At 72.1% G+C, this 103419-nt stretch carries 96 protein-coding genes, 1 tRNA gene and 1 pseudogene (1 of these 98 cut by a window edge); 70 read left to right on the plus strand and 28 right to left on the minus strand.

Going from position 1 to position 103419, the window contains the following annotated elements; all coding sequences use genetic code 11:
* The 4 genes from ASD10_RS08285 to ASD10_RS08300 form a co-directional block, all read left to right on the plus strand.
* Positions 1 to 415, plus strand: partial view of a 3-hydroxyacyl-CoA dehydrogenase family protein gene (locus ASD10_RS08285; RefSeq protein ID WP_056607240.1) — the final stretch only. The gene continues 779 nt to the left of window position 1, outside the view; the window shows 415 of its 1194 coding nt (coding positions 780–1194); its start codon lies beyond the left edge, outside the window; its stop codon occupies positions 413 to 415.
* 95 nt (positions 416 to 510) lie between these two features.
* A complete protein-coding gene (locus tag ASD10_RS08290; protein WP_056607243.1) occupies positions 511 to 858 on the plus strand; it encodes a hypothetical protein in 348 nt (115 codons plus the stop codon).
* 37 nt (positions 859 to 895) lie between these two features.
* Positions 896 to 1162: a hypothetical protein gene (locus ASD10_RS08295; RefSeq protein ID WP_192166191.1), complete on the plus strand. Its 267-nt coding sequence runs from the start codon at positions 896 to 898 to the stop codon at positions 1160 to 1162.
* Positions 1163 to 1168: 6 nt separating this feature from the next.
* A complete protein-coding gene (locus tag ASD10_RS08300; protein ID WP_056607248.1) occupies positions 1169 to 1969 on the plus strand; it encodes an alpha/beta hydrolase in 801 nt (266 codons plus the stop codon).
* Between the two features lie 22 nt (positions 1970 to 1991).
* Here ASD10_RS08300 and ASD10_RS08305 read toward each other — a convergent pair whose 3' ends face one another.
* The 3 genes from ASD10_RS08305 to mce all read right to left on the minus strand — a co-directional run bounded on the left by ASD10_RS08305 (position 1992) and on the right by mce (position 5154).
* Entirely contained in the window at positions 1992 to 3158 is a 1167-nt protein-coding gene (locus tag ASD10_RS08305; RefSeq protein ID WP_056607250.1) for a DivIVA domain-containing protein, read from the minus strand.
* Positions 3159 to 3285: 127 nt separating this feature from the next.
* Positions 3286 to 4623 (minus strand): crotonyl-CoA carboxylase/reductase, encoded by a 1338-nt coding sequence (ccrA, locus tag ASD10_RS08310; protein ID WP_056607252.1) that lies wholly within the window; start codon positions 4621 to 4623, stop codon positions 3286 to 3288.
* An 81-nt stretch (positions 4624 to 4704) separates the two neighbouring features.
* Positions 4705 to 5154 (minus strand): methylmalonyl-CoA epimerase, encoded by a 450-nt coding sequence (mce, locus tag ASD10_RS08315; RefSeq protein WP_056607254.1) that lies wholly within the window; start codon positions 5152 to 5154, stop codon positions 4705 to 4707.
* 162 nt (positions 5155 to 5316) lie between these two features.
* Between mce and ASD10_RS08320 the strand changes: the two genes are divergently transcribed.
* The 7 genes from ASD10_RS08320 (at position 5317) to ASD10_RS08345 (ending at position 11392) form a co-directional block, all read left to right on the plus strand.
* Positions 5317 to 6519 (plus strand): acetyl-CoA C-acetyltransferase, encoded by a 1203-nt coding sequence (locus ASD10_RS08320; protein ID WP_056607255.1) that lies wholly within the window; start codon positions 5317 to 5319, stop codon positions 6517 to 6519.
* Positions 6520 to 6541: 22 nt separating this feature from the next.
* Positions 6542 to 7504: a methylmalonyl Co-A mutase-associated GTPase MeaB gene (meaB, locus tag ASD10_RS08325; RefSeq protein ID WP_056607256.1), complete on the plus strand. Its 963-nt coding sequence runs from the start codon at positions 6542 to 6544 to the stop codon at positions 7502 to 7504.
* 53 nt (positions 7505 to 7557) lie between these two features.
* On the plus strand, positions 7558 to 7716 hold the full coding sequence (locus ASD10_RS19165) for a hypothetical protein (RefSeq protein WP_200938183.1): 159 nt from the start codon (positions 7558 to 7560) through the stop codon (positions 7714 to 7716).
* A gap of 7 nt (positions 7717 to 7723) precedes the next feature.
* On the plus strand, positions 7724 to 8296 hold the full coding sequence (locus ASD10_RS08330) for a PH domain-containing protein (protein ID WP_157432503.1): 573 nt from the start codon (positions 7724 to 7726) through the stop codon (positions 8294 to 8296).
* Positions 8297 to 8336: 40 nt separating this feature from the next.
* A complete protein-coding gene (locus tag ASD10_RS08335; RefSeq protein ID WP_056607258.1) occupies positions 8337 to 9254 on the plus strand; it encodes a tetratricopeptide repeat protein in 918 nt (305 codons plus the stop codon).
* Between the two features lie 135 nt (positions 9255 to 9389).
* The gene (locus ASD10_RS08340) at positions 9390 to 10421 is read left to right on the plus strand and encodes a hypothetical protein (protein WP_157432504.1); all 1032 of its coding nucleotides are present in this window, start codon (positions 9390 to 9392) and stop codon (positions 10419 to 10421) included.
* Positions 10418 to 11392: a hypothetical protein gene (locus ASD10_RS08345; protein ID WP_056607262.1), complete on the plus strand. Its 975-nt coding sequence runs from the start codon at positions 10418 to 10420 to the stop codon at positions 11390 to 11392. The genes ASD10_RS08340 and ASD10_RS08345 overlap by 4 nt, the downstream gene beginning before the upstream one ends.
* Positions 11393 to 11413: 21 nt before the next feature.
* Here ASD10_RS08345 and ASD10_RS19170 read toward each other — a convergent pair whose 3' ends face one another.
* Both ASD10_RS19170 and ASD10_RS08355 read right to left on the minus strand, forming a co-directional pair.
* Positions 11414 to 12274, minus strand: a complete 861-nt coding sequence (locus tag ASD10_RS19170; RefSeq protein WP_056607264.1) for an NUDIX hydrolase — start codon at positions 12272 to 12274, stop codon at positions 11414 to 11416.
* A gap of 60 nt (positions 12275 to 12334) precedes the next feature.
* A complete protein-coding gene (locus tag ASD10_RS08355; protein ID WP_056607265.1) occupies positions 12335 to 13543 on the minus strand; it encodes a S1C family serine protease in 1209 nt (402 codons plus the stop codon).
* Between the two features lie 152 nt (positions 13544 to 13695).
* Between ASD10_RS08355 and ASD10_RS08360 the strand changes: the two genes are divergently transcribed.
* The 8 genes from ASD10_RS08360 (at position 13696) to treZ (ending at position 26105) form a co-directional block, all read left to right on the plus strand.
* Positions 13696 to 14220 (plus strand): winged helix-turn-helix domain-containing protein, encoded by a 525-nt coding sequence (locus ASD10_RS08360; protein WP_056607267.1) that lies wholly within the window; start codon positions 13696 to 13698, stop codon positions 14218 to 14220.
* Entirely contained in the window at positions 14217 to 15527 is a 1311-nt protein-coding gene (locus ASD10_RS08365; protein ID WP_056607268.1) for an MFS transporter, read from the plus strand. The genes ASD10_RS08360 and ASD10_RS08365 overlap by 4 nt, the downstream gene beginning before the upstream one ends.
* Positions 15520 to 16299 carry an enoyl-CoA hydratase/isomerase family protein gene (locus ASD10_RS08370; protein ID WP_056607270.1) on the plus strand — a complete coding sequence of 260 codons (780 nt, stop codon included), beginning with the start codon at positions 15520 to 15522 and terminating at the stop codon, positions 16297 to 16299. The genes ASD10_RS08365 and ASD10_RS08370 overlap by 8 nt, the downstream gene beginning before the upstream one ends.
* Before the next feature lie 88 nt (positions 16300 to 16387).
* Entirely contained in the window at positions 16388 to 18364 is a 1977-nt protein-coding gene (gene malQ, locus ASD10_RS08375; protein WP_056607271.1) for a 4-alpha-glucanotransferase, read from the plus strand.
* A 52-nt stretch (positions 18365 to 18416) separates the two neighbouring features.
* Positions 18417 to 20570: a glycogen debranching protein GlgX gene (gene glgX, locus ASD10_RS08380; RefSeq protein ID WP_082556100.1), complete on the plus strand. Its 2154-nt coding sequence runs from the start codon at positions 18417 to 18419 to the stop codon at positions 20568 to 20570.
* On the plus strand, positions 20567 to 22834 hold the full coding sequence (gene treY, locus ASD10_RS08385; RefSeq protein WP_056607275.1) for a malto-oligosyltrehalose synthase: 2268 nt from the start codon (positions 20567 to 20569) through the stop codon (positions 22832 to 22834). Before glgX ends, treY begins: the two co-directional genes overlap by 4 nt.
* A 21-nt stretch (positions 22835 to 22855) precedes the next feature.
* Positions 22856 to 24454, plus strand: coding sequence for a hypothetical protein (locus tag ASD10_RS08390; protein WP_056607276.1), 1599 nt, complete (start codon positions 22856 to 22858; stop codon positions 24452 to 24454).
* Between the two features lie 10 nt (positions 24455 to 24464).
* Complete coding sequence (gene treZ, locus ASD10_RS08395; protein WP_082556101.1) at positions 24465 to 26105, plus strand: malto-oligosyltrehalose trehalohydrolase; 1641 nt, start codon at positions 24465 to 24467, stop codon at positions 26103 to 26105.
* Positions 26106 to 26121: 16 nt separating this feature from the next.
* Here the strand turns inward: treZ and ASD10_RS08400 are convergent, their stop codons facing one another.
* Complete coding sequence (locus ASD10_RS08400; protein WP_157432505.1) at positions 26122 to 26748, minus strand: hypothetical protein; 627 nt, start codon at positions 26746 to 26748, stop codon at positions 26122 to 26124.
* 70 nt (positions 26749 to 26818) lie between these two features.
* Between ASD10_RS08400 and ASD10_RS08405 the strand changes: the two genes are divergently transcribed.
* Together ASD10_RS08405 and ASD10_RS08410 are read left to right on the plus strand one after the other, a co-directional pair.
* Entirely contained in the window at positions 26819 to 28750 is a 1932-nt protein-coding gene (locus ASD10_RS08405) for a TIGR03960 family B12-binding radical SAM protein (RefSeq protein ID WP_056607279.1), read from the plus strand.
* Positions 28751 to 28938: 188 nt separating this feature from the next.
* The gene (locus ASD10_RS08410; protein WP_056607281.1) at positions 28939 to 29142 is read left to right on the plus strand and encodes a hypothetical protein; all 204 of its coding nucleotides are present in this window, start codon (positions 28939 to 28941) and stop codon (positions 29140 to 29142) included.
* 13 nt (positions 29143 to 29155) lie between these two features.
* On the opposite strand, the gene ASD10_RS08415 is transcribed toward ASD10_RS08410, so the two are convergent.
* Complete coding sequence (locus ASD10_RS08415; RefSeq protein WP_056607283.1) at positions 29156 to 30370, minus strand: MFS transporter; 1215 nt, start codon at positions 30368 to 30370, stop codon at positions 29156 to 29158.
* 40 nt (positions 30371 to 30410) lie between these two features.
* Between ASD10_RS08415 and ASD10_RS08420 the strand changes: the two genes are divergently transcribed.
* The 12 genes from ASD10_RS08420 to ASD10_RS08470 all read left to right on the plus strand — a co-directional run bounded on the left by ASD10_RS08420 (position 30411) and on the right by ASD10_RS08470 (position 40758).
* Positions 30411 to 31175 (plus strand): TIGR03936 family radical SAM-associated protein, encoded by a 765-nt coding sequence (locus tag ASD10_RS08420; RefSeq protein WP_056607285.1) that lies wholly within the window; start codon positions 30411 to 30413, stop codon positions 31173 to 31175.
* A gap of 165 nt (positions 31176 to 31340) precedes the next feature.
* The gene (locus tag ASD10_RS08425; protein WP_082556103.1) at positions 31341 to 34016 is read left to right on the plus strand and encodes an Rne/Rng family ribonuclease; all 2676 of its coding nucleotides are present in this window, start codon (positions 31341 to 31343) and stop codon (positions 34014 to 34016) included.
* 92 nt (positions 34017 to 34108) lie between these two features.
* Positions 34109 to 34417, plus strand: coding sequence for a 50S ribosomal protein L21 (rplU, locus tag ASD10_RS08430; protein WP_056607287.1), 309 nt, complete (start codon positions 34109 to 34111; stop codon positions 34415 to 34417).
* Between the two features lie 12 nt (positions 34418 to 34429).
* The gene (rpmA, locus tag ASD10_RS08435) at positions 34430 to 34693 is read left to right on the plus strand and encodes a 50S ribosomal protein L27 (RefSeq protein WP_056607289.1); all 264 of its coding nucleotides are present in this window, start codon (positions 34430 to 34432) and stop codon (positions 34691 to 34693) included.
* A 131-nt stretch (positions 34694 to 34824) separates the two neighbouring features.
* The gene (obgE, locus tag ASD10_RS08440; protein WP_056607291.1) at positions 34825 to 36375 is read left to right on the plus strand and encodes a GTPase ObgE; all 1551 of its coding nucleotides are present in this window, start codon (positions 34825 to 34827) and stop codon (positions 36373 to 36375) included.
* Positions 36375 to 37463 (plus strand): glutamate 5-kinase, encoded by a 1089-nt coding sequence (gene proB, locus ASD10_RS08445; RefSeq protein WP_056607293.1) that lies wholly within the window; start codon positions 36375 to 36377, stop codon positions 37461 to 37463. Before obgE ends, proB begins: the two co-directional genes overlap by 1 nt.
* Before the next feature lie 23 nt (positions 37464 to 37486).
* Positions 37487 to 38734: a glutamate-5-semialdehyde dehydrogenase gene (locus ASD10_RS08450; RefSeq protein ID WP_200938191.1), complete on the plus strand. Its 1248-nt coding sequence runs from the start codon at positions 37487 to 37489 to the stop codon at positions 38732 to 38734.
* 77 nt (positions 38735 to 38811) lie between these two features.
* Positions 38812 to 38964, plus strand: a complete 153-nt coding sequence (locus tag ASD10_RS19175; protein ID WP_192166217.1) for a hypothetical protein — start codon at positions 38812 to 38814, stop codon at positions 38962 to 38964.
* A complete protein-coding gene (nadD, locus tag ASD10_RS08455) occupies positions 38961 to 39614 on the plus strand; it encodes a nicotinate-nucleotide adenylyltransferase (RefSeq protein WP_369797581.1) in 654 nt (217 codons plus the stop codon). The genes ASD10_RS19175 and nadD overlap by 4 nt, the downstream gene beginning before the upstream one ends.
* Positions 39611 to 39964, plus strand: coding sequence for a ribosome silencing factor (rsfS, locus tag ASD10_RS08460; protein WP_056607295.1), 354 nt, complete (start codon positions 39611 to 39613; stop codon positions 39962 to 39964). The genes nadD and rsfS overlap by 4 nt, the downstream gene beginning before the upstream one ends.
* Positions 39961 to 40620, plus strand: a complete 660-nt coding sequence (locus tag ASD10_RS08465; protein WP_082556283.1) for a histidine phosphatase family protein — start codon at positions 39961 to 39963, stop codon at positions 40618 to 40620. The genes rsfS and ASD10_RS08465 overlap by 4 nt, the downstream gene beginning before the upstream one ends.
* A 65-nt stretch (positions 40621 to 40685) precedes the next feature.
* Positions 40686 to 40758 (plus strand) — tRNA-Ala (locus ASD10_RS08470).
* Positions 40759 to 40823: 65 nt separating this feature from the next.
* Here ASD10_RS08470 and ASD10_RS08475 read toward each other — a convergent pair.
* Positions 40824 to 42194, minus strand: a complete 1371-nt coding sequence (locus ASD10_RS08475) for a GntP family permease (RefSeq protein ID WP_056607297.1) — start codon at positions 42192 to 42194, stop codon at positions 40824 to 40826.
* A 113-nt stretch (positions 42195 to 42307) separates the two neighbouring features.
* Here ASD10_RS08475 and ASD10_RS19030 point away from each other — a divergent pair, with 113 nt between their 5' ends.
* The 5 genes from ASD10_RS19030 (at position 42308) to ASD10_RS08500 (ending at position 47880) form a co-directional block, all read left to right on the plus strand.
* On the plus strand, positions 42308 to 43054 hold the full coding sequence (locus ASD10_RS19030) for a DUF5819 family protein (RefSeq protein WP_162248831.1): 747 nt from the start codon (positions 42308 to 42310) through the stop codon (positions 43052 to 43054).
* A complete protein-coding gene (locus tag ASD10_RS19035) occupies positions 43051 to 44007 on the plus strand; it encodes an HTTM domain-containing protein (protein ID WP_056607301.1) in 957 nt (318 codons plus the stop codon). The genes ASD10_RS19030 and ASD10_RS19035 overlap by 4 nt, the downstream gene beginning before the upstream one ends.
* A gap of 151 nt (positions 44008 to 44158) precedes the next feature.
* Complete coding sequence (locus ASD10_RS08490) at positions 44159 to 45943, plus strand: choice-of-anchor G family protein (RefSeq protein WP_157432506.1); 1785 nt, start codon at positions 44159 to 44161, stop codon at positions 45941 to 45943.
* A gap of 87 nt (positions 45944 to 46030) precedes the next feature.
* Positions 46031 to 46789, plus strand: a complete 759-nt coding sequence (locus tag ASD10_RS08495; RefSeq protein WP_157432507.1) for a DUF5819 family protein — start codon at positions 46031 to 46033, stop codon at positions 46787 to 46789.
* A gap of 2 nt (positions 46790 to 46791) precedes the next feature.
* A complete protein-coding gene (locus ASD10_RS08500; protein WP_162248832.1) occupies positions 46792 to 47880 on the plus strand; it encodes an HTTM domain-containing protein in 1089 nt (362 codons plus the stop codon).
* On the opposite strand, the gene ASD10_RS08505 is transcribed toward ASD10_RS08500, so the two are convergent.
* Positions 47861 to 49102, minus strand: coding sequence for an MFS transporter (locus tag ASD10_RS08505; RefSeq protein ID WP_056607309.1), 1242 nt, complete (start codon positions 49100 to 49102; stop codon positions 47861 to 47863). The two genes, ASD10_RS08500 and ASD10_RS08505, sit on opposite strands and share 20 nt — an antisense overlap.
* Before the next feature lie 150 nt (positions 49103 to 49252).
* Positions 49253 to 51178 carry a M13 family metallopeptidase gene (locus ASD10_RS08510; RefSeq protein WP_056610046.1) on the minus strand — a complete coding sequence of 642 codons (1926 nt, stop codon included), beginning with the start codon at positions 51176 to 51178 and terminating at the stop codon, positions 49253 to 49255.
* A 49-nt stretch (positions 51179 to 51227) separates the two neighbouring features.
* On the opposite strand from ASD10_RS08510, the gene ASD10_RS08515 reads away from it, so the two are divergent.
* Positions 51228 to 52079 carry a siderophore-interacting protein gene (locus tag ASD10_RS08515; protein WP_056607311.1) on the plus strand — a complete coding sequence of 284 codons (852 nt, stop codon included), beginning with the start codon at positions 51228 to 51230 and terminating at the stop codon, positions 52077 to 52079.
* 46 nt (positions 52080 to 52125) lie between these two features.
* Positions 52126 to 53553: a bifunctional cytidylyltransferase/SDR family oxidoreductase gene (locus tag ASD10_RS08520; protein WP_056607312.1), complete on the plus strand. Its 1428-nt coding sequence runs from the start codon at positions 52126 to 52128 to the stop codon at positions 53551 to 53553.
* Positions 53554 to 53602: 49 nt separating this feature from the next.
* On the opposite strand, the gene ASD10_RS18355 is transcribed toward ASD10_RS08520, so the two are convergent.
* Positions 53603 to 54013: a lipopolysaccharide assembly LapA domain-containing protein gene (locus tag ASD10_RS18355; RefSeq protein ID WP_082556104.1), complete on the minus strand. Its 411-nt coding sequence runs from the start codon at positions 54011 to 54013 to the stop codon at positions 53603 to 53605.
* 80 nt (positions 54014 to 54093) lie between these two features.
* Between ASD10_RS18355 and ASD10_RS08530 the strand changes: the two genes are divergently transcribed.
* On the plus strand, positions 54094 to 54480 hold the full coding sequence (locus ASD10_RS08530; protein ID WP_056607315.1) for a hypothetical protein: 387 nt from the start codon (positions 54094 to 54096) through the stop codon (positions 54478 to 54480).
* Positions 54481 to 54504: 24 nt separating this feature from the next.
* Here ASD10_RS08530 and ASD10_RS08535 read toward each other — a convergent pair whose 3' ends face one another.
* Together ASD10_RS08535 and ASD10_RS08540 are read right to left on the minus strand one after the other, a co-directional pair.
* Entirely contained in the window at positions 54505 to 55596 is a 1092-nt protein-coding gene (locus ASD10_RS08535) for a hypothetical protein (protein ID WP_056607317.1), read from the minus strand.
* Between the two features lie 91 nt (positions 55597 to 55687).
* Positions 55688 to 57019, minus strand: a complete 1332-nt coding sequence (locus tag ASD10_RS08540) for a DUF6716 putative glycosyltransferase (RefSeq protein WP_200938193.1) — start codon at positions 57017 to 57019, stop codon at positions 55688 to 55690.
* A 260-nt stretch (positions 57020 to 57279) separates the two neighbouring features.
* Between ASD10_RS08540 and ASD10_RS08545 the strand changes: the two genes are divergently transcribed.
* The 3 genes from ASD10_RS08545 to ASD10_RS08555 are packed head-to-tail and all read left to right on the plus strand — an operon-like array spanning position 57280 to position 60784.
* Positions 57280 to 58542, plus strand: coding sequence for an acylneuraminate cytidylyltransferase (locus ASD10_RS08545; protein ID WP_082556105.1), 1263 nt, complete (start codon positions 57280 to 57282; stop codon positions 58540 to 58542).
* Positions 58539 to 59429 (plus strand): N-acetylneuraminate synthase family protein, encoded by an 891-nt coding sequence (locus ASD10_RS08550; protein ID WP_056607319.1) that lies wholly within the window; start codon positions 58539 to 58541, stop codon positions 59427 to 59429. The genes ASD10_RS08545 and ASD10_RS08550 overlap by 4 nt, the downstream gene beginning before the upstream one ends.
* Complete coding sequence (locus tag ASD10_RS08555) at positions 59426 to 60784, plus strand: DUF6716 putative glycosyltransferase (protein WP_056607321.1); 1359 nt, start codon at positions 59426 to 59428, stop codon at positions 60782 to 60784. Before ASD10_RS08550 ends, ASD10_RS08555 begins: the two co-directional genes overlap by 4 nt.
* Here the strand turns inward: ASD10_RS08555 and ASD10_RS08560 are convergent.
* The 6 genes from ASD10_RS08560 to ASD10_RS08585 are packed head-to-tail and all read right to left on the minus strand — an operon-like array spanning position 60705 to position 68472.
* Positions 60705 to 61661: a phosphatase PAP2 family protein gene (locus ASD10_RS08560; protein ID WP_056607323.1), complete on the minus strand. Its 957-nt coding sequence runs from the start codon at positions 61659 to 61661 to the stop codon at positions 60705 to 60707. The genes ASD10_RS08555 and ASD10_RS08560 overlap by 80 nt on opposite strands.
* The gene (locus ASD10_RS08565; RefSeq protein ID WP_157432510.1) at positions 61658 to 63211 is read right to left on the minus strand and encodes a hypothetical protein; all 1554 of its coding nucleotides are present in this window, start codon (positions 63209 to 63211) and stop codon (positions 61658 to 61660) included. Before ASD10_RS08565 ends, ASD10_RS08560 begins: the two co-directional genes overlap by 4 nt.
* Positions 63211 to 64419 (minus strand): CDP-glycerol glycerophosphotransferase family protein, encoded by a 1209-nt coding sequence (locus tag ASD10_RS08570; protein ID WP_056607327.1) that lies wholly within the window; start codon positions 64417 to 64419, stop codon positions 63211 to 63213. The genes ASD10_RS08565 and ASD10_RS08570 overlap by 1 nt, the downstream gene beginning before the upstream one ends.
* Complete coding sequence (glf, locus tag ASD10_RS08575) at positions 64409 to 65617, minus strand: UDP-galactopyranose mutase (RefSeq protein WP_056607328.1); 1209 nt, start codon at positions 65615 to 65617, stop codon at positions 64409 to 64411. Before glf ends, ASD10_RS08570 begins: the two co-directional genes overlap by 11 nt.
* On the minus strand, positions 65614 to 66597 hold the full coding sequence (locus tag ASD10_RS08580; RefSeq protein ID WP_056607330.1) for a glycosyltransferase: 984 nt from the start codon (positions 66595 to 66597) through the stop codon (positions 65614 to 65616). The genes glf and ASD10_RS08580 overlap by 4 nt, the downstream gene beginning before the upstream one ends.
* A 54-nt stretch (positions 66598 to 66651) precedes the next feature.
* Positions 66652 to 68472 carry a CDP-glycerol glycerophosphotransferase family protein gene (locus ASD10_RS08585; RefSeq protein WP_157432511.1) on the minus strand — a complete coding sequence of 607 codons (1821 nt, stop codon included), beginning with the start codon at positions 68470 to 68472 and terminating at the stop codon, positions 66652 to 66654.
* 53 nt (positions 68473 to 68525) lie between these two features.
* On the opposite strand from ASD10_RS08585, the gene ASD10_RS08590 reads away from it, so the two are divergent.
* The 4 genes from ASD10_RS08590 (at position 68526) to ASD10_RS08605 (ending at position 71616) form a co-directional block, all read left to right on the plus strand.
* Entirely contained in the window at positions 68526 to 69881 is a 1356-nt protein-coding gene (locus ASD10_RS08590; protein WP_056607333.1) for a TrkH family potassium uptake protein, read from the plus strand.
* Entirely contained in the window at positions 69874 to 70548 is a 675-nt protein-coding gene (locus ASD10_RS08595; protein WP_056607334.1) for a TrkA family potassium uptake protein, read from the plus strand. The genes ASD10_RS08590 and ASD10_RS08595 overlap by 8 nt, the downstream gene beginning before the upstream one ends.
* Before the next feature lie 95 nt (positions 70549 to 70643).
* On the plus strand, positions 70644 to 71135 hold the full coding sequence (locus ASD10_RS08600; RefSeq protein WP_056607335.1) for a Dps family protein: 492 nt from the start codon (positions 70644 to 70646) through the stop codon (positions 71133 to 71135).
* A 121-nt stretch (positions 71136 to 71256) separates the two neighbouring features.
* Positions 71257 to 71616 (plus strand): SIP domain-containing protein, encoded by a 360-nt coding sequence (locus tag ASD10_RS08605; protein ID WP_157432512.1) that lies wholly within the window; start codon positions 71257 to 71259, stop codon positions 71614 to 71616.
* Between the two features lie 9 nt (positions 71617 to 71625).
* Here the strand turns inward: ASD10_RS08605 and ASD10_RS08610 are convergent, their stop codons facing one another.
* The 3 genes from ASD10_RS08610 to ASD10_RS08620 are packed head-to-tail and all read right to left on the minus strand — an operon-like array spanning position 71626 to position 73930.
* A complete protein-coding gene (locus tag ASD10_RS08610; RefSeq protein WP_082556107.1) occupies positions 71626 to 71907 on the minus strand; it encodes a protealysin inhibitor emfourin in 282 nt (93 codons plus the stop codon).
* Positions 71908 to 71930: 23 nt separating this feature from the next.
* Positions 71931 to 73016 (minus strand): M4 family metallopeptidase, encoded by a 1086-nt coding sequence (locus ASD10_RS08615; RefSeq protein WP_056607339.1) that lies wholly within the window; start codon positions 73014 to 73016, stop codon positions 71931 to 71933.
* Positions 72983 to 73930, minus strand: coding sequence for an EamA family transporter (locus ASD10_RS08620; RefSeq protein ID WP_056607341.1), 948 nt, complete (start codon positions 73928 to 73930; stop codon positions 72983 to 72985). The genes ASD10_RS08615 and ASD10_RS08620 overlap by 34 nt, the downstream gene beginning before the upstream one ends.
* Before the next feature lie 39 nt (positions 73931 to 73969).
* Between ASD10_RS08620 and ASD10_RS08625 the strand changes: the two genes are divergently transcribed.
* From ASD10_RS08625 to ASD10_RS08665, 9 genes are all read left to right on the plus strand, one after another.
* On the plus strand, positions 73970 to 74494 hold the full coding sequence (locus tag ASD10_RS08625) for a MarR family winged helix-turn-helix transcriptional regulator (protein WP_056607343.1): 525 nt from the start codon (positions 73970 to 73972) through the stop codon (positions 74492 to 74494).
* A gap of 69 nt (positions 74495 to 74563) precedes the next feature.
* A complete protein-coding gene (locus ASD10_RS08630; protein WP_056607345.1) occupies positions 74564 to 76261 on the plus strand; it encodes a sodium:solute symporter family protein in 1698 nt (565 codons plus the stop codon).
* A gap of 9 nt (positions 76262 to 76270) precedes the next feature.
* Complete coding sequence (locus tag ASD10_RS08635; RefSeq protein ID WP_157432513.1) at positions 76271 to 76519, plus strand: hypothetical protein; 249 nt, start codon at positions 76271 to 76273, stop codon at positions 76517 to 76519.
* Between the two features lie 151 nt (positions 76520 to 76670).
* Positions 76671 to 79505: a leucine--tRNA ligase gene (gene leuS / locus ASD10_RS08640; protein WP_056607349.1), complete on the plus strand. Its 2835-nt coding sequence runs from the start codon at positions 76671 to 76673 to the stop codon at positions 79503 to 79505.
* A gap of 66 nt (positions 79506 to 79571) precedes the next feature.
* Positions 79572 to 80336 (plus strand): DegV family protein (locus ASD10_RS08645; protein WP_235501790.1); only part of this gene is annotated, 765 nt, incomplete at its 3' end.
* Between the two features lie 174 nt (positions 80337 to 80510).
* On the plus strand, positions 80511 to 81272 hold the full coding sequence (locus ASD10_RS08650) for a ComEA family DNA-binding protein (protein ID WP_157432514.1): 762 nt from the start codon (positions 80511 to 80513) through the stop codon (positions 81270 to 81272).
* A gap of 14 nt (positions 81273 to 81286) precedes the next feature.
* The gene (locus tag ASD10_RS08655; protein ID WP_157432515.1) at positions 81287 to 83482 is read left to right on the plus strand and encodes a ComEC/Rec2 family competence protein; all 2196 of its coding nucleotides are present in this window, start codon (positions 81287 to 81289) and stop codon (positions 83480 to 83482) included.
* Positions 83483 to 83491: 9 nt separating this feature from the next.
* Positions 83492 to 84463, plus strand: a complete 972-nt coding sequence (gene holA / locus ASD10_RS08660; protein ID WP_056607353.1) for a DNA polymerase III subunit delta — start codon at positions 83492 to 83494, stop codon at positions 84461 to 84463.
* A 2-nt stretch (positions 84464 to 84465) separates the two neighbouring features.
* Positions 84466 to 85638, plus strand: coding sequence for a DUF418 domain-containing protein (locus ASD10_RS08665; protein WP_056607355.1), 1173 nt, complete (start codon positions 84466 to 84468; stop codon positions 85636 to 85638).
* Positions 85639 to 85694: 56 nt separating this feature from the next.
* Here ASD10_RS08665 and rpsT read toward each other — a convergent pair whose 3' ends face one another.
* Positions 85695 to 85955: a 30S ribosomal protein S20 gene (gene rpsT, locus ASD10_RS08670; protein ID WP_056607357.1), complete on the minus strand. Its 261-nt coding sequence runs from the start codon at positions 85953 to 85955 to the stop codon at positions 85695 to 85697.
* Positions 85956 to 86145: 190 nt separating this feature from the next.
* Here rpsT and lepA point away from each other — a divergent pair, with 190 nt between their 5' ends.
* A complete protein-coding gene (gene lepA / locus ASD10_RS08675) occupies positions 86146 to 88002 on the plus strand; it encodes a translation elongation factor 4 (RefSeq protein ID WP_056607358.1) in 1857 nt (618 codons plus the stop codon).
* 28 nt (positions 88003 to 88030) lie between these two features.
* Here lepA and ASD10_RS08680 read toward each other — a convergent pair whose 3' ends face one another.
* Entirely contained in the window at positions 88031 to 89266 is a 1236-nt protein-coding gene (locus ASD10_RS08680) for an FAD-dependent oxidoreductase (protein WP_056607359.1), read from the minus strand.
* A gap of 57 nt (positions 89267 to 89323) precedes the next feature.
* On the opposite strand from ASD10_RS08680, the gene ASD10_RS08685 reads away from it, so the two are divergent.
* From ASD10_RS08685 to ASD10_RS08700, 4 genes are all read left to right on the plus strand, one after another.
* Entirely contained in the window at positions 89324 to 89962 is a 639-nt protein-coding gene (locus ASD10_RS08685) for an MOSC domain-containing protein (protein WP_056607362.1), read from the plus strand.
* Positions 89963 to 90026: 64 nt separating this feature from the next.
* Positions 90027 to 91862 (plus strand): long-chain fatty acid--CoA ligase, encoded by a 1836-nt coding sequence (locus ASD10_RS08690; RefSeq protein ID WP_056607364.1) that lies wholly within the window; start codon positions 90027 to 90029, stop codon positions 91860 to 91862.
* A gap of 3 nt (positions 91863 to 91865) precedes the next feature.
* Positions 91866 to 93029 carry a radical SAM family heme chaperone HemW gene (gene hemW / locus ASD10_RS08695; RefSeq protein WP_056607366.1) on the plus strand — a complete coding sequence of 388 codons (1164 nt, stop codon included), beginning with the start codon at positions 91866 to 91868 and terminating at the stop codon, positions 93027 to 93029.
* 141 nt (positions 93030 to 93170) lie between these two features.
* Positions 93171 to 93980 (plus strand): CHAP domain-containing protein, encoded by an 810-nt coding sequence (locus ASD10_RS08700; RefSeq protein ID WP_056607368.1) that lies wholly within the window; start codon positions 93171 to 93173, stop codon positions 93978 to 93980.
* A gap of 25 nt (positions 93981 to 94005) precedes the next feature.
* Here ASD10_RS08700 and ASD10_RS08705 read toward each other — a convergent pair whose 3' ends face one another.
* Positions 94006 to 94845, minus strand: coding sequence for a DUF3097 domain-containing protein (locus tag ASD10_RS08705; protein ID WP_056607369.1), 840 nt, complete (start codon positions 94843 to 94845; stop codon positions 94006 to 94008).
* Entirely contained in the window at positions 94838 to 95305 is a 468-nt protein-coding gene (locus ASD10_RS08710; protein ID WP_056607371.1) for a hypothetical protein, read from the minus strand. The genes ASD10_RS08705 and ASD10_RS08710 overlap by 8 nt, the downstream gene beginning before the upstream one ends.
* Before the next feature lie 103 nt (positions 95306 to 95408).
* On the opposite strand from ASD10_RS08710, the gene hrcA reads away from it, so the two are divergent.
* From hrcA to era, 8 genes are all read left to right on the plus strand, one after another.
* Positions 95409 to 96425 (plus strand): heat-inducible transcriptional repressor HrcA, encoded by a 1017-nt coding sequence (hrcA, locus tag ASD10_RS08715; RefSeq protein ID WP_056607373.1) that lies wholly within the window; start codon positions 95409 to 95411, stop codon positions 96423 to 96425.
* A 30-nt stretch (positions 96426 to 96455) separates the two neighbouring features.
* Positions 96456 to 97613, plus strand: coding sequence for a molecular chaperone DnaJ (gene dnaJ, locus ASD10_RS08720; RefSeq protein WP_056607375.1), 1158 nt, complete (start codon positions 96456 to 96458; stop codon positions 97611 to 97613).
* On the plus strand, positions 97610 to 97963 hold the full coding sequence (locus ASD10_RS08725; RefSeq protein ID WP_056607376.1) for an HIT domain-containing protein: 354 nt from the start codon (positions 97610 to 97612) through the stop codon (positions 97961 to 97963). Before dnaJ ends, ASD10_RS08725 begins: the two co-directional genes overlap by 4 nt.
* A gap of 156 nt (positions 97964 to 98119) precedes the next feature.
* Positions 98120 to 99130, plus strand: coding sequence for a PhoH family protein (locus ASD10_RS08730; protein ID WP_056607378.1), 1011 nt, complete (start codon positions 98120 to 98122; stop codon positions 99128 to 99130).
* Positions 99108 to 99584, plus strand: coding sequence for an rRNA maturation RNase YbeY (gene ybeY, locus ASD10_RS08735; RefSeq protein WP_056607381.1), 477 nt, complete (start codon positions 99108 to 99110; stop codon positions 99582 to 99584). Before ASD10_RS08730 ends, ybeY begins: the two co-directional genes overlap by 23 nt.
* A gap of 10 nt (positions 99585 to 99594) precedes the next feature.
* Positions 99595 to 100914, plus strand: a complete 1320-nt coding sequence (locus tag ASD10_RS08740; RefSeq protein ID WP_056607383.1) for a hemolysin family protein — start codon at positions 99595 to 99597, stop codon at positions 100912 to 100914.
* Entirely contained in the window at positions 100898 to 101236 is a 339-nt protein-coding gene (locus tag ASD10_RS08745; RefSeq protein WP_056607385.1) for a hypothetical protein, read from the plus strand. The genes ASD10_RS08740 and ASD10_RS08745 overlap by 17 nt, the downstream gene beginning before the upstream one ends.
* Positions 101233 to 102168 (plus strand): GTPase Era, encoded by a 936-nt coding sequence (gene era / locus ASD10_RS08750; protein ID WP_056607388.1) that lies wholly within the window; start codon positions 101233 to 101235, stop codon positions 102166 to 102168. Before ASD10_RS08745 ends, era begins: the two co-directional genes overlap by 4 nt.
* A 14-nt stretch (positions 102169 to 102182) precedes the next feature.
* On the opposite strand, the gene ASD10_RS19330 is transcribed toward era, so the two are convergent.
* Both ASD10_RS19330 and ASD10_RS19600 read right to left on the minus strand, forming a co-directional pair.
* Positions 102183 to 102881: a thermonuclease family protein gene (locus tag ASD10_RS19330; protein WP_056607389.1), complete on the minus strand. Its 699-nt coding sequence runs from the start codon at positions 102879 to 102881 to the stop codon at positions 102183 to 102185.
* A gap of 210 nt (positions 102882 to 103091) precedes the next feature.
* Positions 103092 to 103419, minus strand: a pseudogene (locus ASD10_RS19600) (DUF222 domain-containing protein); the annotation flags it as partial.

A 103419-nucleotide genomic window follows, 5' to 3' on the forward strand; every position in this document is an offset into this window, starting at 1 on the left:
CGCCGCGATCATGCGGCTCGTCGAGGTCGTCACCGCCGACGACACGTCGGTCGAGGTCGACGAGACCGTGCGCGCCCTGTGCCTGGCGACCGGCAAGCACCCCGTCTCGTGCGGCGACCGGGCGGGCTTCATCGTCAACGCGCTGCTGTTCCCGTACCTCAACGACGCCGTCCGCCTGCACGAGTCGGGCGACGTGAGCCTCGACGAGATCGACGAGGCGCTCAAGGCCACGGGGCTGCCGATGGGCCCGTTCCAGCTCCTCGACGTCGTCGGGAACGACGTGTCGCTGGCGATCCAGCAGTCGCTGGTCGAGACCTTCGGGCACGCCGGCTGGCAGCCCGCGCCGACGCTGGAGCGCCTGGTCGCCGAGGGCCGGCTCGGTCGCAAGACCGGTGAAGGCTTCCACACGTACTGATCCAGCAGCTGCGAGGATCGACTCGACGAGGCCGGTAACCCCAGGGGTACCGGCCTCGTTGCTGTGTGCGGGGGACGTACTCGCACAGGAGTCCCATGACGATCAGCAGCCGCGCCCTGCAGGGTGCCCGACTGGTACGGGCCGTGACGCTCGGCGCGGTGCTCGCGCTGCTGGTCGGGCTCGTCGCCCTCCGCGCCTTCGAGGAGGCGTACGGCCGTGAGGTCACCCGCGTCGTGACGCAGGCCGACGTCATGGGCCTGCCGCTCGCGCGCGCGATCGACCGGCAGGAGGGGCTGGGCCGCTCGTGCGGCGAGGAGCCGGTGCTCACCGACGTCGTGCTGTACCAGCCGCTCGACTCCGAGGACGTCGTGGTCGTGACGTTCGACGAGGCGCTGTCGCGGGCGACGGCCGGGGCCGGGTGGATCCGTCGCTACTGCCGGTGACGTCCGGGCGCCGACCGGGTCGTCCTAGACTGGCGCCATGCCTCGCCGCCGTGTCGCCCGACCGCCGGCACCCGTGCTGCGGACCAGCTCGGAGGCCCGTGAGCACAAGGCCGACGGCGAGTGGGTCGTCCGCACGCTGCGCGGCTCATCGACCAAGGAGTACCGCTGCCCGGGCTGCTCGCAGCTGATCCGGGCGGGGCTGCCGCACCTCGTGGTGTGGCCCGTCGAGAAGGCCCTGCTGAGCGAGGCCGCGATCGACGAACGACGACACTGGCACACCGCCTGCTGGGCGAGGAAGCACTAGGACCCCATGACCGAACGCATCCGCGGCAACACCGTCCTGCCGGCGCGCCGAGAGGCGCTGACGCTCGAGACCGCCGACGGGCTGAGCCTCGTCGGCGAGCTCGCGCTGCCGCTCGACCGTCCGCCCGTCGCGACGATGATCTGCCTGCACCCGCTCCCGACGCACGGCGGCATGATGGACAGCCACCTGTTCCGCAAGGCGTCGTACCGCCTGCCCGCGCTGGCCGACATCGCGGTGCTGCGGTTCAACACGCGCGGCACGTCGAGCGTGCAGGGCACCAGCGAGGGGACGTTCGACAACGGCGTGGGGGAGCGCTTCGACGTCGCCGCGGCCGTCGAGCACGCCGAGTTCGCCGACCTGCCCGACATCTGGCTGGTCGGCTGGTCGTTCGGCACCGACCTGACGCTGATGTACGGCCTCGAGCCGTCCGTCGCGGGCATCGTGCTGCTGTCGCCGCCGCTGCGGTACTCGCGTCCCGAGCACCTGGCCGCCTGGGCGGAGTCGGGCAAGCCGGTCACGGCGCTCGTCCCCGAGCACGACGACTACCTGCAGCCCGCCGAGGCCCGCGAGCGGTTCGCCGCGATCCCGCAGGCCGAGGTCGTCGGCGTCGACGGCGCCAAGCACCTGTGGGTCGGTGACTCCGAGCGGGCGCTCGACGAGATCGTCCACCGGATCGCACCCGACGTCGCGGTGCCCCTGCCGAGCACGTGGGACGGGCCGGTCGAGCGGGCCGACTCGTCGGCGTACGCCGACCGCACCGTCGCGGCCTTCGCGGACGTGCCGGTGCAGCCGGCGGACCAGCCGTAGCCGGTCCGCCGCCCGCGGGACGTCAGCGCGAGGCGGTCTCGGGCTCGTCGGTGCCGTCGTCGTCCGTGTCGGCGTCGGTGACGTCGGCGCTGGTGTCCGTCTCGTCGTCGTCGTCCGTCTCGTCGTCGGCGGCGTCACGGCTCGGCGCGGTGCTGGCGGCGTCGGGGGCGAACGTCGCGACGATGTCGCGCAGCTGGCCCATCTGGGCCATGATGCCGTCGCGCTTGCGCTGCAGCTCCTCGACCTCGGTGCGCAGCGAGCGCGTCTGACGCTCGACGTCGGTCGTGGCACCCAGACGGATCTTCTGTGCCTCGGCGTTGGCGCTCGACAGCTGCTGGTCGGCCTGGACCTTGGCGTTCTCGAGCAGGCGGGCGGCCTCGGCGGCAGCCGCCTCGCGCGTCGCCGCGGCCTGGGCCATGACGGTGCGGGCCCGCTCGTCGGCCGCCGCGGCGCGGGTCTCGGAGTCCTGGACGAGCTTGCCGGTCTGCTCCATCGCCGAGGCGTGGTTCTCGGACGCCTCGCGGGCCAGGCGCTCCTTCTCGACGGCGAGCACGCGGCGCGCCTCGGTGACCTCGCGGTCGGCGGCGGCGCGCGCCTGCTCGACCTCGCGCGTCGCGCCGAGGCGCATGTTCTGCGCGTCCTGCTCGGCGGCGAGCCGCAGCTGGGCGGCCTCGCGCTCGGCCTGGGCGCGCAGGTCCTCGGTGTGGGCGATCGCGTCGGCGTGCATCGCCTCGGCGTCCTCGAGCAGCTGCTTGCGCTTCTCCTCGAGCTCGGCGACCGCGCGACCGCGCATCTCCTCGGCGTCGTGGTCGGCGGTGGCGCGCACCATCGCGGCCTCCTCCTCGGCCTTCTTGAGCAGCTCGTCGGCCTCGCGGGTGGCGCGGTTGCGCACGTCGTCGGCCTCCTGCTCGGCCAGGCCCAGCAGCTGGGCGGCGTGGTTGCCGAGGCCCGTGTAGCTGGGCGTCTCGACCGCCTCGACGCGCTCGGTCAGCTTCTCGATCGTCTCGCGCAGGTTCTCGTTCTCGCTCTGGGTCGACCGGATGCTCTCGTGCGCCCGCTGCAGCTCGGCGCTCTGGGTGCGGACCCACGCGTCGACGGCGTCGCTGTCGTAGCCACCGCGGCGCGCCAGCGGGAACGAGGTGTCGGAGCTGGAGGAGTCGAAGATGGACAGGCCGGGCTGGTCGGACATGCGGATCCCATTCGTCGCGAGCGGAGGAGAGGTCTGGTGCGACCCAGACTACCCGCCGAAAAAGGGCGCACGAACGGCTCGTGTCGGCCGTCCGCGCGCCCCTCCACGGTGCGGGTGCGGTGCTGGGTCAGATGCCGCGGAAGCGGTTGATCTCGGTCAGGTACTTGGCCCGCTTGGCCTCGTCGCGGACGCCCAGGCCCTCCTCGGGGGCCAGGCACAGCACGCCGACCTTGCCCTGGTGGAGGTTGTGGTGGACGTCGAGCGCGGCCTGCCCGGTCTCCTCGAGCGAGTACACGCGCGACAGCGTCGGGTGCACCAGTCCCTTGTCGATCAGGCGGTTGGCCTCGAAGGCCTCGCGGTAGTTCGCGAAGTGCGAGCTCTTGATGTTCTTGAGGTTCATCCAGAGGTAGCGGTTGTCGTACTGGTGCATGTAGCCCGAGGTCGACGCGCAGGTGATGATCGTGCCGCCCTTGCGGGTGACGTAGACCGAGGCGCCGAACGTCTCGCGTCCCGGGTGCTCGAAGACGATGTCGGGGTCCTCGCCGCCCGTGAGCTCGCGGATCTTCTTGCCGAAGCGCTGCCACTCCTTGGGGTCCTGGGTGTTCTCGTCCTTCCAGAACCTGTACCCCTCGGCGGAGCGGTCGATGACGTGCTCGGCGCCCAGCGAGCGGACGATCTCGGCCTTCTCGGGCGAGGAGACGACGCACACGGGGATCGCACCGCCGTTCAGCGCCATCTGCGTCGCGTAGGAGCCGAGGCCGCCGGAGGCACCCCAGATCAGCACGACGTCGCCCTGCTTCATGTGGGCGCCGTTCTTGCTGACGAGCTGGCGGTAGGCGGTCGCGTTGACCAGGCCCGGGCTGGCGGCCTCCTCCCACGTCAGGTGGTCGGGCTTGGGCAGCAGCTGGTTGGACTTGACGATCGCGAGCTGGGCCAGGCCGCCGAAGTTGGTCTCGAAGCCCCAGATGCGCTGCTGCGGGTCCATCATCGTGTCGTCGTGGCCGTCGGGGCTCTCGAGCTCGACCGACAGGCAGTGGGCGACGACCTCGGCGCCGGGCTTCCAGGCGTTGACGCCGGGGCCGGTGCGCAGCACGACGCCGGCCAGGTCGGAGCCGACGACGTGGTACGGCAGGTCGTGGCGCTTGGTGTACTCCGACAGGCGGCCGTAGCGCTCGAGGAAGCTGAAGGTCGACACCGGCTCGAAGATCGACGTCCACACGGTGTTGTAGTTGATCGCGCTGGCCATGACCGCCACGAGCGCCTCGCCGGGTGCGAGCTCGGGCACCGGCACGTCGTCGAGGTGCAGGCTCTTGCGGGGGTCCTTGTCGCGACTCGCGAGCCCCGCGAACATGTCGACCTCGTCCTTGTGGACGGTGATGCCCTTGTACGTCTCGGGAAGGGGGATGGCCGCGAAGTCCTCAGGGGCGGTGTCGCCGGCGAGGATGGCATCGAGGATCTGCTGCACGGTGTACCTCCAGGTAGATATTCCGGGAAGGTTACCGAGTCGTAACCTCGGGCGTCACCCGTCGTGACTGTGATCCAGCACTCAGTGCGAGGACGCCGCCGCCGGCTCGACGAGCTCGACCAGGACCCCGCCGGCGTCCTTGGGGTGGACGAAGTTGACCCGCGAGTCGGACGTGCCGCGCTTCGGCGCGTCGTAGAGCAGGCGGACGCCGCGGTCGCGCAGGGTCGCCGAGACCGCGTCGATGTCGGCGACGCGGTAGGCGAGCTGCTGGATGCCCTGGCCGTTGCGGGCGATGAACTTCGCGATCGTCGACTCGTCGCTGAGCGGGGCCAGCAGCTGGATGCGGGTGTCGGAGTCGCCGACGGCGAGCATCGCCTCGCGGACGCCCTGCTCCTCGTTGACCTCCTCGTGCACCGAGTGCAGGCCGAACGTCGACGCGTAGAACTCGAGCGCGTCGTCGAGGTCGGGCACGGCGATGCCGACGTGGTCGATGGTCAACAGCAGGTGCGCGGGCACGAGGGGCTCAGTCATGCAGTGCAGCGTAGAGCAGCCTCGCGCGGGATTCAGCCCGAGCGCGGGCACGCCCGGGACGGGACGCGGGTGATCCAGCGCACACCGCGGTCGCCGGCACGTTACCGATGGGTAAAGTGCGGGACACCGTCTTTCCGAGACTGCCCCCAAGGAGCCCCTCCCATGAACCAGTCCGCGAACCCGTCCGTCATCGTCGCCGGCGCCCGCACCCCGATCGGTCGCCTGCTGGGCGGCCTGAAGAGCCTGTCGGGCTCCGACCTGGGTGGCCTGGCCATCAAGGGCGCCCTCGAGAAGGCCGGCGTCTCCGGCGACCAGGTCGACTACGTGATCATGGGCCAGGTGCTGCAGGCCGGTGCGGGGCAGGTCCCCGCCCGCCAGGCCGCGCACAAGGGCGGCATCCCGCTCGACGTCCCGTCGCTGACGATCAACAAGGTGTGCCTGTCGGGCATCAACGCGATCGCGCTGGCCGACCAGCTGATCCGCGCCGGCGAGCACGAGATCATCGTCGCGGGTGGCCAGGAGTCGATGACGCAGGCCCCGCACATGCTGCTGGGATCGCGCGAGGGCACCAAGTACGGCGACACCAAGCTCGTCGACCACATGGCCGCCGACGGTCTGTGGGACGCCCTGACCGATCAGGCCATGGGCGGGCTCACCGAGCAGATCAACGCCGACCAGCAGAAGTTCACCCGCGAGGAGCAGGACGCGTTCAGCGCGGCGTCGCACCAGAAGGCTGCGACGGCGCAGAAGAACGGTGTGTTCGACGAGGAGATCGTCCCGGTCGAGATCCCGACCCGCAAGGGCGACCCGGTCGTCGTCGCGGCCGACGAGGGCGTCCGCGCCGACACGACCACCGAGTCGCTCGGCAGGCTGCGTCCGGCCTTCGACAAGAACGGCACCATCACGGCGGGATCGGCCAGCCAGATCTCCGACGGCGCCGCCGCGGTCGTCGTCATGAGCCGGGCCAAGGCCGAGGAGCTCGGCCTGTCGTGGATCGCCGAGATCGGCGCCGCGGGCGTCGTGGCGGGCCCCGACTCGAGCCTGCAGGACCAGCCCGCCAACGCGATCGCGCAGGCGTGCCGCAAGGAGGGCATCGCGCCCACCGACCTCGACCTCGTCGAGATCAACGAGGCGTTCGCGGCCGTCGGCCTGGCCAGCACCGCCGAGCTCGGCATCTCCGGCGACATCGTGAACGTCAACGGCGGTGCGATCGCGCTCGGCCACCCCATCGGTGCCAGCGGTGCCCGCATCGCGCTGCACCTCGCGCTCGAGCTCGGCCGTCGCGGCGGCGGCGTCGGCGCGGCCGCCCTGTGCGGTGGTGGCGGCCAGGGCGACGCGCTGATCCTGCGCGTCCCCGCCAAGTAGTCGATCGGCGACCGGACCCTCGATGAGCCCCATCAGCCGCGCCACGTCCGTGGCCGACCTCGTGCAGCAGGCACGTGACGGTCAGCCACGGGCCGTGGCGCGGCTGATCTCGCTGGTCGAGGACCGGTCGCCGTCGCTGGGCGAGGTCAGCGCCGCGCTGACCCCGCTCGTGGGTCACGCCCACGTCGTCGGCATCACGGGCTCGCCGGGCGTCGGCAAGTCGACGTCGACCTCTGCGCTCGTCACCGCGCTGCGGGCCGCGGGCAGGCGGGTGGGCGTGCTGGCGGTCGACCCGACGTCCCCGTTCTCGGGTGGCGCGCTGCTGGGCGACCGGGTGCGGATGCAGGACCACGCGCTCGACGACGGCGTCTACATCCGGTCGATGGCCAGCCGGGGCCACCTCGGCGGCCTGTCGGCCACGGCCCCGCAGGCGCTGCGGGTGCTCGACGCCGCGGGGTGCGACGTCGTCCTGGTCGAGACGGTCGGCGTGGGCCAGTCCGAGGTCGAGATCGCGGGCCTGGCCGACACGACGCTCGTGCTGCTGGCGCCCGGCATGGGCGACGGCATCCAGGCCGCGAAGGCCGGCATCCTCGAGATCGGCGACGTCTTCGTCGTCAACAAGGCCGATCGCGAGGGCGCCCAGTCGACCCGGCGCGAGCTGCGATCGGTGATCGGCATGGCCGACCGGGGCGACGACGCGTGGCGGCCGCCCGTGCTCCTGACGACCGCGACGACCGGCGACGGCGTCGACGAGGTCGTGCAGGCCGTCGCCGACCACCACCGTCACCTCGACGCGTCGGGCGAGCTCGTGCGCCGCCGCCTGGCCCGCACGCGGCGCGAGATCGAGGCGCTGGCGCTGCTCGAGGTCAGCTCGCGGTTCGCGCACCTGTCGGGCGACGCCCGTCTCGACACGCTGGCGCAGCAGGTGCTGGACGGCGAGTCGGACCCGTTCGCGGCCGCCGCCACGCTGGTCGAGCACCTCTGACGGCCTCGGCGCGCCTGTCGGGGATCGGACGCGCCGTCGGTCACGATGGGACGGTGCTGAAAAAGGTCATCGCGCTGCTCGTCGTCGGGTTCATCATCTACTACCTGTTGAACACCCCGGCCAGTGCCGCCGACGCCGTGAGCGACGCCTTCGGCGCGATCATGGACGCCTTCCGGCAGTTCGGCATCTTCTTCAACGAGCTCGTCGAGTAGTCCTGCCATGATCCGGGCGCTGCTCGACTGGGTCCTGGAGCTGCTGCCCGATCACGACATCGACGGCAACCTGCTCCAGAACCCCACCGAGCACAAGGTCGGCGAGTACGCGCACCACCCGATCGTCTACGCGCGGGCGCTGGCCGAGCTCGCGGGCGCGCTGCTGCTGGTCGTCCTGGCGGTCATCGGCCCGGTCAGCATCGGCTGGCTGCCTCTGCTGCTCGCGGCCGGGCTCGCCGGGCACGCGGTCTACCTGTGGCTGCGCGACCGCCGCGACATCTTCGTGCTGACCGACATGCGCGTGTTCCGCGTGACGGGCATCTTCTCGACCAAGCGGGCGACGGTGCCGATCAACCGCATCCTCGACGTGACGGTCGAGCGTCCGCTCCTCGGGCGGTGGCCGTTCACGTACGGGCACATGACCTTCGAGTCGGCGGCGCAGGAGCAGGGCGTGCGGCACATCCGCTACATCGCCGACGTCGACGTCATCGACCACGCGATCCAGAAGGTCGTGCAGGACGCCGGCCTGCGTGGCCGTCGTCCGCACGACCAGCAGCGCATCATCGACCAGCAGTACTGACCGGGCGCGCGCCCGTGCGGCGGGTTCCTAGTATGGGGTCATGAACTTCTCGCGCCCCGGTGCCATCGATCTGTCCGCACTGAAGCAGCCCGCCGCGCGTCCGGCCGCCGCCCAGGGGTCCGGTGACGCCTCCGGCAGCTCCTACGCCGTCGACATCGACGAGACGACGTTCCAGTCGGTCGCCCTCGAGGCCTCGATGTCGTACGTCGTGGTGCTGGGCCTGTGGTCGTCGCGCTCGCCGCAGAGCGGGGCGTTCAACGACCTGATCGGCTCGGTCGTCGACTCCTACGGCGGGCAGATCATGCTGGCGCGGGTCGACGTCGACGCGAGCCCGCAGATCGCCCAGGCGCTGCAGGCGCAGGGCGTGCCGTACGTCGCCGGGCTCGTCAAGGGCCAGCCCGTGCCGCTGTTCCAGGGCACCGTCGACGAGGCCGAGATGCGCCGCTACTTCGACGAGCTGGTGCGCATCGCCGCCGAGAACGGGCTGACGGGCCGCGCGCAGCCGACCGGCGCGGCACCCGACGCCGGCGAGCAGGAGGAGCCCGAGGACCCCCGCTTCGCGGGGGCCGAGGAGGCCTTCATGGCCAGCGACTTCGACACCGCCGTCGCCGAGTACGAGAAGCTGCGGGTGCAGTACCCGGCCGACGTCGAGGTCGCCGAGCGCCTCGCGCGGGTCAAGTGGCTGTCGCGCACCCACGGCGCCGACCTGCAGGCGGCGAGGGCTGCGGCCGCCGACCGTCCCGACGACATCGACGCCCAGATGCTGGTCGCCGACCTCGACATCAGCGGTGGCCACGTCGACGACGCCTTCGACCGGCTCATCGGCCTGGTGCGCGCGACGTCGGGCGACGATCGCGAGCGCGTCCGCGAGCGGCTGCTCGAGCTGTTCACGGTCGTCGGCATCGCCGATCCGTCCGTCATGACCGCGCGGCGGGCCCTCGCCACCGCCCTGTTCTGAGCCCGCGTCCCGGGCGGACGCGCCCGGATTCTTTTCGTCCGCCGTCGTGGTGTCGTCGCACGGGATCGCAGGGCTTCTGAGGGTATGGTCGGGGCGGCGTCACCACCGGCGGTGGCCCGCACAGGAAGAGTGTCGATGCGGACGTGGTGGGGCTGGGCGCTGTCGGTGCTCGGCGTGCTGCTCGCGGCGGCCGGCGCGGCGGTCATGGTCGTCCTGGGGCCCGACAGCCGGCTCTCGACCGGCCCGCACGCGATCGAGACCGACGACATCGCGGTCGTGACGGCGCCCGAGGTCATCCGCTGGGCCGACGTCAAGATCGACGTCCGGGCCGAGCTGCCGGCACGCAAGCCCGTGTTCATCGGCCTCGGCAACACCGTCGACGTGCGGAGCTACCTGGCCGAGACCCGGCGGCTCGAGGTGACGTCGTTCGACCGGCCGTGGACGATCACGACCCGCGCCGTCGACGGTGCGCCCGCCCTGCCGGGTGCGCCGACGGCGCTCGACTGGTGGATCGCGACGTCGGAGCCCCGGCTGGGCGGTGCGACGCTGAGCGCCCGGCTGCCGGACGAGTCGGTCTCGCTGGCGATCCTGTCGGTCGGCTCGTCGAACCTGGCGGGCCTCGAGGTGACGCTGGCGTACGGCGTCAACAACGGCTTCCTCAAGGGCGCGTCGACGTCGCTGCTGGGGCTGGCGGTGCTCTGGGTCGGCGTCCTCGCGATCCGCTCGCGACGGCGCGACGAGCCGGACGGGGACGACCTCGGCGACGACCTCGAGGAGGAGGTCGTCTACGTGTACGTCGACGACGACGGGGTCGAGCACGAGATCTCCGCCGAGGAGGCCGCCGACCTCGAGGTCGTCGACGAGATCGGTGCGGACGACGACCCGCCGCGGCCGGCGCCCGGCGCCGACACCGAGCCGGAGCCGGAGCCGGAGCCGGAGCCCGTGCCGACCGTGCCGCAGGTCGTCGTTCCGGGCGTGCTGACGGCCGCCGACATCGCCGCCGGCCGCGACCGCCCGCGGCCCGCACCGGACCCCCATCCCGAGCCCGAGCGCGTCGTCTACGTCTTCGTCGACGAGGACGGCGTCGAGCACGAGGTCGGCGAGGACGAGCTCGCCGAGTTCGAGGTCGTCGACGACGAGACGGACGACGGAGGGGGCAGGCCGTGAGGCGGACGATCGTGGCACTCGCGTGCTCGCTGGCGCTGACGGCCTGCGCCGTCCCGCACGAGCGCGACGACCTGACCCCGCGCAAGACCGCGGCCAGCACGGACACCGTGACCACGGTGATCGACCGCTACCGCGAGGTGCGCAGCTCGGCTGTCGCGCTGCTCGACCCGAAGCCGCTGTCGACCGTCGAGACGGGCGCCGTGCTGGCGATCGACTCCGGCTCGTTCGCGGTGTCGCAGGGCTCGTCCACGACGCAGGAGGGCGACACGGCGGACGTCGAGGTCACCGACGTCGAGGTGCCGCGCTTCACGAAGTACCCGCTGTGGTTCAGCGCCGTGGTGCGCGACCGGCAGCTGGGGGTCAACCGCGTGCAGGTGTTCGAGCGGGCGTCGTCGGTCGACCCGTGGCTGCTGACCGCGAGCCCCGAGACGCTCTCCGGCACCGAGCTGCCCGCGATCCGCCGCGCCGACGGGGCCGCCCGCACCGTCGGGGCCGATGACGGCGTCGGCATGGCGATGTCGCCCCAGGAGGCGGCCGACGCCTACGCGGCCGTGCTGGCCGACCCGGGAGCCGAGCAGTCGGCCACGATCGCGGACGACTCGTTCATCAAGCAGATGCGCACGACCGCCGCGACGAATGCCGATCTCGAGAACGTGACCTTCAGCCAGACGTGGGAGGCGCAGGACGTCCAGTACGCCCTGCGCACCGGCGACGGGGGAGCCCTGGCGTTCGTGACGCTGCTGCGCAAGGACACCTACACCGTCGCCGACGGGCTGACGGTCACGTGGCCCGAGGGCTCGCCGCAGCGCGCGTTCCTGTCGGAGGGCATCTCGGGCTCGGGCACCCTCAGCTACCTGCACCAGGTGCTGCTGTACCTGCCGGGCGGAGCCGGCGAGCCGCGGGCCCTGGGCCAGTACGGCGGCGTCGTCGGCGGCGAGGGCGGTCAGGGCGGCGGCGGCGCCACCGGCTGACGGTCGCCCCGACGGGTCACGTCACTCGGGCTGCTTGGGCGCCTCGCGGTAGACCGGCAGCGAGCCGGCGTCGACGGCCTCGAGCAGCTCGATCGCGGCATCGGTGGCGCGATCGCGGACGTCGGCGGGGTCGCACCAGTGGACCGCCTTGATCTCGGTGGGCTGCAGCGTCATGCCGTCAGTGATCGTGCTGTCGACGATGCCGAGGTCGAACAGGAAGATGCACGCGTCGTCCCAGCCGCGCCACGCCGGCAGCCAGTTGACGGTCAGCAGGTCGCGCACCTCGACCGTGGTGCCCAGCTCCTCCTCGAGCTCGCGCACCAGCCCGACGGACGGCGCCTCGCCGACCTCGATGACGCCGCCGGGCAGGTCCCACTCCTGCTTGTAGGTCAGCTCGCACAGCAGCACGCGGCCGCGTTCGTCGCGCACCAGGCCCTGGCTGATGATCCGCTTCGTCGGCAGCCCGGCGTTGAGGATCGCGATGAACCCCTCGCGGGTGTCGGCGGGCGGGTCGTCGACCAGGCGGGCCATCAGCACGTCGTCGGCGCCGTCGCCGGGGCGTCGCACGATGCCCTCGCGCCGCAGCCCGGCGATCGAGGCGGCCCGCACGTCACGCGTGTCGTCGGTCGACAGGCGCACCTCGACCCGGCCGACGTCGAGCGCGTCGAAGGCGTGGGCCACGGCCAGCCGGAGCGCCCGGGCGACCACGAACGGCTTCTCGATGCGGGAGTTCCAGCGGATCGACGCGGTGCCCGGGCCCTCGCGGCGCAGGGCCACGGTGCCGAGCCGCTCGCCGCCGAGCACGATCGCGAATCCCGTGAACTCGTCGGATCCCGAGGTGGGCTCGAGGGCCAGGTCGTCGTCACGCAGGCTCACGGGCATGCCGTCAGGCTATCGGCCCCGGCCCGGCACGGCTCGCCCGTGCGTCCGACCCGTGGTCGCTCAGCCGATCGGGCCCTCGCCGAGCGTCACGGTCTCGGTGTGGGCCCGACCGGACGGATCGGTCCACGCGACCGTCACGCGGTCGCCGACGGCGAGCTCGCCCACCGCGGACGCGAGGGCGTCGGACGACGTCACGGCCCGGCCGCCGAGCGACGTGATCGTGCTGCCCGCGACGATGCCGGCGTCCGCGGCGGGGGATTCGTCCTGCACCCCGGCGACGAGCGCGCCCGTCACCTCCGCCGACAGCGAGATCCCGAGGTACCCGTGGTTGCCGATCTGCACGGTGTCGCTCGACGTCCCCGCCTCGATCTGGTCGGCGATCTCCAGCGCCTGGGCGATCGGCACGGCGTATCCCGTGATGTCGGCCGAGCCGCTGGACGCCGCGGTGCTCATGCCGACGACCTCGCCGTCGTCGTCGTAGAGCGCGCCGCCGGAGTCGCCCGCGATGATGTCGGCGTCGATCTCGATGAGCCCCGTCAGCCGGCTCGCGTCGCCGCCGGTCTCGCTCGAGACCGTGATCGACTGGTCCACGCCGAGGACCGTGCCGGCCGCGGCACTGGCGGCACCGCCGTCGCCGTTGGCGTTGCCCACCGCCGTGACGGAGTCGCCGACCGCCACGGTCTCGGCGGTGTCGGTCGTGACCGTGGCGAGGCCCTGCGCGTCGGCGAGCTGCAGCACCGCGACGTCGTGCGTCGCGTCGTAGCCGACGACCTCGGCGTCGTACGTCGTGCCGGTCGAGACGACCTCCACGGAGATCGACGTCGCGCCCTCCACGACGTGGTGGTTGGTCAGGATCTCGCCGTCGGACGTCAGGACCATGCCGGTGCCGGCGGCCTGGCCGGACCCGTAGTCGAGCGTCGTGTCGATGTAGACCAGCCCCTTCTCCTGCGTCTCGGAGGCGTCCGTCGTGGTGGTCTGCTGCGTCGAGCCCGACGTGCTCCCGTCACCGCCGGGACCGCCGAGACCGCTGCGGCCGTCCGGGAGGGTCGCCGGGCCGCCGAATCCGCCGTAGCCGTACCCCGACGGGGGTGCGGTGAGGGTGCGCTGCTGGGTCGCGACCGACGTGCCGGTCGAGTCGGCCTGGCCGGCGGTGATGCCGAACGCCGTCATGCCGGCGGCCGCGACGGCCGTGGTGGCCAGGACGGCGATCCGGTGGCGCGGACGGGGACGGGCGGCGGGCCGTGCGAGGGCGGTGGGCTGGTCGTTCATGGGATCTCCCTGGTGGTCGGTGCTGCCAGTCAAGATCGCGAGGCTGGGTGCCGCCTGTGAGGAGGGTGGGCGTGCGATGAGCGCCGGGCAGACCACGCGGGGGCTGCAAAGAACTGTTTGCAAAGAACTCTTTGCGGTTCTATCGTGGGCGCATGGCACTCACCCGGAAGGTCGTCGACGACCTCGAGACCCTCAAGGCCGTCTCGCACCCCCTGCGGCTCTCGCTGCTCGGCCGTCTCCGCGCCGACGGGCCCGCGACGGCGTCCGAGCTCGGCCGCGCGCTGGGGGAGTCCAGCGGCTCGACGTCGTACCACCTCCGCCAGCTCGAGCGCTTCGGCTTCGTCGGCGACGACGACGAGCAGCCGTCGGGTCGCGAGCGCCGGTGGAGGGCGCTGCACGACGCGACGTCGTTCCCGACCGGCCTCGCCGAGCTCGACGGGGGACGCGAGTTCGTCGACGTCGTCCGCCGCCGCCAGGAGGAGCACCTGCGCAACGGCCTCGAGGCGTGGACCGATCACCGTCCGGGCCTCGGGCACAGCGACTACGACCTGCGCCTCGACCCCGCCGACCTCGAGGCGCTCGGCGACGAGCTGCACGCGCTGGTCGAGCGCTACTCGCACCGGCAGGGCTCCGAGCACGTCGCCCTGCACGTCATCACGCTGCCGCAGACGTCGTGAGCGTCCGGTCGCGGTTCTGGCTGCTCGCGGCGGTCCGCTGGCTGCCGACCGGGTTGATCGTGCCCGTGATGGCGCTGCTGCCGCTCGAGAGGGGTCTGTCGGTTGCCGAGCTCGGCGGCGTCCTGGCGGTGCAGGGCGTCGTCGTGCTGCTCCTCGAGCTGCCCACCGGCGGCTTCGCCGACACGCTCGGACGACGTCCGGTCTGGATCGCGTCGGCGGTCGTGGCCTCCGTGGCGTACGGCCTGTACTCCGTCGCGCAGACGCCGGTGGTGTTCGCGGCGGCGGTGGCCCTCACCGGCGTGTTCCGCGCGCTCGACAGCGGCCCGCTGAACGCGTGGTTCGTCGACGCGGTCGGCGAGCAGGTGCCCGAGCCGGCTCGCAGCGCCGAGGTGGCGCGGGGCCTGGCGGGCTACGCGGCGGTCGTGGGCCTGTCGATCGCGGTGGGTGCGCTGCTGTCGGCGGGCCTCGTCGCCTGGGCGCCGTTCGGCCGGGCCGAGGCGCTGGCGGTGCCCCACCGGGTCGCCTGCGCGCTCGCGGTCGTGCAGGTCGTGGCGGCCTGGGTGCTCATGGACGAGGACCGCTCGGCCCGCGTGGGAGGCGTCGTCCGCTCGGTGCGGGCCACCCCGCGGGCGATCGCCGACGGCGCGCGTCTGCTGCTGCGCTCACGCGTCCTGCGCGCCCTCGTGGCGGTCGAGGTGCTGTGGGGCTTCGGCCTGGTCGCGTTCGAGTCGATGACACCGGTCCGGCTGGAGGAGATGCTGGGGGACGGCGACCTCGCGGCGACCGTCATGGGGCCCGCCTCCGCGGGGGCCTGGGCGGTCTCGGCCGTCGGAGCCGCCGCCGTGCCCTGGCTGCTGCGCCGGTGGAGCCTCGTGGCGGTGTCGGTCGCGCTCAAGGTCGTGCAGGCCCTCACGGTCGTCGCGATGGGGGTGGCCGCCGGACCCGTCGGGCTCGTGGCGGGTCTGCTCGCGACGTACGCCGTGCACTCGGCCGCCGGGGCCGTCTACGAGACGTTGCTGCACCAGCAGGCGCGACCCGAGAACCGCGCCACGGTGCTGTCGCTGGCGTCGATGGCGATGCACCCCGGTGCGGCGGTCGGCGCGGTCGTCCTCGGTGCCGTGGCCACCAGCGCCTCGCCGGGTGCCGCGATCGTGGTCGGCGGGCTGGTGCTGGGCGCGGCCGCCCCGCTGTTCCTCGTCACGCCGACGCGCGGGGGCGGACGCCCGGCAGGTGCCGCACCTCCTATGCTCGGTCGCGACGGCGGCACGTCGGTCGCCAGAGACGGTGTGGAGGCACGACATGACTGAATTCGTCCGGCTCGAGGTCAGCGACGGGGTGGGCACGATCCGCCTCGACCGCCCGAAGATGAACGCCCTGAACGCGCAGCTGCAGCGCGAGCTCAGCGAGGTGGCCCGCGAGGCCGACGAGCGCGACGACGTCGCCGCGGTCGTCCTGTTCGGCGGCGAGCGCGTGTTCGCGGCCGGGGCGGACGTCAAGGAGATGGGCACGATGTCGCACGCCGAGATGGTCAGGCACGCCCACCTGCTGCAGGCCTTCACGCGCGACGTCGCGGCGATCAGCAAGCCGACCGTCACCGCGATCACGGGCTTCGCCCTCGGCGGCGGGTGCGAGCTGGCGCTGTCGACCGACGTCCGCTTCGCGGCCGACGACGCCACGCTCGGACAGCCCGAGATCCTGCTGGGCATCATCCCCGGGGCCGGCGGCACGCAGCGCCTCGCGCGGCTCGTCGGCCCGGCCAAGGCCAAGGACCTGATCTTCACGGGACGCTTCGTCGACGCCGCCGAGGCGCTCGCGATCGGCCTGGTCGACCAGGTGCACCCCGCCGACGCCGTCTACGGCAAGGCCGTCGAGTGGGCGTCGCAGTTCGTCGGCGGGCCGCGGCTCGCGCTGCGCGCCGCCAAGAACGCCGTCGACCGCGGTCTCGAGGTCGACCTGCAGACCGGGCTCGAGATCGAGCGCGTCGAGTTCTCGGGGCTGTTCGCGACCGACGACCGCGTCGCTGGCATGACGTCGTTCGTCGAGAACGGACCCGGCAAGGCGACCTTCACCGGGCGCTGACCGTCGGCGGCGCCGCGCGGGCGGTGCGGGCGCGAAGGTCACACCGCGTGGATTGGCACCGTCGGGGTCCGTCCGCGATGCTGGTCGCGTGCCGCAGACGACGTGTCCTCCGAACCTCGCCGAGCTGGCCCGCGCCCACGGCGTCGCGACCGAGTACGAGGGGTCCGACCGCACGCCGGTGCAGGTCGACCCGTCCCTCGTCGTCGCGGTGCTCGGCATGCTCGACGTCGACGCCACCTCCGACGAGGCCGTCGAGGCGTCGCTCGCCGCGGCGAGAGAGCGTGACCGCACGACGTCGCTGCCGCCGACCGTCGTGGTCGTCGAGGGACGCCCGACGTCGCTGGACGTCGCGGTGCGCCTCGACCTCGAGGACGGCACGAGCCGCGAGGTCGGGGCGGGGGAGCCCCTGCCGTCCGACCTGCCGCTCGGCTGGCACACCGCCGTCGCGGACGATCGGACGTCGACCGTGATCGTGGCGCCGGCCCGCATGGACGACATCCGCCCCACGTGGGGCTGGATGCTGCAGCTGTACGCGCTGCGGTCGGCCGACTCGTGGGGCATGGGCGACTTCGGCGACCTCGCGGAGTTCGCCCGTCGCGCCGGCACCGAGCAGGGGGCCGGGGTCGTGCTCGTCAACCCCGTCCAGGCCGTCTCGCCGACGCACCCGATCCAGCGCTCGCCGTACTCACCGGCCAGCCGCCGCTTCGCCAACCCGCTCTACCTGCGGGTCACCGACACCGCCGCGTACCGGTCCGCCGACGCCGCCCTGCAGGCGGCCGTCCTTTCTCTCGCGCCGCGCCGCGACACCGACGAGATCGAGCACGACGCCGTGTGGGACGCCAAGCTCGCGGCGCTCGAGCTGCTGTGGCCCCATCGGCCCGAGGCCGAACGGTCCGTCGAGCCCGATGACGCCCTGCGCGACTTCGCGACCTTCTGCGCGCTGGCCGAGCAGCACGGCGGCGACTGGCGCGACTGGCCCACGACGCTGCACGATCCCGCGGGTCCGGCCGTGACGCAGCTGCGGGTCGAGCTGGCCGACCGGATCGCCTTCCACGTGTGGCTGCAGCACCGGTGCCGCGAACAGCTCGACGCGGCGCGGGCGGCGGCGCGCGAGGGCGGCATGGGCGTCGGCATCGTCCACGACCTGCCCGTCGGGGTCAGCGCGGGCGGTCCCGACACGTGGTCGCAGCGCGAGGTCTTCGCACCGTCGGTGCGGGTGGGCTGCCCCGCCGACGCCTTCAACGAGCTGGGCCAGGACTGGGGCCTGCCGCCGTTCCGTCCCGCCGAGCTCGCCGCAGCCGGCTACCAGCCGTTCCGCGAGGTCGTGCGCAGCGTCCTGCGCCACGCCGACGGCATCCGGATCGACCACATCGCGGGCCTGTGGCGCCTGTGGTGGATCCCGCCGGGAGAGCCCGCGCACCGTGGCACCTACGTGCACTACGACGCCGACGCGATGCTCGCGGTCGTCGCGCTCGAGGCGCACCGCGCCGGGGCCATCATCGTCGGCGAGGACCTCGGGACGGTCGAGGACGTCGTGACCGAGACGATGCACGAGCGCGGCATGCTGAGCTCGGCCGTGCTGTGGTTCGAGCGCGACTGGGACGCCGACGGCCAGCCGTTCCGGCGTCCCGTCGACTGGGAGCCCGCGACGATGGCGAGCGTCACGACGCACGACCTGCCGACCGCGACGGGATGGCTCGACGCCGAGCACGTGCGCCTGCGCGCGTCCCTCGACCTGCTCGACGGTCCGGTCGACGACGCGCTCGCCGAGGCGGCCACCGACCGCGAGGCGCTGATGGCCCTCGTGCGCGACGAGGGCATCGACGTCACCGACCCGGTCGTCGCGCTGCACGCCGTCATCGCCCGCGCCGCGTCGCGTCTCGTGCTGAGCGCTCCCACCGACGTCGTCGGCGAGCGCCGCCAGCCCAACCTCCCCGGAACGGTCGACGCGTACCCCAACTGGCGGATCCCGCTGCCCGTGACGCTCGAGCAGTTCTTCGACGACGAGCACGTCGCAACGGTCGTCGCGCCGCTGCGCGCCGAGCGTCCGCCGGCGGGCGACTGACCTCACAGCTCCCCACGGGTTGCCCCTGCCGAATGGGGGTAATCGGTGACAGATGTCCATCACAACCACTGGAGACCCCTTGCACCCCTGGCCCGGCAGCGCCTACCCGTTGGGTGCCACGTACGACGGCGTCGGCACCAACTTCGCCCTGTTCTCCGAGATCGCCGACAAGGTCGAGCTGTGCCTCTTCGACGAGGACGGCACCGAGACCCGCGTGCACCTCGAGGAGGTCGACGGCTTCGTCCACCACGGCTACCTGCCGAGCATCGGCCCCGGCCAGCGCTACGGCTACCGCGTCCACGGCCCGTACGAGCCCGCGCAGGGCCTGCGCTGCAACCCGAACAAGCTGCTGATCGATCCCTACGCCAAGGCGTTCTCGCACGGCGTCGACTGGGACGACTCGCTGTTCGGCTACTCGTTCGACGACCCCGACGAGCGCAACGACCTCGACTCCGCCGGCCACGTGCCGTACTCGCTGGTCACCAACCCGTTCTTCGACTGGGCCAACGACCGCCTGCCCCGCACGCCGTACAACGAGTCGGTCGTCTACGAGGCGCACGTCAAGGGCCTGACCATGACGCACCCCGACGTGCCCGAGGAGCTGCGCGGCACGTACGCCGGCCTGGCCCACCCGTCGGTCGTCGAGCACCTGCAGGGTCTCGGCGTGACGGCCCTCGAGCTGCTGCCCGTCCACCAGTTCGTGACCGACCACTACCTGGTCGAGAAGGGCCTCACGAACTACTGGGGCTACAACACGATCGGCTTCTTCGCCCCGCACGACGCGTACACGTCGCGCCCGGGCGCGCAGGTCGAGGAGTTCAAGGGCATGGTGCGCGCGATGCACGAGGCGGGCATCGAGGTCATCCTCGACGTCGTCTACAACCACACCGCCGAGGGCAACCACCTCGGGCCCACGCTGTCGATGAAGGGCATCGACAACCAGTCGTACTACCGCCTGGTCGAGGACGACCAGCAGTTCTACATGGACTACACGGGCACCGGCAACTCGCTCAACGTCGGCAACCCGCACGCGCTGCAGCTCATCATGGACTCGCTGCGCTACTGGGTCACCGAGATGCACGTCGACGGCTTCCGCTTCGACCTCGCGGCGACGCTGGCGCGCGAGTTCTACGACGTCGACAAGCTCGCGACGTTCTTCGAGCTCGTCCAGCAGGACCCGGTGGTCAGCCAGGTCAAGCTCATCGCCGAGCCGTGGGACGTCGGCCCCGGCGGCTACCAGGTCGGCGGGTTCCCCCCGCAGTGGACGGAGTGGAACGGCGAGTACCGCGACGTCGTCCGCGACTTCTGGCGCGGCGAGCCCTCGACGTTGGGCGAGTTCGCCTCGCGCATCACCGGCTCGTCCGACCTGTACCAGGACAACGGCCGCCGCCCGTACGCGTCGGTCAACTTCATCACGGCGCACGACGGCTTCACGCTGGCCGACCTGGTCGCGTACAACGAGAAGCACAACGACGAGAACGGCGAGGACGGCAACGACGGCGCCGACGACAACCGCTCGTGGAACTGCGGCGTCGAGGGGCCGACCGACGACGCCGAGGTCGTCGCGCTCCGCGACTGCCAGCGTCGCAACCTGATGGCGACGTTGTTGCTGTCGCAGGGCGTCCCGATGATCCTGCACGGCGACGAGCTCGGGCGCAGCCAGGGCGGCAACAACAACGCCTACTGCCAGGACAACGAGGTCGCGTGGATCGACTGGTCGCGCGCGGCCGACGACCACGAGATGACGCAGTTCACGAGCGCGCTGGCGGCGTTCCGCCAGCAGCACCCCGTGTTCCGTCGCCGTCGCTTCTTCGAGGGCCGGCCGATCCGCAAGGGCGAGCGCAGCGCGGAGAACCTCGGCGACATCGGCTGGTTCACGCCCGCGGGCGAGGAGATGCAGGAGCAGAACTGGGACGACGGCTTCGGCAAGTCGATCGTGATGTTCCTCAACGGCGAGGCGATCGCCGACCGCGACCGTCGCGGTGAGCGGGTCGTCGACGACTCGTTCCTGATGGCGTTCAACGCCCACTTCGAGGACATCGAGTGGACCGTGCCCGGCGAGGAGTACGGCCCGGGCTGGGGCCTGGTCGTCGACAGCTGCGCCGGCACCGTGCACACCACGCCGATGGGCGACGTCGTCCCGGCCGGCGGCACGCTGACCCTGCCGGCCCGGTCGCTGGTGGTGCTGCAGAGGGTCGCGTCGTGACCACGCCGTCGTCGACGTACCGGCTGCAGCTGCGGCCGGAGTTCGGCTTCGGCGACGCCCGTGACGTCGTCGACTACCTCGACGCGCTGGGGGTGGGGGCCGTGTACGTGTCGCCCGTGCTCGACGCCACGCCGGGATCGACGCACGGCTACGACGTGACCGACCCGCGGGTGGCGCGTCCCGCCCTCGGTGGCGAGGAGGGGCGGCTCGCGCTGGCCGACGCGGTGCGGGCCGCGGGCCTGGGGCTCGTCGTCGACATCGTGCCGAACCACATGTCGGTCGAGGTGCCCGCCGCCAACCCGTTCTGGTGGGACCTGCTGACCAAGGGGCGGGCGTCGCAGTTTGCGCACTGGTTCGACGTCGACTGGAGCCGCGACCGCATCCTCGTGCCGGTGCTCGGCTCGGCCGACGACGTCGACGAGCTGACGGTCGAGGACGACGAGCTCGTGTACTTCGACCACCGCTTCCCGATCACGGGCGACACCGACGGCACGCCGCAGGAGATCCACGACCGCCAGCCCTACGAGCTGGTCGACTGGCGGCGTGGCAACACCGAGCTGAACTACCGACGCTTCTTCGACATCACGACGCTGGCCGCCGTGCGCGTCGAGCAGCGCGACGTCTTCGAGATGGTGCACTCGGCCGTCCTGCGCTGGGTCGCGGACGGTGACGTGACGGGTCTGCGCGTCGACCACCCTGACGGCCTGGCCGACCCCACCGGCTACATGCGCTGGCTGCGCGACGCCGCGCCCGGGGCGTGGATCGTCGTCGAGAAGATCCTGCACCCGGGGGAGGACCTGCCCGAGAGCTGGCCCGTCGACGGCACGACGGGCTACGACGCGCTGGGCGAGATCTTCGGCGTGCTGGTCGACCCGGCCGGCGAGGCGCCGCTGACGTCGCTGGCCGCCGAGCTGGGCCAGGACACCGACTACGCCGCGGTCGAGCAGGACGCGCGCCGGCTCGTGACCGACGAGATCCTGGTGGCCGAGGTGCGCCGCATCGCGGCGCTGGTCGATGCAGAAGAGGCCGACGCCCGCGCCGCGGTCGCCGAGACCATGATCGCGTTCGACGTCTACCGGTCGTACCTGCCCGACGAGGCCGACCACTGGCGCAGCTCGGTCGCGACGGCGCGCGAGCGTCGTCCCGACCTCGCCGACGCGCTCGACGCGCTCGACCGCCAGGTCACGGGCGAGCCCGACGGCGAGCTGGCGACCCGCATCCAGCAGACGTCCGGCATGGTCGTGGCCAAGGGCACCGAGGACACGACGTTCTACCGCTACACGCGCTTCGCGGCGCTCAACGAGGTCGGTGGCTCACCCGACCGCTTCGGCATCGACGTCGACGAGCTGCACCGCCTCGCCGCTGCACGCGACGGGGGATCGCCCGCGGCGATGACGACGTTGACGACGCACGACACCAAGCGGTCCGAGGACGTGCGCGCCCGCATGGCGGTGCTGTCGGAGGTCGCCGACGAGTTCGCCGGCCTCGTCCGCACGTGGTCGGCGCGGTGCGGGCTGGGCGAGCCCTCGCTCGAGCTGCTGGCGTGGCAGACGCTCGTCGGCGCCGCCCCGATCAGCGACGAGCGCCTGGTCGACTACCTGCTCAAGGCCGCGCGCGAGTCCAAGATCCGCACGACGTGGACCGAGCCCGACGAGGAGTTCGAGCAGCGCATCCGCGACTGGCCCGCCGCCGTGCGTGCCGCGGTCGGCGACGACGTGGACGCCTTCGTCGAGCGCATCACCGGGCCCGGCTGGACCAACGCGCTGAGCCAGAAGATGCTGCAGCTGACCGCCCCCGGCGTGCCCGACGTCTACCAGGGCACCGAGCTGTGGGACTTCTCGCTCGTCGACCCCGACAACCGTCGACCCGTCGACTACGCGCTGCGTCGCACGGTCCTCGCGCGCCTCGACGACGGCGAGGTGCCGGCGGTCGACGAGACGGGCGCCGCCAAGCTGCTGCTGGTGCACCGCGTGCTGACGCTGCGTCGCGACCGCCCCGAGCTGTTCCGGGGCTACCGGCCGATGCGGGCCGAGGGACCGGCAGCCGATCACGCGGTCGCGTACGGGCGAGGCGACGACCTGGTGGTCGTCGCGACCCGCCTGCCCGTCGGGCTCGGGGAGGCCGGGGGGTGGCGCGACACGACGCTCGACCTGCCGGCCGGCGAGTGGACCGACGCCCTGACCGGTGAGACGGTCGACGGCTCGTCCGCCCGCCTGGCGTCGCTGCTCGACCGCTACCCGGTCGCGCTGCTCGTGCGGGGCTGATCCGTCGCCTACCGTGGCCGGATGGGTGACGGGCGGGACAGGGCGCTGGTCGGCCCGGTCGCGTCCGTCCTCGTCCTCGCCGTCGTGCTGGCGGCGTGCGGGGCGCCGTCGGCCGACACCGGTCCGTTGCAGGCCGGCGGTGTCCAGCCGGCGGCCGTGACGAAGCTGCCCGGCGGCGGGCGCGTCGCGGTGGGCTCGCCCGACGGCCACGACGTCGTGGTGCAGTGGCAGGCGAAGGGCTCCGACGGCTGGTCCGACCCGCGGACGGTCTACACCGAGCCGCAGCAGTTCACGCACGACATCGAGGTCGAGGCAGCCGGTGACACCGTCGTCATCGGCCCCGACTTCTGGACCCAGCGGACGCTCGACGACGACTACGCCCCGAACCACTCCGCGCAGGTCGTGTGCCGCGACCGCGTCTGCGCGACGGGGCACCGCACGCCCGACGGCGTCCTCAGCAGCACCGAGCTGAACCGCGACGGGACGTACGCCACGTTCTCCCTCGGCGGTCGCGACCTGCTGGTGTGGGACGACGGCGAGTTCAGCACCGAGAAGGCGGTCGGCCTGCCGAAGGACGCGACCACCGCGACGCTGCCCGACGGGACGCTCGTCGCCGTCGCGCCGCAGCAGCACCGCACGCTGTGCCGCTTCCGTCTGCTGACGGCCGCGAAGGGCACCTCGACGTACGTCGAGCGGGCCGTCAGCGGCGACCACCCCGCCCTGCTGCCGTGCTCGGTGTCGGGTGTGGACGTCACCGACGAGAAGGTGTCGGTGCTGCTCGAGGAGCTGCCCGATCCGATCGACTTTCGGCGCGAGGACGGACGCTGGGTCGCGGACGAGCCCGAGGCACCGTTGAAGGCCTACCCCGACACCGGCGGCAGGAGCTCGCTCGCCAACGAGGTCGTGAGCCGGTCGGACGGCAGCGACGTGTCGATCGGCTCGCCCGACACGCAGCGGATCATGGCGCAGTTCCGCGCGAAGGGGGCGACGGAGTGGTCCACGCCGGTGCAGGTCGCCACGGCGCCCCCGGGCACGAGCTGCCGGTTCCAGGACGTCGAGCGCGACGACGCCGTCACGACCGACCTGATCGACTGCTTCGACGACGCGAGACCGTTCGTCCTCGGTACGACCGAGCCGGTCGCCGGCATCGCCCTCGCGTCGGCCGACGGGCGCACGTGGTCGACCGCGACGCTGCGACGTCCGCACGACGGGGTCACGACCGGCCCCGACCACGCCACGGTCTTCACGGGCGCCGACGCCTCGTACCGGTGGACGCCCGACGACGGCATGCGTCGCATCGACCTGCCCGCGGCTCCGCGGGACGTCGTCGTCGCGGTGTCCGCCACGACGGTGGTCCGCGTCGTCGCCGACGTCACGGGCGGCACGGACTGCCGCCCCGGCCACCAGGTCGCCGACCTCGACGCCACGAGCTGGCCGGCGGCCCGCCCCCTGCCCGGAGCGTCGGGGCTCGACCTCGACGGCCTCGCGTGCACGCCGTACGTCGACATCCTCGACGGGGAGGTCCGGGTGACGATCGGCGACGAGGACTGGACGGGCACGCTGAGCCCTCGCGGCGGCGACTGGGTCGCCCGGAAGGTGACGTACCGAGGTCTCCCCTAGGCTCGGGGCCATGACGTTCACGGTGTGGTGTCCTGACCTCGATCGAGTGCGTCTGAAGGTCGGCGACACGGTCCACGACATGGAGCCCTGGAGGCGGGGCGGCGCCGGCTGGTGGTGGTCGGACGTCGACGGCCCGCACGGCACCGACTACGCATTCCTGCTCGGCGACGACGAGACGCCGCTGCCCGACCCGCGCTCCACCTGGCAGCCGGACGGGGTCCACGCCGCGTCCCGGACGTACGACCACGCGCGGTTCGAGTGGTCCGACGGCGACTGGGCCGGACGCGCGCTCGCCCGGTCGGTGATCTACGAGCTGCACATCGGGACGTTCACTCCCGGCGGCACGTTCGACGCCGCGATCGAGCGGCTCGACCACCTCGTCGACCTGGGCATCGACCTCGTCGAGGTGCTGCCGGTCAACTCGTTCGACGGTCCCCACGGGTGGGGCTACGACGGCGTGCTGTGGGGCGCCGTGCACGAGCCGTACGGCGGACCCGACGGCTTCAAGCGCTTCGTCGACGCCTGCCACGCCCGCGGCCTGGGCGTCGTGCTCGACGTCGTCTACAACCACCTCGGCCCGTCGGGCGCCTACCTCGACCGGTTCGGGCCGTACTTCGCCGGCGAGAACGACTGGGGGCCGGGCCTCAACCTCGACGCCGCGGGATCGGACGAGGTCCGCCGCTACGTGCTCGACAACGCCAGGGCGTGGTTCGAGCACTTCCACGTCGACGGGCTGCGCCTCGACGCCGTCCACGCGCTCGCCGACTCCCGGGCCCTGCCGATCCTCGAGGAGCTCTCGGCCGAGACCGAGAGGCTCGCCGAGACGCTCGGACGTCCGCTGACCCTGATCGCCGAGTCCGACCTGAACGACCCGCGCACCGTCACCCCGCGCGACCGCAACGGCCTCGGCATGGACGCGCAGTGGTCCGACGACCTGCACCACGCGCTCCACGTCCGGCTCACGGGCGAGACCGACGGCTACTACGCCGACTTCGCGGCCGGGGGCGCGCTCGCCAAGACCCTGCGGGGCGCGTTCTTCCACGACGGCACGTGGTCGTCGTTCCGCGGACGCTCGCACGGCCGGCCCGTCGACACCGCGGCCCTGCCCGGCACGGCGTTCCTGGCCTACGTCCAGAACCACGACCAGATCGGCAATCGCGCGACGGGCGACCGCATCTCGGCGACCGTCTCGCCGGGGCTCCTCGCGTGCGGCGCGGCGATCGTCCTGCTCGGCCCCTACACGCCGATGCTCTTCATGGGCGAGGAGTGGGCCGCGTCGACGCCGTGGCAGTTCTTCGCCTCGTTCCCCGACCCCGACCTCGCCGACGCCGTCCGCACCGGGCGCCGCAAGGAGTTCGGCCGCCACGGGTGGGGCGAGTCCGAGGTGCCCGACCCCATGGACGTCGCGACGTTCGAGCGGTCGCGGCTCGACTGGTCCGAGCTCGCCGACGAGGACCACGCCGACATCCTCGAGCTGCACCGCTCGCTGATCGCGCTGCGGCGCGAGATCCCCGAGCTGTCCGATCCGTCGCTGACCGACTTCCGGGTCGAGGTCGCCGACGACGACTCGTGGATCGTGATGCACCGCGGGCGCTTCCAGGTGCGGGTCGACTTCGCCGAGGGCGCGATCGACGTGACGTCGACCGACTGACGTCCGGCCCGTCCGGCTACGCGAACGTCGGCGGCACGAGGCAGTGCACGACCTCGTGGAACTGGCCGCGCACGTCCTCGGGCAGCCACACGACGTGGTTGGACTGCGACGCCATGTCGACGTCCTGCTGCAGCGTCACGACGTCGACGACCTGCCGCGGGTTGTCGCGGTCGCGCTCCTCGAGCTGCAGCAGCGACACGCGCATCGTGACCCCGAAGTCGTTGGGGTTGACCAGGCCGATGCCCCAGAAGTCCGTCGGGTCGTCGGTCGCCTTCTGGTCGAGGTCGATCATGACGGTGCGGGTGTCGTTCTCGAGCGCGGGGTGGTCGGTCTCCTCGACGCTCACGAGCTCGACGTCGACGCCCCTGACCTGGCGCGAGCCCTGGCCGTCGAAGCGCAGCACCTCGCGCAGCGTGCCGCCGGCGGGCAGGAGCGCGCGGCCGAGGTGCGAGCCGTTGACGCCGAGCGTCGTGACGTGCGGCAGCTCCATGCCGTACATGCTGCGGGGCGTGAACCGCAGGGTCGGCTGCACCGACACCTCGGTGTTGTTCGTGATGGTCAGCGTCTGGTCGAGCGACCCGTCGGTCGCGACCGGCACGTAGCGGACCGTGAACGGCTGGGGCGTGCGCTGGCGTCGTCTCACGGCGCCCACCCTAGCGAGGCGTCGACGGGACGGTTTCGGTCGCGGTGCGTCGAGCGCCTACCCTTGAGTCATGTCCGTCGAGTCGCTGTTCCCCCGCCTGGAGCCCCTCCTGCCGTCGGTCGGCAAGCCGATCCAGTACGTCGGGGGCGAGCTGAACGCCACGAGCAAGCCATGGGACGACGCCGAGGTGCGCTGGGCGCTGATGTATCCCGACGCCTACGAGGTGGGCCTGCCCAACCAGGGCGTCCAGATCCTGTACGAGGTGCTCAACGAGCGCGACTGGATCCTCGCCGAGCGCACCTACGCGGTCTTCTCCGACATGGAGAAGGTCATGCGCGAGAACGACATCCCGCAGTTCACGGTCGACGCCCACCGTCCGGTCAGGGCCTTCGACCTGATGGGCATCTCGTTCTCGACCGAGCTCGGCTACACCAACTTCCTGACCGCGATCGACCTCGCCGGCATGCCGTTGCACGCGGTCGACCGCGGTGACGACGACCCGATCGTGATCGCGGGCGGGCACTCGGCGTTCAACCCCGAGCCGATCGCCGACTTCATCGACGCCGCGGTGCTGGGCGACGGCGAGGAGATCGTCCTGGCGATCAGCGCCGTCGTGCGCGAGTGGAAGGACGAGGGACGCCCGGGCGGCCGCGACGAGGTGCTGATGCGCCTGGCGAAGTCGGGCGGCGTCTACGTCCCCAAGTTCTACGACGTCGCCTACCTGCCCGACGGGCGCATCCAGCGCGTCGTGCCCAATCGTCCCGGCGTCCCGTGGCGCATCGCGAAGCACACGCTGATGGACCTCGACTCCTGGCCGTACCCCAAGAACCCCCTGGTGCCGCTGGCCGAGACGGTCCACGAGCGCTTCAGCGTCGAGATCTTCCGCGGGTGCACGCGCGGCTGCCGCTTCTGCCAGGCCGGCATGATCACGCGGCCCGTGCGCGAGCGCTCGATCGAGGGCATCGGCCAGATGGTGCAGAACGGGCTCGACAAGACGGGCTTCGAGGAGGTCGGCCTGCTGTCGCTGAGCAGCGCCGACCACACCGAGATCGGCGAGGTCGCCAAGCAGCTCGGCGACCGGTACGAGGGCACCAACACGTCGCTGTCGCTGCCGTCGACCCGCGTCGACGCCTTCAACATCACGCTGGCCAACGAGTTCAGCCGCAACGGCCGCCGCTCGGGCCTGACGTTCGCGCCCGAGGGCGGCAGCGACCGCCTGCGCAAGGTCATCAACAAGATGGTCTCCGAGGACGACCTGATCCAGACCGTCGCGGCGGCGTACTCGCACGGCTGGCGGCAGGTCAAGCTCTACTTCATGTGCGGTCTGCCCACCGAGACCGACGAGGACGTCATGCAGATCGGCGAGCTCGCCAAGCGCGTCATCCAGACCGGCCGCGAGGTGTCCGGTCGCCACGACATCCGCTGCACCGTCTCGATCGGCGGCTTCGTGCCCAAGCCGCACACGCCGTTCCAGTGGGCGTCGCAGCTCGACCACGAGACGACCGACGCCCGCCTGCAGAAGCTGCGCGACTTCGTCCGGGCCGACAAGCGGTACGGCAAGGCGATCGGCTTCCGGTACCACGACGGCAAGCCCGGCATCGTCGAGGGACTGCTGTCGCGCGGCGACCGCCGGGTCGGCCGGATCATCGAGGCCGTGTGGCGCGACGGCGGGCGCTTCGACGGCTGGAGCGAGCACTTCTCGTACGACCGCTGGGCGGCCAAGGCCGAGGAGGCGCTGGCCGACGAGCCCGTCGACCTCGACTGGTACACGGTCCGTGAGCGCGAGTACGCCGAGGTGCTGCCGTGGGACCACCTCGACGCGGGCCTCGACCGCGACTGGCTGTGGGAGGACTGGCAGGACGCGATCGACCCGTCGGGTGCCCTCGAGGTCGAGGACTGCCGCTGGACGCCGTGCTTCGACTGCGGCGTGTGCCCGCAGATGGACCTCGAGATCCAGATCGGTCCCACGGGCAAGAACCTCCTGCCACTCACGGTGGTCTGACTGCGCGACCGGGTCGACCGCGGCCGCGGTTTCCCGGGTTCACCTGGGAAACTGCGCGATCGGGGCGGCTGTGTCTGAGGTAGCGGCACGACGTCTGAGGTAGCCCGACGGCGCCCGGATCAGGGCATTCGCCCGATGTGGTGGGCGTGCCTCAGCGACGAGTGTGGGTGATGTCGAGAGGAGACATCATGTTCACCGAATTCACCGCCCAGGCCCAGGTCCAGCAGCAGGAGCGCGAGCTCACGAGGGCGCTCGAGCGCCGACGGGTCGCCGCCGAGCGCGCGATCGAGCAGCACGGGGGAGAGCGCCTCGCCCTGATCGCGCACCTGGCCCGCGAGAGCCGCCGCGCGCGGCCGACGACCGGCGGCGCCCCGCGCCCCGTCGCCGGCTGAGCCTCCGGCGGGGTCAGTCGCCCCGCCGGGGCCCGAGGGTGTCCTCGAGCATCACGGGCCGCGCCACGACCGTGCCGCACACCGCGATGACGGCGGCGAGCCCGATCAGGCAGACGAGCGGTGCGGTCCACGAGCCCGTCGCGTCGTGCAGGGCACCGACGCCGAACGGCCCGAGGCCTGCGATCAGGTAGCCGAAGCCCTGCGTCGCGACCGACAGGGCGGCGGTGCCGGCGGTCGTGCGGGTGCGGCGCGCGATCATCGTCAACGACCACGTGAACGCGCCGCCGCCGAGCCCCAGCAGCACGGCCCACGCCCACGGCGTCGTCGCGGGCGCGACCAGCACGCCGAGCCAGCCGATCGCCGTCACGGCGGCGAACGCCCACGGCAGGTAGGGGGTGTCGCCCGTCAGGCGCATGAGCCACGGCAGCGACAGCGTCAGGGGGATGCCGACGGCACTGACGACCGCGAGCAGCGCCCCCGCCGAGCCGTCCGAGATGCCCGCATCGGTCAGGATCTCGGCGAACCAGCCGAACTGCGCGTAGGCGGCGGCCGACTGGGCCGCGAACAGCAGCACCATGGCCCACACCAGACGCGAGCGCAGCACGACCGACATCGGCAGCCGGTCGTGCGCCTCGGGGGAGCCGTGGACGTCGCGCCGCAGCATCAGCAGCCACGGCACGAGCGCGACGACCGACAGCACGGCCCACGCCCCGACGCCCTGGCGCCAGCCGCCGAGCGCGTCCGACAGCGGCACCGTCGCGGCCGAGGCCAGCGACGCGCCCGCCATCAGTGCCGCGCCGTACATCGAGCTGACGAGCGGGATCCGGTCGGGGAAGTGCGCCTTGACCAGCGGCGGCAGGATCACGTTGCCGACCGCGGCGCCGGCCAGCGCCACGACGCTGCACAGCAGGAACACGACGGTGCTGTCGACCAGCGAGCGCGTGACGATGCCCGTCGCGACGAGCACCAGCACGGCGGCCGCGGCGCGGTGCAGGCCGGCGCGCCGCACGAGACCGGCGGTGCCGACGCCGAAGACCGCGAAGCACACGACGGGCAGGGTCGTCAGCACGCCGGCGACCGTCGCGCTCATCGCCAGGTCGTCGCGGATGCTGCCCAGCACGACGCCGATGCTGCCGACCGCGACGCGCAGGTTGGCGGCGAGCAGCACGATGGCGGCCGCGACGAGCCACCGTCCGCCGGTGGTGGGGGCGGGGGAGGGAGTCGTCACCCGTCCATTGTCCCGGGCGGCCCGCGGGTAGCCTCGACGGGTGACGACCCTCGAGGGAACCCCCAATCCCGAAGCGCCGAACCCGCAGCTGCCGATCGTGCAGAAGCTGCGCATCCGCTACGCCAAGCGCGGACGTCTGCGGTTCACGAGCCACCGCGACTTCGCCCGTGCCTTCGAGCGGGCGGTGCGCCGCGCGGGCATCCCGATCGGCTTCTCGTCGGGCTTCACCCCGCACCCCAAGATCAGCTACGCGAACGCGTCGCCGACCGGTGCCGCGAGCGAGGCCGAGTACCTCGAGATCGGCATGACGCGCCCCTGCGACGCCGACGAGGTCCGCGGCCTGCTCGACGCCGCGCTGCCCGAAGGGCTCGACATCGTCGACGTCGTCGTGGCCCGCCCCGGTGCGCTCGCCGACCGTCTGCAGGGCAGTGCCTGGCAGATCGCGCTGCCCGGCGTGACGGTCGAGCACGCCGCGTCGGCGGTCGAGGGATTCCTCGCCGCCGACGAGGTCCTGATCGAGCGGATGATGAAGCGCGGGCTCCGCACGCTCGACTGCCGGTCCGCCGTGCTGCGCCTCGCGGCGCGTTCTGACGAGACCCCGTCAGGACCGTGTGCGATACTGGTGGTGGTTGTGCGACACGACACACCGTCGATACGACCAGACGACGTTCTTGCCGGACTCCGTTCCAGCGGGGGCCTCGAGCTCGAGCAGACGCCCATCGCGACTCGCTTGGCCCAAGGTCCTCTGGATGCGGGGGACGGCTCGGTGGGCGATCCACTTGCCTTCGACCGCGACGTGCCCTGATCGGGTGCTGACCGCGGCGGCAGGTGTGGGAGTCGATGTGACAGACCGGATGACGCCGTCACACCCCCGCGCGTGGCGCAGGGGTTGACCGAACTTCAGGTCCGCAGGCCGGACCGCAGACGAGCCAGGGGCCGATCCCGATCGGCGCAGGGCGAAGGAGAGCGCATGCTCGACGAGAACGAGACACCGACCGACAGCACCACCGCCAGCAGCCCCGCACCGCAGACGCGCCGCCGCGCGGCCGGGCGTCCCGCGGGCCCGCCCGCGGCCGTCAGCTTCGCGGCTCCCGTCGCGGCCCCCGCGAAGGCCAGGGCGGCGAAGGCTCCCGCGGCCGCGGAGCCCGTCGACGACGAGCCGGCCGCCCCGGCGGCCCAGGCGCCGGCCAAGAAGGCCGCGAAGAAGGCGCCCGCGCGCCGGGCCACCAAGAAGGCGTCGGCCCCCGCGCCCGTCGCCGACGTGGTCGACGAGACCGCGGACGACGACGCCGAGTCGGCCGAGGTGCTCGAGGACACCGCCGAGGCCGCCGCGCCCGTGGCTGCGGTCGCCGCGATGTTCCAGGCTCCCGAGCCCGGCCTCGCCCCGGCCCGACGGTCCCGACCCGAGGTCGAGACGGCCGACGCCGACACCGACACCGACGAGCAGGACGACGCCGAGTCCGACGACGACGACCCCGACGCACCCCGTCGCCGTCGCCGCAGCCGCGGCGGACGTCGCCGCCGCAAGGGCGAGAGCGACACCGACGAGTCGTCCGACGCCGACGCCGATCAGACCGACGAGTCCGACGACGACGGCAACGGCCCCACGCGCCGCCGTCGCCGTCGTGCCCGCGCCGGCGAGGGTGCCGACGTGCAGCCCGACGACCCCGAGAACACCGTCGTGCGGGTCCGCAACGGTCGCAGCGCCGAGGACGAGATCACCGGCGTGCAGGGCTCGACACGCCTCGAGGCCAAGAAGCAGCGTCGCCGCGAGGGCCGTGAGGCCGGACGTCGTCGCGCGCCGATCGTGTCGGAGGCCGAGTTCCTGGCCCGCCGCGAGTCGGTCAAGCGCGAGATGGTCGTGCGCCAGCGCGACGACTACACGCAGATCGCGGTCATCGAGGACAACGTCCTGGTCGAGCACTACGTGGCGCGCGAGTCGCAGGTCTCGATCATCGGCAACGTCTACCTCGGCAAGGTGCAGAACGTGCTGCCGAGCATGGAGGCCGCGTTCGTCGACATCGGTGCCGGGCGCAACGCCGTGCTCTACGCCGGCGAGGTCGACTGGACCACGCTCGGCAACGGCAAGGCCCGCAAGATCGAGGACGCGCTGTCGCCCGGCCAGACGATCCTGGTGCAGGTCAGCAAGGACCCGATCGGCCAGAAGGGCGCCCGCCTGACCAGCCAGGTCAGCCTGCCCGGCCGCTTCCTGGTGCTCGTCCCCGGCGGACAGACCAGCGGCATCTCGCGCAAGCTGCCCGAGAACGAGCGCGCCCGCCTCAAGACCCTCCTCAAGGAGGTGCTGCCCGAGAACACCGGCGTCATCGTGCGCACGGCGGCCGAGGGCGCCACGGAGGACCAGCTGACGCGCGACGTCACGGCGCTGTCGGCCCGCTGGGAGGTCATCGAGGGCAAGGTCGCCGCGGGCAAGGCCCCCGAGCTGCTCTACTCCGAGCCCGACCTGATGATCAAGGTCGTCCGCGACCTGTTCAACGAGGACTTCCACGGTCTCGTCGTCGAGGGTGACGACGCCTGGGACATGATCAAGGGCTACATCGACCACGTCGCGCCCGACCTGACCGACCGCGTCAAGCGCTGGGACGACACCGAGGTCGACGCGTTCACGTCGTACCGCCTCGACGAGCAGATCCACAAGGCGCTCGACCGCAAGGTGTTCCTGCCGTCCGGCGGCTCGCTGGTCATCGACCGCACCGAGGCCATGACGGTCGTCGACGTCAACACCGGCAAGTACACCGGCTCGGGCGGCAACCTCGAGGAGACCGTCACCAAGAACAACCTCGAGGCCGCCGAGGAGGTCGTGCGCCAGCTGCGCCTGCGCGACATCGGCGGCATCATCGTCGTCGACTTCATCGACATGGTGCTCGAGAGCAACCGCGACCTCGTGCTGCGACGTCTCGTCGAGTGCCTGGGGCGCGACCGCACGCGTCACCAGGTCGCCGAGGTCACGTCGCTCGGCCTGGTGCAGATGACGCGCAAGCGCATCGGCACGGGCCTGCTCGAGTCGTTCAGCCACGAGTGCGACCACTGCCACGGCCGTGGCGTCCTGATCCAGGACGCCCCCGTCGAGCCCAAGCGCGACGAGCCCCGCCGGGGCCAGCGCGGCGGTGGTGGCCGCGGAGGCAACAGCGGCAACAGCGGCAACGGGAACAACGGCGGCGGCAACAACGGCGGCGGCAACAACGGCAACGGCAACGGTGGCCGCTCCCACGGCGGCAACCAGCAGGGCAACGGCGGAGGACGGGGCGGTGCGCCGCGGCCCACCGAGCCCAAGGCCGAGGCCCCCCAGGCCGAGACGCCCAGGCCGCAGCCGTCGACCCCCGCTGCGCCCGCTGCCGCGGCCGCTGCGGCTCCGCAGACGTCCGAGCAGGCCCCCGCCGAGGTCGTCGCACCTGTGACACCTGACACAGCGCCGGTCGCGCCGGTCGAGTCCCCGACGTCCGAGGCCCCGGCGGCCGCGAGCGCCGAGCCGGCCGAGAAGCCCGTCACGATCCGGCGTACGGCGCGCAAGCGCGGTGCGGCGAGCAAGCCGGCCGGTCCTCCGGCACCTGCCGAGCCGCTCCCTTTCGCTGGTGGCGGCGACGGGGGAGATGACCCCGTTTTGACCCGCGAGGGTCCGGCTACGTAAACTGTCCCTTCGGTGCGTCCAGCGCCCCGTTCTTCGCGCGTCCTGCTTGTCGTGGGCCGTGCCCCAGAGTTGAAATGAGTGAGGATTCCGTGGTGTACGCAATCGTGCGCAGTGGCGGCAACCAGCAGAAGGTTGCTGTCGGCGACGTCATCGAGATCGACAAGGTCGTCCAGGCCGAGGGCGAGACGGTCGCGCTTCCCGCCGTCCTCTTCGTCGACGGCGACACAGTGACGGCCGACGCCGACTCGCTGGCCAAGATCACCGTCACGGCCGAGGTCCTCGGCCTGACGAAGGGTCCCAAGATCGTGATCCAGAAGTACAAGAACAAGACGGGCTACAAGAAGCGTCAGGGTCACCGTCAGAAGTACACCCAGGTCAAGATCACCGAGATCAAGAAGTAGAGGACTGAGCACATGGCACACAAGAAGGGCGCAGCCTCCACCAAGAACGGCCGCGACTCCAACTCACAGCGCCTCGGCGTGAAGCGCTTCGGCGGTCAGCTCGTCAACGCCGGCGAGATCATCGTCCGCCAGCGTGGCACCCACTTCCACCCCGGCACCAACGTGGGCCGTGGCGGCGACGACACGCTCTTCGCGCTGTCGGCGGGTGCGGTCGAGTTCGGCCGTCGTCGTGGACGCAAGGTCGTCAACATCGTCCCGGGCGTTCCTGTCGCGTAACGCCTGGAGCAACACCCGTAGAACGCAGTAGAACCAGTGAGGTGGGGCGGTCCGCAGCTGCGGACCGCCCCACTCTGCTTTCCCCTCATCGATCCACGCCCGCACCCGGGCCCGTACGGAAGGAGCGGCCGATGGCTGTCCCCAGCTTCGTCGACAAGGTGACGCTCCACGTCGCAGGCGGGTCCGGTGGCGACGGTGTGGCCTCGGTCCACCGCGAGAAGTTCAAGCCCCTCGGAGGCCCCGACGGCGGCAACGGCGGCAACGGCGGCAGCGTCATCCTGCAGGTCGGCGCCGACGTCACGACGCTCATCGACTACCACCACGAGCCGCACCGCCGCGGCACCAACGGTGCGCCGGGCGCGGGCAACAACCGCAGCGGCAGCAACGGCGAGGACCTGGTGCTGCGCGTCCCCGACGGCACGGTGCTCAAGGACTCGTCGGGCGAGGTGCTGGCCGACCTCGTCGGTCCCGGCACCGAGCTCGTCATCGCGGCGGGCGGGCGTGGCGGCCTGGGCAACTCGGCCCTGGCCTCGTCCAAGCGCAAGGCCCCCGGCTTCGCCCTGAAGGGCGAGCCCGGCGACGAGCTGACCATCACGATGGAGCTCAAGGTCGTGGCCGACATCGGCCTCATCGGCTTCCCGAGCGCCGGCAAGTCCAGCCTGATCGCCTCGCTGTCGCGGGCCCGGCCCAAGATCGCCGACTACCCGTTCACGACCCTGGCGCCCAACCTCGGCGTCGTCACGGCCGGCTCGACGACGTTCACGGTCGCCGACGTCCCCGGCCTGATCGAGGGTGCCAGCGAGGGGCGCGGCCTCGGCCACGACTTCCTGCGCCACGTCGAGCGCTGTGCCGCCCTGGTGCACGTCATCGACTGCGCGACGGTCGATCCCGGCCGCGACCCGCTGACCGACCTCGACGTCATCGAGGCCGAGCTCAAGGCCTACTCCGAGGCGACCGGCAGCGACCTGCTCGACCGTCCCCGACTGGTCGCGCTCAACAAGACCGACGTGCCGGACGCCAAGGAGATCGCGGGCTTCGTGCGCGACGAGCTCGAGGCGCGCGGCCTCGACGTCTTCGACGTGTCGGCGGCCAGCCACGCCGGCCTGCGCGAGCTGTCGTTCGCGATGGCCGAGATCGTCGCCTCGCGGCGCGCCGCGGCGCCCGTCGCCGAGATCACCCGCATCGTCCTGCGCCCCAAGGCCGAGGCCGGGGTCGGTCGCGAGTTCACGATCACGCAGGTCAACGGCCAGTGGGTCGTGCGCGGCGAGAAGCCCAAGCGCTGGGTGCGCCAGACCGACTTCTCCAACGACGAGGCGGTCGGCTTCCTGGCCGACCGGCTCAACCGGCTGGGCGTCGAGGACGAGCTGCTCAAGCTCGGCGCGACGGCCGGCGACGACGTCGTCATCGGCGACGAGGACAACGCCGTGGTCTTCGACTTCGACCCGCAGGTCACGGCCGGTGCCGAGGTGCTGGGCCGCCGCGGCGAGGACCTGCGCATCGACCAGTCCGACCGTCGCACGAACGTGCAGCGACGCGCGGAGCTCGCGGCCAAGCGGGCCTTCGAGGCCGAGCGGCGCGAGGAGCGCGGCGAGAGCCGCGAGCCCGACTGGACCTTCCCCGAGGACGCCGACGACCTGGAGGATGGCGCTCTCGAGGGCGGCGAGGGCGAGGACGTCCGCTAGTGGCGCGCGTCGTCGTCAAGGTCGGGTCGTCGTCGCTGAGCTCGGCCGGCGGCGGCCTCGACGCCGGGCGCGTCGATGCCCTGGTCGACGCCCTCGCGGCCGCGCGCGGCCGCGGTGACGAGATCGTCCTGGTCAGCTCGGGAGCCATCGCCGCAGGTCTGGCGCCGCTCGGCCTGTCGCGGCGTCCCCGCGACCTCGCGACCCAGCAGGCCGCCGCCAGCGTCGGCCAGGGCGCCCTGATCGCCCGCTACGCCGAGCGCTTCTCGCAGCACGGCCTCGTGGTCGGACAGGTGCTGCTGACCGCTGACGACGTCACGCGCCGCAGCCACTACCGCAACGCGTTCCAGACGTTCGCGCGCCTGCTCGACCTCGGGGTCGTTCCGGTCGTCAACGAGAACGACACCGTCGCGACCAGCGAGATCCGCTTCGGCGACAACGACCGGCTGGCCGCCCTGGTGTCGCACCTGGTGCACGCCGACCGCCTCGTGCTGCTGTCGGACGTCGACGGCCTGTACGACGGCGACCCGTCGCTCGAGGGCACGAGCCTGGTGCCCGACGTGCGCGGCGAGGCCGATCTCGCGGCGCTCGACATCGTGCGGCCCAGCGCGTCCGCGATCGGCACCGGCGGCATGGTCACCAAGGTCGAGGCCGCCCGCATCGCGACCGGCGCGGGCATCCCGGTGCTGCTGACGTCGGCCGCCAACGCGGCCGCGGCGCTCGCCGGCGAGGGGGTCGGCACGACGTTCCACGCGACGGGCCGTCGCCGTCCCACCCGTCTGCTGTGGCTCGCGCACGCCAGCACCACCAAGGGGCGCGTGCACCTCGACGCCGGCGCGGTCCGGGCCCTGACGCTGCGCAAGGCGTCGCTGCTGCCGGCCGGCATCACGGGTGTCGGCGGCACCTTCAGCGCCGGCGACCCGATCGACATGGTCGGGCCCGACGACGTCGTGATCGCCCGCGGCATCGTCAACTACGACAGCGCCGAGCTGCCCGCCCTGCTCGGACGGTCGACGCACGAGCTCGCCGCCGAGCTGGGCGCCGAGTACGAGCGCGAGGTCGTGCACCGCGACGACCTGATGCTCGTCTGACCTGCGCCAGTACGATCTGGGGCGTGAAGGAACTCGTCCACGACGCCGCCCGCCGCGCTCGCACCGCCGCCGCCACCCTCGCGCTCACCACACGTGCCGACAAGGACGCCGCGCTGCACGCGATGGCCGACGCGCTGGTCGCCGCGACCGACGCGATCGTCGCGGCCAACGACGTCGACGTCGAGACGGCTCGCGCCGCGGGCACGGGCGAGAACGTCGTCGACCGGCTGCGGCTCGACGCGTCCCGGGTCGCCGCGTTCGCGCAGGGGCTGCGCGACGTCGCGGGCCTGCCCGACCCGGTCGGCGAGGTCGTGCGCGGCTCGACGCTGGCCAACGGCCTGCGCATGCAGCAGGTCCGCGTGCCGATGGGCGTCATCGGCATGATCTACGAGGGACGGCCCAACGTCACCGCCGACGCTGCCGGCATCTGCCTCAAGGCCGGCAGCGCGGCGCTGCTGCGCGGGTCGGCGTCGGCAGCGCGGTCGAACGCGGCGATCGTCGACGTCATGCGCGGCGCCCTCGAGCACGCCGGTCTGCCGGCCGACTGCGTCCAGCAGATCCCGGCGGACGACCGGTCGTCGGCGACGCACCTCATGCAGGCGCGCGGGCTCGTCGACCTCGTGATCCCCCGGGGAGGGGCCGGCCTGATCCAGGCGGTCGTCGAGGAGTCCACGGTCCCCGTCATCGAGACGGGTGTCGGCAACTGCCACGTGTACGTCGACGCCGACGCCGATCTCGACATGGCGCTCGCGATCGTGATGAACGCCAAGACCCACCGCACGAGCGTCTGCAACGCCGCCGAGTCGCTGCTGGTGCACCGCGACGTCGCCGCCGACTTCGTGCCGCGGGTCGTCCGGGCGCTGCACGAGGCCGGGGTGACGGTGCACGGCGACGAGACGTTCCGTGCCGCGGGCCCCGCCGTCGTGGCCGCGACCGACGACGACCACGCCGCCGAGTACCTGTCGCTCGACATCTCCGCGCGGGTGGTCGAGTCGCTCGACGACGCCGTCGCGCACATCCGCCGGTTCTCGTCGGGGCACACCGAGGCCATCGTGACGTCGTCGCTGGCCGCGTCCACCAGGTTCACGCGCGGCGTCGACTCCGCCGCGGTCATGGTCAACGCGTCGACGCGCTTCACCGACGGGGGAGAGCTGGGCTTCGGGGCCGAGATCGGCATCTCGACGCAGAAGCTGCACGCGCGTGGCCCCATGGGCCTGACCGAGATGACCACCACGACGTACGTCGTGACGGGCGACGGCCACGTCCGCTGAGCCACCTCGGTGAGCCGTGGGCGCGGGGCGGGGTCGCTGACGCGTCGCCGTCGGCGGCTCACTGATATCCTCGGCCCATGCATTCGTTCCTCGTCGCCGCCGAAGAGTCCGAGCACCAGCTGCGTGACATCGGCATCAACCCGTACGCGGTCGGCGCGATCGCCCTCGCGATCCTCGTGGTCCTCGTCCTGGCCCTGCTGGCGTTCGGCAAGGGACGCGAGCACTCCTGACCGGCGTGGTCCCCGCCCGCCGGCGCGTCGGCGTCATGGGCGGCACGTTCGACCCCATCCACCACGGTCACCTCGTGGCGGCCAGCGAGGTCCAGTCGTGGTTCGACCTCGACGAGGTCGTGTTCGTCCCGACGGGCCAGCCGTGGCAGAAGGCCGATCGCACGGTCTCCCCGGCCGAGGACCGCTACCTCATGACCGTCATCGCGACGGCCGCCAACCCGCGCTTCAACGTCAGCCGGGTCGACATCGACCGTCACGGCCCGACGTACACGATCGACACGCTGCGCGAGCTCTCGGCGCTGCACCCCGACGCCGACCTGTACTTCATCACGGGCGCCGACGCGATGGCCGCGCTGCTGACGTGGCGCGACCACGACGAGCTGTTCGAGCTGGCCCAGTTCGTCGGCGTGACCCGTCCCGGTCACGAGATGGACGACGCGACGCTCGACGGCCTGCCCGCCGACCGCATCACGCTCGTCGAGATCCCCGCCCTGGCGATCTCGTCGACCGACTGCCGTCACCGCGTCGAGCGCGACGAGCCGGTCTGGTACCTCGTCCCCGACGGCGTCGTCCAGTACATCGGCAAGCACGAGCTCTACCGGGCCCCCACGACCACCGACACCACCGCAGAAGAAGGCATCCCCACATGACAGCCACCGACCGCGCGGTCGAGCTGACCCGCGCCGCCGCCGACGCGGCCGGCGACAAGCTCGCGACCGACATCATCGCCTTCGACGTCTCCGAGCAGCTCGCCCTGACCGACGTCTTCCTGCTGTGCTCGGCGTCGAGCCAGCGCCAGGTCAAGGCCGTCCAGGACGCCATCGAGGAGCGCATGATCGCGCTCGGCGTCAAGGCCGTCCGCCGCGAGGGCGAGCGAGAGGGCCGCTGGGTGCTGCTCGACTTCCAGGACATCGTCGTGCACGTGCAGCACCAGGAGGAGCGGGTCTTCTACGCCCTCGAGCGACTGTGGAGCGACTGCCCGACCGTCGCCGTCGCGTGACGCTGTCACGGTCGCAGCGCCGCATCGTCCTGTGGCGGCACGGCCGCACCGAGTGGAACCTCGCCGGACGCGTGCAGGGCCAGTCCGACACGCAGCTCGACGACGTGGGCCGCGAGCAGGCCCGCGCGGCAGCGGCGCGTCTGGCCGCCCTCGAGCCCGATCGCATCGTGAGCTCCGACCTGGTGCGCGCGCACGACACGGCGCGTCAGCTGGCTCGGGTGACGGGGCGTGAGGTCGAGCTCGACCCGAGGCTGCGCGAGATGAACTTCGGCGAGCGCGAGGGCATGACGTGGCGCGAGGCGTGGGCCGCGTTCCCCGACGGGATGCGCGCCTGGGTCGAGGGCGACGAGACCCAGATCCCCGGCAGCGAGACGCACCGGCAGGCCGGCGAGCGGTTCGCCGACGCCCTGCGCGACCACCTGGCGCAGCTGCCGGCCGGGGGGACGCTCGTGGTCGTCGCCCACGGCGCCGTCCTGCGCACCGGCGTCTGCTCCTTCCTGCAGATCCCCGAGACGCACTGGTCGAGCTTGGGCGGCCTGAGCAACTGCTCGTGGTCGGTCCTGGAGGAGAACCGCAGCGGCGACTGGTCGAAGTGGCGGCTGACCGAGTGGAACGCCGGCACGCTCCCGGAGCCCGTCCTGTCGGACGAGGAGTGACCCGGTTTGGGGAAGACGGAGGGGACACGCTAGGCTTGGCGAGGCCCTGCTGAGGGGCTCACCGCGGGGCATTGGCGCAGTTGGTAGCGCGCTTCCATGGCATGGAAGAGGTCAGGAGTTCGAATCTCCTATGCTCCACCCGGTACGACGAAGGCCCCGCCTGACGGCGGGGCCTTCGTCGTTGTCGCGGGTGTCCCGGGCGGTCAGACCACCAGCGCGATCGCGATGACCATCGGCAGCGAGATGAGCGACGCGATGCTCGTCACGACCGTCATGGTCTTGAGCGCCCCCTGCGTCGTCAGGTTGAGCAGCGACTTGAACATCCAGAAGAAGTTGCTGTTGACCTGTAGCGCGAACATCGCGCCCGAGGCGATCGCCAGACCGATCGCGATCGGTGCGACCCCCGTCGAGGCGACGACGGGCGCGATGATGCCCGCGGCGGTGATCGCGGCGACCGACACCGAGCCGATCGCCAGGTGCAGCAGCGCGGCGATGAACCAGGCGAGCAGCACGCTGACGATGATGGGTGCGCCGGCATCGGCGGAGAACAGGTCCGACAGCGTCTTGTCGAGGCCCGTGGCCGTGATGACCTCGCCGAGCGAGCCGCCGATGCCGGTGATCAGCAGGATCTCGCCGGTCGTGCTGAAGCCCGACGACAGCGCGCCGTCGGTCGACTCGCGTCCGGCCGTCGTCCGCGACAGCACGTAGGCCCCCACCAGGCCGATGAACAGCGCGATGTTGGCGTCGCCGAGGAACGCGATCGCCGGGCTCGAGAAGTCGCCCAGGTCGGCGAAGGCCCCGAACGCGATGAGCAGCAGCGGCACGAGGATCGGCAGCAGCAGGACGCCCAGGGGCAGCCCGCGGTCCGCGCCCTTCTCGGCGGCGCGGGCGCGCTCGTCGGCGGCCTCGGTGGAGGCGAGCTCGCGCTCGTCGGCCGCACCGCGCTCCTCGTCGTGCTCGGGCTTCCAGTAGCGCGTGCGCAGCAGCAGCGAGAACAGGAACGTCGTCAGGATCGCCGTCAGGGGGCCGAGCACGATGCCGTAGACGAGCCACGTGCCGAGCGGGATGTCGAGCAGTCCCGCGATCGAGACCGCGGCGAGCCCGGGGATCACGAACACGTAGCCCGCGAAGATGCCGGTGCCGATCGCGCCGGCCAGCAGCGGGAGCCCGCGACGACCGATGTGCGGGGCGGACGAGCGGGCCAGGGGAGCGGCGAGGACGACCTGCACGTCGACGTAGATCGACGGGAAGATCGTCGACAGCGCACCCGTCAGGGCGTAGGGGAGACGCCCGGGCCCCACCAGCGCCAGCAGGGCGTGCACCAGCTTGGTGAACGTGCCCATCGAGTGCAGGAGGGCCCCGATCAGCACTCCGAACCCGATCAGCAGGCCCACCTCGGCCATGATGTTGCCGAAGCCCGTCGTGATGGCCGTGACGGTGTCGGCGAAGCCGACGCCGGCAGCCAGCCCCAGGTAGAGCGACGCGATGATCAGCGAGATCACCGGATCGACCTTGACGACGATGATCAGACCGACCGCCAGGACGATCGCGATCGCGGTGTGCAGGACCTCCACAGGACTTCCCCCTCCAGCCGAGCCGGCGGGCGCCGCCTCGGCTGTGCACTCTACTGCGACGCACGTCACGTCGACCCCCCTCCCGAGGGGCCGCGCGTTGGTAGCGTGTGCCCGTGCCCCGACCGACCCTGCGATCCGCCTTCATCGCGGTCGTCGTCGCGATCGTGGGCCTGCACCTCGTCGCGGTGACGCTCGCCGCGCTGCCGCCGAACCGCTACTCCGACGCGACGCGCGGGCAGACGTCGTACCTCGACCCGTACTTCACGCAGAACTGGCGGCTGTTCGCGCCCAACCCGATCTCGGAGGACCGCAGCCTGCTGTTCCAGGCCGCCTACACCGACGCCGACGGCGACCAGGTGCGCACCGAGTGGGTCGACTGGACGGCCGTCGAGCTCGACCTCGTCCGGCACCGGCTGATCGGCGGCCGGGCGGGCTACGTCACCAACAAGCTCGTGTCGCCGCTGCAGAGCCGCGCGGCCGCCCTCGACGACTCGCAGGAGGTCGTCGTGACGAGCTCGCCGCAGACCGACCCGCCGAGCTGGGCCGAGTTGTCGGACGAGCTCGAGTCGGCGGGCGCCTCACCCACGGCACGGCTGGGCTTCCTGCGCTACGAGCAGGCCGCCACGCAGCTGGCCACCGACGTCCTGCAGGCGCGGTACCCCGACGTCGAGCTGACCGCGGTGCGCTACGCGATCAGGCGTCAGGGGGTCACGCCGTTCGCCGCCCGTGGCGGCACCGCGGCCGAGCGCCGGGCCGCCCGGCCCGAGGTCGTGCGCGACGTCGGTGGGTGGCGGCGACCGACCCCGGGCTCGGCGTCCGAGCGGGCGTCCGTCCGCGACTTCGACCGGAGCCACCGGTGATCGCGCGCGCCGCGGCCTGGCTGACCGACGCCAAGCACTCGACGTACGGGCTGTCGGTCACCCGCATGATCCTGGGCTTCATCGTCGCGAGCCAGCTGATCGTGAACTGGCCCGACCGGCAGTACACGTGGGGCGACGGGTCGCGGTGGACCGAGCAGGTGCTGGCCGGCCGCGGCTGGCCGTCGTTCCTCGGCCTGTTCGCGCAGACCGGCGGCGCGTGGTTCGACCTGGCGTACCTGGCCACGATCGTGTTCGGCGTGCTGATGATGCTGGGGCTCTACACGCGGGCGTCGTCGTTCATGACGCTGCTGCTGTGGGTGTCGCTGTACGTCAGCAACCCGTTCGTCGGCTCCGGGGGCGACGCGATCCTGCGCATGGTGCTGCTCTACATGTGCTTCACCGACGCGGGCCGCCACTGGTCGCTCGACGCGCGCAGCCGCCGCCGGCGGGGCGAGGTGCCGGGCATCGTCCCCGCGTGGATGAGCAACACGCTGCACAACCTCGCGACGATCCTGATCGTCCACCAGGTCGTGATGGTCTACCTCGGGTCGTCGTTCTGGAAGGTGCAGAGCGCGGTGTGGAAGGACGGCACCGCGGTGTACTACCCGTTGCAGACCGACGCGTACTCGCCGTGGAACGACGTGCTGCACCCGCTGTACGCGAGCTCGGCGTTCATCGCGGGCGCGACGTACACCGCGATCTTCGTGCAGATGTTCTTCCCGGTGTTCCTGATCTACCGCCCGACACGGTTCGTGGCGCTCCTCGTCGTGACCGCGATGCACCTCGGGATCGGTCTGCTCATGGGGATCATGTACTTCTCGCTGGTCATGATCGCGGTCGACATGATCCTCGTCAGCGACACCTCGTGGGTCCGAGCGCGCTCGTGGGTGCACCAGAGGGTCGCGCGGTCATCAGATGAAAGTCCCGGTCGAGATGGGACCAAGGTCACATAACCTGAGCGACACTTTGTTCGTTGCAGTCTTGGAGATGTGCCCAAGATTGTGAGTACAGTACTTCTCAGTAACGTGGCTCATGTCACATGTGCGGTCCCGAACTCCTGCGTTCGGCATCGGAACCTCATACCTCTAAGGGAGTCCTTTCTCGATGAACAAGCTTGCCAGGAACACCTTGGCCCTCGGCACGGCGACGATGATCGTCACCGCCGCGGTGTCGTTCTCCGCCAACGGCGCCGACGCCACCAAGTCGTACTCGACGGGACGGTTCCTGACCGGATCGATCGGCGGCACCAACCTCGACTCCCTCGCGCAGCTGCGCGGGGTCACGGCCGCCAACCCCGGCAACGCCGGTGCCAACAAGAACCCGCTCGACCTGACCGTCCTGTCGGCGCTCCCGATCAACATCCCCGGCGGTCTGAACCTCGACCTCGCCAAGTTCCTGAGCGCCAGCGGTGCCGCCGGCGCGATCAACCAGTACGCGTCGGCCGAGTCGACCAGCAAGGCGATCGGCGCCTCGGGCGCCGTGAACGACTCCGGTGCCGCCCTGACCACGAACGGCGGCGTCCCCGCCGACGCCAAGGTCTCGCTGAAGAACGGGCCGCTGTCCGGCATCAACGACAACCTCGCCAGCGTCGACCTGGGCCTCGGCGCCGTCTCGTCCAACACGACCGTCGACAAGGGCAACCCGTCGCGCAGCTACAAGATCGCGGGCGCCAACCTGCAGGTCGGTGTCCCGCTCATCGGCACGCTCGTCAACCAGCTGTCCACCGCCGTCGCGCCCGTCAAGGCAGCCGACGACATCACGCTCTCGGCTGCCCAGATCTGCCCGCTGGTCGGCAACACGCTCAACGTCACCACGACGACGCTGCTCGCCCAGCTGGACTCGCTCGACCTGGGCGCGCTGGCCGACCTGCTCGACCCCATCCTGAACAACCCCGCCGCCCCGATCACGGGCGTCGACCTCTGCGCGGTCAACCCCCTCCTGTCGGGCGTGCAGGGGCTCACCGCCGGGCTGGACCAGCTCATCAAGGTCCAGGTCACGGGTCTCGACCAGCTCACGACCGGCCTGGCGAACTTCTCCAGCGGTGGCGTGTCGGTCGACCTCAACACCGGCAAGATCACGCTCGACCTCGAGCAGATCCTGACGGCCGCCGGCGTCAACCTGAACCAGCTGCCGCCCAACACGAACCTGCTGCAGTTCATCACGACCGGGCTGATCAGCGAGAAGATCACCTCCGTGCTCGACAAGGCGATCAGCGATCTGGTCACCAACCTGGGCAAGGTCGACGTCAGTGTCACGCTGGCGGACACCGCGCTGCCGATCAAGCTGACGGACCTGACCGGTCAGCTCGTCCCGCCGCTGGTGCAGGCCCTGACGCAGGCGACGAGCGCCGTCACGCAGCTGGGAACCCCGATCGACGCCGCGCTGTCGCAGCTCGTCCCGTCGCTCAACAGCCTCGTCGAGCTGACGGCGAACAACCAGTCGCAGTCCAAGACCCCGACGCTCAGCACCGGCACGGTCAACGCCGGCTCCATCAGCGCGGCCGCGGTGGGCGACTACTACCGCACGTCGGCTTTGAAGATCAACGTCCTGCGCAGCTCGCTGAACGTCGAGCTGGCCGCGTCGGAGGCTGCGACGCTCGCTGCTGACGTCGTCAGCGACCAGGTCGCCGCCGCCGACGACTCCGACGCTCCCGCCGACAACGGTGACGGCAGCGACTCGGTCTCCGACGGTGCCGACGCCAACGCCGACAACGGTGACGACTCCGACACCGTGGCCGACGCCGACGCGCAGGCCGACGCCGACGTGACGACGGCACTGCCGTCGACGGGTGCGCCGAACCTGCTCCCGTTCTGGCTGCTGGGCATCGCCCTGCTGCTGTTCGGTGGTGCGGTGCTCCTCAACGAGAAGCGTCGCCTGAACCAGGTCTGACCGATCCGACACGACTGCCGGTGACCCGCGTGGGTTGCCGGCAGTCGTGCGTCCGGCCCGACCCCGCCCCGACCTAGGATGACTCGCATGCCGCCAACGCCCGTGGAGGACGCCGTCGAGCGTCCCCGGCACCGGTGGATCGTCGAGCTGCTGCTCGTCGTGGTCCTGGTGCACTCGGTGGCGCTCGCGCTGTGGCTCGCGCCGTCGAGCCCGATCCGTGACGCCGTCGGCGAGGGACGTCTGGCCAGCTACGTCGACCCGTACTTCCAGCAGGGGCGCGACGTCGTCGGCATCGGCACGCAGCAGGTCGACGAGTCGTTCAGCGTCCGTGCCTACGTGGCGCCCGACGCCGGTGGCAAGGGCGCGGCGACCGAGTGGGTCGACGTGACACGCGACGACAACCGCGCCAACCGCCACGAGCTGGCACCCGAGCGCGCCCACCTGATCGCGCGGAGGCTCGCCACCAACCTGAACCTCGCGATGTTCAACCTCAGCGAGGCGCAGCGGCGCGTCGTGCGGGGCCTGACCGCCGACGACCTGCCGAGCACCGTCAGGCCGACCCTCGAGGGCGCCGGCGGACGACCGGAGGCCGTCCGGTTCTTTCAGGCCTACGACCAGATGGCGACGCAGTTCGCGTCGCTGTACGCCGAGGCCAGGTGGGGCGAGGGCGGACGCATCGTCCAGGTGCAGTTCCGGGTCGGCCGCCGCACCGTGCCGTCGTACGCCGACCGCGCCACCACGTCGCTGGACGACGTCGCGTTCCGCGACTTCTCGTTCGGGTGGCGCCGGGCCTTCCGGGGCTCGCTCGACGCCCGCGACACCTTCGACTCCTACGTGAAGAAGTGATGATGACGACGTTGTGGCGTGGCCTCGTGGGCTCCGTGCAGGGGCTCAGGGCCGGGATCGACGACTGGCTCGTGGGCACGCGGCACGCCGTCCGCGCGGCGGCGGTCTGCCGCATCGCGACGGGCCTGGCGGTGCTGGGGCTGCTGGCCTCCAACTTCTCGACCCGCGACATGTGGGTCGGGCAGGGCTCGGTGTGGGCCGAGCCGGCGCGAGCCATCAGCAGCTTCCCGGAGCTGACGCTGCTCGACGGCGTCAGCTCGGACGTGCTGGCGCTGCTGTACGTCGTGACGATGCTCGCGGCCCTCGCGTTCGTGCTGGGCTGGCACGCCAAGGCCGCCAACGTCGTGACGTTCATCGGGTTCATCGCGGTCGTCGGCCAGAACCCGGTCGTCGGGTCGCCCGGCGACAACCTGGTGCGCCTGACGCTGCTGTGGCTGCTGCTGATGCGCGCGTCCGACCACTGGTCGCTCGACGCCGCACGACGCAGCCGCCGTCTCGCCGCGGGCAAGGAGGCGTCCCGCGAGGAGGACGCGCTGCCGACGTGGCTGTCGGCGGGACTGCACAACGTGGGTCTCGTGGCGCTGGGTGCTCAGACCGTGCTGGCGGCCATGGCCGCGGGGCTCGACAAGGTCGCCGACCGGTCGTGGCAGCAGGGCACGGCCCTGTACTCGACGTTGCAGCTGCCCGAGTCGCGGCCGTTCCCGGCGCTGTCGGACCTGCTCGCCGACCACCGCGTGCTGCTGGCGCTGCTGACGTACGGCGTGCTGCTCTCGCAGCTGTTCTTCGGACCGCTGCTGCTGAACCGGTACACGCGTCGACTCGTGATCGTGCTGGCCGTCGTGGTCAACGTGCTGCTCGCGGTCGTCTTCGCGCAGCCGTGGAGCGCGCTCAGCACGCTCGGCGTGACGCTGCTGTTCGTGTCGGACCGGACGTGGGAGCGCGTCGAGGACGTCGTGCTCGGTGCCGCCCAGCCGGTGACCGACTGGACGGTCGAGCGTGGTTACGACGTGCTCGACGGCGTCGACGTGGTGCGCTACAACGTCGTGCTGCCGGTCGTCGACTGGGTGCGGTTCACGATCCTGCGGCGCTAGCGGCGTCGGCGGTCCGGGCGGCGACCCGCCGGCCCGACAGCACCAGCACGACGACCGGGACGACCAGCACCGCCGCGGCGGCGTTGAGCGTGCCGAAGCCGCTGAGGGCCACGACGAGGCCGGCGAGCAGCCCGCCCGACGCCCCGGCGAGGTTCATCGCGAGGTCGGAGAAGCCCTGCACGAGGGGACGCGCGGACGGATCGACCGAGGTCGTGAGGGCGGCGGCGCCGGCGATGACCGAGGCCGACCAGCCGATGCCCAGCAGCACGAGCCCGATCGTGATCTGCACCTGCGACTCGCCCGACGTGCCGGCGACCCCGGCGGCCAGCAGCAGCACCGACTGCCCGAGCAGGATCGTCCGGTCCTGCCCCCAGGCGTCGGCGAGCCAGCCCATGACCGGTGACAGCGCGTACATGCCGGCGATGTGCAGGCTGATCGTCAGGCCGATGATCTCGAGCGAGGCGCCGTGGTCCTCCATGTGCACGGGCGTCAGCGCCATGACCGCGACCATGACGGCGTGCGACGACGCGATCGCCCAGATCGCGGTCAGGGTGCGACCGCGGACGTGGGGGAGGGCCGCCCTGACGCCGCGGGCGGCGGGAGCCTGGCCGGCGGCCCGCGCGACGAGGGGGTCGGGCCGCAGCAGGACGACGGTCAGCAGGCCGGCCACCGCGAAGCCCGTGGCGGAGAACAGCATGGGCCCCGACAGGTCGGGGAGTCCGAGGGCGTCGGCGACGGCGGCACCGGGACCCGTCAGGTTGGGCCCGATGACCGCGCCGACGGTCGTCGACCAGACGACGACCGAGAGGGAGCGGCCCACCTGGGCGGGCGCGGCCCGGTCGACCGCCGCGAACCGTGACTGCAGGTTCGCCGCGGTGCTGCCCCCGAACAGCAGCAGGCCCAGCAGGGCGACGGGCAGGGACCGGGTCTCGGACCCGACGACCGTCACGAGGGCACCGGCCGCGCCGCTGAGCCAGCCGAGCGTGAGGGCGGGACGTCGTCCGCGCCTGGCCGCCAGCGACGACAGCGGGATCGTGAAGGCCGCCGCGCCGAGCGTCAGCATCACGACGGCCATGCCGGACCAGCCGGACGACCCGGTGATGTCCTTGATCAGCAGCCCGCCGACGGCGAGCCCGGCGCCGTTCCCGACACCCCCGACGACCTGCACCACCACGAGCACCGACACGATCCGCCGCTGCACAGGATCAGGACCGGGGTTCACCCCAGCAACCTAGTCCAGACCACACGCACCACACGACGCCACCACAGGTCCGAACGAGCGCAGCGAGAGAAGGACAAGCGGCGGCAGCGAGCCCCGGCGAGCTGCCGACAGCGGCGACGGAGGAGCCGCGAGGCGGCGAAGCCGCCCGGCTTACCAGATCGTGACGCGCTCGGCCTCGTCGAGCCACAGCTCGTCGTCGGGGGTGACGTCGAAGGCCGCGTAGAAGGCGTCGATGTTGCGGACGACCTGGTTGCAGCGGAACTCGGGCGGCGAGTGCGGGTCGAGCGTCAGGCGGCGGACGGTCTCGGCGGGACGCACCTTGGACTGCCAGGCCTGGGCCCACGAGATGAAGAAGCGCTGATCGGGGGTCAGGCCGTCGATCGGGTCGTCGCCCGGCTCGGTGAGACGGAAGGCGCGGTAGGCGATGCCGAGTCCGCCGAGGTCGCCGATGTTCTCGCCGATCGTCAACGACCCGTTGACCGTCCTGTCGTCGGCGCCGACGGGGCTCAGCGCGTCGTACTGGGCGACGAGCGCCGTCGTGAGCTTCTCGAAGGCCTCGCGGTCGTCGTCGGTCCACCAGTTGCTCAGCGCGCCGGTGCCGTCGTACTGCGAGCCCTGGTCGTCGAAGCCGTGACCGATCTCGTGGCCGATCACGGCGCCGATCGCCCCGTAGTTGACGGCGTCGTCGGCGTCGGCGTGGAAGAACGGCGGCTGGAGGATCGCGGCGGGGAAGACGATCTCGTTCATCGTCGGGTTGTAGTAGGCGTTGACGGTCTGCGGCGTCATGTACCACTCGTCGCGGTCGATCGGCGAGCCGATCTTGGCGAGCTCGCGGTCGGTCGCGACGGCGATCGCGCGGCGGACGTTGCCGAGCAGGTCGTCGGGCGCGGTCTCGAGCGCGGAGTAGTCGCGGAACTCGTCGGGGTGGCCGATCTTGGGGTTGAACGAGTCGAGCTTGGCGTGGGCACGCTGCTTGGTCTCCTCGCTCATCCACGGCAGCTCGGCGATGCTCTGGCGGTACGCCTCGAGCAGGTTGTCGATCAGCTCGCTCATCCGCTCCTTGGACGCGGGCGGGAACTCGGTGCGCACGTAGATGCGGCCGACGGCCTCGCCCATCGCGCCCTCGACGAAGCCGACGCCGCGCTTCCAGCGCGGCCGCAGCTCGTCGGTGCCGCTCAGCGTGCGCCCGTAGAACTCGAAGTTCGCCGCGACGAACGCCGACGACAGGTACGGCGAGGCGCTGTGGACGACCTGCCAGCGCAGCCAGTCCTTCCACGCGTCGAGCTCGGCGGGCACGAGGAGCGTCTCGAGGCCCTCCAGGAACGACGGCTGCGACACGACGACCTCGGCGATGACGGCCGCCGGCACCTGGGCACCCTCGGACCACGAGGCCCAGTCGAAGGACGGCGACAGGGCCTGCAGGCCGTCGACGTCGAGCAGGTTGTACGTCTTCTGCGCGTCGCGGCACGACACGCGGTCCCAGTGGTGGGCGGCGAGGCGGGTCTCGAGGTCCATGACGCGCGCGGCACGGCCCTCGGCGTCGTCGAGGCCCGCGAGCCCGAACATCGTCGTCAGGTGCGTGACGTACGCGGCGCGGATGTCGGCCGAGTCGTCCTCGCGGTAGTACGACTCGTCGGGCAGGCCGATCCCGCCCTGCCCGAGGTGGGTGACGTAGCGGTCGGGGTTGCCGCGGTCGGGACCGATGTACATGCCGAACACGCTGCCGATGCCCTGACGGTCGAGGTCTCCGAGCACCCGCACGAACGACGGGACGTCGGTGACGGCGTCGACGCGGGCGAGCTCGTCGGCCAGCGGCTGCGCGCCGAGCCGCTCGACGCGCTCCTCGTCCATGAAGCTGGCGTACAGGTCGGCGATCTTGCGCTGCTCGTCGTCGACGGGCGACTCGCCGGCCGTCTCGATGATCGTGCGGACCTTCGCCTCGGCCTCGTCGACCAGCGTGACGAACGATCCGGCCGTCGCGCGGTCGGGCTTGATCTCCGCGGTGTCGAGCCACCGCCCGTTGACGTGCCGGAACAGATCGTCCTGGACGCGGGTGGAGGGGTCGAGCTGGGCCATGTCGATGCCGGGGTTCACGTCAGTAGGCTACACACGTGAGGCCAGTCGAATGAGCAGGAATCATCCCGTCCGACTCACGGTCGTGCGCACCGAGCAGGTCGCGCCGTCGATGCGGCGCATCGTCCTCGGCGGCGACGACTTCGACGCGTTCGAGTCGGCGTACCGGGGCATGCGCGAGCCCTACACCGACGCCTACGGCAAGCTCGTCTTCCTGGCCGACGGCCACGACTACCCCGACCCGCTCGACCTCGAGGTCGTCCAGCAGACCATGCCGCAGGAGGCGTGGCCCGTGCTGCGCACCTACACGATCCGGTGGGTCGACGCCGAGGCGCGCGAGCTCGCGATCGACTTCGTGATCCACGGCATCGACGGCGGTGAGGGGGTCGCCGGCCCGTGGGCCGCGCGCGCCGAGCCGGGCGACGTCATCCACCTGCGGGGCCCCAACGGCGGGTACGTGCCCGACACCACCGCCGACCTGCTGCTGTTCGTCGGCGACGAGGCGGGGTTCCCGGCGATCGCGGCCTCGCTCGAGGCGCTGCCCGCGGGCGTGCGCGCCCTGGCGCTCGTCGAGGTCGACGGCCCCGACGACGAGATCGCGGTGACGAGCGCGGCGGACGTCCAGGTGCGCTGGCTGCACCGCGGCGACGCCGTCGCCGGCACCACGACGCTGCTGGACGACGCCGTGCGGGCGCTCGACTGGCCTGCCGGCCGGGTGCAGGCGTTCGTGCACGGCGAGTCGGCGCTGCTCAAGAGCGTCCGGCCGCACCTGCTCGACGAGCGCGGGATCGCGCGGGCCGACATCTCGGTCTCGGCCTACTGGCGCCGCGGGACGACGGAGGAGGGCTTCCGGGCCTGGAAGTCGCAGCAGTCCGACGCCGTCATGCGACCCGGCACGCCGTGAGGCGACCGGGCAGGCCCTGAGGCGTCCGGGCCGGTAACCTCGTCGGGTGACCGAACTGCGCAACGTGGCCGTCATCCTCGCGGGTGGCACCGGGACCAGGGTCGGCCTGTCGATCCCCAAACAGCTCATCAAGATCGCCGGCAAGACGATCATCGAGCACACGATCGCCGCCTTCGAGGCGTCGCCGTTGATCGACGAGATCGTGATCCTGATGACGCCGGGTCACCTCGACCCCGTCCGGGCGATCGTGCAGAACGGCGGCTACGGCAAGGTCTCCCAGATCGTCGAGGGCGGCCAGACCCGCAACGAGTCGACGAGCCGCGCGCTCGAGGCCCTGGGCCAGGACGAGTGCAACGTGCTGTTCCACGACGCCGTCCGGCCGCTCGTGTCGCAGACGATCATCGGCGACGTCGTCGCCGCGCTCGGCACGCACCAGGCCGTCGACACCGCGATCCCGTCGGCCGACACCGTCGTGCAGGTGCACGACGCCCCGGTCGACGACTCGGGTGCCGAGACGATCCAGGACGTCCTTCAGCGCTCGCTGCTGCGACGCGGCCAGACGCCGCAGGCGTTCCGCCTGTCGGTCATCCGCCGCGCCTACGAGCTGGCCTGGCAGGACCCCGACTTCACCGCGACCGACGACTGCACCGTCGTGCTGCGCTACCTGCCCGAGGTGCCGATCGCGGTCGTCACGGGCCACGAGCGCAACATGAAGGTCACCGAGCCGATCGACGTCTACATCGCCGACAAGCTCTTCCAGCTGCACTCGGCCGACGTGCCCGACGCGCTGACCGACGACCAGTACCGTGCGGCCCTCGCGGGCAAGACGATGGTGGTGTTCGGCGGCTCGTACGGCATCGGCGGCGACATCGCCGACCTGGCGCGCGGCTTCGGCGCGACGGTGCACACGTTCTCGCGGTCGTCCACCAACACCCACGTCGATCGTCGCGAGGACATCGCGGCGGCCGCCCAGGCCGTGCTGAAGGAGTCCGACTCGATCGACTTCGTCGTCAACACCGCCGGCGTGCTGGTGATCGAGGACCTCGCCGACACGTCGGAGGAGACGATCTTCGCCGCCACCGAGATCAACTACCTCGCGCCGATCTTCATCGCGCAGGAGTTCCACCCGCACCTGGCGCAGGCCGGTGGCTCGCTGCTGCTGTTCACGTCGTCGTCGTACACGCGAGGGCGTGGCGGCTACTCGCTGTACTCGTCGGCCAAGGCGGCCGTCGTGAACCTGACGCAGGCGCTCGCCGACGAGTGGGCCGGCGAGGTGCGGGTCAACTGCGTCAACCCCGAGCGCACCGGCACGCCGATGCGCACCAAGGCGTTCGGCGAGGAGCCCGAGGGGACGCTGCTCAGCTCGATGGTCGTGGCGCGCCAGTCGCTCGACGTCCTGCTGTCGCAGCAGACCGGGCACATCATCGACATCCGGCGCGAGGACGGCCCGGCCGCGATCGGCGGCGGCAGCTGACGCTGCGGCGCTGCACCGGTCGCGACCGGGCCGGTCGCGGTACGTCAGGTCAGTGCTTGGCGTTCTTGCGCAGCGCCGTGCGCAGCTGCGCGATGCGCACGATGCCCGGGACGGCGACGACGAGCGCGCCGATCACGGCCGACAGCAGCAGGGCGATCGCCAGCGACAGCTGACCCTCGAACCCGAGGAACTTGATCGAGACCTTCTCGGAGTTCTGGGCGATGAACACGAGGAACGCGATCGCGAGGACGGCCGCGGTGATCAGCCCGACCCACAGGCCGCTGGCGCGGGTGCGCTTGACGCGGCCGTTGCGGTCGAGGCCACGCGGGGGAGTCGTGTCGGGACGGTCGGTGGTGGGGGCCGGCTCGGTGGCGGGACGGTCGTGCGTCGCGCCGGTCGGCCGGTCCGCGGTGGACGGGTCGCTCGGGGTCCGGTCGTCCGGAGGCAGGGGGCTGGTCATGGGGACATCGTGCCAGCAACGTCGGCGCCGCGCCCGTCGTGAGACGGCGCGCCGGCACGCGCCCGGCTAGGATCCGTGCGGTGAAGACGTTCCTCAACATCATGCTCGGCCTCGTGGGCATCGCGCTGGTGGCCGCGATCTACTTCATGATCAAGACCACGGGCGGTGGCGACGACGAGCCCGAGGCGACCCCGACCACGACGAAGGTCGTCTACATGTCGACCAACGGTGTGACCGACAACATCGAGCGACGGCTCGAGAAGCGCACCGGCGGCGACCTGCGGATCCGCTGTCCCAAGAAGGTCGACTCCGCGATCGGCACGACGTTCCGGTGCAGCGTCCGCACCGCGACCGGCACCGAGAAGATCGCGCTGGCCACCGTCACGATCGACGGCCCCGACGGCGACTTCACGTGGACGTCGAGCTCGGACGCGCTGCGCACGCCGAGCCCGAGCCCCACGCCGTAGCGACGCGAGGCCCGGGCGCGACCGTCAGAGGCAGTTCTGGGCGTAGTAGGTGCCGAGCCGCTGGGCAGCGGCGAAGTACTCGTCCATGCCGTCCGCGCCACCCGCGGCCGGGTTCATCATCGTGTCGAGGTACGACGACATCGTCTCGAGGTCGCCCTTGACCTCGGCGGGTGCGATGTCCTCGAGGTCCTTGTACGACTGGATCAGCTCGCGCGACTTCTCCTGGATGTCCTCCAGGTCGGGCGTCGAGCCGGTGCCGGTGCCGCCGAGGACGTCCATGCTGCGCTGCTGGATGTCGGTCATCTCGGTGCAGAACTCGCCGGACGTCGTGGAGTCGCCGCCGTCGTCGGGGGCCTCGGTGCTGGGCGCGGCGGTGGTCGGCTCGTCGTCGGGCTCGGGCGCATCGGTCGTGGCGTCGCCGCCGGCGGAGATCGTCGGCTGGTCGTCGTCGCCGCCGAAGAGCTCGGTGGCGCCCCAGGCGGCGCCGCCGATGAGTGCCAGCACCACGACGACCATCGCGATGACGACACCCAGCGGCCGGGCGCCGCTGCCGCCGCCGCTGCCGTCGCCGTCGACCGGGGCCGCGTGCGGCGGGGTGCCGGCGGGCGGGACGGCACCGAACGCCGAGGTGGTCGCGGCCGGGGCGTCGTGGCGGGGCTGCTCGGACGGGAAGACCGCGGTCGGCTCGGGATCGGACGCCGTGGCGGCCTGCTGCGACGGGATGACGACGGTGGGCTCGTGCGCCGGCTCGACGGGCGCCTGCTCGGGGGATGCCTGCGCGGCCGGCACGACCGGCTCGGCGACCGGCGAGACGGGCTCGACCGGCTCGGCCGCGACGGGCTCCTCGGGGGCGACGGGCTCCTCGGCCGCGGGCGGTGCCGGGGGCGCGGGCGGCGTCGGCGGGTTCAGCGCCGCGGCCTGTGCCGCGCGCGCCGAGAGCGCCGCGTCGACGGTCGGGTCGCCCCGCTCGCCCAGCCACTGCAGGAGGCCGTCGTACGCGGCCGGGTTGAAGACGATCGCGGGCCACGTCGCACGGTCGGCCTGGGCCAGCTCGGCCAGCCGTCCGGGAGCCGTGGACGGGTCCTGCGCCTCGCGGACGAGATCTTCGGATGACATGTGGGTTCCTTCCCCCGGAGGTGTCCGCGACCCCGCGGACGTGGTCGAAGACTATCTGTCTTGAGGGGGGCTCGCGCGTCACCCCCGAGCGTCACCGGCGGCGCGCCGCGGCCAGTCGCCGCGCGGGGATGACGACGGCCGGCGGTAGCAGCAGGGCGGCGCCGTGAGCGGCCGTGCCGCGCACCCGCCCGTGCACCTCGACCCGTCGGGCCCAGGCCCTCGACACCCGTCGCAAGGGGGTCGTCGCCTCGTCCGTCGCCAGGTCGGCGACGTGCCGCGCCGCGCCCGTGAAGTACGTGCTCGACCACACCCCGCGCGACGGTCGCCGGCCCGAGGCCAGCAGCTCCTCGACCCGGTCGACGATCACGACGGGCGCGGGGCGGTGCCGGTCGCCGAACCAGCTGTGGACGAAGCTCGCGGACGGCGTGCCGAGGTCGTCCGCGTCGACCTGGTCGAACGTCCGGAGCAGGCCGCTGTCGAGGAAGACGTGGTTGCCGTGCCGCTCGTGCACGCCGAGGTCGAGCACGAGGGCCACCCGCACCCCCCGGTCGACGGCCTCGAGGCACGCGGTCGACGACATCGTGACCAGGAGGTCGACGCGGGTGAGCAGCTCCGGCACGGGCGTGTGGTCGATGCGGAAGTTGGCCGGCAGGTCGCCGCGCGGCAGGAGCCCCTCGGGCGCGTGCGCCATGCGGTGGAACGTGTCCTCGCCGGGACGGTGCCGGGGCTTCAGCAGCACCTCGCGCTCGGGGTGCCGTCGGGCGTGCTCCACCAGGCGCCGGTAGACGTAGGCGCGCTCCGGCGCCGTCGCGGGGACGGTCGGCTGGTCGGCGTAGAGCACCGTGGTGACAGCGCCCGTGCGGGGCGGACTCGGCTCGGACGACAGGAACGGCAGGCCCGTCAGCACGAGGTTGTCGGTCGGCACCCCCAGCGTGCTGCCGGTGCGCCGGAAGTGGGCCAGGTCGGCGGTCGAGTTGACCGCGACGACGTCGGTGCCCGACCGGTCGAGGTAGCCGGCCGTGATCTTCTCGATGATGATGCCGACCCAGCCAGACACGAGGACGGGGCCGGCCACGGGGTCGGCGAGCGTCGCGAGGCCGTCCGCGACGTCGAGGCTGAGCCGCCGCGTCGACGGGCCCGCGAGCGCGCTGACGACGACGTCGCTCGACAGGCACGCCCTGATGACGTCGTCCCACGGCAGACGGTCGACCCGATCGGCCCGTCCGGCGCGGTCGAACCCCGCGTCGCGCACCTGCCGGTCCGACAGGGCCGACCGGGTGTCGGGGACGACGACCCGCGTCGACACGCCGCGGGCCTCGAGCTCGTCACGGATGCCGGCGCACCACTTGAGCTGGGAGTCGAAGGCGGCGACGAGCAGAGCCGTGCGCGGCGTGCGTCCGGGCACGGGGTCGGGTGGAGCCACCTCCGCACGGTACCCGCGGCGGCGAGGCCCCGACGGGCCACGACCCGACGGTTCACCGACTGTTGGGCCGCGGTTGTCCGGGTCGTCGGCGCACGGGCGACAGGACGCCGGCCGGTCCGTGCGCGACCCGTGACGTTCGCGACGAGGAGCCGTCACGTTCACCGTCCGGTCGCCCGTGCTTCCTAGCGTCGGCACGACACCCGCCGGCCACCGGTCCGGCGCCGACGCACCACGCACCACGCACCGCCAGGAGGTGACCGATGACCCACGACCTCGTGACCGACCCCTCCGCGGCACCCCGGGCCTCGACCGGCAGCGTGTGCGCCGTGATCCCGGCCCGCGGCGGCTCCAAGGGCGTCCCGCGCAAGAACCTGCGCCTGCTGGGCGGCGAGCCGCTCGTGGCCCGGGCGGTGCGCACCGTGCGCGCCAGCTCGACGATCGGCGCGGTGTTCGTCTCGACCGACGACCCCGAGATCGCTGCGGTCGCGAGCCGGGCCGGTGCACGCGTCGTCGAGCGTCCCGCGGGACTGGCGGGCGACGAGGCGTCGTCGGAGTCGGCGCTCGAGCACGCCCTCGCCCACCTGGCCTCGCACGGCGTCGTGCCGGACGTGACGGTGTTCGTCCAGGCCACGAGCCCCTTCATCCGCGCGTCGGACGTCGACCGCGCCGTCGCGCTCGTGCGCTCGGGGGAGTGCGACGTGGCCTTCAGCGCGGTGCGCTCCGACGTCCACCTGTGGCGCCACGGCACGCACGGCCCGGAGGGCGTCAACCACGACGCGGCGGTCCGTCAGCGTCGTCAGGACCGCGAGCCCGAGCACGCCGAGACCGGCGCCTTCTACGTCATGCGCACCCGCGGCTTCCGCGAGCACGGGCACCGCTTCTTCGGCCGGCTGCAAATCGTCGAGGTCGACCCGGCCGAGGCGCTCGAGATCGACACCGAGCACGACCTGGCCCTCGCCGAGCTGGTCCACTCGCGGCGCGAGACGGTGCTGAACCCGCTGCCGTCGCCGATCCGCGCGCGGGCCGTCGTGACCGACTTCGACGGCGTGCACACCGCCGACCGCGTCACGGTCGACCAGGACGGCGTCGAGTCGGTCGAGGTCAACCGCTCCGACGGCATGGGCGTGGCCCGGCTGCGACGTGCCGGGGTCCCGTTCCTGATCCTGTCGTCCGAGACCAATCCCGTCGTCCGCGCGCGGGCCGCCAAGCTCGGCGTCGACGCCGTGACCGGCTGCGACGACAAGCTGCGTGCCCTCACCGACTGGGCCGACGGGATCGGCGTCGACCTGGCCGACGTCGCTTTCCTCGGCAACGACGTCAACGACCTGGCCTGCCTGCGTGCCGTCGGCTGGCCCGTCGTCGTCGCCGACGCCCACCGCGACGTCCGCGCGGCGTCCCCCATCGTGCTCCGCCGCCACGGTGGCGACGGAGCGGTCCGGGAGCTCGCAGACCGCGTGCTCGCCGGACACGAGGCGAGGCCGTCCGACGACCTCGTCACCCCAACAGAAGGGCAACGACCATGACTGAATGGGTCCAGATCGGCGACGAGATCGTCGGCCACGGCCGTCCGACGTACGTGATCGGCGAGATCGGCATCAACCACAACGGCGACGTGGCGGTGGCCAAGAAGCTCATCGACGTCGCGGCACTCGCCGGGGCGCAGGCGGTCAAGTTCCAGAAGCGCACGCCCGACATCTCGACGCCCGCCGACATGAAGGCGACCCGCCGCGAGACGCCGTGGGGCGAGATGAGCTACCTCGAGTACCGCTACCGGGTCGAGTTCGAGCGTGAGCAGTACGGCGAGATCGCCGCGCACGCCCTCGCCCAGGGCGTCGACTGGTTCGCGTCGCCGTGGGACGTGCCGTCGGTCGAATTCCTCGAGGAGATGGGCGTCTCGACCCACAAGGTCGCCTCCGCGTCGGTCACCGACCTGCCCCTGCTGCGCGCCCTCGCCGAGACCGGCAAGCCCGTGATCCTGTCGACCGGCATGAGCACGATCGAGCAGATCGACACCGCGGTCGAGATCCTCGGCACCGACGGACTCGTCATGCTGCACGCGACGTCGACCTACCCGCTGCCGCCGGAGGAGGCCAACCTGCACATGATCCCCGTGCTGTCGGCCCGCTACCGCGTGCCGGTGGGCTACTCGGGCCACGAGCGCGGCCAGCAGATCTCGGTCGCCGCGGTGGCGCTCGGCGCGACGGCCGTCGAGCGCCACATCACGCTCGACCGCGCGATGTGGGGCTCCGACCAGGCGGCGAGCCTCGAGCCGCACGCGTTCATGGACCTCGTCCGCGACATCCGCGTCGTCGAGAAGGCGCTGGGCGACGGGGTCAAGCGGGTCATGCCGGGCGAGCACGCCCAGCTGAAGCGCCTGCGCCGCGTCGACGTCGCCGCGGCCGCGGTGTGACGCAGGACGTCCCCGCGACGTCGACGGCACGCAGCGCGGCACCGGCACCCCCACCGCCGCGGGCGCTGTTCGTCACCGACTCCGACTCCTACGTCAAGTGGGGGGCGGCGCTGGCCGGGCAGGTGCCGGACGACTGGGCCGTGCGGCTCGTGGTGCTGCGGGGCAACGCCGAGCCCAGTGCGCGGCAGGTCGTCGAGGCGCTGGCCGGCACGCGGTTCGTCGCGCCGGACGTCGAGCGCGCCGACCGCGCCGGGCTGATCGACCTGCTGACGACGTGGCACCCCGACGTCGTCGTCGCGGCGGCGCGGGGCATGGCCGTCGAGTCGCTCGGTGCGCTGCTGGCCGAGACCGGCGGTCGCCCCGTCGTCGTGTCGGGGCTGGCCGGCATCTCGATCCCGGTGCTGGCCCCCGGGCTGCGGTACCGGCGGTGCGCCGACGTCTTCGTGCTGCAGAGCCGGCGCGAGCTGCGCGAGTTCACGGCGGTCGACCAGCACCACCGCTTCGAGCTGACGACGATCCCGTACCTGGTCGGCCGCGACGGTCCGGCGATCGAGCCCGACGGTCCCGCCGTCGTGCGCGACCGCATCGTGTTCGCGGCCCAGGCCATGGTGCCGGCGTCGCGGCGCGACCGGCTGTGGATGCTCGAGCGCCTCGTCGAGACGGCGTGGGCGCACCCGCACCTGACGGTCGTGGTCAAGGTGCGCGCCCGCGACGGCGAGCCGCAGACGCACGTCGAGCAGTTCCCCTACGAGGACCTGCTGGTCGGTCTCGCCGAGGCGGGGACGCGTCTGCCGCCCAACCTGACGGTCGAGGGCGGTGCGATGGGCCGGCACCTGCGGCGGGCTGTGGGCCTCGCGACGATCAGCTCGACGGCGCTGCTCGAGGCCGTGGCGCAGGGGGTGCCGTGCCTCGCGATCGACGACTTCGGCGTCGGGCACCGGCAGATCAACACCGTGTTGGTGGGCAGCGGCCTGCTCGGCCCGACCAGCCGCCTGGTGGCCGCGGACTTCCGGCACCCGGCACCGGAGTGGCTCGACGACAACTACCTGCACGACCCGGCCGAGAACACGTGGGTCGCGGCGGTCGAGGAGCTGCTCGCCCGCCGCAGCCGCGGCGAGCTGCCACCGCTGCCGCGTCGGTCGCGCTCACCCGTGCGGCGCACGCGGGCCGCGGTGCTGGAGCGGCTGTCGTTCGTCCCGCCGCGCGACCGCGCGGCAGGTCTGCACCGCGCCTTCCTGCTGGCGGGGTTCTGGGAGCACCGTCGGCGCTGGGCCGTCAGGCCGGGTGAGCCGAGGGCGCCGGGTCGTCGGCGGGTCGCCGACGACGGCGCTCCCACCAGCCGCACCCCGTCATGACGGCCGCGGCGAGGGCCCAGCCGGCGAAGACGTCGACGACGTAGTGCTCGGCGTAGTAGACCAGCGCCGTCGCCATCAGCAGGGGGTAGACCAGCAGGAGCCAGCGCCAGGCACCGCGCAGCCGCCAGATGCCGTACAGCGCGATCAGCATCGCCAGGCCGGCGTGCAGCGAGGGCATCGCGGCGACGGGGTTGCCGACCTTCGCGAGCGCGACGTGGAACCCGCCGAGGCCCAGGTCGTCCCAGCCGCGGCCCGTCAGGCGGGGGAGCGGACGGTCGACGTAGCCCTCCTTCGACGCCAGCCACGGCGGCGCCATCGGATAGAGCACGTAGATCACCAGCGCCGCGAAGTTGATGACGACGTAGCGCCGCATCCACGGCAGCCACGTCGCGCGGTCGCGCAGCCACAGCACGACGGCGAGCGTCAGGCCCGCCACGAAGTGCGTGAAGTACACCGTCGTCAGCACCTCGTCGTACCAGCGCGGCGGGCTGGTGCCGCTGCACGGCGCCGCGCACAGGGCGTCCTGGAGGCGGGCCGTGGGCAGCTCGCCCCCGCCGATCCACTCGTCGACGCGGATCGGCATCGTCCAGTGCACCGGCATCGCGACGATCTCGTCGGACAGGCCGCGGCTGTAGAGGTACAGCACGAGCAGCGCGAACGCCGGCCACCAGTCGCGCGGGAACGCCAGGTGGGCCCGCCACGGGGCGCGGACGTTGAAGGCGATCGTCGCGAGCCACAGCCAGAAGAACAGCTGGAACGGATCGGTCGGCACGCCGATCAGCACGACGCCGGTCGCGAACAGCACCGCGAACACCGCGAGCGCGGGTGCCCGCCAGCGCCACGGGGTCGTCGCAGCGCGCTCGGTCGTCGTGGTCACGAGCAGCTGCCGGGTGTCGCGAGCGGGCGGGGACGCGAGCGGTCGAGCCAGATCGTGCGGCCGCAGACGTCGGCGACCTTGCGGTAGCGCATCGCCAGCACGCGCTCGAGCGCCGCGGGGTCGACGCCCCACGAGTCGATGCCCGACCAGTCGACGAACCACACGGGACGCTCGGGACCGGCCATGACGGCCGACATCTGCGCCAGGTCGGGGTCGAGCGTGCGCACCGGCAGGCTCCAGAGGTACGGGTACGGGCTGGCCATGTGCGCCGCGGCGAGCACGTTGGGCTGCCCGTAGGCCACGACCGCGGTGTCGTCGGCCGCGCCGGACGCCTTGAGCCAGCGGCCGACGGTGCGCGCGTCGACGCCGTCGGTGGGCGGCCTGACGACTGACCACACCAGGTTGCCGGCGGTCAGCGCCACGACCACGGCGGCCGCGACGGTGCGGGTGCGCGGTCGCACGCGGCCCGCGACCAGGCCGACCGCGAGCGCCGAGGCCGGCACGAGCTGCAGCAGGTAGTGGCTCCAGTAGCTGCCGCCCAGCAGCGCCGACGCCGTCACGACGACGATGACGACCCACGTCGCCTGCAGGACGGGATCGCGACGCCGCAGCGCGTTCACGGTCGTCAGCACCGCCACCAGCGCCAGCCCGCTGACGACCCACGTGACGACCAGCACGGCGAGGCGCTCGGCCGTCGCGTCGGACGCCGAGGTGCGGATGACCTCGCCGGCGTCGGCGCGGAACGTGACCAGCGCGTCGAAGAGCTCGCCGGGCGACGTGCCCCGCGCGTTCGCCGCCGCGAGGCCGGCCGCGACCGCCAGCAGGAAGCCGATCACGACCGACACGATCGCGGTGACCGCGGTCGAGCGCTGCTTGCGGTTCCAGCCGACCAGCAGCGCCAGCACGATCGAGAACACCAGGCCGTCGACGATCGTCTGCTTGATCATCACGGCCCCCGCGCCGAGCACGCCCGCCGAGCCGGCCCACAGCCACGTGCGGCCGCTGGGTCGCACGAGGGCCTGGGCCGACAGGGCGAAGCCCCAGGCGACGCACGCGCCCGCCAGCATCTCGCCGTTGGTGCGCGGGACGCCGAACCAGTGCGCGGCACCGAACAGTGCGGCGGCGCCGGCGGCCCAGCGCGCGGCCTGCTCGCCGCCCGCGACGTGGGCGGCGCGGGCGACGCCCAGCACCGTCAGCACCGAGGCCGCGAGCCCCCACATCCGCAGGGTCGTGACGGTGCCGGCGAGCTCCATGACCCAGATCAGCAGCGGCGGACGGTCGACCCAGTACGAGCCGTAGAGCGACGTGCCGTGGTCCCAGCCGGCACCCACGATGAGGAAGCCCGCCTCGTCGCGTCCCGCGGGCTCGCCCAGGTACAGCAGCCGCACCACGACCATGGCGCCGACGACGCCCAGCAGGTACGCCGGCAGGGTCGACCGGCCGCGTCGGCGCTGTCGGCCCCGGCCGTTCCGCGTGCTCCCGCCGCGCGAGGGCGGTCGGGCCTGCGACCGCGACCGGGTGGCCGGCCGCGGGGTGCGCTGCGTGGCCATCAGGGTCCGGTGGCGCCGGCCGCGCGACGGGCCGCCCACTCGCGGTCGCGCAGCTGCATCGCGTCGCCGCACGCCGCGACGAAGCGGGCGGTGGCGACGCCGGGGCTCGGGTCGCCGAGGTAGTGCTCGACGAGCGCGGCCCGGGCCGCCCGCGCGGGATCGGACGCCAGGTGGGTCGCGACGACGTCCGCGAACGCGTCGCCGGGGGCGAGCTGCGGCACGGCGTCCATCAGGGCGCTGGGGGGATACGGGACGGTCGGCGTCGTGACGAGCAACGGCCGGCCGGTCGGCAGCCAGCTCAGCGTCACGGCCGAGACGTCGGTGACGAGCAGGTCGGCGTCGGCGAACGACTGCTCGATCGGCACGTCGGTGTCGACGCGGTCGGCGAGCTCGCGCACCGCGGCGTCGGCCGCGGCGTACGACGGGCGGATGACGCCGTTGAGCGGGTGGGGCCGGTACACGACGCGGTAGCGGCCCGACAGCGCGCGCACGAGGTCGACGCCGTGCGTCTCGAGCGACCCGTACGAGACCGACGGCTGGGAGGCCTCCCACGTGGGGGCGTAGAGCACGGTGGGGCGCGACGGGTCGGGCGCGGGCACGACGACGGGGGCGGCGTCGAGCTGTGGCTGGCCGATCAGCACGCTGCGGGCCGCCGCGTCGTAGAGCATGACGGCCGAGGCGGTGCGCTCGAGCGCGGCCCGACCGGCCAGGAAGCACAGGTCGTACGCCTTGACCTGGTTCGAGACCGAGACGCCCTTGTCGCTGTCGCCGTGACCCAGGTAGACGTGCACCAGCGACGTGAACCGCAGGCTCTCGAAGTTGACCGGGTCGTGGTTGACGTACAGCGCGAGCTTGACGTCCGACAGCGACAGGATCTCGTCGAGCTGGCCGTAGCGCGCCAGCGTGACGCAGTCGAGACCCGTCTCGTCGCGCACGACACGGGCCGTCCGCGAGTCCTTGAAGACGCACACGACGGGGTGCGTCGCGTCGAGCGCGGCGAGGGCGTGGAACCAGGGGCGCAGCTGGTAGAGGCTGTCGAGGGTCGTCGGGAAGTACAGCATGACCTGCTGGTCGAAGCGTCGCCCGAGGCGCGACTCGTCGGTCAGCTTGTCGGGCATCCCGGCGGGCAGCAGGCGCGACCGCCGCAGCCGCCCGATCGCCCAGGTGCGCAGGCGGTGGACGAGCCCGACTCGGGCCTCAGACGCCATGGACGTCGCGACGCGGCCCGGTGAGGGGTGAGCCGTCGGTGCTCGTGCTGCCGGAGAAGTGGGGCGCCAGCACGTTGTCGACCATGCTGAGGGCCGAGCCGATCGCCATGTGCATGTCGAGGTACTGGTAGGTGCCGAGGCGTCCGCCGAACAGCACGCCCGGCTCGGCCGCGGCGAGCTCGCGGTACGCCAGCAGCCGCTCGCGGTCCTGCGGCGTGTTGACGGGGTAGTACGGCTCGTCGTCGGCCTCGGCGAACCGGCTGAACTCGCGCATGATCACGGTCCGGTCGGCGGGGTAGTCGCGCTCGGGGTGGAAGTGGCGGAACTCGTGCACGCGGGTGTGCCCGACCTCGGGATCGGCGTAGTTCATGACCGTCGTGCCCTGGTGGTCGCCGGTCGGCAGCACCTCGGTCTCGAAGTCGAGGGTGCGCCACGACAGGTCGCCGTGGGCGCTGTCGAAGTACCGGTCGACGGGGCCCGTGTACACGACCGGGGTCACCCCCACGCACGCCGCCTTGTTGAACGGCTGGCTCTCGTCGAAGAAGTCGGTGTCGAGGGTCACCGTGATGTTGGGGTGGTCGGCCATCCGCTCGATCCACGCGGTGTACCCGTCGACCGGGAGCCCCTCGTAGGTGTCGGAGAAGTAGCGGTTGTCGTACGTGTAGCGCACCGGGAGCCGGCTGATGATGTCGGCGCCCAGCTCGCGCGGGTCGGTCTGCCACTGCTTGGCGGTGTAGCCCTTGATGAACGCCTCGTAGAGCGGCTCGCCGATCAGCGAGATCGCCTTCTCCTCGAGGTTCGTGGGCTCGTGCGTCAGCCGGGCGGCCTGCTGGGCGACCCAGGCACGCGCCTCGTCGGGGGAGTAGGCGGCGCGCTGGAACTGGTTGATCGTGCCGAGGTTGATCGGCATCGGGAAGACCTCGCCGCGGTACGTCGTGTAGACGCGGTGCTGGTACGGCGTGAAGTCGGTGAAGCGGTTGACGTACTCCCACACGCGCCGGTTGGACGTGTGGAACAGGTGGGCGCCGTAGCGGTGCACCTCGATGCCGGTCTCGGGATCGGCCTCGGAGTACGCGTTGCCGCCGATGTGCGGACGACGGTCGATGACCTGCACCGTCAGGCCCAGCTCAGTCGCGCAGCGCTCGGCGACCGTCAGCCCGAAGAAGCCCGAGCCGACGACCAGCAGGTCGGCGCTCACGGGCGTCCGCCCGCGGGGGGCAGGGGAGCGGGCACGTCGGCGGGATCCATCGGGCGCCACGTGTCGTCGCGCCACAGGGCCCGGTTGGCGCGGAACCCGCGGGCGAGGTCGCCCAGTCCCTTGAGCGTGTGCTGCACGACCACGAGGCGGAAGACCTCCTTGGCCAGGGTCAGCGCCGTGCCCAGCCCGAAGCCGAGCCGGTTGAGCTTGCCGTACTCGGCGAAGTACCGACCGACGTACGCGCGGTTGCGGATGACGTGGAAGCGGAACAGCGGGCTGCCGTCGTTGAGGTGACGGATGCCGAGGTTGACCTGCTTCTGCTCGCGCTTGCGCTTGAGCACGAACGCGTCGACGTACACGACGTCGGTGTGCTGGGCGGCCAGCCACGCGTACGCGGCGTCGTCCCACGAGATGAAGAAGCGCGGATCGGGCAGGCCGATCGTGCGGACGACGTCGGCGTGGACCAGCATGCCCTCGAACGTCCCGGAGTTGGTGATCGCGTAGCCGTCGCGGCCGAACTGCTTGCCGCTGTAGGGCAGGGGCACGCCGAGGAACTCGTTGAACTTGGCCTGCCAGTAGAACGGCGAGCCGTCGAAGTCGTACCGGCGGCCGTGGATGACCTGGAAGCGCTGCATCCACGGGGCGAACTGCTCGATCGCGTCGGGCAGGATCTCGACGTCGTCGTCCATCAGCCACACCCAGTCGGCGCCGAGCTCGAGCGCGACCCGGGTGCCCTCGCTGAAGCCGCCGGACCCGCCGGTGTTGGTCGCGAGGCGGTGGTTGACCAGGACGCCGTCGGGGAAGTCGGCGGCCGCGGCGGCGACGACGTCCTGCGTGTCGTCGGTGCTGGCGTTGTCGACCACGACGATGCGGAAGGGCTGCGTGCGCATCGCGGCGGCGCTGGCCAGCAGCTCGCGCAGGAAGGTCGACCGGTTGTACGTCACGATCGCGATGACGATGTTCCCGGTAGCCGAAGTCACCGGATCACCTTATCTGGTCGTGATCGTCGTCCCGGCCATGCGCGCCGAGCCCGGTCAGAGGAGGTCGCTGGCGTCGGTCGGGGGGATCTCGCTGGTGGGCGTGCCGTCGCGGTAGGCGGCCCGGTCGGCCTCCGACCGGGCGATCATGGCGTCGATCGCGGCCTGGAACGACTCGAGCGAACGGTGCTCCGGCGGGCCCAGCAGGTACGCCGCGAGCGACGCCCGCCGCTCGGCGTGCAGGTCGGGGCTCACCCGCGTCACGACGTCGATGAACTCGGCGATGCCGCGGCCGTCGCGCCCGATCGTCGTGCCGGCGCCGGTCGACGGGAACTCCTCGCGGAACGCGGCGTCGTCGAGTTCGGTGTGGTTGAAGACCGCGTACGGCTTCTCGCTGGCGAGGAAGTCGCTGACGACGCTCGAGATGTCGGTCACGAGCGCCGTGGCCCGGTTGAACCACTCGTTGATCGAGCCGCCCTTGACGACGCGGTGGTCGATCCCGGTGCGGGCCGCGGCGTCGTCGATCAGGCCCGCGATGCGCGCCAGGACGAAGCGGTACTTGGCGTCGCGCTGGCCCGTGAACGGGTGTGCCTTGAACACGACGCGCACGGGCGGCTGGGCCGCCAGCAGCGCCTCGACGACGCGCACGCCGACGGCCGAGACCGACGAGTACTCCTGGTCGAGGTTGACGCCCTCCCACGTGGGTGCGTAGAGCACGGTCGGCACGTCGTCGGCGCCGAGAGCCGGCTCGCGCGAGATCGCGTGCACCTGCGGACGTCCGACGTAGCGGTACTGGCCCTCGTGGATGCCCAGCCCCGAGCGGCGGTAGCGGTCGGCGCCGGCCTCGCCGGCGACCCACAGCTCGTCGTACGCGCGCGAGAACGGGTTGTTCGAGGCGCTCTTGTCGCTGTCGCCGTGGCCGATGAACGCGCTCATGAGCGTCGGCAGCCGCAGCAGGTGGATGTTGTTGCCGGTGTTGGCGGGGTACAGCGCGATCCGCGCGGCCCGGAAGTCGAGCATCAGCAGCTCGCCGGGGTCGCGCAGCTCGAGCGCGGGGATCGACGTCGACGCCATGCGGCCGAACAGCGGCGGGTCTCGCAGGACGATGAAGACCCGGCGGTCGAGCGACTCGAGCGCCTCGAGCCACGTGTTGATCTGGTAGGCGGCGGTGTCGGGACCGCTGAGGTGCACGACGACCTCGGGCCGGTAGTCGTCGAGGAAGTCCTGCACCCGGCGCAGCGGTCCGGTGAACCCCGTGGCCCGCTTCTGCTGGCGCATGCGCCACGACGCCCGCATGTCGGGCACCGACGCCGCGACCAGCACGCCGATGCCGACGGCGGCCAGCGCGACCACGAGCCACCACGGTGCGCCGACCAGCGTCGGCACCAGCACCAGCAGCTGGCTCACGACGACCTCGACGACACGGGCCGGGGGAGCGTCGTGGATGCGCGTGTCGCCGGGGACGTTGCGGGTGCGCATCGGCTTGAGCGGGCCGATCTCGCGGTACGTGACGTGCAGGGCGCGGGCGCACAGCACCACGACCTCGGCGACGCCGACGGCGGCCAGCGCGCGCCACGCGCCCACCGAGTCGGCGTGCTCGGTCGCGACCAGCGCGACGACGAGTCGCAGGGCGAAGCGCATCGGGACGCCGACCGACGCGTGGCGCAGCAGGATGCCCGCCGCCGCCGGGCGTCGCTCGAAGAAGGCCTCGCCGACGACGGACACGAGCAGCAGCAGGAGCGCTGCGATCTCGAGGCCCGCGACGGCGCAGAGGACCGCCAGCAGGAGTCCGCCGACGGTCGCCGCGAGGGCGGGGAGCTCCTGGGTTCTGCCCAGTCGGGAGGCGGCCGCGCTGGCGGCGTTCACGGGAGAGGGCATATCGACGAAATTATCACGAGGGGGGCGGCCCGATCCTGGGGTAACGTCGTGCCGTGCTCCGCCCTCGGAGGCTGTCGCTGCCGGCCTCGATCGCCCACCCGGTGCGTCTGCTCCCCCTGACGTTCTTCGCGCTGATCCTCGTCGGCACCCTGCTCCTGCTGCTGCCGTTCGCGCGGTCGGGGCAGTCCTCGCCCGGTTTCATGCCGGCGTTCTTCACGTCGACGTCCGCCGTCACGGTCACGGGGCTCGCGACGGTCGACACGTCGACGTACTGGTCGCCGGCGGGGCAGGGCATCATCCTGGTGCTCGTCGAGATCGGCGGTCTCGGCATCGTCGCGCTCGCGACGGTCCTCGGGCTGTTCATCGGCGGGCGGCTGGGGCTGCGCACGCGGCTCGTGGCCCAGGCCGACATGCACGTCGTCAACATCGGCGAGGTGCGCCCGCTGTTCAAGCGCGTCGCGCTGACGATGGTGTTCTTCCAGGCCGTCACGGCGGTCGCGCTGACGGCCCGCTACCGCGGTGCCTACTTCGACGACCTGCCGACGGCGCTGTGGCACGGCGTGTTCGACGCCGTCATGGCGTTCAACAACGCCGGCTTCTCGCTCAACCGCGACAGCCTCGTGGGCTACGCGGGCGACGGGCTGATCATCATCCCGATCGCGCTCGCGGTGTTCTTCGGCGCGATCGGCTTCCCGGTGCTCGCCGAGCTGTTCAGCGGCTGGCGCACGCCCGCGCGGTGGACGATCCACACCCGCCTGACGGTCTGGGGCTCGATCGGGCTGCTGGTCTTCGGCGCCGTCGTGTTCCTGGCGCTGGAGTGGAGCAACCCGGCCACGCTCGGCGGGCAGGGCGTGTGGCACAAGGTCGTGACCGGCGTCGAGGGCGGCATCATGCCGCGGTCGGGCGGCCTCAACAGCTTCGACTGGGGCCAGGTGCGGCCCGAGACGCTCAACATCGGCATCATCTTGATGTTCATCGGCGGCGGCAGCGCCAGCACGGCCGGCGGCATCAAGATCACGACGTTCCTGCTGCTCGCCTACGTCATCTGGGCCGAGCTGCGCGGAGACCCCGACATCACGATCGGCGCCCGCCGCGTCGGCCCCCGGGTCGTCCGCACCGCCGTCACGATCGCCCTGCTCGCCGTGATGCTCGTGACGGCGACGACGTTCCTCGTCATGCTCATGACCGACTTCGCGTTCGACGAGGTGCTGTTCGAGTGCACGTCGGCCTTCGCGACCGTCGGGCTGAGCACCGGCATCACTCCCGATCTGCCGGTGGACGCCCAGTGCGTCATCATCGTGCTGATGTTCCTCGGACGCGTCGGCACGATCGCCGCGGCGGGGGCACTGGTCCTGCGACGTAGGATGCCGCGGTACCAACTTCCCGAGGAGCAACCGATCATTGGCTAAGGACCGCAACACCTCTCCGACCGCCCCGGTCATCGTGCTCGGGCTCGGTCGATTCGGCACGGCCGTCGCCCGCTCCCTCGTGCAGCTGGGCCACGACGTGCTGGCCGTCGACGAGCGCGCCGACATCGTGCAGAAGTACGCCAGCGACTTCACGCACGTCGTCGCCGCCGACACGACCGACACCGAGGCGCTGCGCCAGATCGGCGCCGAGCAGTTCCAGGTCGCGGTCGTCGGCATCGGCACCGACATCGAGGCCAGCGTCCTGACCGTCCTCGGCCTGCTCGACCTCGGCGTCAAGGAGGTCTGGGCCAAGGCCATCAGCGGCAAGCACGCCGCGATCCTCGAGCGCGTCGGCGCGACGCACGTCATCCGGCCCGAGTCGCAGATGGGCAAGCGGGTCGCGCACATGGTCACCGGCACCATGACCGACTTCATCGAGTTCGACGAGGGCTTCGCGATCGCGCGCACCCGGTCGCCCTCCCGCGCGTGCGGCAAGACGCTGCAGGAGGCCAAGCTGCGGGCCGACTACGGCGTCACGATCGTGGCGATCAAGTCGCGCGGCAGCGACTTCACCTACGCGCAGGCCACGACCCAGGTCTTCGACGGTGACGAGCTGATCGTGTCGGGGCCGACGACCAAGGTCGAGGCCTTCTGCGCGCTGTCGTGAACCGGGGCGTGCGAGGCAGGCAAGGCTCGCCTCGCAACCCTTAGGTCAGCCTGCTCTTCGTTGAAACCGCAAGGAGAAGTGGGCAGGGTGGAGTCATGACCTCACTTCACACGCAGGCCCCGTCCGACCTCGCCACGACGTCCGAGATCGCCGCCGGCGTCGCCCAGTTCCTGAGCCCCGTCGTCCGCGACCTCGAGGCCCTCGTCGTCAACGGCAAGCAGGCGCACTGGCACGTCCGCGGCGGCAGCTTCGTCGGCGTCCACGAGACCCTCGACATGGTCGTCGAGCACGCGCAGGACTACGCCGACACCGCCGCCGAGCGCATCGTCGCCCTCGGCCTGCCGGTCGACGCCCGCCTGCAGACCGTCGCCGCCCAGTCGACGCTGCCCGTCCTCGCCGACGGCTTCCAGTCGTGGCAGGACACCGCGGCCGCCGCCGTCCGGCAGATCGACGCCGCCCTGGTCACGGTCCGCGCGGCCGTCACGGGCCTGGACGACATCGACCTCAGCAGCCAGGACGTCGCGATCGAGATCGAGCGGGGCCTGACGAAGGACCGCTGGTTCCTCCAGGCGCACATCGCCTCCTGATGGTTCCTCGCAGCCCCCGCCCCGTCACCGCGACGGGGCGGGGGCTCGTGCGTGCGCCGCTCCGCGTGGCGTGCGTCACCCCCGCTTGAAGTGAGGTTAGGCATACCTCTACTCTGAGCGGGTGAGATCCCACCGACGCCGCATGCCGACCGAGCACGTGCTCCTGGCCGGCGACGTCGCGGATCTGCCCGGCATCGTCGCCGCCCTCGCGTGGCTGCCCGCCGACGCCTACGGGCAGGTGCTGATCGAGGCCGGCGTCGACGACGAGCTGCCGCTGCTCGCGGCGCCGCTGCGCGTGACGGTCCACCGCGTCGAGCGCTCGCCGCAGGGCGACGGTGTCGCCGCGGCCCGTGCCGTGGCCGCGTGGGTCGAGGAGTGGATCCCCGACGAGATCGACGACCGCCGCACCGTCAGCATCTGGGTCGGCGAGCGGGTCGAGCCCAGCTGCCCCCGCATCAACGCGCTCGTCGAGCGTCTCTGAGCCCTGGCCTCAGGCCTCGGCCGATCGTCTGACCTCGTCGACGAGCTGTCGCCACGGCCCGTCGAGCTCGCGCTCGGCGACGACCGCCTCGTGGCCGGCGACGCGCAGGTCGTAGACGAACCCGTCCGGCGCCGCGCCCGAGCCGCTGGTCGTGTCCCAGGGGCAGGCCTCGACGATGGGTCGCCAGTGCTCGGCCTCGTGGGGCGCGGAGACCTCGATCGACCACTCGCGGCGCAGGCCGGCGAAGCCGCCCGTCCGGGCGACCGTGATGACGAAGGGCAGCTCGTCCACCGATGGCTCCTGACCGACGGTCCTCAGCGGTTGTCGCGTGGGCGGGTGACGCCCGTGCCGTCGGTGCCAGTGTCGCCGATCGGCAGGCCCACCGTCGACCACGCCTCGCGAACGGCCCGGTGCTCGCGTGAGTCGGTGCCGAAGCGGGTCGCCGCGGCCGCGGCCGTCGCGGCGGCGAACTCGTCGAACGTCGCCCTCGGCGACAGCTCGCCGGTGATCGTGTCGTACCAGATGGGGCCGGCGGCGTCCCACGCGTTGCCACCCAGGGTGGTGGCGACGAGGTGGAAGGCGCGGTTGGGGATGCCCGAGTTGAGGTGCACGCCGCCGTTGTCGTCGGTCGTGTCGACGTAGTCGGCCATCGTCGCGGGCTGCGGGTCCTTGCCCAGGACGTCGTCGTCGTACGCCGTGCCCGGCGCCTTCATCGAGCGCAGCGCGCTGCCCTCGACCTGGTCGGTGAACAGGCCCTCGCCGATCAGCCAGCTGGCCTGCGCCGCCGACTGCCCCCGGGAGTGCTGCTCGACCAGCGCGCCGAACACGTCCGAGATCGACTCGTTGAGCGCGCCCGACTGGCCTTCGTAGACGAGCTCGGCGGTGTACTGCGTGACACCGTGGGCGAGCTCGTGCCCGATGACCGACAGCGACGCCGTGAAGCGGCCGAACACCTGCCCGTCGCCGTCGCCGAACACCATGCGGCCGCCGTCCCAGAAGGCGTTGTCGTACTGCCGGCCGTAGTGCACCGTGGCGAGCAGGGGGAGGCCGGCGCCGTCGATCGAGGCGCGTCCGAAGACCTCGGCGAGCAGCGCGTGGGTCGCGCCGAGGCCCTCGTACGCCTCGTCGGCGGCGACGTCGCCGGTGGGCTCGTCGCCCTCGCGGCGCACGACGTCGCCGGGCAGCGTCTCGGTGCCGGCGGCGTCGTTGATGGTCCGCTCGGGGGCGGTGGGCGCCACGGGGCCGTCCGGCCCGGCCGGGACGGCGGAGCGACGGCTCGTGCGGGGCGGGCCCGGTGCGAGCAGCGCGCGGTGGGCGGCGTCGGTGGCCGCGCGCAGGTCGTCGCGGTCGAGCTCGGACAGGTGCCTCAGCAGGTAGGGCGGGACGATGCCGTGGGACATGCCTCCACGGTAGGCGCGCGGTGCGACAGACGCGAGGGCCCGAACCGACGCACCGCGGACAGGGCGGCGGGCTGGCCCGCCACCACGCCGCCGAGCACCAGCGCCACGCCGACCGCCTGGGCGGTGCCGAACGCCTCGTGCGCCACCACGACGCCCAGCAGCGTCCCGACGACGGGGTTGACCAGACCGATCAGCGCCGTGCTGCCGGCCGTCATGCGGGTGAGCCCGTGGAACCAGCACGCATAGGCCAGGCCCGTGCCGACGACGCCGAGCCACAGGAAGCCCGCCACGCTGCGACCGTCGAGCGACGGGGGAGGACCCTCGACGACGGCCGCGACGGGCAGCAGGACGAGCCCCGCCGCGGTGAGCTGCCACCCCGTCATCGTCAGCAGGTCGGTGGGCCGCTCCCACTTCTTCAGCAGCACGAAGCCGAGGGCGGCGGAGCCGACCGCCCCGACGGCCGCGAGCAGCCCGACGGGGTCGATCGACGCGTCGGCACGGAGCACCAGCAGCGCGACGCCGGCGGTGCCCGTCACGCCGCCGACGACGCCCCCGACCGTCGCGCGCTCGCCGATGAGGAGGGCGGCGAGCGCCATGACGGCCAGCGGCGACATCGCGGTCACGGTGGCGGCCAGCCCGCCCGGGAGACGGTAGGCGGCGACGAACAGCAGCGCGAAGAAGAGTCCCATCGTGCAGGTGCCGAGCACCAGCGAGCGCCACCACCACGAGCCGCGGGGGAGCGTGCGGCGCAGCACCAGGATCGTCAGTCCGACCGGGAGCGCGCGGACGACGGCGCAGAACAGCGGACGGTCGGGAGGGAGCATCTCCGCCGTGACGGTGTACGTCGTGCCCCAGGCGACGGGCGCGACGACGGTGACGAGGGGGTCCCGCCACCAGCGCGGAGTATCTTCCATGGAAGGCAATCTATCTTCCGGGGAAGATATGATCAACCCATGAGCGCCGAGGATCACGTCGACACGATCGTGGGTCAGTGGGCGGCCGAGCGTCCCGACCTCGACTCGTCGCCCCTGCACGTCATCGGCCGCCTCTCGCGGCTGGCCGACCGGGCCGACGAGCTGCTGCGCCCCGTGTTCGCCGAGCACGGTCTGGGCGACGGCGACTTCGACGTCCTGGCGACGCTGCGCCGGGACGGGACGCCGTACGAGCTCACGCCGTCCGAGCTGGGGGACCGCACGATGGTGACGTCGGGCGCGGTCAGCAAGCGGCTCGACCGGCTCGAGCGGCTCGGCCTCGTCGAGCGTCGGGTCGACGAGGCCGATGCCCGCGGGCGGCGCGTCCGCCTCACGACGGAGGGCATCGCCCTGATGGACGACGCCTACCCCGCCCACCTCGCGAACGAGGCGCGGATAATGGCCGGCCTCTCGGGGCGCGAGCGTGCGGACCTCGTCCGGCTGCTGCGCCGGCTGGCCGACTCGTTCGACGCCGCGGCCGGGACCGGGGCTGACATGCGGCCCTGACCGGTCGGGAGTAACGTCGCCGGGTGGGTCGGCCGCGGGGGCCGCGACCCGCACGAGACGGGGGTCCCGGTGCTTCGGGCAGCAGACGACACGTTCAGGCTCAACGCCGACTTCTTCGACTACACGATCATCGCGCTGTACTTCGCGGTCGTCCTCGGGATCGGGGTGCTGGCCCGGCGGCAGGTGTCGTCGAGCCTCGACTTCTTCCTGTCCGGCCGGTCGCTGCCTGCGTGGGTCACGGGGCTCGCGTTCATCTCGGCCAACCTCGGTGCCGTCGAGATCATGGGCATGTCGGCCAACGGCGCCGAGTTCGGCGTGGCGACGTTCCACTACTTCTGGATCGGCGCCGTCCCGGCGATGCTGTTCCTCGGCATCGTGATGATGCCGTTCTACTACGGCTCCGGCGTGCGCAGCGTCCCCGAGTTCATGCGACGGCGCTTCGGCACCGGCGCCCACCTCGTCAACGCCCTGAGCTTCTCGATCGCGCAGCTGCTGATCGCGGGCATCAACCTGTACCTGCTCGCGACGATCGTCAACCGCCTGCTGGGCTGGCCCCTGTGGGTCTCGCTGATCGTCGCGGCGATCGTGGTGCTGAGCTACATCACGCTCGGCGGTCTGTCGGCCGCGATCTACAACGAGGTGCTGCAGTTCTTCGTCATCGTCGCGGCCCTGACGCCCCTGACGATCATCGCGCTGCACAAGGTCGGCGGCTGGCAGGGCATCAAGGACAAGGTGCAGCCCGGTCCCGAGCAGCTGTCGTCCTGGCCCGGCACCGACCTGACGGGCATCGACAACCCGGTCCTGTCGACGATCGGCATCGTGTTCGGCCTGGGCTTCGTGCTGTCGTTCGGCTACTGGACGACCAACTTCGTCGAGGTGCAGCGGGCGATGGCGTCCGACTCGCTGTCGTCGGCGCGGCGCGCGCCCATCATCGGCGCGTTCCCGAAGATGTTCATCCCGTTCATCGTGATCATCCCCGGCATGGCGGCGGCGATCATCATCCCCGAGATCGCGAACCTCAAGTCGGGGCAGGGCGACGCCGGCGGCGCGACGTACAACGACGCGATCCTGCTGCTGATGCGCGACCTGCTGCCCAACGGCATGCTCGGCGTCGCGATCGCCGGCCTGCTCGCGTCGTTCATGGCCGGCATGGCCGCGAACATCTCGGCGTTCAACACGGTGTTCTCGTACGACCTGTGGCAGCAGTACGTCAAGAAGGACCGGCCCGACGGCTACTACCTCGGCGTCGGACGCGTCGCGACGGTCGCGGCGACCGTCATCGCGATCGGCACGGCCTACTTCGCGTCGAACTACGACAACCTCATGAACTACCTGCAGACGCTGTTCGGCTTCTTCAACGCGCCGCTGTTCGCGACCTTCATCCTCGGCATGTTCTGGAAGCGCATGTCGGCGACGGCGGGCTGGACGGGCCTGGTCGCGGGCACCGCCGCCGCGGTCGCGGTCGCGTTCCTGAGCGAGGACGCGTTCGGCGGGGCGAGCACCGGGGTGCTGGAGCTGTCGGGCCAGGGCGCGAGCTTCGCCGCGGCCGGTGCGGCGTTCGTCGTCGACATCGTCGTGAGCGTGGTCGTCACCTTCATGACCAGGCCTCGCGACCCGAAGGAGCTCGAGGGTCTCGTGTACTCCCTGACGCCCAAGGAGTCGCTGGTCGACCCCGACGAGGGCTCGCTGCCCTGGTACCAGTCCCCGACGAAGCTCGCCGGCATGGGCCTGGCCATCGTCATCGTCCTCAACCTGATGTTCCGCTAGGAGATCGCCATGAGTGAGCAGCAGCAGAAGAAGAAGGCGGGCGTGTTCGACATCCGATTCGTGATCGGAGGACTGCTGGGCATCTACGGCGTCATCCTGATCCTGCTCGGGTTGTTCAACGCGACCGAGGAGGAGCTGGCGCGCGGCGACGGCCTCAACATCAACCTGTGGGGCGGCATCGGCATGCTGGTCGTCGCGATCGCCTTCGCGGCGTGGGCGCGCCTGCGCCCCGTCGTCGTCCCCGCCGACCCCACCTGACCGCCGACGAGTCGCTCGTGCCCCGTGACGAGTCGCCGCGGGTTCCTCGCCGCCCGGCGTGCGTGACTCGCGGGTGGGCGTGCGTGACTCGCGGGCGGGCGTGCGTGACTCGTCGGCGGGGGTGGGGGGAGTCCCCGGTAGGATTCGGGCGGTGACCACGCCTGACGAGACCTCCGCCTCCCACCGCTACACCAGTGACCTGGCCGGCGACATCGAGCGACGCTGGCAGGACCGGTGGGACGCCGAGGGGACGTTCGAGGCCCCCAACCCCGTCGGCGACCTCGCCGGCACGACGCAGGACGGTCAGCCGCTCGGCGACAAGTACTTCATCATGGACATGTTCCCGTACCCGTCGGGTGCGGGACTGCACGTCGGCCACCCCCTCGGCTACATCGCCACCGACGTCGTCGGCCGCTACCGCCGCATGCGGGGCGACAACGTGCTGCACGCCCTCGGCTACGACGCGTTCGGCCTGCCCGCCGAGATCCACGCCGTCCAGACCGGCGAGCACCCGCGCACCAACACGCTCGCCAACATCGCCAACATGCGACGCCAGCTGCGCCGCCTCGGCCTGGCGCACGACCCGCGCCGCAGCTTCGCCACGATCGACCCCGACTTCGTCCGCTGGACGCAGTGGATCTTCGTGCAGATCTTCGAGTCCTGGTACGACGACGAGCAGCAGCGCGCCCGCCCGATCAGCGAGCTGCGCGCCGAGTACGAGTCGGGCGCGCGCACCGCGCCGGACGGTGCCGGGTGGGCCGACCTCGAGCCCCTCGAGCGGCGCCTGCTGATCGACTCTCGCCGCCTGGCGTACGTCGACGAGTCGCCCGTCAACTGGTGCCCCGGCCTCGGCACCGTGCTGGCCAACGAGGAGGTCACCGCCGAGGGTCGCAGCGAGCGCGGCAACTTCCCGGTGTTCACCCGCAACCTGCGCCAGTGGAAGATGCGCATCACGGCGTACTCCGACCGGCTGATCGACGACCTCGAGCGCGTCGACTGGCCCGAGTCGGTCAAGAACATGCAGCGCAACTGGATCGGACGCTCGCACGGCGCCCGCGTCCGCTTCCAGGTCGAGGCCGCCGCGACGTCGTTCGACGTCTTCACGACGCGTCCCGACACCCTGTTCGGCGCGACGTACGCGGTCCTGGCCCCCGAGCACGAGCTCGTGTCGGCGATCGTCGCCGACGCGTGGCCCACCGGCACGCCGCGCAGCTGGACCAACGGCGTCGACTCGCCCGCCGAGGCCGTCGCCGCCTACCGCGCCATGGCCGCAGCCAAGACGGACGTCGAGCGCCAGGAGAACCGGGACAAGACCGGGGTCTTCACCGGTTCGTACGCGACCAATCCCGTCAACGGCGAGCAGATCCCGGTCTTCATCGCCGACTACGTGCTGACCGGCTACGGCACCGGCGCGATCATGGCCGTCCCGGCGCACGACGCCCGCGACCACGAGTTCGCCACGGCGTACGGCCTGCCGATCGTCCCGACGATCCAGGCTCCCGAGGGCCACGAGGGGGTCTTCCTGGGCGAGGGCCCCGCGATCAACTCGTCGCACGGCGACCTGGACGTCGACGGTCTGGGCGTCGCCGACGCCAAGGCCGCCGTCGTGGCGTGGCTGGAGGCGCACGGCGCCGGCGAGGGCACCACGACGTACCGCCTGCGCGACTGGCTGTTCAGCCGTCAGCGCTACTGGGGCGAGCCGTTCCCGATCGTCTACGACGAGTCCGACCAGCCCATCGCGGTGCCCGACCACATGCTGCCGGTCGAGCTGCCCGACGTCCCCGACTACTCGCCCAAGACCTACGAGCCCGACGACGCCGACAGCAACCCCGAGCCGCCGCTGGCGCGCGCCGACGAGTGGGTGCACGTGACGCTCGACCTCGGAGACGGGCCCCGGCAGTACCGCCGCGAGACCAACACGATGCCCAACTGGGCCGGGTCGTCGTGGTACGAGCTGCGCTACACCGACCCGCACAACGCCGACGCCGTCACCGACCCCGAGAACGAGCGCTACTGGCTCGGCCCCCGCACGCCCGGCGGCACGGGCGGCGTCGACCTGTACGTGGGCGGCGTCGAGCACGCCGTGCTGCACCTGCTCTACGCCCGCTTCTGGCACAAGGTGCTGTTCGACCTCGGTCACGTCACGAGCGAGGAGCCGTTCCACCGCCTGTTCAACCAGGGATACATCCAGGCCTACGCGTACACCGACGAGCGCGGCGTCTACGTCGACGCCTCGCAGGTCGAGGAGCGCGACGGCTCGTTCTTCCACGACGACAGCCCCGTCACCCGCGAGTACGGGAAGATGGGCAAGAGCCTCAAGAACGTCGTGACGCCCGACGAGATGTACGACGCGTTCGGGGCCGACACGTTCCGCGTGTACGAGATGTCGATGGGCCCGCTCGACGTGTCGCGCCCGTGGGAGACGCGCGCCGTCGTGGGGTCGCAGCGCTTCCTGCAGCGGGTGTGGCGCCTGCTGGTCGACGAGGAGACCGGCGAGTCGCTGGTCGACGACGCCGACCTCGACGCCGCGACGCTGCACGTCCTGCACACCACGATCGACGGCGTCCGCGGCGACATGGAGAACCTGCGCTTCAACACCGCGGTCGCCAAGCTGATCGAGCTGACCAACCACCTCACGAAGGCCGGCGTCACGAGTCGCGCCGCGGTCGAGCCGCTCGTGCTGATGCTGGCGCCGCTGGCACCGCACGTGTCGGAGGAGCTGTGGGCGCGGCTGGGCCACGACGAGTCGCTGATCCGCGCGCCGTTCCCCGAGGCCGACCCGGCCCACCTGACGTCGTCGTCGGTCACGTGCGTCGTGCAGGTGCTCGGCAAGGTGCGCGGCAAGCTCGAGGTCAGCCCCGACGTCACCGACGACGAGCTGACGGCGCTGGCCCTGGCCGAGCCCAACGTCGTCCGGTCGATCGACGGCCGCGAGATCCGCAAGGTCATCGTCAAGGCCCCCAAGCTCGTCAGCATCGTCGTCTGACGACCGGGGGGTCGCGCGACCCGTGGTGACGACGTGATCTGGGACACGTACGGATAGGCTGGGACCATGATCGGCATCGTGACGGACTCGACGTCCTCGTTGTCGCCGGACGACGCCGAGCGGGAGCACATCGAGGTCGTCCCGCTGCAGGTCATCATCGGGGCCGACACCTACACCGAGGGTGACGACGTCACGGCCGACATGATCGCCGAGGCGCTGGCCGCATTCGTCCCGGTCAGCACCTCGCGGCCGACCCCCGACGACTTCCTCGCGGTGTACGAGCGCCTCGCCGCCGACGGCGCCGAGTCGGTCGTCTCGGTGCACCTCAGCGGACGCATGTCGGGCACCCTCGAGTCGGCCCAGCTCGCCGCCAAGCAGTCGTCCGTCCCGGTCACGTGCATCGACTCGACGCAGGTCGGCATCGCGACGGGCTTCGCGGCGGGCCGCGCCGCACGGGCCCGTGACGAGGGCGAGGACGCCGTCGGCGTCGCGGACGCCGCGCGGCGGGCCGGCGAGGCCTCGTCGGTGCTGATCTACGTCGACACCCTCGAGTACCTGCGCCGCGGCGGACGCGTCGGGGCCGCGGCCGCCCTGATCGGCTCGGCCCTGGCGGTCAAGCCGATCCTGACGATCGCGGACGGCGCGGTCGTCCCGCTCGAGCGCGTCCGCACCAAGGCCAAGGCGCTGGCCCGGCTCGAGGCGCTGGCGGTCGAGACGGCCGGGGCGTGCGAGGCCGGTTTCGACATCGGCGTGCAGCACCTCGCCAGCCTGGCGACCGCCACCGCGGTCGCCGAGCGGCTCGCGTCCTCGCTGGCGGTCGAGTCGATCCCCNCGCGATCGGCGCGCACGTGGGCCCCGGCATGATCTCCGTGACGATCACGCCGCGCTGAGCACCGGCGCTCTCCCGACGACGTGCGGTCCCCACCGTCCGCCGGCCGGTGGAGGTTGTCCACAGCGGGCGTCGGGCGACTGCCGCGGACGTCCGTCGGTGCCTAGTTTCGAGGTGTGAAGCCGCTGCACCGAGACGACCCGCTCGACGAGACCCGCGCCGACATCGCACGGCGGCGTCTCGCGCGCCTCGCGGCGTCGTTCGACGCCGAGCTCCCGCCGGCCGAGGAGCCCGAGGCACCGCAGCGCCGCCGGCTCGAGGTCCCGCACGCCCGGGCGCTGGCCGTGGTCGCCGTCGCGGCGTCGGTGCTGCTGGTGTGGTGGTTGCTCGCGGGGCGCCCTCGCACGAGCGAGCCCGTCGCCCCGCTGGCGTTCGGCTCGTCGGCGGCACCGGCGTCGACGGGGGCGGGGGCCCCGCCGCCGACCAGCGGTCCTGCCGAGCTGATCGTCGACGTCGTCGGCCGGGTGCGCCGCCCCGGCATCGTGACCCTGCCGAAGGGGTCGCGGGTCTACGAGGCCATCGAGGCCGCGGGTGGCCTGAAGGGTCGCGTCGACACCACGACGCTCAACATGGCCCGCGAGCTCACCGACGGCGAGCAGGTGCTGGTCGGCCTCGACCCGGTGGACGCGGCGGCTCCCGCCGCGGGTGGAGCCACGGGTGGCGTCGGGCCCGGTGGCGGCGCGGCGGCCAAGGTCAACCTCAACACCGCGACCGCCGAACAGCTCGACACCCTGCCCGGTGTCGGGCCCGTGACGGCGCAGTCGATCCTCGCGTGGCGCGAGACGAACGGTCGCTTCACCTCGGTCGACGACCTCCTCGACGTCAAGGGCATCGGCGACGCGACGCTGGCCGAGCTGCGCGACCTCGTCGTGGTGTGACGCACGACGGGCGCATGGTGCCCGGGGCGGCGGCCTCGTGGTGCCTCGCGGCATGGCTCGTGACGTCGGGGTCCGTGACGGCCGCCGTGGTGGGCACGGCCGCGGTCGTCGTCGCCGCGGCCTCGTGGCGCCGGCGGGTCGTCCCGCTCGCGCTGGCGGCGGTCTGCGTGGCCGCCGTGGCGGTCTCGTGCTCGTGGCGGCTCGCGACGGTCGAGCACTCGCCCCTGGTCGGCCTCGCCCGCAGCGGGCAGCTCGTGACCCTCGAGGTGCAGGTCAGCAGCGACGCGCGCACGATCGAGCGCCGGGGCGTCGCGTCGACCGTCGTGGGCGTCGTCGTCCGGCGGGTCGCGGCCGGCGACCTCGACCTGCGGGTGCGCGAGGCGGCGACGGCGTTCGTCGACGGGCGCCCGGACGACCTCGTGGTGGGGCGGCGGCTCGTGGTGCAGGGACGTCTCGCGCCGTCCGACCGGTCCGACGAGAGCGTGACGATCAGGGTCGGACGCATCGGCCCGGCGACGGGCGCGGCGTGGTGGTGGGAGGCGTCCGAGCACGTTCGCGAGGGCGTCCGGCGGTCGGTCTCGCACCTGTCGGACGAGCCGCGCGGGCTCGTGCCCGCGCTCGTCGACGGAGACGAGGGCGCCATCACCGACGACGTCGACGACGACTTCCGGCGCAGCGGGCTGACGCACCTGACGGCTGTCTCGGGCACCAACCTGACGATCGTGCTCGGCGTGACGATGGCGGTGGCACGGGCCGGGGGCCTCGGACGGCGGGGCCTGTGGGTCGTCGGGCTCCTGTCGATCGCGGCCTTCGTGCTGCTGGCACGTCCGGAGCCCAGCGTCGTGCGGGCCGCCGCGATGGGCGCGGTCGGCGTCGCCGCACTCGGCCTGGGCTCGCGCGGTGGCCTGCGGGCGCTGTGCTGGGCCGTCGTCGGGCTGCTGTTCGTCGACCCGTGGTTGTCGAGGTCGCCGGGCTTCGTGCTGTCGGTCAGCGCGACGGCCGGCATCCTCGTGCTGGCGCCGGTCTTCGCGCGCCGGCTGGAGGCGTGGATGCCGCGGTGGTGCGCGCTGGCGATCGGCGTGCCGCTCGCGGCGCAGCTGGTGTGCACCCCGGCGCTCGCGGCGCTGTCGGGCGAGGTCTCGCTGGTCGCCGTGTTCGCCAACCTGCTCGCGGCGCCGGCCGTCGCGCCCGCGACCGTCGCCGGTCTGGTCGGCGGCCTGCTCTCCCTCGTGTGGGCGCCGCTGGGCCAGGTGTGCGGCACGGCCGCGGGGGCCTGCGCGAGCTGGATCCTGACGGTGGGGCACACCGCGGCAGGCCTCGACGCCTCGTCGTTCGAGTGGCACGCCCCGTGGCAGGTCCTGCTCGTCGTGGTGCCGGCGGCGACGTGGGTCGCCGTGCGCCTGGCGTCGCGTCCCGTGCTGTTCGTGGGCCTCGTGCTGGGGCTCGCCGTCGGCATCTGGCGTCCGCCCGAGACCGGGTGGCCGCCGCCCGGCTGGGTCATGGTCAGCTGCGACGTGGGCCAGGGCGACGCGACGGTGCTGCCGGTGGGTCCCGGCCAGGCCGTCGTGGTCGACGTCGGCGAGGACGACGCTCCCGTCGACCGGTGCCTGACGTCCTTGGGCGTCCGCACCGTGCGGCTGCTGGTGCTGACGCACGGCGACGCCGACCACGTCGACGGCTGGCGCGGAGCCGTCGAGGGGCGCCGGGTCGACCAGGTCGTGGTCGGCACGTCGGGTGGGCCGCCGATCCGCGGGGTGCCGCGTCACGTGGCCGAGGCGGGGGAGTCGTTCACGCTGGGCGAGACGTCGGCCGAGGTGCTGTGGCCGCCGGCCGACGAGCCGCCCGCCGGCGACCGCAACGGCGTCAGCGTCGTGCTGCGCGCGACGGTGCGTGGCGTGCGGCTGCTGCTGACGGGCGACGTCGGGGCGGAGGCGCAGCAACGCATCCTGCGCTCGGGCGCCGACGTCGCGGCCGACGTCCTGAAGGTCGCCCACCACGGCAGCGCCGACCAGGAGCCCCGCTTCGTCGCGGCGGCGCACGCGCGCATCGCGACGATCAGCGTCGGCGAGCACAACGACTACGGCCACCCGACCGCCGCGCTGCTGGCGATGCTGCGGGACGACGGCACGGCGTGGTGGCGCACCGACCGCGACGGCGACGTCGCGGTCGTCGTGCGCGACGGCCGGATGTCCGTCGTGGGTCGAGGCTAGGATCGCCAGGTGGCCTCGGCATTCGGCAAGATCCTGCTCATCACCGGCAATGCCGAGTTCCTGGCCGACCGCACGCGGGCCAAGGCCGTCAAGGTCGTCACGGCCGAGCAGCCCGACTGCGAGGTCGCGACGACGACCGCCTCGGGCCTGCAGGCCGGCGAGCTGGCCGGCCTCACGAGCCCGTCGCTGTTCAGCGACGCCAGCGCGCTGGTGCTGACAGAGCTGCAGGACCTCCCCGAGGTGGCGCAGGGCGAGCTGCTGGCGTACGTCGCAGAACCGTCGCCCGACATCGCCGTGGTGCTGGTCCACAGCGGCGGCCAGAAGGGCAAGGGCCTGCTCGACAAGCTGCGCAAGGCCCCGGTCGTCAGCGAGGTCAAGGTCGAGCAGCCCAAGTACGAGCGCGACTACGCCCGCTGGGTCTTCACCGAGGTGCGCGACCTCGGCGCCCGCATCGACGAGCAGGCCGCGACGTACCTGGTCGCCGCCGTCGGGCAGGACCTCCGGGCCCTCGCGGGCGCCGCCGACCAGCTCGTCGACAACCTCGAGCAGGGCGCGCACATCAGCACGTCGCTGGTGCAGCAGTACTTCGGCGGACGCGCCGACGTGCGGGGCTACGAGATCGCCGACGCCACGATCGACGGACGCATCGACGTCGCGCTCGAGCAGGCGCGGTGGGCCGAGTCGGCCAAGGTCGCACCGGTGCTCATCACGTCGGCCCTCGCGACGGGCCTGCGGTCGCTGGCCAAGCTGTCGGGGGCGCCCGAGGGCCTGCGCGACAACGAGCTCGCCGCCCACATCGGCGCCCCGCCGTTCAAGATCCGGTCGATGCGGGCGCAGCTGCGCAGCTGGGACGCCGCCGGCCTCGCGGGCGCGATCGCCGCGGTCGCGCAGGCCGATCTCGACGTGAAGGGCGGGGCCGCCGATCCCGCGTTCGCGGTCGAGCGGATGGTGCTCGCCGTCGCCGCGCGCCGGAGGCGGTAGAGGTGGTCGGCACGCGGGCGAGCCGGGTCGACGCCGTCGACCTCGCGCGCGGCCTGGCCCTGATCGGCATGATGTTCGTCCACCTCGGGCCCTCGTGGGTGGGCGAGGACCCGCCCGTGGGCCAGATGATCGCGAGCGGCCGGGCGGCGCCCCTGTTCGCGATGCTCGCCGGTGTCGCGCTGTCGCTGGTGCACCGCCGCGACCCGCACGGCGCGGGGTCGGTGCGGGCGACCGGCATCCGGGCGGCGATCCTGGTCGTGCTGGGCCTGTGCCTCGGCTCGCTCGACCAGATGCCGGTGTACGTCATCCTGGCGTTCTACGGCCTGATGATCGTCGTGGCCCTGCCGTTCCGTCCGTTGCGGGCCCGCGTCCTGCTGGGGCTGGGGCTGGTCTGGGCCGTCGTGGTGCCGGTGCTGCTGCTGTGGCTGCAGATCGCGCACGCGCCGGTCGTCTCCGACCAGGCCGAGCTGTCCGACGTCGTGCCGCCGTGGTCGCTGCTGGCCGAGCTCGTCGTGTGGGGCGCCTACCCCGCCGGGGTGTGGTTCGCGTACGTGCTGGTGGGCCTCGGCATCGGACGGCTCGACCTGGGGCGTGCGCGCGTCGCGGTCGCGGTGCTGGGCGGGGGAGTCGTGCTGCTGACGGGCTCGCTCGCCGCGGGGGCCGTCGCGATCTCGCGGGGCGTCTTCGACGAGTGGTACGTGCAGGGCTGGCGGCAGCTGTTCGTCTCCAGCGCCTACCCGTACGAGCCCGCCACCTGGAAGGAGCTGTGGCTCGTCGGCGAGCACACGTCGCGCCCGCTCAACGTCCTCGGCGCGATCGGCTCGGCGCTCGTGGTCATCGGGCTCTGCGCGCTGGTCGCCCGGGTGCCGTGGGCGCCTCTGGTGCTGCGACCCGTCCGGGCGGCCGGCGCGATGACCCTGACGCTCTACACCGTCCACGTCATCTGGAGCTGGCGGCTGGCCGTCCGCGCCAACGCCGGCGACGACCCCACGGCCCGCCTGGGCAGCTACGGCGACTGGCTGCTGCAGGTCGTCGTGCTGTGCGCCCTGGCCACGGTGTGGCTGACGTTCGCGCGTCGCGGCCCGCTCGAGGCGGTCGTGCGGCTGGTCTCGACGTACGGCACGTCGTCCGCGTCGAGACACCAGGACGCGGAACGCACGAACGCCCCGGCGTGAGCCGGGGCGTTCGGTGGCTGTCGGTCGACAGCGGGGCCTGTGTCAGGCCGGCGCGATCAGAGCGCGGCGGCCTTCTTGGAGATGGCCGACTTGCGGTTGGCCGCCTGGTTCTTGTGGATGACCTTCTTCGAGGCCGCCTTGTCGAGCTTCTGCGTCGCGACGCTGGCGAGCTTCTTGGCGTCGTCGGTGTTGCCCGCGGCGACGGCCTCCTCGAAGCGGCGAACGGCCGTCTTCAGCGCGGAGCGCACGGACTTGTTGCGCTCACGAGCCAGCTCGTTCTGGCGGTTGCGCTTGATCTGCGACTTGATGTTCGCCACGGGGGAGACCTACTTCTCTTGGTGTTGTACTCGACGATGAAGACGGCACGCAGACCGTGCCCAGAGGTGTGTGGACGTGCCGAGGCACGCGACCGCCAACTCTATCAGCCGGTGGCCCGTGCCCTCAAATCGGTGAGCGGGTACGCCTCGCGGCACGATCCTGCCGCGGGTGATGGGAGAATGTCTCATCATGAGCACCCGCCCCGTCCCCCAGCCCGGGGCCACCGACCCGAAGGTCCTGCGCAACTTCTGCATCATCGCGCACATCGACCACGGCAAGTCGACGTTGGCCGACCGCATGCTGCAGCACACCGGCGTCGTCGACGGCCGTGACATGAAGGCCCAGTACCTCGACCGCATGGACATCGAGCGCGAGCGCGGCATCACGATCAAGAGCCAGGCCGTGCGCATGCCGTTCGTCAAGAGCAGCGGCGACGACGCCGGCGAGGTCTACGTCCTCAACATGATCGACACCCCGGGCCACGTCGACTTCACGTACGAGGTCAGCCGCAGCCTCGAGGCGTGCGAGGGTGCCGTGCTGCTCGTCGACGCCGCGCAGGGCATCGAGGCGCAGACGCTGGCGAACCTGTACCTCGCGATCGACGCCGACCTCGACATCATCCCGGTGCTCAACAAGATCGACCTGCCCGGCGCCCAGCCCGAGAAGTACGCCGAGGAGATCGCCGGCATCATCGGCGGCAACCCCGACGACGTCCTCCGTGTCTCGGCCAAGACGGGTCAGGGCGTCGAGGAGCTGCTCAACCTGATCGTCGACGAGATCCCGCCGCCGAAGGGCGATCCCGACGCCCCGCCGCGCGCGCTGATCTTCGACTCGGTCTACGACACGTACCGCGGCGTCGTGACGTACGTCCGCGTCGTCGACGGCAAGCTCAGCCACCGCGACAAGATCAAGATGATGTCGACCGGTGCGGTGCACGAGATGCTCGAGGTCGGCGTGATCTCGCCCGAGCCCGTCAAGGCGCCCGACCTGGGGGTCGGCGAGGTCGGCTACCTCATCACCGGGGTGAAGGAGGTGCGGCAGTCGCGCGTCGGCGACACCGTGACGTCCAACATCCGCGGCGCGACCGAGCCGCTCGGCGGCTACAAGACCCCCAACCCGATGGTCTACTCGGGCCTCTACCCGCTCGACGGCGACGACTACCCGACGTTGCGCGACGCGCTCGAGAAGCTGCAGCTCAACGACGCGGCACTGGTCTACGAGCCCGAGTCGTCCGGCGCGCTGGGCTTCGGCTTCCGCATCGGCTTCCTCGGACTGCTGCACCTCGAGATCGTCCGCGAGCGCCTCGAGCGCGAGTTCAACCTCGAGCTCATCTCGACCGCGCCCAACGTGGTCTACCGCGTCGAGATGGAGGACGGCAAGGAGATCGTCGTCACCAACCCGTCGGAGTACCCGTCCGACGGCAAGATCGACAAGGTCCTCGAGCCGGTCGTGCGGGCGACGGTGCTGAGCCCGTCCGACTACATCGGCGTCATCATGGAGCTGTGCCAGGCGCGCCGCGGCGTGCTGATCGGCATGGACTACCTGTCGGAGGACCGCGTCGAGATCAAGTACACGCTGCCCATGGGCGAGATCATGTTCGACTTCTTCGACGCGCTCAAGAGCCGCACGAAGGGCTACGCGTCGCTCGACTACGAGCCGACGGGCGAGCAGGCGTCCGACCTGGTCAAGGTCGACGTGCTGCTGCAGGGCGAGGTCGTCGACGCGTTCAGCGCGATCGTGCACCGCGACAACGCGTACGGGTACGGCGTCTCGCTGGCCGGCAAGCTCAAGGAGCTCATCCCGCGCCAGCAGTTCGAGGTGCCGATCCAGGCCGCGATCGGCGCGCGCGTCATCGCCCGCGAGAACATCCGCGCGATCCGCAAGGACGTGCTCGCCAAGTGCTACGGCGGCGACATCAGCCGCAAGCGCAAGCTGCTCGAGAAGCAGAAGGAGGGCAAGAAGCGCATGAAGATGGTCGGCCGCGTCGAGGTCCCCCAGGAGGCGTTCATCGCCGCGCTCTCGACGGGCGACGTCGACAAGAAGTAGGCCCGCGGATCGCGATCGGGGACGGGCCTCAGCGCGCCCCGAGGGCGGTGGCCACGTCGTGGGCCGTCCGCTGCCCGGATGCGAGCGCACCCTGGATCGACGGCGTGCTGCGGTGGTCGCCGCAGACGAAGACGCCGCCGCCGACGTCGGACGGCCGCCGCAGGTCCAGGGGCGGGGTCGACCTCGGCAGCGCCCGGACGACGTCGTGGCGCACCAGGAGGTCCCAGCCGGCGACGTCGACCCGCCACAGCCGCGCCGCCTCGGCCAGCGCAGCGGCGTCGGAGAGTCCGGCTCCGGCCAGCGTCGTCACCTGCACGAGGTCGCGCCCGGGCGGGGCGTAGCTGGGGGCGGCCGCGGAGACGACCGCCGAGTTGACGACGGGCCCGCGATCGCCGTCGACGACGAGCAGGCGGTCCTGCGGCAGCCCGGCAGGCGCGCTGAACCACCACGTGACCAGACCGCCGGTGGGGGCGGGCGGGACGACGCCCAGGCCCGTCGCGTCGTCGACGTCGGTGGCGACCACGACCACCCGCGCGTCGACCGCGCCCGACGCCGTGCGCACCGTGACGCCCGCCGACGTGCGGTCGATCCCCACCACGCGGGTGCCGGTCTCGGCCGGTCGCGCCAGCGTCGTCGCGAGCTGGGCCGGCAGGGCCCGCATGCCGTCCTGCGGCAGGGCCGGCGTGCCGAGCAGAAACCACCGGATCAGCAGGCGCGCGTACCGGGCCGAGGTGGCGCCGGTGTCGTCGGCCAGGACGCCGGCGAGGAACGGCTCCAGCACCTGCTCGCGCAGGGGTCCGCGCACGCCGGCCGCGTCGAGCGAGGCCGCCAGCGTGGTGTCGTCGCCGCGCATGATGCGCCGCTCGCCGCCGAGGATCGGCGCCGCCCAGCGCGCCAGGCCTGCCAGCTCCGTGGGCCGCAGCAGACCGCTGCGCAGGGTCGACGCCAGCAGCCTCGGCTCACGGCGGGGGTCGCCGAGCGTCGCCGCGCCCTCGCCCCGTCTCACCCGCACCCCGGCGGCGAAGGGCTGGAGGTGCAGGGCGTCGACGTCCACGAGCTCCTGCACCGCCGGGTACGCCGGGTTCAGCAGCTGGAAGCCGACGTCGCACAGGTGTCCGTCGACGACGTCGGTGCGCACCCGGCCACCCACCGCGTCGGAGGCCTCCAGCAGGCGGGCGTCGACGCCGAGCCGCTGCAGCCGTGCGGTGCAGACCAGTCCTGCGAGCCCTGCGCCGACCACGACCACGTCCGTTCGATCCGTCATGCGTCCACGATGCCATCCGCGGCGCGCCTCGGCTCTTCTCGGCGATAGCCTCGACCCATGCCAGCCCGCCTCGTGTCCGTCAACGTCGGGCGGACGGTCGACGTGCCGTGGGGCAAGCTCGGACGCAGCGCGATCGACAAGCGCCCGGTCGAGGGACCCGTGCACGTCGACGTCGTGGGGCTCGCGGGCGACCAGGTCGCCGACCAGGTCTTCCACGGCGGGCCCGACCAGGCGGTCTACGCCTACGCGGCCGAGGACCTGCAGGCATGGTCGGACGAGCTCGGCCGGACGCTGCGGCCCGGCCAGTTCGGCGAGAACCTGACGACCGAGGGCATCGACCTGACGGATGCGAGGGCGGGCGACCGCTGGCGGGTCGGCGGGGCCCTGCTCGAGATCGCGGGCGTCCGCATCCCGTGCTCGGTCTTCCAGGGCTTCCTCGACGAGGCGCAGTGGGTGCGACGGTTCATGGCCGGTCGCCGGCCCGGCCCGTACCTGCGGGTGCTGGAGGAGGGGCCCGTCGAGACCGGCGACGCGATCGAGGTCGTCGAGCGCCGCGACCACGACATCACGGTCGACCTGCTGTTCCGCGCGCTGACGACCGAGCGTGCCCTGATCCCGCGGCTCGCCGACGAGCCGCGCATCGACTCGTTCGTCGCCCGCCGGTTGGGTGAACGTCGCAACGACCGGCCGAGGTGACCGGCCAGTAGGTTAAGGTGATCGGCACCACATTCCCCCAGTACGTACAGCGAAGGATCACCAGATGCCTGCTCCTGCCGTCACCCCCGAACAGCTCGCCGTGATCGAGGGTCGCCCGACCAGCGTGTCCGCGATGTTCTTCGACCGAGTGAGGAAGAGCGGCTCCCGCGAGGCCTACCGGTACCCCGACGCGAACGAGACGTGGCAGTCGCTGACGTGGAGCCAGACCGGCGATCGCGTGACCCGCCTGGCCGCCGGCCTCGTGTCGCTCGGCATCGCGTCCGAGGAGCGTGTCGCGATCGCGTCCGGCACCCGTCTGGAGTGGATCCTGTCGGACCTGGCGATCAACGCCGCCGGCGCCGCGACCACGACGGTCTACCCGACGACGATGGCCGACGACGTCGCCTACATCCTGGCCGACTCCGACAGCAAGGTCGTGTTCGCCGAGGACGACGAGCAGGTCGCCAAGCTGCGCGCCAAGCACTCCGAGCTGCCGTCGGTCGGCAAGGTCGTCGTCTTCGACGGCACCACCGACGGCGACTGGGTCATCAGCTTCGACGACCTCGAGGCGCTGGGCGAGAAGCACCTCGCCGACCACCCGACCGTCGTCGAGGACCGCGTCGCGGCCCTGACCGGCGACTCGCTCGCGACCCTGATCTACACGTCCGGCACGACGGGACGGCCCAAGGGCGTCCGCCTCGCGCACGACGGCTGGGTCTACGAGGGCTACGTCATGGTGGCCGCCGACATCCTCACCGAGGACGACCTGCAGTTCCTGTGGCTGCCGATGGCCCACTCGTTCGGCAAGGTGCTGCTGTCGACGCAGCTCGCGATCGGCTTCGCGACCGCGATCGACGGCCGCGTCCCGCGCATCGTCGACAACCTCGCGATCGTCCGGCCGACGTTCATGGGGGCCGCACCGCGCATCTTCGAGAAGGCGTACGGCCGCATCATCGGCATGACGGAGGCCGAGGGCGGGGCCAAGCTCAAGATCTTCCGCTGGGCCGAGAAGGTCGGCCTCGCGCACTCGCGCGCCGTCCGGTCGGGCCAGCCCGTCTCGCCGGTGCTCAAGGCCCAGTTCGCGCTCGCCGACAAGCTCGTGTTCTCCAAGGTGCGCGCCCGCTTCGGCGGCCGCGTGCGGTTCTTCATCTCCGGCGCGGCGGCCCTGTCTCCCGACATCGCCGAGTGGTTCCACGCCGCGGGCGTCCTGATCCTCGAGGGCTACGGCCTGACCGAGAACTCGGCCGGCGCGTTCGTCAACCAGCCCGACAACTTCAAGATCGGCTCGGTCGGCATGGCGTTCCCGGGCAGCGAGGCCAAGATCGCCGAGGACGGCGAGATCCTCATCAAGGGCCCGCACGTCATGCGCGGGTACCACAACCTCGACACCGAGAGCGCGTCGACGCTGACTGACGAGGGCTGGCTGCACACGGGCGACGAGGGGCGCATCGACGAGGACGGCTTCCTGTTCATCACGGGACGCAAGAAGGAGCTGTTCAAGACCTCGGGCGGCAAGTACGTCGCCCCGCCGCACATCGAGGGCATGTTCAAGGGCATCAGCGCCCTGACGAGCCAGATCCTGGTGCACGGCAACGAGCGCAACTTCTGCTCGGCGCTCATCACCCTCGATCCCGACGCGGTCGCCGAGTGGGCGACGCACCACGGCATGGAGGGCAAGTCCTACACCGAGGTCGTGAGCTCGCCGCAGATGCGCGAGGTCGTCCAGGGCCAGATCGACGAGCTCAACGCCAAGGTCAACCGTTGGGAGACGATCAAGAAGTTCGCGATCCTCGACCACGACCTGTCGATCGAGTCCGGTGAGATCACCCCCAGCATGAAGGTCAAGCGCAACGTCGTCGAAGCCAACAACAAGGCGATCCTCGACGGCTTCTACGCTTAGCGGGTGCCACACGCCGAGAGCCCGACCCCGACGACGCGGGGCCGGGCTCTCGGCGTCTACGTGCACGTGCCGTTCTGCTCGGTGCGCTGCGGGTACTGCGACTTCAACACGTACACCGCCGACGAGCTCGGCGAGGGGGCCACGCGCGCCTCGTACGCCGACACCGCGATCGGAGAGATCGTGGCCTCGGGGCCGGCCGGGGGAGGGCGCCCCGTCGAGACGGTGTTCTTCGGCGGCGGCACGCCGACGCAGCTGCCGGCCGGCGACCTCGTGCGGATGCTGCGCGCCGTCGACGACTCCTTCGGTCTGCTCGACGGTGCCGAGGTCACGACCGAGGCCAATCCCGACTCGGTCACCCCGCAGTCGCTCGCGACGCTGCGGGCCGGCGGCTTCAACCGCATCTCGTTCGGCGTGCAGTCGGCCGTCCCGCACGTGCTCGCGACGCTCGAGCGCACGCACGACCCCGCCGGCGTCCCGCAGGCCGTCCGGTGGGCGCGCGAGGCGGGCTTCGAGCAGGTCAGCGTCGACCTGATCTACGGCACGCCGGGTGAGTCGATGGACGACTGGCGCACGAGCCTGGAGCAGGCCGTCGCCCTCGAGCCCGACCACGTCAGCGCGTACGCCCTGATCGTCGAGCAGGGCACCGCGTTCGCCCGCAAGGTGCGCCGCGGCGAGGTCGTGATGCCCGACGACGACGAGACGGCCGACAAGTACCTCCTGGCCGACGACCTGCTGACGGAGGCCGGGCTCGGCTGGTACGAGCTGTCGAACTGGGCGCGCGACGAGGCGGCCCAGTGCCGCCACAACGTCCTGTACTGGCACAGCGACGACTGGTTCGGCATCGGCCCCGGGGCGCACTCGCACGTCGCGGGGGAGCGCTGGTGGAACGTCAAGCACCCCGCGGCCTACGCGCAGCGGCTCGCGGCCGACGGCAGCGCGCGGCACGACGGCGAGTCGATCGACGCCGCGACGGCGCACGTCGAGCGCATCATGCTCGAGACGCGGCTGCGGTCGGGTCTGTCGGTGTCGGCGCTGGGCGCCGGCGCGCGCTCGCAGGTGCACGACCTCGTCGACCGCGACCTCGTGACGCTCGGCGACGACCGCCTGGTGCTGACGCGCACGGGTCGGCTGCTCGCCGATGCGGTGGTCCGCCAGCTCGTCGACTGATTCGCGCGCGTCACTCCGAGTTACCGCCTAGTCTGACGCCAGGGAGCGAGCCCGTGGGAGTGGGCTCGATGAGGTACCAGGGAGAGCGGTGAGGGAGCGATGTGCCACGCACATCGGCTGGTACGGGCGATTCTTGCGCTCGTGGCGGTCGCGACGATGATGATGACGACGGCTGTCGTGATGGCGGGGCCCGCGGGGGCGGCGTCCAGCTCGACGACGCTGTGCAAGGGGTTCCGGGCGTGTGCCGCCGAGGGGCGGGCCCACGGCGGCTACGCACCGGTGTACGGGCGGTCGTTCTGGAACATGCGGGCCGGCCACAACTGCACCAACTACGTGGCCTACCGGCTGACGCACGGCCGGACCGTGCCGCGTCCGCCCGGCGCGAACGACTCCGGCACGTGGGGCTCGGCGGCGCGCAAGGCCGGCATCCCGGTCAGCCGGACGCCCAGGGTCGGCTCGGTGGCGTGGTGGAAGCCGCGCTACCACGGCGCCTCGAAGGGCGGCCACGTCGCGTACGTCGAGGCGGTCCGGTCGGACGGCTCGATCGTGATCTCGGAGGACCACCTCGGCGGGACGTTCATGTGGCGCGTCCTCAAGCGCAAGGGCAGCGCCTGGCCGTCGGGGTTCATCCACTTCAAGGACACCGACGGGTCTCCCGCCGGTGCGATGCTGTGGGCGCGGGGCGAGGGAAACGGCGTCGTGCGTCTGTCGGCGACCGCCAACGAGCCCGACGTCGAGGCGGGGCAGCGCGGCTACCTCGTGACGGTCGGCGGCCCGATCGGCACGCCCGGCGTCGAGCAGTACCGCTTCAGCACGGAGTTCTTCCGGTTCGAGCGCTACACGACGCTCGCGACCCGCGGCCCGACGGTGCTGTTCGTGTACGCGCTGAACACGCCGGGCACGGGCGGGTCCGACCGCCTGCTCGGCACGTCGGCCGTCACGATCTCGTAGTGACCGCCCGGGACGGGGCAGCCGCTCAGTCCCGGGGGGCCGTCACGAAGTCGATGAGCTCCTCGACCCGCCCGAGGAACTCGGGCTCCAGGTCGGCGTAGGAGTCGACGCGGCTCAGGATGTGCTTCCACGCCCGGGCGATGTCGGCCTGGTCGGTGTGGGGCCAGCCGAGCGAGCGGCAGATGCCGTGCTTCCAGTCCTGGCCCCGCGGGATGACGGGCCACTTCTCGATGCCCAGGCGGGCGGGCTTGACCGACTGCCAGACGTCGACGTACGGGTGGCCGACCACCAGCACGTGCGGGCGTCCCGACACCTGCTCGGCGATGCGCGTCTCCTTCGAGCCCGGCACCAGGTGGTCGACCAGCACGCCGAGCCGCCGCTCGGCGGTCGGGGCGAAGTCGTCGACGATCGACGACAGGTCGTCGATCCCGCCGAGGTACTCGACCGCGACGCCCTCGATGCGCAGGTCGTCGCCCCAGACCCGTTCGACGAGCTCGGCGTCGTGCCGGCCCTCGACGAAGATGCGGCTCGGCAGCGCGACGCGCGCCTTCGCGCCGTGGACGGCCCGCGACCCCGAGGCCGTGCGGGTCGCGGTCTGCTTGGTCGCCGCCGACGGCGGACGCAGGACGACCGGCTTGCCCTCGAGCAGGTAGCCGGGGCCCAGGGGGAACGAGCGACGCTTGAGGCGGCGGTCCTCGAGGATCATCATGCCGAGGTCCTTCTCGACGGCCATGACCTCGCCGCAGAAGCCGCTGGTGGCGTCCTCGACGATCATGCCGCGCTCGACGACGACCTCCTCGGAGCGTCCTCGCGGCGGCTTCTTCCAGTCGCCGGACAGGACGTCGCTGCCGTAGCGGTCAACCATGCAGGGCTCCCAGGAGTCGTTGGTGCAGGTCCTCGACGTCGTCCTTGGTCAGCGGAGCGCCGTCCACGCCGGTGCCGAGCAGCGCGACGTCGCCGTCGAGCAGGCCGAGCGCGAGGTCGACCGCCGCGGCCCAGACGGCCCAGCCCTGCGCGGCGGCAGCGGGCAGGTCGGCGGCCCACAGATCGCCGAGGGCCACGAAGCGCCGGGTCTCGTCGGGGCCGATGTGCGTGACGGTCATGACCAGCTCGCCGCCCACGGGGCCGTCGCCCAGGTGGGCGACCTCGACGAAGAACGGGCCGCCCAGGTCGGCGGCCCAGACCGACGACATCGCGCCGCCCTGCGACTCGTGCGCGACGACGGTGCCGTCGTCGACCGTGACCCGCCGGGGCGCGTATGTGAGGGAACGCTCACCGCCTGTGACGATGACGTGCCCGTCAGGGGTCTCGCTGATTCCCTCCACGTCGTTAGACTGGCACTTGGCCGGTGAGAGTGCCAACGCGACGCGCTGGACGACCGGCCACCATCACGAGCAGGCCAAACCGAGCCCGACGAGAGGGGCACCGATGTCAGACGACCGCCGACTCGACGTCCTGCGCGCCATCGTCGAGGACTACGTCGCGACGCAGGAGCCCGTCGGCTCCCGCTCGCTGCTCGACCGGCACCAGCTGGGCGTGTCGCCCGCGACGGTCCGCAACGACATGGCCGTGCTCGAGGACGAGGGCTACATCACGCAGCCCCACACCAGCGCCGGCCGCATCCCGACCGACAAGGGCTACCGGCTGTTCGTCGACCGCCTGTCGACCGTCAAGTCGCTGACACCGGCCGAGCGCCGCGCGATCGAGACGTTCCTGACCGGCGCGGTCGACGTCGACGACGTCGTGCAGCGCAGCGTCAAGGTGCTGGCGCAGCTGACCAACCAGGTCGCGATCGTCCAGTACCCGTCGCTGACCCGCTCGACGGTGCGCCACATCGAGCTCGTCGCCCTCGAGGGGTCGCGCGTGCTGCTGGTCGTCATCACCAGCAGCGGCCGCGTCGAGCAGCGCATCATCGAGCTCGTCGAGACGCTCACCGACGACCTGGTCGCCGACCTGCGCACCCGCATCACCCGCGCGACGATGGGCGAGCGGCTTCCCGAGGCGTCCCTCAAGCTGGCCGACCTGATCGAGACGTTCGCGGTCAACGACCGTCCCGTCGTCACGTCGATCGTCACGACGCTGACGCAGACGTTCAGCAACGAGCGGTCCGACGAGCGCATCGCGGTCGGCGGCACCGCCAACCTGGCGCGCTTCGGCAGCGACTTCGACACCGCGATCAAGCCGGTGCTCGAGGCGATGGAGGAGCAGGTCGTGCTGCTCAGGCTGCTCGGCGAGGCCACGACGGGCCTGTCGGTGCGCATCGGCACCGAGACGGGGCACGAGGGGCTGTCGAGCACGGCGGTCGTCTCGTCGGCGTACGGGGCCGACGACCTCGCGCTCGCGACGCTCGGCACCGTCGGACCCACCCGCATGGACTATCCCGCGACGATGGCCGCCGTCGGCGCCGTCGCCCGCTACGTCGGCCGCACGTTGGCCGACAACTGACCCACCACACGTAAGGGCTATCCAGTACTCATGGCACAGGACTACTACGCAACGCTCGGCGTCGCCCGCGAGGCGACCCCCGAGGAGATCAAGAAGGCCTACCGCAAGCTCGCGCGCCAGCTGCACCCCGACGTCAACGACGCCCCCGACGCGTCCGACCGCTTCAAGGAGGTGACGGTCGCGTACGAGGTGCTGTCCGACGCCGAGAAGCGCTCGATGTTCGATCGCGGCGGCGACCCGATGGGCGGAGGTGGCCGCGGCGGCTTCGGCGGCGGCGCCCAGGGCTTCAACTTCGACGACATCATGGACGCGTTCTTCGGCCAGAACGGTCAGCAGCGCGGGCCGCGCTCGCGGCAGCAGCGCGGCCAGGACGCGCTCCTGCGCCTCGACGTCGACCTCGCCGAGGCCGCCTTCGGTGCGACCCACGAAATCAAGGTCGACACCGCCGTCACCTGCACGACGTGCGAGGGCAGCGGCGCGGCCAACGGGTCGCAGCCCGAGACGTGCCGCACGTGCCACGGCCACGGCGACGTCCAGCACGTCCAGCGGTCGCTGCTCGGCGACATCCGCACGTCCCGCCCGTGCCCCACGTGCCACGGCTTCGGCTCGGTCATCCCCGACCCGTGCCCCGAGTGCGCCGGCGAGGGCCGGGTGCGCTCGCGCCGCTCGATCACGGTGACGATCCCGGCCGGTGTCGACCAGGGCACCCGCATCCAGCTCGGGGGAGAGGGCGAGGTCGGCCCGGGCGGCGGACCCGCCGGCGACCTCTACCTCGAGATCAACGTGGCCCGCCACCCCGTGTTCCAGCGCAAGGGCGACCAGCTCTTCTGCCAGGTCAGCCTGCCGATGACGGCGGCCGCGCTCGGCACGCACCTCGACCTGCCGACGCTCGAGGCCGATGTCGCCGGCACCGACGAGGCCGACCGCACCGTGCGGCTCGACGTCGCGTCGGGCACGCAGTCCGGCGAGACCGTCACGATCAAGAACTTCGGCGTGCCCCGCCTGCGCGGGCCCGGCCGGGGCGACCTCAAGGTGCAGGTCGTCGTCGAGACGCCCTCGCGCATCGACGATCAGCAGCGCGCGCTGCTCGAGCAGCTCGCGTCGCTGCGCGACGAGGAGCGTCCCGAGGCCCTGATGGGCACGCACCACAAGGGTGTCTTCCACAAGATCAAGGACGCGTTCAAGTGAGCCTCGACTCCGTGCCCGACTGCCTGTTCTGCAAGATCGTCGCGGGCGACGTGCCCGCCGACATCGTGTCGAGCACCGACCACACCGTGGCGTTCCGCGACATCAACCCGCAGGCGCCCACCCACGTCCTGGTCATCCCGCGGCTGCACGCCGCCGACGCCGCGAGCCTCGCGCTGGCCTCGCCCGAGGCGGCCGTCGACCTGCTGGTCGAGTCGCGCCGCATCGCGGTCTCGGAGGGCCACGACTCGTACCGGCTCGTGTTCAACACCGGCGAGGGTGCGGGCCAGACGGTGTTCCACACCCACGGTCACGTGATCGCGGGCCGCGACCTCACCTGGCCTCCCGGCTGAGCCCCGTCACCGGGCGCCGCCACGGGGCCGGGCTGTCTCGACGGCCCACCACGCCTCGCTGGACGGCGGCTTCGCCGCGAACCGCTCACGCTCCGCTGGCGCGCTCCGACGTTCGCTCGCTGCGCCCGCGAGGTCTCCGCGTACGATTGGGACCACATGACTGACGACACGACACCCGCACACACGTTCACGATCCCGGCCAGCGTCCCGGCCGTCGCCCTGCTGGGCCCGGCCGACGAGTTCCTCCGGCTGATCGAGGACTCCTTCTCGTCGCGCATCCACGCGCGCGGCAACACCATCACGGTCACGGGCCCGCCCGCCGAGTCGGCGCTCGTCGAGCGGCTGCTCGACGAGCTCGTGACGATCCTGCGCACGGGGCAGAACCTGACGCGCGAGACCGTCGAGCGCAGCCTGTCGATGCTGCGCACCGAGACGCGCGAGAAGCCCGCCGAGGTACTGAGTCTCAACATCCTGTCGAACCGCGGTCGCACGATCCGCCCCAAGACGGTCAACCAGAAGCGCTACGTCGACGCGATCGACAAGCACACGATCGTCTTCGGCATCGGCCCCGCCGGCACCGGCAAGACGTACCTCGCGGTCGCCAAGGCCGTGCAGGCGCTGCAGGCCAAGCAGGTCAACCGCATCATCCTGACGCGTCCGGCCGTCGAGGCCGGCGAGCGCCTGGGGTTCCTGCCCGGCTCGCTCAGCGAGAAGATCGACCCGTACCTGCGTCCGCTCTACGACGCCCTGCACGACATGGTCGACCCCGAGACGATCCCCAAGCTGCTGACGGGCGGCGTCATCGAGGTCGCGCCGCTGGCCTACATGCGCGGCCGTTCGCTCAACGACGCGTTCATCATCCTCGACGAGGCGCAGAACACGACGCCCGAGCAGATGAAGATGTTCCTGACCCGCCTGGGCTTCGGCTCCAAGATGGTCGTGACGGGCGACGTCACGCAGGTCGACCTGCCGAGCGGCAACAAGAGCGGCCTGCGGGTCGTCCAGGACATCCTCGACGACGTCAGCGACATCCACTTCGCCCACCTCAGCGCGACCGACGTCGTGCGGCACAAGCTGGTCGGCCAGATCGTCGCGGCCTACGGCGAGTTCGAGTCCGAGACGCACGAGGCAGGTGCTGACTCCCATGAACGTCGACGTACTCGATGAGTCCGGCACCGACGTCGACGTCGTCGGTCTGACCAGGCTCTGCCGCTTCGCGATGCGCCGCATGCGGCTGCACCCCGCGACCGAGCTGACGGTGCGGCTCGTCGATCCCGAGACCATCGCGGTGCTCAACGAGCAGTGGATGGGCAAGAAGGGCCCGACCGACGTCCTGTCGTTCCCGATGGACGAGCTGACGCCCGGCACCGACGGCGAGGAGAGCCCCGAGGGGTACCTCGGCGACATCGCCCTGTGCCCGCAGGTCGCCGAGCAGCAGGCTCCCGCCGCAGGTCACACGACCCGCGACGAGATCGACCTGCTGACGGTGCACGGCATCCTGCACCTGCTGGGCTACGACCACGCCGAGCCCGACGAGCACCGGGAGATGTTCGGCATCCAGGGCCGGCTCCTGCTCGAGTGGCAGCAGTCGGCCGCGGGCGTCGACCCCGAGGACGCGTGAGGTCCGCGCGATGACGTGGTTGCCGATCATCCTGTCCGTCGTGCTCGCCGTCGTCGCCGGCACGCTCGCCAGCGTCGACGCCGCGATCTCGGCGTTCTCCAAGGCGCGCGCCGAGGAGCTCGACGACGAGGGCCGCTCGGGTGCCGCGGGCCTCGTCCGCATCCTCGACGACCCCGCGGCCTACCTCAACTCGGTGCTGCTGATGCGCGTGCTGACCGAGACCGCGAGCATCGTGCTGGTCGCCCTCGTGGTGGCCGACCAGCTCGACGGGCTGTGGCCGCGGTTCGGCGTCGCGGTCGCGATCATGGTCGTCGTCAGCTTCGTGCTGATCGGGGTGGGTCCGCGCACCCTCGGACGTCAGCACGCCGAGTCGATCGCCCTGGCGTCGACCGTCCCGGTCATCGTCCTGACACGGCTGCTGGGCCCCGTGCCGCAGCTGCTGATCCTGCTCGGCAACGCCGTCACGCCCGGCAAGGGGTTCCGCGAGGGGCCGTTCGCGTCCGAGGTCGAGGTGCGCGAGCTCGTCGACCTCGCCGCCGCCAGCTCGATCATCGAGACCGACGAGGGGCGCATGCTCCAGTCGGTCTTCGAGCTCGGCGACACGATCGTGCGCGAGGTCATGGTGCCGCGCACCGACCTGGTGTTCGTCGAGCGTCACAAGACGCTGCGCCAGACGATGTCGCTGGCCCTGCGCAGCGGCTACTCGCGCATGCCCGTCGTCGGCGAGAACCTCGACGACGTGGTCGGCATGGCCTACCTGAAGGACGTCACCAAGCGGGTGTTCGACAACCACACCGCCGAGACGACCGAGCGCATCGAGTCGATCACGCGCCCGTGCCTGTTCGTCCCCGACACCAAGCCGGCCGACGACCTCCTCAAGGAGATGCAGGCCCAACGCATGCACGTCGCGATCGTCGTCGACGAGTTCGGCGGCACGGCGGGCATGATCACGATCGAGGACATCCTCGAGGAGATCGTCGGCGAGATCACCGACGAGTACGACACCGAGCCCGATGCCAGCCAGAAGCTGTCCGACGGCTCGTGGCGGGTCAGCTCGCGCTTCGAGGTCGACGACCTCGAGGACCTCTTCGACATCCCGATCGAGGACGAGGACGTCGACTCCGTCGGCGGTCTCATGGCCAAGCACCTCGGCAAGGTGCCGATCCGCGGCAGCGTCGTCGAGGTCGAGGGCCTGCGCTTCGAGGCCGAGGGCCCGTCCGGTCGCCGCAACCGCATCGGGCACGTCGTCGTGAGCCGCCTGGAGCCCGCCGACGTCCCCGACCCCTCCGAACGACGACCGAAAGGGTCCGACCATGGATCTCAGTCCTGAAGACGCCAAGCTGGTGACGTTGGCGCGCAGCTCGCGCGCCCGCACCACCGCCGAGCACGGCGCGGCGGTGCGCGACCAGGACGGACGCACGTACGTCGCCTCGACCGTGGCCCTGCCGTCGCTGCGCGTCGACGCGCTCGACCTCGCCGTCGCGATGGCGGTCTCGTCGGGCGCGACCGGCATCGAGGCCGCGGCGCTCGTGGGCGACATGGTGCCCGAGCCCGTCGTCGACGGCACCGCGGTGCGCGACGTGTCGGGTCACGGCATCGCGGTCTACCTGGCCGATCCCAGCGGCACCGTCGTCAAGGTCCGCACCACGTGAGCGCGCACCGCTCCGGGTTCGCGTGCTTCGTCGGACGCCCCAACGCCGGCAAGTCGACGCTGACGAACGCGTTGGTCGGCGGCAAGATCGCGATCACGTCGTCCAAGCCGCAGACCACGCGCCACGCGATCCGCGGGCTCGTCAACCGCGACGACGCGCAGCTGATCCTGATCGACACCCCCGGTCTGCACAAGCCGCACACCCTGCTCGGCGAGCGCCTCAACGCGCTCGTGCGCTCGACGTGGTCGGAGGTCGACACGATCGGCATGTGCCTGCCGGCCAACGAGAGCGTCGGCGAGGGCGACAAGTTCCTGATGCGCGAGCTGGCCGAGCTGCAGAAGACGGGCCGCGGGCGCAGGAAGCCGATCTTCGCGATCGCGACCAAGATCGACCTCGTCAAGCCCGACAAGCTGCGCGACCACCTGCTGTCGATCCAGCAGGTCAGTGCCGACCTGGGGTTGCAGTTCCAGGAGATCATCCCCGTGTCGGCGGTCGCCGACGACCAGATCGGGCTGCTCGCCGACCTGCTGGTCGGCACGCTGCCCGAGGGCCCGGCGCTGTACCCGGAGGGTCAGCTCACCGACGAGCCCGAGGAGACGCTGATCGCCGAGATCATCCGCGAGGCGGCCCTCGAGGGCGTCCGCGACGAGCTCCCGCACTCGATCGCCGTCGTCGTCGACGAGATGGTGCCGCGCGCGGACCGTCCCGAGCACAAGCCGCTGATCGACGTCCGCGTCAACGTGTACGTCGAGCGCGACAGCCAGAAGGGCATCATCATCGGCAAGCAGGGGGCCCGCCTGCGCCAGATCGGCAGCGACTCGCGCTCGCAGATCGAGAAGATCCTCGGCACGCCCGTCTACCTCGACCTGCACGTCAAGGTCGCCAAGGAGTGGCAGCGCGATCCCAAGCAGCTGCGCAAGCTCGGCTTCTGAGCGGTCGGCGGTCTCTACCTCCAGATGCCGCGATCGTGCTTCTTCGCCGATCGTTCCGCCCTCTTGTAGCTCTTCTTCCTGGTGAGCGGGTCGCACCGCCGGGCGTCGTAGAACCGGGCCCAGCCCTTCGACAGCTGTGCCTTGTTGACGTCCTTCGAGCCGCGCTTGACGTATCGGAGGGCTCGGCCGTAGACGTCCGCGTACGGCTGGGTCGGGTCGCTCGTCAGCACGATCGTCCGGCCCACGGGGGTCAGCTTCTTCAGCGCCTTCGTGGCCGAGCCGTAGCCCTTCCTCCCGCGCTCGGGCGAGTTGATGCCGAGCAGCCGGATCTTGGAGCGGGTGCCGTCGATCCTGACCCGCAGGGTGTCGCCGTCGATCACCGACACCACGACGGCCTTCTCCGTGACCTTCGGGTTCACGGCGCACGGCGCGGCGACGGGCGCAGGGGGCGCGGGCGGAGGTGGTGCGGGCGCCGACGACGTGCTGCAGGGGCACGGCAGGTCCTCGCACGCCAGCCCGTCACCGTCGTAGTCGAGGCGGTGCGGGTCCGAGCCGGGGCCGCCGTTGGCGACGAAGAAGGCTTGGGCGTCGGCCTGGGTGGCGAAGTCGCCGCAGTCCCTGTCTGCCGCCTGCGCGGGCGTCGCCGCCAGCAGCGAGCCGCCGACCAGCACGACGGTGAGCGCGGACGCGAGCATGCCGCGGAGTCGGTTCATCGCCAGACCGTAACAGCCGGTTCTCGCCGTCGTACTGGGATTGGAGGAGAAAACGGGCAGCGATGCCCGAGCCGCCTCAGCCGGCGCGGGGGTGTTGTCGGGTGAAGCGTGAGTGGCGTTGGGGGGTCCGGTCGGGGTCGACGTGCGGTGGTGGGATGACCTCGACGATGCCGTCGTCGGCCATGCGAGCGGTCCACTGCCCCTCGTGGNACCTTCGGCCCAGAAGTCCAGGTGGTGCGCCTCGCACCAGGCCGGTGGCCGGTCACAGCGCGGGAACACGCACCCGCCGTCGCGGGTCGCCAGGATCAGCCTCTGGTGACGGTCGTACAACCGGCGGGTGGTGCCGTGGTCGATGACGCGTGAGTCGCCGTCCAGCAGCAGTGCCACGAGGTGGGCGTTGCACGCCATCCGCTGGGCCTTGGTGGCCGACATCGTGGTGCCCGAGGTGTTGGTGGCCGTACCGGTTCCGGTGGCCAGGTTGTCGGCGTCGATCGTGACCGCAACCGTCGCAGCCAGACCACCGGAGACCGGTAGCGCG

Origin of the sequence: Aeromicrobium sp. Root472D3 (assembly GCF_001426485.1) — a bacterium.
Classification (GTDB): domain Bacteria; phylum Actinomycetota; class Actinomycetes; order Propionibacteriales; family Nocardioidaceae; genus Aeromicrobium.

Excerpts from the sequence above, each read along its gene's own strand:
- ASD10_RS08290 (WP_056607243.1), top strand. The coding sequence starts at position 511 with ATGACGATCAGCAGCCGCGCCCTGCAGGGTGCCCGACTGGTACGGGCC.
- ASD10_RS08295 (WP_192166191.1), top strand. The coding sequence starts at position 896 with ATGCCTCGCCGCCGTGTCGCCCGACCGCCGGCACCCGTGCTGCGGACC.
- ASD10_RS08300 (WP_056607248.1), top strand. The coding sequence starts at position 1,169 with ATGACCGAACGCATCCGCGGCAACACCGTCCTGCCGGCGCGCCGAGAG.
- ASD10_RS08305 (WP_056607250.1), bottom strand. The coding sequence starts at position 3,158 with ATGTCCGACCAGCCCGGCCTGTCCATCTTCGACTCCTCCAGCTCCGAC.
- mce (WP_056607254.1), bottom strand. The coding sequence starts at position 5,154 with ATGACTGAGCCCCTCGTGCCCGCGCACCTGCTGTTGACCATCGACCAC.
- ASD10_RS08320 (WP_056607255.1), top strand. The coding sequence starts at position 5,317 with ATGAACCAGTCCGCGAACCCGTCCGTCATCGTCGCCGGCGCCCGCACC.
- meaB (WP_056607256.1), top strand. The coding sequence starts at position 6,542 with ATGAGCCCCATCAGCCGCGCCACGTCCGTGGCCGACCTCGTGCAGCAG.
- ASD10_RS08330 (WP_157432503.1), top strand. The coding sequence starts at position 7,724 with ATGATCCGGGCGCTGCTCGACTGGGTCCTGGAGCTGCTGCCCGATCAC.
- ASD10_RS08335 (WP_056607258.1), top strand. The coding sequence starts at position 8,337 with ATGAACTTCTCGCGCCCCGGTGCCATCGATCTGTCCGCACTGAAGCAG.
- ASD10_RS08340 (WP_157432504.1), top strand. The coding sequence starts at position 9,390 with ATGCGGACGTGGTGGGGCTGGGCGCTGTCGGTGCTCGGCGTGCTGCTC.
- ASD10_RS19170 (WP_056607264.1), bottom strand. The coding sequence starts at position 12,274 with ATGCCCGTGAGCCTGCGTGACGACGACCTGGCCCTCGAGCCCACCTCG.
- ASD10_RS08355 (WP_056607265.1), bottom strand. The coding sequence starts at position 13,543 with ATGAACGACCAGCCCACCGCCCTCGCACGGCCCGCCGCCCGTCCCCGT.
- ASD10_RS08360 (WP_056607267.1), top strand. The coding sequence starts at position 13,696 with ATGGCACTCACCCGGAAGGTCGTCGACGACCTCGAGACCCTCAAGGCC.
- ASD10_RS08370 (WP_056607270.1), top strand. The coding sequence starts at position 15,520 with ATGACTGAATTCGTCCGGCTCGAGGTCAGCGACGGGGTGGGCACGATC.
- glgX (WP_082556100.1), top strand. The coding sequence starts at position 18,417 with ATGTCCATCACAACCACTGGAGACCCCTTGCACCCCTGGCCCGGCAGC.
- ASD10_RS08390 (WP_056607276.1), top strand. The coding sequence starts at position 22,856 with ATGGGTGACGGGCGGGACAGGGCGCTGGTCGGCCCGGTCGCGTCCGTC.
- treZ (WP_082556101.1), top strand. The coding sequence starts at position 24,465 with ATGACGTTCACGGTGTGGTGTCCTGACCTCGATCGAGTGCGTCTGAAG.
- ASD10_RS08405 (WP_056607279.1), top strand. The coding sequence starts at position 26,819 with ATGTCCGTCGAGTCGCTGTTCCCCCGCCTGGAGCCCCTCCTGCCGTCG.
- ASD10_RS08410 (WP_056607281.1), top strand. The coding sequence starts at position 28,939 with ATGTTCACCGAATTCACCGCCCAGGCCCAGGTCCAGCAGCAGGAGCGC.
- ASD10_RS08425 (WP_082556103.1), top strand. The coding sequence starts at position 31,341 with ATGCTCGACGAGAACGAGACACCGACCGACAGCACCACCGCCAGCAGC.
- rpmA (WP_056607289.1), top strand. The coding sequence starts at position 34,430 with ATGGCACACAAGAAGGGCGCAGCCTCCACCAAGAACGGCCGCGACTCC.
- obgE (WP_056607291.1), top strand. The coding sequence starts at position 34,825 with ATGGCTGTCCCCAGCTTCGTCGACAAGGTGACGCTCCACGTCGCAGGC.
- ASD10_RS19175 (WP_192166217.1), top strand. The coding sequence starts at position 38,812 with ATGCATTCGTTCCTCGTCGCCGCCGAAGAGTCCGAGCACCAGCTGCGT.
- rsfS (WP_056607295.1), top strand. The coding sequence starts at position 39,611 with ATGACAGCCACCGACCGCGCGGTCGAGCTGACCCGCGCCGCCGCCGAC.
- ASD10_RS08490 (WP_157432506.1), top strand. The coding sequence starts at position 44,159 with ATGAACAAGCTTGCCAGGAACACCTTGGCCCTCGGCACGGCGACGATG.
- ASD10_RS08495 (WP_157432507.1), top strand. The coding sequence starts at position 46,031 with ATGCCGCCAACGCCCGTGGAGGACGCCGTCGAGCGTCCCCGGCACCGG.
- ASD10_RS08500 (WP_162248832.1), top strand. The coding sequence starts at position 46,792 with ATGACGACGTTGTGGCGTGGCCTCGTGGGCTCCGTGCAGGGGCTCAGG.
- ASD10_RS08510 (WP_056610046.1), bottom strand. The coding sequence starts at position 51,178 with ATGGCCCAGCTCGACCCCTCCACCCGCGTCCAGGACGATCTGTTCCGG.
- ASD10_RS08515 (WP_056607311.1), top strand. The coding sequence starts at position 51,228 with ATGAGCAGGAATCATCCCGTCCGACTCACGGTCGTGCGCACCGAGCAG.
- ASD10_RS18355 (WP_082556104.1), bottom strand. The coding sequence starts at position 54,013 with ATGACCAGCCCCCTGCCTCCGGACGACCGGACCCCGAGCGACCCGTCC.
- ASD10_RS08535 (WP_056607317.1), bottom strand. The coding sequence starts at position 55,596 with ATGTCATCCGAAGATCTCGTCCGCGAGGCGCAGGACCCGTCCACGGCT.
- ASD10_RS08545 (WP_082556105.1), top strand. The coding sequence starts at position 57,280 with ATGACCCACGACCTCGTGACCGACCCCTCCGCGGCACCCCGGGCCTCG.
- ASD10_RS08550 (WP_056607319.1), top strand. The coding sequence starts at position 58,539 with ATGACTGAATGGGTCCAGATCGGCGACGAGATCGTCGGCCACGGCCGT.
- ASD10_RS08565 (WP_157432510.1), bottom strand. The coding sequence starts at position 63,211 with ATGGCCACGCAGCGCACCCCGCGGCCGGCCACCCGGTCGCGGTCGCAG.
- ASD10_RS08570 (WP_056607327.1), bottom strand. The coding sequence starts at position 64,419 with ATGGCGTCTGAGGCCCGAGTCGGGCTCGTCCACCGCCTGCGCACCTGG.
- ASD10_RS08585 (WP_157432511.1), bottom strand. The coding sequence starts at position 68,472 with ATGCCCTCTCCCGTGAACGCCGCCAGCGCGGCCGCCTCCCGACTGGGC.
- ASD10_RS08600 (WP_056607335.1), top strand. The coding sequence starts at position 70,644 with ATGACCTCACTTCACACGCAGGCCCCGTCCGACCTCGCCACGACGTCC.
- ASD10_RS08615 (WP_056607339.1), bottom strand. The coding sequence starts at position 73,016 with ATGTCCCACGGCATCGTCCCGCCCTACCTGCTGAGGCACCTGTCCGAG.
- ASD10_RS08620 (WP_056607341.1), bottom strand. The coding sequence starts at position 73,930 with ATGGAAGATACTCCGCGCTGGTGGCGGGACCCCCTCGTCACCGTCGTC.
- ASD10_RS08625 (WP_056607343.1), top strand. The coding sequence starts at position 73,970 with ATGAGCGCCGAGGATCACGTCGACACGATCGTGGGTCAGTGGGCGGCC.
- ASD10_RS08635 (WP_157432513.1), top strand. The coding sequence starts at position 76,271 with ATGAGTGAGCAGCAGCAGAAGAAGAAGGCGGGCGTGTTCGACATCCGA.
- ASD10_RS08655 (WP_157432515.1), top strand. The coding sequence starts at position 81,287 with ATGGTGCCCGGGGCGGCGGCCTCGTGGTGCCTCGCGGCATGGCTCGTG.
- lepA (WP_056607358.1), top strand. The coding sequence starts at position 86,146 with ATGAGCACCCGCCCCGTCCCCCAGCCCGGGGCCACCGACCCGAAGGTC.
- ASD10_RS08680 (WP_056607359.1), bottom strand. The coding sequence starts at position 89,266 with ATGACGGATCGAACGGACGTGGTCGTGGTCGGCGCAGGGCTCGCAGGA.
- ASD10_RS08685 (WP_056607362.1), top strand. The coding sequence starts at position 89,324 with ATGCCAGCCCGCCTCGTGTCCGTCAACGTCGGGCGGACGGTCGACGTG.
- ASD10_RS08690 (WP_056607364.1), top strand. The coding sequence starts at position 90,027 with ATGCCTGCTCCTGCCGTCACCCCCGAACAGCTCGCCGTGATCGAGGGT.
- ASD10_RS08705 (WP_056607369.1), bottom strand. The coding sequence starts at position 94,845 with ATGGTTGACCGCTACGGCAGCGACGTCCTGTCCGGCGACTGGAAGAAG.
- hrcA (WP_056607373.1), top strand. The coding sequence starts at position 95,409 with ATGTCAGACGACCGCCGACTCGACGTCCTGCGCGCCATCGTCGAGGAC.
- dnaJ (WP_056607375.1), top strand. The coding sequence starts at position 96,456 with ATGGCACAGGACTACTACGCAACGCTCGGCGTCGCCCGCGAGGCGACC.
- ASD10_RS08730 (WP_056607378.1), top strand. The coding sequence starts at position 98,120 with ATGACTGACGACACGACACCCGCACACACGTTCACGATCCCGGCCAGC.
- ybeY (WP_056607381.1), top strand. The coding sequence starts at position 99,108 with ATGAACGTCGACGTACTCGATGAGTCCGGCACCGACGTCGACGTCGTC.
- ASD10_RS08740 (WP_056607383.1), top strand. The coding sequence starts at position 99,595 with ATGACGTGGTTGCCGATCATCCTGTCCGTCGTGCTCGCCGTCGTCGCC.
- ASD10_RS08745 (WP_056607385.1), top strand. The coding sequence starts at position 100,898 with ATGGATCTCAGTCCTGAAGACGCCAAGCTGGTGACGTTGGCGCGCAGC.
- ASD10_RS19330 (WP_056607389.1), bottom strand. The coding sequence starts at position 102,881 with ATGAACCGACTCCGCGGCATGCTCGCGTCCGCGCTCACCGTCGTGCTG.